Annotated in this window: 100 protein-coding genes, 1 other RNA gene, 2 pseudogenes and 6 CRISPR repeat arrays (1 of these 109 cut by a window edge); of the genes and pseudogenes, 38 read left to right on the top strand and 65 right to left on the bottom strand. The window is 43.3% G+C overall.

Features of this window, described 5'->3' with window-relative positions; translation table 11 throughout:
* Nucleotides 1-84: 84 nt before the first annotated feature.
* Nucleotides 85-1,719, top strand: a complete 1,635-nt coding sequence (locus GSF13_RS12630; protein ID WP_174170962.1) for a methyl-accepting chemotaxis protein — start codon at nt 85-87, stop codon at nt 1,717-1,719.
* Between the two features lie 305 nt (nt 1,720-2,024).
* Here the strand turns inward: GSF13_RS12630 and GSF13_RS12625 are convergent, their stop codons facing one another.
* On the bottom strand, nt 2,025-2,480 hold the full coding sequence (locus GSF13_RS12625) for an NAD(P)H-dependent oxidoreductase (RefSeq protein WP_010606483.1): 456 nt from the start codon (nt 2,478-2,480) through the stop codon (nt 2,025-2,027).
* Nucleotides 2,481-2,561: 81 nt separating this feature from the next.
* On the opposite strand from GSF13_RS12625, the gene soxR reads away from it, so the two are divergent.
* Nucleotides 2,562-3,068, top strand: a complete 507-nt coding sequence (gene soxR, locus GSF13_RS12620; RefSeq protein WP_010375466.1) for a redox-sensitive transcriptional activator SoxR — start codon at nt 2,562-2,564, stop codon at nt 3,066-3,068.
* Between the two features lie 13 nt (nt 3,069-3,081).
* Complete coding sequence (locus GSF13_RS12615) at nt 3,082-4,866, top strand: DUF885 domain-containing protein (RefSeq protein ID WP_174170963.1); 1,785 nt, start codon at nt 3,082-3,084, stop codon at nt 4,864-4,866.
* A gap of 159 nt (nt 4,867-5,025) precedes the next feature.
* Here the strand turns inward: GSF13_RS12615 and GSF13_RS12610 are convergent, their stop codons facing one another.
* From GSF13_RS12610 to GSF13_RS12585, 6 genes and pseudogenes are all read right to left on the bottom strand, one after another.
* Nucleotides 5,026-7,185, bottom strand: coding sequence for a S46 family peptidase (locus tag GSF13_RS12610; protein ID WP_211868619.1), 2,160 nt, complete (start codon nt 7,183-7,185; stop codon nt 5,026-5,028).
* Nucleotides 7,186-7,336: 151 nt separating this feature from the next.
* A complete protein-coding gene (locus GSF13_RS12605; protein WP_211868617.1) occupies nt 7,337-7,864 on the bottom strand; it encodes a DUF2931 family protein in 528 nt (175 codons plus the stop codon).
* 70 nt (nt 7,865-7,934) lie between these two features.
* On the bottom strand, nt 7,935-8,465 hold the full coding sequence (locus tag GSF13_RS12600) for a hypothetical protein (RefSeq protein ID WP_211868615.1): 531 nt from the start codon (nt 8,463-8,465) through the stop codon (nt 7,935-7,937).
* Nucleotides 8,466-8,535: 70 nt separating this feature from the next.
* Nucleotides 8,536-9,063, bottom strand: a complete 528-nt coding sequence (locus GSF13_RS12595; protein WP_211868612.1) for a hypothetical protein — start codon at nt 9,061-9,063, stop codon at nt 8,536-8,538.
* 70 nt (nt 9,064-9,133) lie between these two features.
* Nucleotides 9,134-9,660 (bottom strand): annotated as a pseudogene (locus tag GSF13_RS25000) (hypothetical protein).
* The gene (locus tag GSF13_RS12585) at nt 9,657-11,720 is read right to left on the bottom strand and encodes a DUF2235 domain-containing protein (protein ID WP_211868610.1); all 2,064 of its coding nucleotides are present in this window, start codon (nt 11,718-11,720) and stop codon (nt 9,657-9,659) included. Before GSF13_RS12585 ends, GSF13_RS25000 begins: the two are co-directional and overlap by 4 nt.
* A 246-nt stretch (nt 11,721-11,966) precedes the next feature.
* On the opposite strand from GSF13_RS12585, the gene GSF13_RS12580 reads away from it, so the two are divergent.
* The gene (locus tag GSF13_RS12580) at nt 11,967-13,562 is read left to right on the top strand and encodes an ABC-F family ATPase (RefSeq protein ID WP_010375453.1); all 1,596 of its coding nucleotides are present in this window, start codon (nt 11,967-11,969) and stop codon (nt 13,560-13,562) included.
* A 70-nt stretch (nt 13,563-13,632) separates the two neighbouring features.
* On the opposite strand, the gene GSF13_RS12575 is transcribed toward GSF13_RS12580, so the two are convergent.
* Complete coding sequence (locus GSF13_RS12575; protein ID WP_010606476.1) at nt 13,633-14,100, bottom strand: hypothetical protein; 468 nt, start codon at nt 14,098-14,100, stop codon at nt 13,633-13,635.
* 193 nt (nt 14,101-14,293) lie between these two features.
* Between GSF13_RS12575 and GSF13_RS12570 the strand changes: the two genes are divergently transcribed.
* Entirely contained in the window at nt 14,294-14,524 is a 231-nt protein-coding gene (locus tag GSF13_RS12570) for a hypothetical protein (protein WP_045965390.1), read from the top strand.
* Between the two features lie 113 nt (nt 14,525-14,637).
* Here the strand turns inward: GSF13_RS12570 and GSF13_RS12565 are convergent, their stop codons facing one another.
* Nucleotides 14,638-15,399, bottom strand: coding sequence for a peptidylprolyl isomerase (locus GSF13_RS12565; RefSeq protein WP_174170970.1), 762 nt, complete (start codon nt 15,397-15,399; stop codon nt 14,638-14,640).
* Between the two features lie 278 nt (nt 15,400-15,677).
* On the opposite strand from GSF13_RS12565, the gene GSF13_RS12560 reads away from it, so the two are divergent.
* Complete coding sequence (locus GSF13_RS12560) at nt 15,678-16,934, top strand: aromatic amino acid transport family protein (protein ID WP_010606473.1); 1,257 nt, start codon at nt 15,678-15,680, stop codon at nt 16,932-16,934.
* Nucleotides 16,935-17,140: 206 nt separating this feature from the next.
* Nucleotides 17,141-21,346 (top strand): DEAD/DEAH box helicase, encoded by a 4,206-nt coding sequence (locus GSF13_RS12555; protein WP_211868608.1) that lies wholly within the window; start codon nt 17,141-17,143, stop codon nt 21,344-21,346.
* Here the strand turns inward: GSF13_RS12555 and GSF13_RS12550 are convergent.
* Together GSF13_RS12550 and GSF13_RS12545 are read right to left on the bottom strand one after the other, a co-directional pair.
* Nucleotides 21,330-22,436, bottom strand: a complete 1,107-nt coding sequence (locus tag GSF13_RS12550; protein WP_211868606.1) for an amidohydrolase family protein — start codon at nt 22,434-22,436, stop codon at nt 21,330-21,332. The genes GSF13_RS12555 and GSF13_RS12550 overlap by 17 nt on opposite strands.
* Nucleotides 22,437-22,459: 23 nt before the next feature.
* Nucleotides 22,460-22,777: a DUF962 domain-containing protein gene (locus GSF13_RS12545; protein ID WP_010606470.1), complete on the bottom strand. Its 318-nt coding sequence runs from the start codon at nt 22,775-22,777 to the stop codon at nt 22,460-22,462.
* A 103-nt stretch (nt 22,778-22,880) separates the two neighbouring features.
* On the opposite strand from GSF13_RS12545, the gene GSF13_RS12540 reads away from it, so the two are divergent.
* The gene (locus GSF13_RS12540; RefSeq protein WP_211868604.1) at nt 22,881-23,354 is read left to right on the top strand and encodes a protease; all 474 of its coding nucleotides are present in this window, start codon (nt 22,881-22,883) and stop codon (nt 23,352-23,354) included.
* A gap of 113 nt (nt 23,355-23,467) precedes the next feature.
* Here GSF13_RS12540 and GSF13_RS12535 read toward each other — a convergent pair whose 3' ends face one another.
* Entirely contained in the window at nt 23,468-24,373 is a 906-nt protein-coding gene (locus tag GSF13_RS12535; protein ID WP_010606468.1) for an OmpA family protein, read from the bottom strand.
* A 164-nt stretch (nt 24,374-24,537) separates the two neighbouring features.
* Between GSF13_RS12535 and rnt the strand changes: the two genes are divergently transcribed.
* On the top strand, nt 24,538-25,212 hold the full coding sequence (rnt, locus tag GSF13_RS12530) for a ribonuclease T (RefSeq protein WP_174170974.1): 675 nt from the start codon (nt 24,538-24,540) through the stop codon (nt 25,210-25,212).
* Nucleotides 25,213-25,258: 46 nt separating this feature from the next.
* On the opposite strand, the gene GSF13_RS12525 is transcribed toward rnt, so the two are convergent.
* Complete coding sequence (locus GSF13_RS12525) at nt 25,259-26,911, bottom strand: FapA family protein (RefSeq protein WP_010606466.1); 1,653 nt, start codon at nt 26,909-26,911, stop codon at nt 25,259-25,261.
* 331 nt (nt 26,912-27,242) lie between these two features.
* Between GSF13_RS12525 and GSF13_RS12520 the strand changes: the two genes are divergently transcribed.
* Entirely contained in the window at nt 27,243-28,394 is a 1,152-nt protein-coding gene (locus GSF13_RS12520; RefSeq protein ID WP_211868602.1) for a DUF1887 family CARF protein, read from the top strand.
* Between the two features lie 106 nt (nt 28,395-28,500).
* Here GSF13_RS12520 and GSF13_RS12515 read toward each other — a convergent pair whose 3' ends face one another.
* The gene (locus GSF13_RS12515) at nt 28,501-30,507 is read right to left on the bottom strand and encodes a hypothetical protein (RefSeq protein WP_211868600.1); all 2,007 of its coding nucleotides are present in this window, start codon (nt 30,505-30,507) and stop codon (nt 28,501-28,503) included.
* Between the two features lie 434 nt (nt 30,508-30,941).
* On the opposite strand from GSF13_RS12515, the gene GSF13_RS12510 reads away from it, so the two are divergent.
* From GSF13_RS12510 to GSF13_RS12490, 5 genes are all read left to right on the top strand, one after another.
* Entirely contained in the window at nt 30,942-31,742 is an 801-nt protein-coding gene (locus GSF13_RS12510) for a hypothetical protein (RefSeq protein ID WP_211868597.1), read from the top strand.
* A 2-nt stretch (nt 31,743-31,744) separates the two neighbouring features.
* Nucleotides 31,745-32,860 (top strand): CRISPR-associated ring nuclease Csm6, encoded by a 1,116-nt coding sequence (gene csm6, locus GSF13_RS12505; protein ID WP_174170978.1) that lies wholly within the window; start codon nt 31,745-31,747, stop codon nt 32,858-32,860.
* Nucleotides 32,857-33,144 carry a CRISPR-associated protein Csx16 gene (gene csx16, locus GSF13_RS12500; protein ID WP_211868595.1) on the top strand — a complete coding sequence of 96 codons (288 nt, stop codon included), beginning with the start codon at nt 32,857-32,859 and terminating at the stop codon, nt 33,142-33,144. The genes csm6 and csx16 overlap by 4 nt, the downstream gene beginning before the upstream one ends.
* A complete protein-coding gene (locus GSF13_RS12495) occupies nt 33,141-34,028 on the top strand; it encodes a hypothetical protein (RefSeq protein ID WP_211868593.1) in 888 nt (295 codons plus the stop codon). The genes csx16 and GSF13_RS12495 overlap by 4 nt, the downstream gene beginning before the upstream one ends.
* A 1,572-nt stretch (nt 34,029-35,600) precedes the next feature.
* A CRISPR array of direct repeats spans nt 35,601-35,958; the repeat unit is 31 nt; unit sequence GTTACACCCCGCACACATAGGGGATTGAGAC.
* Between the two features lie 545 nt (nt 35,959-36,503).
* Nucleotides 36,504-37,090: direct repeats of the CRISPR family, unit length 35 nt; unit sequence GTTCGGAGATACCCCGTTTAACAGGGGATTAAGAC.
* Nucleotides 37,091-38,370: 1,280 nt separating this feature from the next.
* Nucleotides 38,371-38,597: direct repeats of the CRISPR family, unit length 31 nt; unit sequence GTTACACCCCGCACACATAGGGGATTGAGAC.
* A gap of 545 nt (nt 38,598-39,142) precedes the next feature.
* Nucleotides 39,143-39,791: a CRISPR direct-repeat array (repeat unit 35 nt; unit sequence GTTTGGAGATACCCCGTTTAATAGGGGATTAAGAC).
* 277 nt (nt 39,792-40,068) lie between these two features.
* Nucleotides 40,069-40,296: direct repeats of the CRISPR family, unit length 31 nt; unit sequence GTTACACCCTGCACACATAGGGGATTGAGAC.
* Between the two features lie 345 nt (nt 40,297-40,641).
* A complete protein-coding gene (locus GSF13_RS12490; RefSeq protein ID WP_211868585.1) occupies nt 40,642-41,859 on the top strand; it encodes a hypothetical protein in 1,218 nt (405 codons plus the stop codon).
* Here the strand turns inward: GSF13_RS12490 and cas6 are convergent.
* The 7 genes from cas6 to GSF13_RS12455 are packed head-to-tail and all read right to left on the bottom strand — an operon-like array spanning nt 41,856 to nt 50,602.
* Nucleotides 41,856-42,737, bottom strand: coding sequence for a CRISPR system precrRNA processing endoribonuclease RAMP protein Cas6 (cas6, locus tag GSF13_RS12485; protein WP_211868583.1), 882 nt, complete (start codon nt 42,735-42,737; stop codon nt 41,856-41,858). The two genes, GSF13_RS12490 and cas6, sit on opposite strands and share 4 nt — an antisense overlap.
* Nucleotide 42,738: 1 nt before the next feature.
* Entirely contained in the window at nt 42,739-44,883 is a 2,145-nt protein-coding gene (locus GSF13_RS12480) for a TIGR03986 family CRISPR-associated RAMP protein (RefSeq protein ID WP_174171158.1), read from the bottom strand.
* On the bottom strand, nt 44,883-45,341 hold the full coding sequence (locus tag GSF13_RS12475; protein WP_174171157.1) for a hypothetical protein: 459 nt from the start codon (nt 45,339-45,341) through the stop codon (nt 44,883-44,885). Before GSF13_RS12475 ends, GSF13_RS12480 begins: the two co-directional genes overlap by 1 nt.
* Nucleotides 45,338-46,720 carry an RAMP superfamily CRISPR-associated protein gene (locus tag GSF13_RS12470; RefSeq protein WP_174171156.1) on the bottom strand — a complete coding sequence of 461 codons (1,383 nt, stop codon included), beginning with the start codon at nt 46,718-46,720 and terminating at the stop codon, nt 45,338-45,340. The genes GSF13_RS12475 and GSF13_RS12470 overlap by 4 nt, the downstream gene beginning before the upstream one ends.
* Nucleotides 46,720-48,270, bottom strand: a complete 1,551-nt coding sequence (locus tag GSF13_RS12465; protein WP_211868581.1) for an RAMP superfamily CRISPR-associated protein — start codon at nt 48,268-48,270, stop codon at nt 46,720-46,722. Before GSF13_RS12465 ends, GSF13_RS12470 begins: the two co-directional genes overlap by 1 nt.
* Nucleotides 48,270-48,881 carry an RAMP superfamily CRISPR-associated protein gene (locus GSF13_RS12460; RefSeq protein ID WP_174171154.1) on the bottom strand — a complete coding sequence of 204 codons (612 nt, stop codon included), beginning with the start codon at nt 48,879-48,881 and terminating at the stop codon, nt 48,270-48,272. The genes GSF13_RS12465 and GSF13_RS12460 overlap by 1 nt, the downstream gene beginning before the upstream one ends.
* Nucleotides 48,878-50,602 (bottom strand): hypothetical protein, encoded by a 1,725-nt coding sequence (locus GSF13_RS12455; RefSeq protein ID WP_211868579.1) that lies wholly within the window; start codon nt 50,600-50,602, stop codon nt 48,878-48,880. The genes GSF13_RS12460 and GSF13_RS12455 overlap by 4 nt, the downstream gene beginning before the upstream one ends.
* Before the next feature lie 176 nt (nt 50,603-50,778).
* Between GSF13_RS12455 and cas1 the strand changes: the two genes are divergently transcribed.
* The 5 genes from cas1 to ssrA all read left to right on the top strand — a co-directional run bounded on the left by cas1 (nt 50,779) and on the right by ssrA (nt 57,104).
* Entirely contained in the window at nt 50,779-52,827 is a 2,049-nt protein-coding gene (cas1, locus tag GSF13_RS12450) for a CRISPR-associated endonuclease Cas1 (protein WP_211868577.1), read from the top strand.
* A complete protein-coding gene (gene cas2 / locus GSF13_RS12445; protein ID WP_174171151.1) occupies nt 52,824-53,108 on the top strand; it encodes a CRISPR-associated endonuclease Cas2 in 285 nt (94 codons plus the stop codon). Before cas1 ends, cas2 (GSF13_RS12445) begins: the two co-directional genes overlap by 4 nt.
* On the top strand, nt 53,108-53,383 hold the full coding sequence (gene cas2 / locus GSF13_RS12440; protein ID WP_211868575.1) for a CRISPR-associated endonuclease Cas2: 276 nt from the start codon (nt 53,108-53,110) through the stop codon (nt 53,381-53,383). Before cas2 (GSF13_RS12445) ends, cas2 (GSF13_RS12440) begins: the two co-directional genes overlap by 1 nt.
* Before the next feature lie 671 nt (nt 53,384-54,054).
* Nucleotides 54,055-54,920: a CRISPR direct-repeat array (repeat unit 35 nt; unit sequence GTTTGGAGATACCCCGTTTAATAGGGGATTAAGAC).
* Between the two features lie 1,181 nt (nt 54,921-56,101).
* Complete coding sequence (locus GSF13_RS12435) at nt 56,102-56,569, top strand: hypothetical protein (RefSeq protein WP_211868573.1); 468 nt, start codon at nt 56,102-56,104, stop codon at nt 56,567-56,569.
* Between the two features lie 178 nt (nt 56,570-56,747).
* Nucleotides 56,748-57,104, top strand: a transfer-messenger RNA (tmRNA) gene (gene ssrA / locus GSF13_RS12430).
* A 175-nt stretch (nt 57,105-57,279) separates the two neighbouring features.
* Here ssrA and GSF13_RS24930 read toward each other — a convergent pair.
* The 12 genes from GSF13_RS24930 to GSF13_RS12375 form a co-directional block, all read right to left on the bottom strand.
* Nucleotides 57,280-57,414 carry a hypothetical protein gene (locus GSF13_RS24930; RefSeq protein WP_274517155.1) on the bottom strand — a complete coding sequence of 45 codons (135 nt, stop codon included), beginning with the start codon at nt 57,412-57,414 and terminating at the stop codon, nt 57,280-57,282.
* A 113-nt stretch (nt 57,415-57,527) separates the two neighbouring features.
* A complete protein-coding gene (locus GSF13_RS12425) occupies nt 57,528-57,995 on the bottom strand; it encodes a hypothetical protein (protein ID WP_249122779.1) in 468 nt (155 codons plus the stop codon).
* Between the two features lie 9 nt (nt 57,996-58,004).
* Nucleotides 58,005-58,283: a hypothetical protein gene (locus GSF13_RS12420; protein ID WP_249122778.1), complete on the bottom strand. Its 279-nt coding sequence runs from the start codon at nt 58,281-58,283 to the stop codon at nt 58,005-58,007.
* A gap of 10 nt (nt 58,284-58,293) precedes the next feature.
* A complete protein-coding gene (locus GSF13_RS12415; protein WP_211868571.1) occupies nt 58,294-59,049 on the bottom strand; it encodes a hypothetical protein in 756 nt (251 codons plus the stop codon).
* Complete coding sequence (locus GSF13_RS12410) at nt 59,046-59,366, bottom strand: hypothetical protein (RefSeq protein WP_010606462.1); 321 nt, start codon at nt 59,364-59,366, stop codon at nt 59,046-59,048. Before GSF13_RS12410 ends, GSF13_RS12415 begins: the two co-directional genes overlap by 4 nt.
* Nucleotides 59,363-59,959, bottom strand: a complete 597-nt coding sequence (locus GSF13_RS12405; RefSeq protein ID WP_211868569.1) for a hypothetical protein — start codon at nt 59,957-59,959, stop codon at nt 59,363-59,365. Before GSF13_RS12405 ends, GSF13_RS12410 begins: the two co-directional genes overlap by 4 nt.
* 2 nt (nt 59,960-59,961) lie before the next feature.
* Nucleotides 59,962-60,909, bottom strand: coding sequence for a hypothetical protein (locus GSF13_RS12400; RefSeq protein ID WP_138583325.1), 948 nt, complete (start codon nt 60,907-60,909; stop codon nt 59,962-59,964).
* A complete protein-coding gene (locus GSF13_RS12395) occupies nt 60,899-61,291 on the bottom strand; it encodes a hypothetical protein (RefSeq protein WP_249122777.1) in 393 nt (130 codons plus the stop codon). Before GSF13_RS12395 ends, GSF13_RS12400 begins: the two co-directional genes overlap by 11 nt.
* Nucleotides 61,260-61,463 carry a hypothetical protein gene (locus GSF13_RS12390; protein ID WP_069019859.1) on the bottom strand — a complete coding sequence of 68 codons (204 nt, stop codon included), beginning with the start codon at nt 61,461-61,463 and terminating at the stop codon, nt 61,260-61,262. The genes GSF13_RS12395 and GSF13_RS12390 overlap by 32 nt, the downstream gene beginning before the upstream one ends.
* The gene (locus tag GSF13_RS12385; protein WP_211868567.1) at nt 61,463-61,609 is read right to left on the bottom strand and encodes a hypothetical protein; all 147 of its coding nucleotides are present in this window, start codon (nt 61,607-61,609) and stop codon (nt 61,463-61,465) included. The genes GSF13_RS12390 and GSF13_RS12385 overlap by 1 nt, the downstream gene beginning before the upstream one ends.
* Before the next feature lie 2 nt (nt 61,610-61,611).
* Nucleotides 61,612-61,917 (bottom strand): hypothetical protein, encoded by a 306-nt coding sequence (locus GSF13_RS12380; RefSeq protein ID WP_211868565.1) that lies wholly within the window; start codon nt 61,915-61,917, stop codon nt 61,612-61,614.
* The gene (locus GSF13_RS12375; RefSeq protein ID WP_211868563.1) at nt 61,917-62,759 is read right to left on the bottom strand and encodes a major capsid protein P2; all 843 of its coding nucleotides are present in this window, start codon (nt 62,757-62,759) and stop codon (nt 61,917-61,919) included. Before GSF13_RS12375 ends, GSF13_RS12380 begins: the two co-directional genes overlap by 1 nt.
* 356 nt (nt 62,760-63,115) lie before the next feature.
* Between GSF13_RS12375 and GSF13_RS12370 the strand changes: the two genes are divergently transcribed.
* A complete protein-coding gene (locus GSF13_RS12370; protein ID WP_211868562.1) occupies nt 63,116-64,078 on the top strand; it encodes a hypothetical protein in 963 nt (320 codons plus the stop codon).
* 11 nt (nt 64,079-64,089) lie between these two features.
* Here GSF13_RS12370 and GSF13_RS12365 read toward each other — a convergent pair whose 3' ends face one another.
* From GSF13_RS12365 to GSF13_RS12325, 9 genes are read right to left on the bottom strand one after another with little or no spacing between them, the layout of a single operon-like run.
* Nucleotides 64,090-64,764 carry a hypothetical protein gene (locus GSF13_RS12365; protein WP_211868560.1) on the bottom strand — a complete coding sequence of 225 codons (675 nt, stop codon included), beginning with the start codon at nt 64,762-64,764 and terminating at the stop codon, nt 64,090-64,092.
* Entirely contained in the window at nt 64,751-65,305 is a 555-nt protein-coding gene (locus GSF13_RS12360; RefSeq protein ID WP_211868557.1) for a hypothetical protein, read from the bottom strand. The genes GSF13_RS12365 and GSF13_RS12360 overlap by 14 nt, the downstream gene beginning before the upstream one ends.
* A 25-nt stretch (nt 65,306-65,330) precedes the next feature.
* Nucleotides 65,331-65,900 carry a hypothetical protein gene (locus GSF13_RS12355; RefSeq protein ID WP_211868556.1) on the bottom strand — a complete coding sequence of 190 codons (570 nt, stop codon included), beginning with the start codon at nt 65,898-65,900 and terminating at the stop codon, nt 65,331-65,333.
* Nucleotides 65,897-66,088, bottom strand: a complete 192-nt coding sequence (locus GSF13_RS12350; protein WP_010606451.1) for a hypothetical protein — start codon at nt 66,086-66,088, stop codon at nt 65,897-65,899. The genes GSF13_RS12355 and GSF13_RS12350 overlap by 4 nt, the downstream gene beginning before the upstream one ends.
* Complete coding sequence (locus tag GSF13_RS12345; RefSeq protein WP_211868554.1) at nt 66,079-68,136, bottom strand: hypothetical protein; 2,058 nt, start codon at nt 68,134-68,136, stop codon at nt 66,079-66,081. The genes GSF13_RS12350 and GSF13_RS12345 overlap by 10 nt, the downstream gene beginning before the upstream one ends.
* Nucleotides 68,133-68,372, bottom strand: a complete 240-nt coding sequence (locus tag GSF13_RS12340; RefSeq protein WP_211868552.1) for a hypothetical protein — start codon at nt 68,370-68,372, stop codon at nt 68,133-68,135. Before GSF13_RS12340 ends, GSF13_RS12345 begins: the two co-directional genes overlap by 4 nt.
* Nucleotides 68,356-68,571, bottom strand: coding sequence for a hypothetical protein (locus GSF13_RS12335; protein WP_211868550.1), 216 nt, complete (start codon nt 68,569-68,571; stop codon nt 68,356-68,358). Before GSF13_RS12335 ends, GSF13_RS12340 begins: the two co-directional genes overlap by 17 nt.
* Nucleotides 68,568-68,804: a hypothetical protein gene (locus tag GSF13_RS12330; protein WP_211868548.1), complete on the bottom strand. Its 237-nt coding sequence runs from the start codon at nt 68,802-68,804 to the stop codon at nt 68,568-68,570. The genes GSF13_RS12335 and GSF13_RS12330 overlap by 4 nt, the downstream gene beginning before the upstream one ends.
* A complete protein-coding gene (locus GSF13_RS12325) occupies nt 68,801-69,163 on the bottom strand; it encodes a helix-turn-helix domain-containing protein (RefSeq protein WP_138580527.1) in 363 nt (120 codons plus the stop codon). The genes GSF13_RS12330 and GSF13_RS12325 overlap by 4 nt, the downstream gene beginning before the upstream one ends.
* A gap of 159 nt (nt 69,164-69,322) precedes the next feature.
* On the opposite strand from GSF13_RS12325, the gene GSF13_RS12320 reads away from it, so the two are divergent.
* A complete protein-coding gene (locus GSF13_RS12320) occupies nt 69,323-69,757 on the top strand; it encodes a helix-turn-helix transcriptional regulator (RefSeq protein WP_138580526.1) in 435 nt (144 codons plus the stop codon).
* Nucleotides 69,758-69,863: 106 nt separating this feature from the next.
* On the opposite strand, the gene GSF13_RS12315 is transcribed toward GSF13_RS12320, so the two are convergent.
* The gene (locus tag GSF13_RS12315) at nt 69,864-70,145 is read right to left on the bottom strand and encodes a hypothetical protein (protein WP_138580525.1); all 282 of its coding nucleotides are present in this window, start codon (nt 70,143-70,145) and stop codon (nt 69,864-69,866) included.
* A gap of 526 nt (nt 70,146-70,671) precedes the next feature.
* On the bottom strand, nt 70,672-70,830 hold the full coding sequence (locus tag GSF13_RS12310) for a hypothetical protein (RefSeq protein WP_211868546.1): 159 nt from the start codon (nt 70,828-70,830) through the stop codon (nt 70,672-70,674).
* A 171-nt stretch (nt 70,831-71,001) separates the two neighbouring features.
* On the opposite strand from GSF13_RS12310, the gene GSF13_RS12305 reads away from it, so the two are divergent.
* Both GSF13_RS12305 and GSF13_RS12300 read left to right on the top strand, forming a co-directional pair.
* On the top strand, nt 71,002-71,232 hold the full coding sequence (locus GSF13_RS12305) for a hypothetical protein (RefSeq protein WP_167310201.1): 231 nt from the start codon (nt 71,002-71,004) through the stop codon (nt 71,230-71,232).
* On the top strand, nt 71,184-72,362 hold the full coding sequence (locus GSF13_RS12300; protein ID WP_211868544.1) for a site-specific integrase: 1,179 nt from the start codon (nt 71,184-71,186) through the stop codon (nt 72,360-72,362). The genes GSF13_RS12305 and GSF13_RS12300 overlap by 49 nt, the downstream gene beginning before the upstream one ends.
* 18 nt (nt 72,363-72,380) lie before the next feature.
* Here GSF13_RS12300 and GSF13_RS12295 read toward each other — a convergent pair whose 3' ends face one another.
* Together GSF13_RS12295 and GSF13_RS12290 are read right to left on the bottom strand one after the other, a co-directional pair.
* The gene (locus GSF13_RS12295; RefSeq protein WP_211868542.1) at nt 72,381-73,208 is read right to left on the bottom strand and encodes a hypothetical protein; all 828 of its coding nucleotides are present in this window, start codon (nt 73,206-73,208) and stop codon (nt 72,381-72,383) included.
* A gap of 132 nt (nt 73,209-73,340) precedes the next feature.
* Complete coding sequence (locus GSF13_RS12290; RefSeq protein WP_211868540.1) at nt 73,341-73,871, bottom strand: hypothetical protein; 531 nt, start codon at nt 73,869-73,871, stop codon at nt 73,341-73,343.
* A gap of 724 nt (nt 73,872-74,595) precedes the next feature.
* On the opposite strand from GSF13_RS12290, the gene GSF13_RS12285 reads away from it, so the two are divergent.
* The 3 genes and pseudogenes from GSF13_RS12285 (at nt 74,596) to GSF13_RS12275 (ending at nt 79,343) form a co-directional block, all read left to right on the top strand.
* Complete coding sequence (locus tag GSF13_RS12285; RefSeq protein ID WP_211868538.1) at nt 74,596-77,304, top strand: CHASE domain-containing protein; 2,709 nt, start codon at nt 74,596-74,598, stop codon at nt 77,302-77,304.
* Between the two features lie 221 nt (nt 77,305-77,525).
* Nucleotides 77,526-78,206: a transporter substrate-binding domain-containing protein gene (locus tag GSF13_RS12280; RefSeq protein ID WP_237116936.1), complete on the top strand. Its 681-nt coding sequence runs from the start codon at nt 77,526-77,528 to the stop codon at nt 78,204-78,206.
* 97 nt (nt 78,207-78,303) lie between these two features.
* Nucleotides 78,304-79,343, top strand: a pseudogene (locus tag GSF13_RS12275) (tetratricopeptide repeat protein).
* A 66-nt stretch (nt 79,344-79,409) separates the two neighbouring features.
* On the opposite strand, the gene grpE reads toward GSF13_RS12275, so the two are convergent.
* The gene (grpE, locus tag GSF13_RS12270) at nt 79,410-80,027 is read right to left on the bottom strand and encodes a nucleotide exchange factor GrpE (RefSeq protein ID WP_102056533.1); all 618 of its coding nucleotides are present in this window, start codon (nt 80,025-80,027) and stop codon (nt 79,410-79,412) included.
* Between the two features lie 65 nt (nt 80,028-80,092).
* A complete protein-coding gene (locus GSF13_RS12265; protein ID WP_211868536.1) occupies nt 80,093-81,028 on the bottom strand; it encodes an HrcA family transcriptional regulator in 936 nt (311 codons plus the stop codon).
* A 90-nt stretch (nt 81,029-81,118) separates the two neighbouring features.
* On the opposite strand from GSF13_RS12265, the gene nadK reads away from it, so the two are divergent.
* The 3 genes from nadK to recN all read left to right on the top strand — a co-directional run bounded on the left by nadK (nt 81,119) and on the right by recN (nt 84,419).
* Complete coding sequence (gene nadK, locus GSF13_RS12260; RefSeq protein WP_045990546.1) at nt 81,119-82,003, top strand: NAD(+) kinase; 885 nt, start codon at nt 81,119-81,121, stop codon at nt 82,001-82,003.
* Between the two features lie 62 nt (nt 82,004-82,065).
* A complete protein-coding gene (locus GSF13_RS12255) occupies nt 82,066-82,647 on the top strand; it encodes a hypothetical protein (RefSeq protein ID WP_010606436.1) in 582 nt (193 codons plus the stop codon).
* A gap of 95 nt (nt 82,648-82,742) precedes the next feature.
* A complete protein-coding gene (gene recN, locus GSF13_RS12250) occupies nt 82,743-84,419 on the top strand; it encodes a DNA repair protein RecN (protein ID WP_174168587.1) in 1,677 nt (558 codons plus the stop codon).
* A gap of 28 nt (nt 84,420-84,447) precedes the next feature.
* Here recN and GSF13_RS12245 read toward each other — a convergent pair whose 3' ends face one another.
* The 4 genes from GSF13_RS12245 to GSF13_RS12230 all read right to left on the bottom strand — a co-directional run bounded on the left by GSF13_RS12245 (nt 84,448) and on the right by GSF13_RS12230 (nt 92,075).
* The gene (locus GSF13_RS12245) at nt 84,448-84,843 is read right to left on the bottom strand and encodes a DUF1801 domain-containing protein (RefSeq protein WP_010606434.1); all 396 of its coding nucleotides are present in this window, start codon (nt 84,841-84,843) and stop codon (nt 84,448-84,450) included.
* Between the two features lie 393 nt (nt 84,844-85,236).
* A complete protein-coding gene (locus tag GSF13_RS12240; RefSeq protein ID WP_206471603.1) occupies nt 85,237-86,652 on the bottom strand; it encodes an FAD-dependent oxidoreductase in 1,416 nt (471 codons plus the stop codon).
* Nucleotides 86,653-86,661: 9 nt separating this feature from the next.
* Nucleotides 86,662-91,119, bottom strand: a complete 4,458-nt coding sequence (gene gltB / locus GSF13_RS12235; RefSeq protein WP_211868534.1) for a glutamate synthase large subunit — start codon at nt 91,117-91,119, stop codon at nt 86,662-86,664.
* A gap of 611 nt (nt 91,120-91,730) precedes the next feature.
* Nucleotides 91,731-92,075, bottom strand: a complete 345-nt coding sequence (locus GSF13_RS12230) for a Grx4 family monothiol glutaredoxin (RefSeq protein WP_010375406.1) — start codon at nt 92,073-92,075, stop codon at nt 91,731-91,733.
* A gap of 386 nt (nt 92,076-92,461) precedes the next feature.
* On the opposite strand from GSF13_RS12230, the gene GSF13_RS12225 reads away from it, so the two are divergent.
* The 4 genes from GSF13_RS12225 (at nt 92,462) to GSF13_RS12210 (ending at nt 97,984) form a co-directional block, all read left to right on the top strand.
* Complete coding sequence (locus GSF13_RS12225; RefSeq protein WP_010375405.1) at nt 92,462-93,043, top strand: Fe-Mn family superoxide dismutase; 582 nt, start codon at nt 92,462-92,464, stop codon at nt 93,041-93,043.
* Between the two features lie 185 nt (nt 93,044-93,228).
* Nucleotides 93,229-95,151, top strand: coding sequence for a PrkA family serine protein kinase (locus GSF13_RS12220; protein WP_010606431.1), 1,923 nt, complete (start codon nt 93,229-93,231; stop codon nt 95,149-95,151).
* 25 nt (nt 95,152-95,176) lie between these two features.
* Complete coding sequence (locus GSF13_RS12215; RefSeq protein ID WP_211868527.1) at nt 95,177-96,460, top strand: YeaH/YhbH family protein; 1,284 nt, start codon at nt 95,177-95,179, stop codon at nt 96,458-96,460.
* An 18-nt stretch (nt 96,461-96,478) separates the two neighbouring features.
* The gene (locus tag GSF13_RS12210) at nt 96,479-97,984 is read left to right on the top strand and encodes a SpoVR family protein (RefSeq protein WP_010606429.1); all 1,506 of its coding nucleotides are present in this window, start codon (nt 96,479-96,481) and stop codon (nt 97,982-97,984) included.
* 166 nt (nt 97,985-98,150) lie between these two features.
* Here the strand turns inward: GSF13_RS12210 and GSF13_RS12205 are convergent, their stop codons facing one another.
* On the bottom strand, nt 98,151-98,510 hold the full coding sequence (locus GSF13_RS12205; protein ID WP_211868524.1) for a DUF4870 domain-containing protein: 360 nt from the start codon (nt 98,508-98,510) through the stop codon (nt 98,151-98,153).
* A gap of 388 nt (nt 98,511-98,898) precedes the next feature.
* Here GSF13_RS12205 and GSF13_RS12200 point away from each other — a divergent pair, with 388 nt between their 5' ends.
* A complete protein-coding gene (locus tag GSF13_RS12200; protein ID WP_010606427.1) occupies nt 98,899-99,558 on the top strand; it encodes a hypothetical protein in 660 nt (219 codons plus the stop codon).
* The gene (locus GSF13_RS12195; RefSeq protein WP_174168583.1) at nt 99,540-100,025 is read left to right on the top strand and encodes a DUF2269 family protein; all 486 of its coding nucleotides are present in this window, start codon (nt 99,540-99,542) and stop codon (nt 100,023-100,025) included. The genes GSF13_RS12200 and GSF13_RS12195 overlap by 19 nt, the downstream gene beginning before the upstream one ends.
* A 148-nt stretch (nt 100,026-100,173) precedes the next feature.
* Here the strand turns inward: GSF13_RS12195 and GSF13_RS12190 are convergent, their stop codons facing one another.
* Both GSF13_RS12190 and GSF13_RS12185 read right to left on the bottom strand, forming a co-directional pair.
* Nucleotides 100,174-101,148, bottom strand: coding sequence for a diguanylate cyclase (locus GSF13_RS12190; RefSeq protein ID WP_010375394.1), 975 nt, complete (start codon nt 101,146-101,148; stop codon nt 100,174-100,176).
* 2 nt (nt 101,149-101,150) lie between these two features.
* Nucleotides 101,151-102,155 (bottom strand): response regulator, encoded by a 1,005-nt coding sequence (locus GSF13_RS12185; RefSeq protein WP_010606424.1) that lies wholly within the window; start codon nt 102,153-102,155, stop codon nt 101,151-101,153.
* Between the two features lie 201 nt (nt 102,156-102,356).
* Here GSF13_RS12185 and tpx point away from each other — a divergent pair, with 201 nt between their 5' ends.
* Nucleotides 102,357-102,938: a thiol peroxidase gene (tpx, locus tag GSF13_RS12180; RefSeq protein ID WP_010606423.1), complete on the top strand. Its 582-nt coding sequence runs from the start codon at nt 102,357-102,359 to the stop codon at nt 102,936-102,938.
* A 95-nt stretch (nt 102,939-103,033) separates the two neighbouring features.
* Here the strand turns inward: tpx and htpG are convergent, their stop codons facing one another.
* Both htpG and recR read right to left on the bottom strand, forming a co-directional pair.
* Entirely contained in the window at nt 103,034-104,947 is a 1,914-nt protein-coding gene (gene htpG, locus GSF13_RS12175; protein WP_010606422.1) for a molecular chaperone HtpG, read from the bottom strand.
* Between the two features lie 166 nt (nt 104,948-105,113).
* Nucleotides 105,114-105,713: a recombination mediator RecR gene (recR, locus tag GSF13_RS12170; RefSeq protein WP_010606421.1), complete on the bottom strand. Its 600-nt coding sequence runs from the start codon at nt 105,711-105,713 to the stop codon at nt 105,114-105,116.
* A gap of 270 nt (nt 105,714-105,983) precedes the next feature.
* Between recR and GSF13_RS12165 the strand changes: the two genes are divergently transcribed.
* Entirely contained in the window at nt 105,984-108,059 is a 2,076-nt protein-coding gene (locus GSF13_RS12165; RefSeq protein WP_206471599.1) for a M13 family metallopeptidase, read from the top strand.
* Nucleotides 108,060-108,109: 50 nt separating this feature from the next.
* Here the strand turns inward: GSF13_RS12165 and GSF13_RS12160 are convergent, their stop codons facing one another.
* The 8 genes from GSF13_RS12160 to GSF13_RS12125 form a co-directional block, all read right to left on the bottom strand.
* Nucleotides 108,110-108,685: a rhomboid family intramembrane serine protease gene (locus GSF13_RS12160; protein WP_206471598.1), complete on the bottom strand. Its 576-nt coding sequence runs from the start codon at nt 108,683-108,685 to the stop codon at nt 108,110-108,112.
* Nucleotides 108,686-108,789: 104 nt separating this feature from the next.
* Nucleotides 108,790-109,770, bottom strand: a complete 981-nt coding sequence (locus GSF13_RS12155) for a restriction endonuclease (RefSeq protein ID WP_211868522.1) — start codon at nt 109,768-109,770, stop codon at nt 108,790-108,792.
* A gap of 12 nt (nt 109,771-109,782) precedes the next feature.
* Nucleotides 109,783-110,325: a hypothetical protein gene (locus tag GSF13_RS12150; RefSeq protein ID WP_174168579.1), complete on the bottom strand. Its 543-nt coding sequence runs from the start codon at nt 110,323-110,325 to the stop codon at nt 109,783-109,785.
* A gap of 310 nt (nt 110,326-110,635) precedes the next feature.
* Nucleotides 110,636-110,962: a YbaB/EbfC family nucleoid-associated protein gene (locus GSF13_RS12145; protein WP_010368987.1), complete on the bottom strand. Its 327-nt coding sequence runs from the start codon at nt 110,960-110,962 to the stop codon at nt 110,636-110,638.
* A gap of 63 nt (nt 110,963-111,025) precedes the next feature.
* Nucleotides 111,026-113,347 carry a DNA polymerase III subunit gamma/tau gene (dnaX, locus tag GSF13_RS12140; RefSeq protein WP_206471596.1) on the bottom strand — a complete coding sequence of 774 codons (2,322 nt, stop codon included), beginning with the start codon at nt 113,345-113,347 and terminating at the stop codon, nt 111,026-111,028.
* A gap of 2 nt (nt 113,348-113,349) precedes the next feature.
* Nucleotides 113,350-113,895 (bottom strand): adenine phosphoribosyltransferase, encoded by a 546-nt coding sequence (apt, locus tag GSF13_RS12135; protein WP_010606415.1) that lies wholly within the window; start codon nt 113,893-113,895, stop codon nt 113,350-113,352.
* A gap of 594 nt (nt 113,896-114,489) precedes the next feature.
* A complete protein-coding gene (locus tag GSF13_RS12130) occupies nt 114,490-115,239 on the bottom strand; it encodes a putative DNA-binding domain-containing protein (RefSeq protein WP_211868519.1) in 750 nt (249 codons plus the stop codon).
* A 2-nt stretch (nt 115,240-115,241) separates the two neighbouring features.
* On the bottom strand, nt 115,242-115,343 hold the final stretch of the coding sequence (locus tag GSF13_RS12125; RefSeq protein ID WP_211868518.1) for a DUF692 domain-containing protein. The gene runs 735 nt beyond the window's last position; 102 of the gene's 837 nt are visible here — the last part of the coding sequence; its start codon lies off the right edge, out of view; it ends in the stop codon at nt 115,242-115,244.

Below are 115,343 nucleotides of genomic sequence, written 5' to 3'. Positions count from 1 at the left end.
TTTATTTTTGGTTCGTTCTAAGTATGATCCACGCCAACTGACATCGCTGTCATTTTAACTAATTCTTTGTTACTAGAGGAACTCATGAAGCAGCTGAATAAACTCTTAGGTTTAATGAAAGTGCCCAATAAACTCAGACTCAGTCTGCTTTTGTCTGTCGTGATCATTACCCTTGTGCAACTCTCATCAGCACTCGTTTTACGAGACAGCTTAACGCAAGAAAGACACATTAATGCAAAAAACCTAATGGAAACCACAATTGCGCAACTTAATATGGTTGCCACCGAGGCCTCGCTCACCCCACAACAAAGACAAGAAAAAATAAAAAAGCTCATTGATGCCGCACGCTATGGTGATGCAGGTTACTTCTTCTTATTTGACCTAGATGGGAATATGGTAACACACCCCATTAAGCCACTGCTCAATGGCACCTCAATGACTCACCATCATGAACGCTTTATTCGCGAAGCATTCAGCCAGTTCGTCGTCATTGCGAATCAAAATCAACAAGGCTTTGCCCAATATCAATGGCCAAAACCGGGGACAAAGGAGCTTGAGGGCAAGCTCTCTTATATTGCTAACTTAGGGCACTATAACTGGGCAATTGGAACAGGCATTTACCTTCAAGACGTTGAAGAGCAATTTTATGACCGCCTCATGTTGATGACTGCTGAAACGCTCGGCTATGCGATATTACTTATTTTTCTCTCTAGCTTGATCAGCAAAAATATTACCAAGCCACTGGATAAGCTCACCCGTACAATGGGACTTATTTCAGCGCAAAAAGACCTCACCATTGCACTGAAAAGCCACGGAAAAGACGAGCTTGCCCAAATGGCTATCGCATTTAATAAAATGAACTCGCATTTTCGTGATGTACTGCATGATATCAACGAAAGCACCCATTCTTTGGCCTCCCAAGCAGAGGAATTATCCTGTATTACCGAGCAGATCCAAGCTGGTATTGGACAACAAAACAGTGAAACAGAATCGCTGCAAAACCGCATGCAATCGCTTAATCAAGTGGCACAAGCTGTCAATAATGAGTCAAAGCGTGCGCTTGATAAAGTGACAGAGACAACCACACTGACGACCCAAGGGCTGACGCATGTAGACGAAAATGTGGCTGTCATAGCGCATGCCTCTCGTAGCGTCGACTCAGCGCAACAAGCTGTGCTCGAACTACAACGGTCATCAACCGAGATTGGTGCAGTACTTGATGTCATTAAAAAAGTGGCAGATCAAACTAACTTATTAGCATTGAATGCGGCCATCGAGGCTGCGAGAGCAGGAGAACAAGGTCGTGGTTTTGCCGTGGTGGCCGATGAGGTAAGAACACTGGCCCAGCGTACGCAACAATCTACCGATGACATTCAAGCGATCATTGATAAACTGCACAATGGCGTCGCCACAACCGTTGAAGAAATGGAGAGCTGCCGTGCAGCATCCGAACAAAGCCTCAAAGTGAGCCAAGAATGTAAGCACGCACTAGAACAAATCAACCTCTCCATCGCAACCGTGCATGATATTAACGTTAATATCGCCACTTGGAGTGAAAAGCAATCCGAAGATCTTAATGACATGACTGACAACATCAGTGGTATCGCAACAGTGGCAAACCAAACCGCCCTTGGCGCTGAACACACCAAAGCGTCGAGCCAGCAATTAAGCGAAATGTCACAACGACTCTCGCAAATGGTCAATGAATTCAAGGTGTGACCTTGCACCTATTCGCATAGGCGGAAGTGCGTACTTCCGCTGAGAAATGTTGGGTAGCAAGGGGGGGGTTAGCGCGCCAGTCACAAAGTGCTCGGCGGGTAAACCATCTCCTACCAGACTGATGTTACTTCGGAGTAGGAGCTGCTTTACGCAACGATCTTTAAAAGCCTTCACCCTCCTCTAAATAAACACCAGTCACAAACCGCCTTATACCAGACTGGATTTACTTCAGAGTAGGAGCTGCTTCACGCAGCGATCTTTAAAAGCCATCGCTACACAACCCCACCTAACAAAATCCACAGCGATTAATCAGCATAAGGGTAATGAACATGACGCTGCTCTTGTAATTTCATACCCAAATATTCAAAGGTCCCCACCAGCATCTCAGTAAATGGTGCCGGTGCTTTTTCTTGGCATGAGGTCGACAAGATAGAAAACTGCTTTTCACGTAGCGTTCTAAGCTCAGGCTTTAACGCTTCTATGTCCATAAAGTCAGTTATTCTGTCGATAAATGCCTTCATTCTTGGTGTCACTGCATACCAATAAACGGGGGAAGCAAAAATGATGTGCTCAAAACCAAGTATCCATCTAAAAAGGTTAACAAAGTCATCATCACTGTGAGAGTGTTTATAGCAATACTCACCAATTTTGTAGCGGTCTAAATAGATGAGTTCAGCTCTTTTTTCTGCTGCTAGTGCCTTTGCAGATTGGTAGGTATTTCCATTGGGGTTTGAGCTTGAGTAAATAACGACTGTTTTCATAATGTTCAATTCCAGTTGCACTAATAATAAATTGGGTGCTACCTTAAAACCTCACCTTAAGTTAAGGTAAAGTACTAATTTATGAAAACTGAAAAATTATTAAGAGACGAGCCCAACCTCAGTGTCGGTAAGGTTGCTCAAAGAGCTGACGTTGCGGTGTCTGCTCTGCATTTCTATGAGAACAAAGGGCTTATTCGTAGTTGGCGTAATAACGGTAATCAACGCCGTTACAAAAAGGATGTGTTGCGCCGTATTGCCATTATTAAAGCTGGCCAAAAGATGGGGATAACCCTAGGAGAGATAAAAGAAACCCTTGATACTCTGCCCGACTCAAGAACACCAACTAAAGCGGACTGGGCCAAACTTTCTACAGCCTGGCAAGCAAAGCTGGACGAAAAAATCGCTTACATGCAACGTTTAAGAGACTATGTCGATGGTTGCATTGGCTGTGGCTGTTTGTCGATGAAATCATGCCCTATCTACAACCCCGATGACATCGTTGCCAAAGAGGCTAACGGTGCGGTGTGGTTGGATGAGCCAGACAAAGCAAATAAAGCAAAATCTTGTTATGATAGCGAAAACCATTAAATAGGACACAATAATGAAAAAGACTGCCTTGTGCATGGCGCTAGCCATGGCAATGGGCCTGACTGGCTGCTCACTTTCTCCTTCGTCTGTCGAGACGACGCCTTCAGCTTCACAGCAAACAGTAGCAACAAATGCACAATTCGCTGACTTTTCTCAGCAATTTATCAATGACTTATGGAAACAGTACCCAGAAGCGTCGCTCTGGGCAGGCTTTGGCAAGTACGACGATATTATCACTGTACCAACCCAAGCGACTCGTGATGCAAGTGTTGCCTTCTCTCAGGCGCAACTGGCTAAGTTACAACAGTTCGACCTTGCTAACTTAAGCAATAGTCAAAAAATCGATTATCACTTGATTGAAAATCGCCTAAAACGCGATATCTGGCATATTGAAACCTTCAAAAGCTGGCAGTGGAATCCGTCAAACTACAATGTTTCTTATGGCTTTGCGACGATACTCAATAGCCGCTTTAAAACGGATGACGAAAAGCTCAAGCTCGTTTTAGCACGTCTTCAATATGTGCCAGCGTATTATGAAGCCGCGCAAAACAATATTAACAATCCAACGCTTGAATATACTCAGCTTGCGATTGCACAAAACCAAGGCGCATTTAGTGTATTAAACGATGAGTTGCTTGATAAACTCGCGACTTCATTATTAACAGCCGAGGAAAAAGCCCTATTCAAACAGCGCTTCGCTGCCGCGAAATCTGCCATCAATGGATATGTATCTTACCTTAGCAACCTTGAAATTGAGTTAAGCGAAAGCGGTAACGCGCGCTCATTTAGAATTGGTGAGAAGCTGTACGAAGAAAAATTTGCCTTTGATATTCAGTCTGGCTACACCGCCAAGCAAATGTATGAAAAGGCAATGGCCGACAAAGCCCGTGTTACTAATGAAATGGTTAAGATTGTTGATCAACTCTGGCCAACGTATTTTGCTGACAAGCCACGCCCAAAATCTGACATTGATGCGATTGCCACCCTTATCAAGCACCTTTCGGTCAAACACGTAAAGCGTGAAAACTTTGTGAGCGAAATCAAAGCGCAAATTCCAGAGCTTGAAAAGTTTGTGATGGAAAAGGATCTCATCACGCTAGACCCTGAAAAGCCGCTAGTTGTTCGCGAAACGCCTGAATATATGCGCGGCTTTGCTGGCGCTTCAATCAGTGCTCCGGGCCCATACGACAAAAAGGAGAACACCTATTATAACGTGTCTCCGCTGGACTCAATGAGCGACGAGCAAGCTGAATCGTATCTACGTGAATACAACCATTGGATCCTGCAGATCCTAAATATTCATGAAGCCGTGCCAGGCCATTACACTCAGTTGGTTTACTCTAACGAATCTCCGTCTTTGGTGAAGAGTATCTTAAGCAATGGCGCGATGATTGAAGGATGGGCAGTATACACTGAGCGCATGATGCTAGAAGAAGGCTATGGTAACTTTGAGCCTGAAATGTGGTTAATGTACTACAAGTGGAATCTACGTGTGATCTGTAACACTATCCTAGATTACGGTATCCAAGTAAAAGGAATAAGCAAAGAAGAAGGCTTAGATCTGCTGATGAATGGGGCTTTCCAAGAGCGTGCAGAAGCCGAAGGTAAATGGCGCCGTGCAACCTTGAGCCAAGTACAATTAACCAGCTATTACTCTGGTTATCGCGAAATTTACGACTTCCGTGAAACGCAAAAACAAAAGCTTGGAAAGGAATTTGACTTAAAGACATTCCACGAAGAGTTCTTAAGCTTTGGTAGTGCTCCGGTGAAGTATATCCGCCAGTTAATGGCAAAGTAACATAATAATGCCGGCCTCATGGCCGGCATTATTTTTCGAAAAATTGATATCACCCGTTAGTCGGCCTTTAGGCCGACTAACGTTTAAACCTAAAGGGTACCCTTTAAACCCAAAGACTACCCTTTAAACGTTGGGGGGATTGTCGACCTAAAGGTCGACCTACTTTACTATCTTCATTTCATCTAACAGGTTTTGTGCATTATCAACCTTGTCCATTACCCATAACATGTAACGCGAATCAACATGAATTGAGCGGTTTAGGTTTTTATCGTAATCCCAGTCACCAATAATGCTTTCATATACACCGTCAAACAGTAAACCTACTAACTCCGCTTTCCCGTTTAAGGTCGGCGAACCTGAGTTACCACCTGTGGTATCCACGTTAGAAAGGAAATTCACCGGTACGGTATTCATGCCACCTGTATATTGACCATATACTTTTTCGCGGATCAACTGCTGTTGCTTTTTCGGCGCGTTAAATGGTTCAACATCGGTATTTTTAGCCAGTAACCCTTCAAGCGAAGTAAATGGCGTTGCCACTAAGCCATCTTGCGGTGAGTAGCCACCTACCGTACCGTAAGTGACACGGAGTGTGCTGTTAGCATCTGCGTAAACTGGCTTATTTTGCGACTTGTTGTAAGCAATAATGGCTTCCATCAAAGCTGGACGTGCAGATTGCTGCTTACCAGCCAATTCTTTTTCTTCATCTTCGATTTGCTTCATCACTGCAAAAATCGCTTTTGCATATTGAATGAATGGATCAGAGCTTTGATTTAACTGCTCAAGCTCTAAATCTAACATCCAAAGACGGGCTTTTTCATCAGCAAGCTTAGAGTTAGCATACATCTCATCTAGCAGCGCTTGGTGTTTTGCTTTATTGAAGCCGCTTTCGAGTTGAAGCTGCTTATCGACTTCAGTTAAACGCGCTTCTTTTGGCAAGGCTGCATAAAGCTCCATGAAGTAAAGCATAATCGCTTTATCAACTGTTTCATCATAGCGGCGCGTCATACGCTGAAGCCCCGCTTTGATTTTTGGCATATCACGTTCTTGATAACCACTCTCACGCTCAGCATCAGGCTTTTGTTTTTCAACCGCCAAGCGATAAAGCTTACGCGCAGTAGACATCATTTGCGAACGGTGGATATAGCCAACCATCATATCACGCTCATAATGAGCTTGAGATTGAGCAACCAACTCGCTCAATTCGTTTAGCACGGCGCCATACTTTGCTTTACGGTCTGCATCGGCATTGATCCAAGTGCTAAGATCGCGCTCAAATTGCTGCTTGCGGCTATACATACTACCTTTTTTGAAGCTTTCAATCATAGAGCCAAAGTTTTTGATGTAGTTGTTGTAACCTGCAATGGTGCTTTCATAGGCGATACGAGCTTGCGACCCTTCTGGTGCATTTTCTTCAATTAGTGCCACATACTTTGAGTTATGTTTACGTACCATGGGGTAAACCGTGTTAAACACATAATCTACTTCAGAAGCAATGCGATAACGGTTGGTACGACCCGGATAACCCGTCACCATTACAAAGTCGCCCTCTTGCACGCCTTTTGCACTCACACTCAAGAATGACTCTGGGTTGTAGGGTACGTTATCTTTAGAAAACTCAGCGGGTTTACCATCTTTACCCACATATGCACGGTAAAAAGCAAAGTCGCCAGTGTGACGAGGCCACATCCAGTTATCTATATCGCCGCCATATTTGCCCACGCCCATCGCTGGCGTGTATGCCAGACGGACGTCTTTTATCTCTAGCGATTTAATGAGGTAATATTCCAATCCACCATGAAAGGTATAAACATTACAGCGATAGCTTTCATCTTGCTCACACTCGGCAACAAGCTGTTTGCGCTTACTGTCAATGGCGTCAAAACGTGCTTTACCGGTCAGTGAGTCCGTCCCAGCATTAACTTTATCCGTTACGTTCGACACTTCTTTTGTCACATAAACGCGTGAGCCCGGTGCCGCCGGCAAGTCTTCACTTGGCTGTTTTGCTAAAAAGCCATTCTCAAGAATATTGTTATCTGTTGTTGAATTGTATTGAATAGAGCCGTATGCACAGTGATGGTTTGTCACAACCAGACCTTTAGGAGAGACAAATGACGCCGTACAGCCACCTAAGCTAATCACCGCATTCATCGGGAACTCAGTGAGTTTTGAAATTGACTTAGCGTCAATCTCTAGTCCTTTAGACTTTAAAATAGATTCAAGTTCAGGTAGTTGATGTGGTTGCCACATGCCTTCATCGGCAGCAACGTACTGAGAAAAGGCCAACACCATGGCCGCGGAGATAGCTTTAACACGCATATTCCAATCCTAAATGTTATATTATTTTAATTGCGGTCAGTAATGTGACCCAAGATAGCGCCAAATAGCAATTTATTTCGGTGGAATTCGATAAACCGATGTAAACAACCATGCAGAAAGTACCAAGATAAAACGCCTAGTTTTCACTTTTTTAGCGAAACATTTCATCGGTTAATTCAAAGGGTTCCCAAGTCGCTTGTGCCGAACCAATTTCTTCTAAAATGCGTCCTTCCACGCCATCAAACGGTGCATTAGAGATCCACATTTTTACTTCACCCTTTTCACCAAACCCAAAGATAATATAGGGATCAACATCGGTTTCTGTTTCACCTGTGTAATGGGTAATGCTCGATAAATTACCCGCGATTTTGTACGCCTTGTCACGCTGTACAGTTAACGCTGCACGATAGTGTTTTCCCTGCTTGTAGTCCCACCACTGCGCTTTTACTTTATATGGGATTTCGGCTCCCCAAAACGTCCCACTTCCTACGGCATTTCCCCAACCACCGCCTACCGCACCAGCAGGGGGTGAAAACCTATCATCAAATATCAATTTCACCATCAAATCGCTTTTTTCGTACGAAGAAATACCTATATGTAATTTTTCTAGCTCGGTATGTGAAGAGCAACTGCAAAGCAGTATTACTAGCAACAAAATGATGTAGAGTTTATTTATCATCCTTTTCTCCAAGTCGAACATCCCTTGTCTTATTTGTTTTTTATCTTAACTTTGAATTGTGGGCGCTTATCTAATTAAACATCTCATCGGTTAATTCAAAGGGCTCCCAAGTCGCCTGTGCTGAACCAATTTCTTCTAAAATGCGTCCTTTAACTCCACTAGCAAACTGAGAATTAGAAATCCACATTTTTACTTCTCCCTTTTCACCAAACCCAAAGATGATATAAGGATCAACATCGGTCTCCGTTTTGCCTGTGTAATAAGTCACACTCGGTAAATTATCCGCGATTTTGTATGCCTTGTCTCGCTGTACTATAAACACAGCACGATAATGCCTGCCTTGCTTATAATCCCACCATTCTGCTTGAACTTTATGTGGGATCTCAGCTCCCCAAAACACACCTTTCTTTTGAGCGTTCCCCCAGCAACAGCCTATAGCACCAGCGGGAGGGGAAAATCTATCGTCAAATATCAGCTTTACCATCAGGTCACTTTTTTCATAAGCGGAAATGCCTATATGTAATTTTTCGAGCTCAGAATGTGAAGAGCAACTGCAAAGCAGTATTACTGCCAGTAAAGCGGTATAGAGCTTATTGAACATCCTTTTCTCCAAGTCGAACATCCCTAGTCTCATTTGTTTTTTATCTTAACTTTGGATTGTGGGCGCTTATCTAATTAAACATCTCATCGGTTAATTCAAAGGGTTCCCAAGTCGCTTGAGCCGAGCCAATTTCCTCTAAAATGCGCCCTTTAACTCCTGCAAATGCTGAATTAGAAATCCACATTTTTACCTCACCTCCTTCACCAAACCCAAAAATGATGAATGGATTCACATCATCATCAACACGTCCTGATGCAAATGTAACAGGAGTCAATTCGTCAATTATATGGTAGGCTTTCTTCCGCTGAACTTTGAATGAAGCTCTGTAAAGTTTTGCTTGCTTGTAGTCTCGCCATTCAACATCCACTTTATGTGGGATTTCAGCACCCCAAAACGATCCTTTTTTCTGAGCATTTCCCCAACAACAGCCTATAGCACCAGCGGGAGGGGAAAATCTATCGTCAAATATCAGCTTTACCATCAGGTCACTTTTTTCATAAGCGGAAATGCCTATATGTAATTTTTCGAGCTCGGAATGTGAAGAGCAACTGCAAAGCAGTATTACTGCCAGTAAAACGGTATAGAGCTTATTGAACATCCTTTTCTCCAAGTCGAACATCCCTAGTCTCATTTGTTTTTTATCTTAACTTTGGATTGTGGGCGCTTATCTAATTAAACATCTCATCGGTTAATTCAAAATGTTCCCAAGTCGCTTGTGCCGATCCGATTTCCTCTAAAATTCGTCCTTCGACGCCATCAAACGGTGCATTAGAAATCCACATTTTTACTTCACCCTTTTCACCAAAGCCGAAGATAATATAGGGCTCAACATCGGTTTCTGTTTCGCCTGTGTAATGGGTAATGCTAGGTAAATTACCCGCGATTTTGTACGCCTTGTCACGCTGTACAGTTAACGCTGCACGATAGTGTTTTCCCTGCTTATAATCCCACCACTGCGCTTTTACTTTATGTGGTATTTCGGCTCCCCAAAACGATCCATTTTTTTGCGCATTCCCCCAACAGCAACCTATTGCGCCCGCTGGGGGGAAAATCTATCGTCAAATATCAGCTTTACCATCAGGTCACTTTTTTCATAAGCGGAAATACCTATATTTAATTTTTCGAGCTCGGTATGTGAAGAGCAACTGCAAAGCAGTATTACTGCCAGTAAAATGGTATAGAGCTTATTAATCATCCTTTTCTCCAAATTGATTTATTTCCATTTTTATACGCTTTCCAAACTTGTACCTGCGGTAGCGCTTTTGCATTATTGTAAAACATTTCCCTTTGTCCATTTTCAGTGGCGTATTTTGCCTTTCTTTCAGCTCCATGAGCCATTTTATCCACAGCTCCCGTAAACCGAGAACTAATATGAATATAATGCTCGTATAACTTCTGCCAAGCTTGGCTTGCTGGCCCAGCTTTAAGAGCTTTAGGTACCAAAGTTGCGACCTCGTTGCTAAGTTCATAAGGGTAGATACTTTGAAGACGCGCCATATCTTTTAGCGGAACGCCATGTTGAATTGCCTCGTTATACATGTGGTGCAGTCCATAATGGGCAAGGGTATTATCTATTTTACGTCTCCAAACGGGCCGGTATGTGGTGTAAAAATCCTTATCTCTTCCCGAGCGACTAGCACCATATCTTAGCCTTTTAAAGCGATAGACCATATCCACGTTAATACCAGGCCACTGATATTTATGTTCAATTGCCAATTTCGCCTGTTGTACTTTTGCTTCATGCTCTGGATTTCCGGGAATGCCACGAATGCGCTTTAAAGGATACTCAATATCAAAACTGATAGGGGCATACCCGCCCCCAATATCAGAATGAACGCCTGGCAAGTGGACTTCCTTGTGATTAGCAAACAAACTGCCATCTTTATTTTTTAATGAGCTTAGTGGGAATTTATCACGCCGCTCATCCCAAGCCGTTAAGTGATATACAGCCCCAGCACTGGCTTGATTAAGATCGAGTCTAGCCGCCTTCTCTAACTCATCTCTAGCATACAGCTCACCATGATCATTATCTCCATCCCCTCCAATAGACGCGACGGTATCGAAAATACCAACAAAGCGAAATACCACCTCTTTACCAACCAATCTAATATCTTGCGCTTCTCTCATTTCATTAACCAGATTAACAAATGCCCTTGCTGCCGCTGCACCACGACTAAAACCGAAACAATCTACCAATACATTTTGACAAAGCCGTATATTGTTACCCTTAAGAAATAGACGTAACTTAGATATCGCGCTCGTTAACCTTTCATCGAAACTATAGGCTATAGCTAAATCTACGATCGAGTCTTTCTTTCCTGCCGCTGTGCCGACTCCTTCTATGTATTCTGAAAAAACAAACTTTTTTCCAGTGTCATACAACTCATGGAGCTTAGCGATATTCGTCGGCTCTTTATCATCAAATGGGTCCAAAATATCGTTGTACTTGTTGTTGCCTGTACCATCAAAGAAGATCCCGATACTCGGAGGCTCGCTAATAAAATATAGGTGTATATTACCCTCACCTGACACTCTGTGTTTAATCAGCTGCACTCCGCCCTCAGCGCCAATCTTAAGTGCTTTTACTTTTTCTATATCAAGTAGGTCTGCATATGGCACATTGTTAAAAAGCACCTGCTCCGGCACACCTAAGATTTTTGCTTTTAGGCTATAGCGACCATCTTCACTCAACTTGCCGAATATCAGAGGCGTTTGTGTTGCCCCTTCAGAGGCTCTGGATAATGTGGGAGTATTAGCACCTTGGATCACAAAACTCACCGCCAACTCCCCTTCCAGCGACACCAATATGCGCTTTTCAGCCACCTCAGGTGATTTATCGACGTTAATCGAGGCCAATACCTGTTCAACCGGTGTTAACGGGTCTAATTGGCTTGCGCCAATGGGCTGATTAGGATCAACCCCACCACTGCTTGTAAAGGCATTGTTTCTAATCTCTGCTTTGAAATAAGACTTGCGTTTAACGATGATTAGCTGCTCTCTAGAACCGGCAGCACTGCCAGACCTTACACTTTGTAAGCCCTTTTTGGTCTTTATAAAAACACGAGTAAATTCGTCACGCTTAACATGGCGCCAATTATGTCTTTGTTGCAATACTATCCAATCACTGGCATGAGGCTTTAGTTGCGTTCTAATTTCTGACGGTAAATGAGCGGTTGTGGTATGGGGTGGTAAGACTTCAAGCTCATCGATTTGTTGGTCAATCAACCAATTATGTTTTTCTTCAACTATTTTCATCCTTGTTCACCAGAGTTAGTTTTTATATCATCCTTTCGCATTAAAACAGGCTAACATTTAACCGCCCAATTGGTAAATAAAATTTAATAAAATCGTAAATAAAACGTCTTATGACGATAAGTTTTCAACGTCTAGGTCTTTGCTATATCAGCCGCAAAAGTAATGTGTGAGTTAGCCAAACTTTTTACATCATTTGTCACCCATAAATGATAGGATCGCCGCAATTGTCAGTAATGAGTCAAATTTATGCTTTCGTGTAACAACATCACTATGCAGTTTGGTGCAAAACCACTGTTTGAGAATATTTCCGTTAAGTTTGGTGACGGTAACCGCTATGGCCTAATAGGCGCTAACGGCTGCGGTAAATCCACCTTTATGAAAATCCTAAGCAAAGAGCTAGAGCCAAGTGCAGGTAACGTAAACTACGATCCAAACGAGCGCATCGCTAAGCTAAATCAGGATCAATTTGCCTACGAGCAATATACGGTTGTAGACACAGTGATCATGGGTCATAAAGAGCTGTGGGAAATCAAGCAAGAGCGCGATCGCATTTACTCATTACCTGAAATGAGCGAAGAAGACGGCATGCGTGTTGCCGACCTTGAAACGCAATTTGCTGAAATGGATGGCTATTCCGCAGAAGCAAAAGCGGGTGAATTACTCCTCGGTGTGGGTATTCCAACCGAGCAACATTATGGCTTAATGTCAGAAGTTGCTCCTGGCTGGAAACTGCGTGTACTACTTGCACAGGTATTATTTGCAGAGCCAGATATCATGCTCTTAGACGAACCAACCAACAACTTGGATATCTATACTATCAAGTGGTTGGAAGACGTATTGAATCAGCGTGATTGTACTATGATCATCATCTCGCACGACCGCCACTTCTTAAACTCAGTGTGTACACACATGGCGGATATCGACTATGGCGATCTGCGTATTTACTCAGGTAATTATGATGAATACATGTTTGCTGCGACGCAAGCTCGCGAGCGCCTGTTGTCAGACAATGCTAAGAAAAAGGCGCAAATCGCTGAGCTACAGCAGTTCGTTTCGCGCTTCTCTGCAAACGCCTCAAAAGCGAAGCAAGCGACATCTCGTGCTAAGCAAATTGACAAGATCCAACTGGAAGAAGTTAAAGCATCAAGTCGTCAAAATCCATTTATTCGCTTTGAGCAGGAAAAGCCGCTATTCCGTAACGCACTTGAGCTTATCTCGCTATCACAAGGTTATGACGACACCCTATTCTCTGACCTAAATGGCCTTGTTGAAGTCGGCGAGAAAGTTGCCATCATCGGTGAAAATGGTGCCGGTAAAACGACACTACTCAACACCTTAGCAGGCCGTAAAGCGCCGCAAGCAGGTGAGTATAAATGGTCAGAAAACGCCAATATTGGTTACTATGCGCAAGACCATGCTGACGAATTTGAAAAAGATCTGGATCTTTTCCAATGGATGGAACAGTGGCAACAGCCAGGCGATGACGAGCAAGTCGTACGCGGCTTCCTTGGCCGTATGCTGTTCTCTCAAAACGACATCAAAAAGTCAGTTAAGGTGATCTCAGGTGGTGAACAAGGCCGTATGCTATTTGGTAAAATCATGATGCATAAGCCAAATATCCTACTAATGGACGAACCAACGAACCACATGGATATGGAATCAATCGAGTCTCTCAACTTGGCACTTGAACAATACGAAGGTACGTTATTCTTCGTATCGCATGACCGCCAATTTGTCTCATCACTCGCAACGCGTATTTGGGAAATTAAAGACGGTAAGATCACCGACTTCCATGGTACGTACGACGAATACCTCGCGAAGAAAGCGGCTGAAGCCGTTTAAAGGTGACGAGGTAACAACACTCAGTTCAAGCAAAGCAGTAAGGCTTGTTTTGGAAACTAAACAAGCCTTATCATTTCTCAACATTCTGCAATAGACTTTTCAACACGCTCTCAAGATAATCTGGTTCTGGAAATAAAGACTTGGTGTACAACCAATTTCTTTTTGGACCCAATGTAAACGTGCCTGTTTTCACTTTATACCCAGGATTGACGTGATAGGCTTTCGCATCAAGAATCGCCCGAACGTCACTGATGGACAAAGTCCATTGATGACCACCTTTTCCTTCCCTCGTGTCTTCCAAATAGCATTCTAATCCTTGAGGCGTCACCTTAAGTGTAGTTTTTTGTCTTGAGGTTTTAAAAACCAGCGTCTCCGTTAATTTCTCATCCGCCGATTCATCAACTTCTGAACTCGGTTCAGGCTCATCTTCTTGTTCAGGTGGCTTTAAATAGGTTTGATAGGCTAAATAAGCGGTAATTACTGCGGTAGCCGCCGTCACTATTTGAGTTGTAGCTGAAATAAATTGTAATAAATCCATGTAACAATCCCTTATTTTCACTTTGTGAGCATAGTGATGATAATACCTATAAGCATAGACATCTGTTGTGATAACGCGAATGAATGAGGGAGTTCAAAAAGCAGAGCAGTATAAAAGAGCAAAAAATAGACAAACACACAATTTTGCTGTTAGGATTGTTCTCGCAAAAATTGGAATAATAAAAGGGTCGGCTATGGAACGTTTACAGAATATGTATTCGATAATGTTGCTGTCTAAGCTGAAAGCAAGCTTTCCAGAATCGTGCGATATCAATCACCACACTTTTTCACTCCCATACGTAGATCAACAACTACTCGAAGACGTTGTGACTACTCACCTCAATGAAGGGCTTATCCAAGTGGATGGCCGTGACCAGTATAGTTTGACGACAAAAGCGATTGCACTGTTTGGCGAAGACGAATAACTTAATAATAAAGAAATAAGCGCACCGAAGTGCGCTTCCAAGTTATTAACCTGAGATCAGGTTAACTAGGGACTGTGATGCTATCGTTAGCATCTGCAACCAAAGTAACTTGGTTACCTATGAAATCTACGTCTAAATCCGAAAATACCAGCCAGCAACATAAGGCCGGCAAACATTGAACCGCCAGATGAATCAGAGTCAGTTGAAGGCTTATCAGGCACTTGATCAATCAAGGTATTTGCTTTTGGGCTTAAGCCTTGAGCTGATTTGGGATCATCATCCAGCACAGTAATTGCGTTTATGGTTACAAAGTTAGCTGCCCCCGGCTCACTATTGCTATCTTTACACTGTTCATCAGTGAAGTTAACTAATGGCACATTACCACAACGAGGAATTTTTGCTATCGCTTCTAATATTTCCATGCCATCACCAGTCACTTGACCAAAAACTGTGAAGCCACCGTTGTCAACGTCCAAATTTTTACTGTTGTCTACCAAGTTAAAGAACCATTGGCTTGTCGCACTATCAGGTCTATTTGCTACCTTTGCCATTGCAATAGTGCCTTTTACGTTAGACCATTTAGGTTCATTTTTTACAGCATCGTAAGTAGCGATGGCATCAAGAGGCACATCTCCTTCATATTTGAAGCCACCACCTTGCACAACAAAATCTGGAATAACGCGGTGAATTACCGTATCAGAATAACGCCCGTTATCTACGTATTTCAAAAAGTTTTCCACGGTTTTAGGCGTACTTTCATCAAATAAATTGACCTGAAAGCTACCATGAGAAGTTTGAAATTCGACAATCGTTGCATTAGCAGCGAAGCTTCCCAACAAAGTTGAAGCGAGCAATAGAGAGTTTAGCTTGAACATACTTTTCCACTTGGTTATTTTAATTCTCTTTGCAAACTAGAATAAAAATTTATTTATAAGTCGGCTAGCAATTCATTGCCAGTGGTAACAATTAAGAACATTTGCAGACTTAGATTTACAATAACCGGTTAAGAACCCACCACACCTTGAGCAAGTTTTAGTCAAACAAACGTATTTCACCGCATAACTCCTCGGAGTAGACGGTTTATACATGCAACACTTCGTCATTTTTTATATGATGCGCCCGATTATAATTCTAAATCCAGGACAACAAGTATATGAGTAATTCCTCTGAAGCGATGATGGAGATGAATACCATCAGCGACGGGCGCTGGACCCAACACGACACACATTGGGTATTAAGTTTATTTGGCACTGCGGTCGGCGCAGGTATCTTATTCTTGCCAATTAACATAGGTATTGGTGGTTTTTGGCCACTCGTTATCATGACCGTGCTTGCCTTCCCTATGACCTATTTAGCACACCGAGGATTGGCCCGGTTCGTCCTTTCATCAAAGCAAAAAAATGCCGATTTTACGGATGTAGTAGAAGAGCACTTTGGCGCAGGTGCTGGCCGTTTAATTTCCTTACTTTACTTTTTCTCTATTTTTCCTATTTTGCTTATCTATGGTGTTGGCCTAACCAATACCGTCGACAGCTTTATTGTCAATCAACTTGGCTTTGAATCGCCATCTCGTATTTTACTCTCCGGTTTGCTCGTTGCCGGGATGATTGCCATTATGCTAGGCGGCGAAAAGCTGCTACTGCGTGCTTTTGCTATTTTGGTTTACCCGCTGGTTGGGGTATTACTGTTTTTGTCACTCTATTTAGTGCCTAACTGGCAAATGCCAGTGATAAGCACGCCTGACGTTGCGAGCTTAACCGAGTTGCTTTGGCTATCCGTTCCTATCGTAGTATTTTCATTTAGCCATGCAGCCGCTATATCTAGCTTTGCTAACGTGCAGCGTCGTCACTACAAAAGTGAGGCAGTTCAAAAATCAGAAGCCATTCTTCGTACGACCTCCATTATGTTGATCGTGTTTGTTTTGCTATTCGTGTTCTCCTGCGTATTCTCTCTAACACCAGAGCAAATGGAAGAAGCAAAATCGGCGAACGTCTCTGTTTTATCCTATTTAGCTAACGTTTATAACAATCCATTTATTGAAATGCTTGGCCCTCTTGTGGCATTTATCGCGATTACTTCGTCTTTCCTAGGCCACTTCCTTGGTGCACGCGAAAGCTTTAACGGCCTTGCAACCAAGCAAACGAGTATGAGCTACAAGCTTGCTGACAAGCTAGGCGTGGTATTTATGTTTGTTGCTATTTGGGTGTGCGCCGTATTAAACCCAAGTATTTTGGACATGATGGGGGCTATCTCAGGCCCGATTATTGCGATGATCTTGTTTATCATGCCAACCATTGCCGTGTTTAAAGTACCGGCACTACAAAAATACAAAAGCCACATTGGCACTTACTTTGTACTATTCGTCGGCTTGCTGGCGGTTTCTGCATTACTGTATAACATGCTAGGCTAACCAAAAGGGAGGCATCGCCTCCCTCACCTCCCTTTCTTTCTTGTTGCTTATCCTCATGGCAGTTCAGACTAAATTATGGTAGTTTTCAGTGTCTTGAATGAACCACCATAACCGAAAAATAAGCTTTGACTTTGTTTATCTTCATGGCAGTCCAACCTATATTATGGTAGTTTTCAGTGTCTTAAATTGAATACTATAACCAAACGATGAATTTTGACTTTCCACCAGCAATTAACAAAGAAATCACAGCGCTAATCAATCAAGTGCATAACCTACCTGTGCACGAGCAAACGCTGTTGAGTGTGCTGGCGGTCGTCTATAAACCAGTTTCAGCAATCAAACTCAAACGCCTAGTTCAAGCACTCGTGGCAAAAGAGATCATCCCCGAAAATGACTTTGAACAAGGTGTAAGTCATAGCCAAATTATGAAGTGGCGCTCAGACGGGTTAGTGACTTTTAACGAAGATGGAGTGCAAATAAATCTAAAACTCGCGACCAGTTTAAGCCATCGAGTCATGGCTGACGGCCAGTTTTTAGCAATCCTTAACGCTGCTGAAGAGTTTATCCCTGTACTGAATGCTTATGAATGGGAGCGCCAATTTGCCGATGAACAGCGACTCATTAGAGACTTTTTATTTATCAATCAACTACCAAAAGCCCGCAATCATTTAGAACTGGCGAAAGACCCACAGGCGGTATGTCATAAGACCAATCAAGTGCTATTACCACTGTATTTTTATCCTTTTTCAATTGAAGGATTTTCGGCGCTTGCTGATGACTTGCAATATCAAGCTTTTGCAACTTTGCTCTATACCTTACTACAAGGTGGTCACAGCATTAGCTATGCACTTGAAGTACTCACACAGGTTCAAGCCAAGACACAGAGCCCACTACTGACCTGCTTATTAGCAGAGTATCAAATCTATACCCTGCAATTGGATAAGGCTCAGGCGTTGGTAGCCAATATCCAAACCGCTTATAGTGCACAAATTATGGCAAGCATTGCTTTTTTACAACAACACGACGATATTATCGTTTGTTTTGAACAAGCACTAAAAGCCAAAGACAAAATCACCAAACGTAAAAAGCAGTACCTAGGTAGAACACTGGGTTTGTTTCATAAGTTGGCGTTATTGCAGCAAGCCAATAGCCATGATGCCGCATTATTTGACACCCTCTCTCAACAGCTTGAGTTTGAAAGCCAAGACAGCAAAGCGCCTTATAATAACTTCTTTGCCAATAACGTGCTGTTATACTGCGCAGAGAGCTTGTCGCAAAACAGTACCTACAGCAGCGCCCATTTAAATTATTCAAGTCTGAAGAAATCTCATGTTTTTGACTATTCCTTAGGTCGCTTGCTCGACTGCTTTGCACACTTCTGGTGTAATCAGAGCTTAGATGCCAAAGCGCTTGCCAGTCTCGACGACTGCATCGCAATTTTTGAGCGCCTCTCTTTACCTCTTTTTGCTGGGCTTGCAAAGCAGTTGATGCTGGCAATGCACGGTGAGCAATATCCGCTTGCGTTTAATCCCGAGCTGAATGTTAGTCATCTTGTTGCCAAAAAGACGGCGTGGGATCTGGCACTGGACAAGCTTATTGCGCTCAACCCGAATGCAAATACCAGCCAAGAAGTTGACGAACAATTTCGCCTGATTTGGCAAATTAGGCAAGGTCGCTTTGATATTGAGTTTTTAGCACGCGAGCAAAAGCGGGGTAAAACAGGCTGGGGAAAAGGTAAGCCAATTTCCTGCAAACAACTGAAACAACACCCTGAGCAATTTAGTTATATCAGCCAATCTGATAAAAAGCTGATCGACGCCATCGCACCACAGTCAGGTTATGGCTACAATGGTCGTGCGGACTACACCCTTGCTGGAATTCCAGCGTTAAAAGCCGCAGTCGGCGCCACCAACCTATACCATGAAGAAGACTTAAAACAAGCCATTACCATTGCCGAGAAATCTCCCGAGTTACACATCCGTCAACATGGCGACGATCTGCTACTCTCTATTCCTAATTTACCCAGCTATTTTGGTCAACCGCAAACCTACTCATTTACTCAGCAAGCTGAGCATCACTACGAGTTTATTGTGTTTAACCAGTCACATATACAGGTCGCTGAGATTATTGGCGAGTCTGGATTAACCGTGCCTACCAGTGCAAAACAAAAGGTGCTATCGAGTATTAAAGCCATCGCACCTTATCTTAATGTACAGTCTGATTTAGCTGATATAGATACTGGGCTGGACAGTATCGAGGCGCAATCGGCGCTTGTTATTAACATTCAACCTTATCATCAAGGCCTCGATTTTCACTGCGTGGTCATGCCCTTTGGCGAAAAAGGGCCGATTTTTCATCCCGGGCACGGTATTGCCACTGTCAGCGCCGAAATTGATGGTAAGCGCTTATCCACCACCCGAAACTTGTTACTTGAGCAGCAAAGATTGGATGAGTTAGATACGCACTGTCCGCTATTTTTGGAGATGACGGATAATCGCTTAAGTTTAGCCGAAATGGATGAAGCGCTAGAGGTGCTACAAGAACTTGAGCTGGTGATTAATCAAGAGCCTTGCCCTATGGCACTCAAGCTCAGATGGCCTAAAGGCAAAAAGGTTAAGCTCAGTAGCAAGCTCGAAAGCCAACATTTGCAACTTGCCATGAGCAAGAAAAATGAATGGTTCGACATGACCGGCGAGCTAAAAGTAAGTAATGACCAAGTTATCGAACTTAAACAGCTTCTAAAAATGGTTGCCACCAGCAATGGCCGCTTTATTGCGCTGGATGGTGAGCAAGTACTCGCGCTTTCAAGTGACTTAAAAGCGCAACTTGACCAGCTCAATAACGCGACCGAGGGCGGAAAGTTTCACCCGTTAGCCGCGCCTTTAATTGCTGAAGCCACCACAGGAATGCGGATGAAAACCTTGCCGGCTTGGGAAGAGCAAAACGAAAAAATGCAGCAAGCCGTTGCATTAACTCCAACGCTTCCTTCAACATTACAAGCTGAGCTGCGCGACTACCAGCAGGCGGGCTTTGACTGGGCAATGCGACTTGCCCATTGGGGTGCAGGTGCGTGCCTTGCCGATGATATGGGATTGGGTAAAACCATCCAAGCGCTGGCGATGATATTGGCCCGTGCCAATGTCGGCCCGACGCTTGTCATCGCGCCAACATCGGTCTGCTTCAACTGGCAACAGGAAATCCAAAAGTTCGCACCAACCCTGTCGGTGAAACTCTTTTCTGACTATCCACATTCTGATGCTAGAGCCGAGATGCTGAGCAACTTGCAACCACTGGATTGTGTGATATTAAGTTATGGTCTACTACAGCGCGAAGTTGATATCTTAAAACCTATCGCTTTTGAAACTATTGTCGCCGATGAAGCCCAAGCGCTAAAAAATCCTTTAGCAAAACGTACTCAAGCCGCCTGCGCGCTCAAAGGCAAGTTTAAGCTGATCACCACTGGGACCCCAATAGAAAATAACCTCACAGAGCTTTGGTCACTCTTTCGTTTTGTAAACCCAGGGTTGCTCGGTAACCTCAAACGCTTTAGCGAAAAGTTTTCCGCTCCCATTGAAAACGCCAATGAAGATAAGCTCGCAGCACACCGCGCCCGTAAAGGCCTCAAACACCTGATCCAGCCTTTTATTCTGCGCCGTATGAAGCATCAGGTATTAACTGAATTGCCACCACGCACTGAGATCAATGTACCAATTCAATTGAGCCAAGAAGAACAAACCTTTTACGAAGCGCTACGCCAAAATGCCATTGACGAAATTTCACAGTCAACACAGCAAGACAGTGCCAACGAACAGCGCTTTAAAATGCTGGCAGCGCTAACCCGCTTGCGCCAAGCCTGTTGTCATCCAAAACTGTTAATGGCAGAAAGTCAGATAACCAGCTCGAAATTAGCGGCATTGGATGAGCTTCTGACCGAGCTGCAAGAGAACAATCACAAGGCACTTATATTCAGTCAGTTTGTAGGCCATTTGCAACTTATCAAAGCTCGTTTGGAAAAACGCGGGATCCGGTTTCAATATTTAGATGGCAGCACCCCAAGCAAAGCACGTCAGCAGGCCGTGAATGCCTTTCAAAAAGGTGAAGGCGAGGTATTTTTAATAAGCCTCAAAGCCGGAGGCTCTGGTTTGAACCTTACCGCTGCAGATTATGTTATTCACATGGATCCTTGGTGGAATCCTGCGGTTGAAGAGCAAGCGTCAGACCGCGCACATAGAATGGGACAAACACGCCCCGTTACTATTTATCGCTTAATTGCCAAAGGCACGATTGAAGAACAAATTGTCGAGCTCCATCACCATAAAAAAGACCTCGCGGATCAATTGCTCGCGAATACCGATAAAGTGATGAAGCTAGACGTAAACGATGTGCTATCCATGCTCAAGGAGACGCTGTAATACAAATCTCTGGCGCGCGATAAGGTAAATCTAACAGCGAAAAATAGTTTTGACCTAAGGCGATCCGGCGAAAAGCATTGTCGTCAAGAGAGGCAAGAATTCGGCTATTGATATCAACTTCCTCTAAATAATCGAAAAAGCGTTTATTTTTACTGGCGACGAAATCACTGCCCGGCAAGAAGCGCTCGGCATGGGCATTAATAAATTCAACATACTGCCCCTGAATTTTCGGGTCGCTAAAATAATAGTCGTACAAAATTCGCCATGACAGATCGGCCTTTAGGTTTTTATATTGGGAGAATAACCGCTCCATGGTGTTTATGTGTAGCTCCGGATCAATTTGGCTTAGCTCTTTTGATACTCCCATGTGCATCCAAATAATATCGTTTTCTGGGTAGCGCTTTAGCACTTCCTCAAGCAAAGGTAAGTATTTAAGTGGCGTGTTGTTATCGCCTAAGTCAGCGTGCAGAGCAAGCGGAATACGCTTTTCTTTTAGCACAGCCATAAATGGCTGCCACTTGGCGATAGTCTCTTTTTCTACCGCTTGATGCCCATTACCAAAATGCGCCGCTTTGACTAAATTCACTTCTCCCATCCAACGAAATAAGTCACCAAACTCGTCTTCAAGTAGTGCCATTTTTGGCAAAATAGTCTCTGGTTTGTGTAAGTCAGCAAAGGTCATAGACAAGGTAATATGCACGTTATCTGCGCCATATTTAAGATAATTGCTCGCATTTTTAAAGTCATTTTGAATGCTGGGTGAAATCAACTGGCTGTAGCACCCACGCTCACCAAAGCAATCAGGCTTTCGCTCGTAGGTTTGACCAATGCCATAAACGTTGATAAACACCACTCCCGCACGCTCTGCCCAAGTAACGAGCTTATCAAATGGGACCGCATCTCCCCGAAATGGCTGAAAATGGTGATGAGAATCAACGGCAAAATAACTAGATTGCGCCTTGCGGTCGTAGCACTGAGTTTTATCTACACTAAAAGTCGCTAACGTGCGTGTGCCAGTGGCTGACACACTTTGGCAACCAGCCAGTAAAACGGCACAGCTCATAGCAATAACACTTTGTTTTACATTCATTTTTATTATCTACTGAGTCTCCTTTACCAAGGTACTTTACCACGGATAATGTCCTTGTACATGACCCAGTCACCCATCAAGCTATACAGTGGATATTGAAATGTCGCAGGCTTATTTTTTTCAAAAAAGAAATGCCCCACCCAAGCAAAACCATAACCCGCGATTGGCAACAACCATAGTAAAGACCAATGTGCAAAAACCAGCGCAAAGAGCAAAATCAAAAGCACTAAGGTTGAGCCGATAAAATGCAAGCGACGGCAGGTTTTGTTTTTGTGCTCAGCGAGGTAATAAGGGTAAAACGATGCAAAAGAATTGAACTCTTTGTTATTATTTTTAGTCATGAGAGTATGCGATTCGTTATTCGACTGTAATACTCAGCATAGTGCAAAGTATTTACGTTGAAAATAAAAAAGGAATGAGCGTGGCAACAGGCTCAAAAACAGTATGTTGAAACCCCTAATGATGATCACCGCTGCTATGCTGCTCCAAGCTTGCAACGACACCGCCCCAACTACAAAATCAGAGGCAACGATGAATGCACAGAGTAACATTCAATGCAGTGTGAGTAAGGGTTCCGACTCAGGTATGACCTACCCCATCAATTTCACTTTTACCAACGCAGGCCATAATGATGAAAAGTTTCTAATTTGGCATACCCCTTTTGAAGGCTGGTGGAGCCAATTTTTAGAGGTAACACAAAATGGTAAGTCGCTTAATTATCAAGGACCCATGGCGAAACGACTCGCGCCCTCAGCTAATGAGTTTATGACCCTAAATGCCGGGCAAAGTAAAAGCGTAGAATTAGATTTAGCACTGGCTTATGAGATAAACACTGCACAGCCCATTACCATCACCTATCACAATCAGCTCAGTCATACCAATGCATTAAAAGCGTCATGTAGTAGGGTATTAGAATAAAACCGATATCAGCACCGAGTCTCGGCTCGTAGGTCGGCTTGTAGGTCGGCTTTTAAGCCGACAACTTAACCCAACAAACGACAACCCAACATCCCACAACTAAAACCCCAACATCAAGGTCTTGAAATTTGGATCACGACTCGACGGTTTTTACCACGACCAATGGCGTTGTCGTTGGTATCAATATGGCGCTTTTCGCCAAAGCCGTCAGTCATAATCTTATTCTCTTCAACCCCTAGGCTCGCCATATATGATTTAATCGCCTCGGCACGTTTCTTTGACAATCTCAGGTTGGTATCACGGCCACCGTAACTATCGCTATAGGCCGAAATATAAATTTGCTCAATTTTCGAGTCATTTTTAAGATATTCGCCGATCATATCCAAGCGTTTGCGTGACGACTTTGTCAGTTCGCTGGAATTTTTCTTGTAATTCATCACCGTAAAAGCGATGTCTTCAAAGCTGTATGGCAACAAGTTATCGCGACATTGTAAGAACGCCCAATATGCCTGTTTAAAGTTCACTGACGACAAAGAAACTGAGATTTTATCTACGTCGTTGTGCCAATCTTTATAATAAAAAGTGGGAAAGTAGCCCTTTTCAAGCTCAGTCAGCAACTGCCACGCGACGTCATTTTCAAGTTCACCGTCAAATTTTTTCAGTAATTTCATTTGCCCGATGCTTCTTGCCGGTTTGCCGGCTCGCCAAAGCGGTGGCACCGATTCAAGTCCTGCAAAATCGTAACTTTCAGGACGTACCATCATATCAAGGTTAAAGGTTAAGTCTTTATTTTTACTGGCATTACTTGAAAATATAGCTTCACCGTAATACGGAACTTCATGATTAAGCGCACAACTCAAGCGATTGTTTTGGTCAACATTCCAATGTGATGAATCAGCTTCGGCAGCGTATTGCCGCATTGCAGCCTCGCTATTAAAGGTAATGGCGCATAACGATATACCAACCCAACCTACTGATTTATATAACTTGATCACCCCACACCTCACAACATCAACCATTAATCTACATGCGCTCAACACGCCAAAAACTAGAGCTTATCTCTACCAATTCGCGCTATTTAGAGTTAAGCAATAAATGTACCATACTAAGCGCTCTCAAGCTGCTCGCTTCTTGTCGAGGTATCAGTATAATAGGCCGCTAAATTTCACAAACCAAGAAGATTATGTCTGATACCGAGCAAACGCTATTTTCAAAACGCTTTCGCGGCTTCTTTCCTGTAGTTATCGACGTGGAAACCGCTGGCTTTAATAAAGATACTGACGCCCTACTAGAAATTGCCGTCAGTATGTTAAAAATGGACGATGACGGGGTATTAAGCTTAGATCAGACAGTACACTTTCATGTTGTGCCTTTTGAAGGCGCAAATATTGAGCAAGCTGCGATTGACTTTAATGGCATTGATCCATTTTCACCACTTAGAGGCGCAGTTGCAGAAGATGAAGTGCTGAAAGAAATTTGCAAAGCCGTACGTAAAGCCCAAAAAGCCGCGGGCTGTCAGCGCTCCGTTGTCGTTGCCCATAATGCCGCTTTTGATCACGGCTTTTTAAATGCAGCGATTGAGCGTAACAAGATAAAGCGTACGCCTTTTCACCCATTTGTCAGCTTTGACACCACTTCACTTGCCGGGCTTGCTCTAGGGCAAACGGTGCTTGCAAAGGCATGTCGTGCAGCAGGTATCGAGTTCGATAACAGTCAAGCACACAGCGCACTTTACGACACAGAGCGCACCGCAGAGCTCTTTTGCTACATAGTCAACAAGTGGCAAGCATTAGGTGGCTGGCCATTACCAGAGCCTGAAGCCGAGTCAGAACCTGAGTCAACAACCGACACCGAATAATAAAAATGCCAGCAAATCCAGCTGGCATTTTTATAAGTGCTCGTTTTTAAGCTATTTCTGCGGTTTTGGCAGTCGTAAACTGCTGCATGATCTTACCTTCATGCAATTTAACGAAATTAGGCGGGTAAATTCGTGAAAACAGTTTCGTGTCTTTCGCTATTTTCACTTCAGTTCCGGGGTGCATCAGCTCATTAACAGTGACTCGACTCAAGCGTGCTAATCGATGTATTTTTTGCTGTATTAAACCGATGTTACGCTGATTGCGGCCGTAGTGTTTGTTGATTTGCATTTCGCTGTGCTGCAGCTTGGCAAGATATGCATCTCGTTTTTGCGATTGCGGCGACGCCTGTGCTTTATTCATGGCTTGTTTAATATCGATGACTTTGGACGCCAGCACCTTTTCCAGCTCCACTAATTCGCGGTGCTTATCGTGCAAACTATCCCAATCTTGGGCTAATGAAATACGCGTTCTTGTGCCTGATGGTGCTCCAAGTTCACCCGTTTCAATACGCATGGCATCCAATACATTTCCGCCAATCAGCTTGCCTCTGGGGGTTTCACCTTTACCGATTTTGATTAAACGCTTGGAAGCCAAGTCACAATGCAAGGCTTGACGTTCAATGAGAATATCTTGTTCGCTTTCAATTCGGCAGTACTGCGCATAGCCTAACGAAACACTGCGCTTTGCTTTAATCGAGCACGAAAAAGGTTCACCTTCGGTGCGCTTACGGCCAATGGTGCCAAGCATTATCGTGACCGCGCTACCACTTTCAAGAATGGCCGATTCCACAAAGCCAATAACAGTAATATCGCCCGAAGCCTTAACACGCATTCCATCTTTAATATCACCGCTCACAATCACGCTGCCATCAAATTCAACATGCCCAGTCGTCACATCAATGTTTTCATAGCACAGCACATCGTCAACACGCATGCCACGAGGAACGGCTACAGGCACACCTTTTGAATCGGCAATAAGCAGGTTCTTATCGTTGGGATCGAGCTTGGTGCCTTCTGACACCTCAAGTGGCGCGTCTTTGCCTGGTTTAGGGTCAATCACGTCACCAAACACGGTATAGCCCGGCTCGCCTTCAGTTGGCGGGACTTTTTTCATTAATGGGCTGCCCGGCTTTACGGTGATGATAGCACCTAAGTTGCGCATATCGACTTTACCGCCGCTCGATTCTTGCGGGCTGAGCACTCTGTCCTGCGCTGTCATACACAGGCGCACAAACCGTGCGTCATTGCCATCTTTGGCTCGTTGACCATGCGCAACAATACCATTGTAAGTGTGTCCAGGAGGGAGTTCTAACTGCTGACCGAGAAGATTATCGAGGGCTTTGCCACTGACACCTTTTTTAATACCCGCTTGCTTTAATGCTTGTTTGGCTTTGTTCATACAAACCAACTTACCGCCTCGGGCTGTGGTTACTCTCGCTTCAGCAAGCATGTTGCCTTCTTCAATACGCACAGAAATAGACGCATCGATAGCGCGAGCCACAATCAGCGAGTCCTGCTCGGGCGTCTCACTAGCAGCGAATAATTGACCTATATTGGCATGAATGATTTCAAAATCCGCATATGGCGACTCCTCAATCATCTCTATCAATTGAGACGAGCTCGCCGGAAATCCGGATTCCACTGGATGAGAGAGCAAGTAGACATAGCCCTCATCCTCATCAAAACGAAATAATGACATTCATCAACCCTGAAAAGTATGCATGATCTTATTGTTATGTTGTTATTTTTAATGCAGCGAACTCATTTGAGCATAACTTCGCCAAATTGTTAAGCTTAACATTGCCTGAACTGCTACAAATTATAAATGAATGTAAATCATTCCGTGCATTAAAAGTACAACTTATTATTTTCCTTAGATTTATCGACTTTACAGTGCAGAACTTTAGACAAACTTTGGGATTTCACGCCAAATGGCGGCAAACTCATAACTAAGTATTACTCTGTTTTACACTTGCCGTTTTATAGGGTAATTTCATCTTTCATGAAGGACATAACTTTTACGGACAGTCATGACAACGCACGTACACCTTAGTTTTATCGACACTAACTTTATTAACACGCTTACGCCTGTACTCGACCACAATATCGACTCAGATGAAATACTCTATTTAATAGAATCTCAACAACAACAAAATCTTGAAGATATAAAAAGAGTGCTAGGGCCAAGAGGGGTGAAAGTACATCATGCCTTTATTCCTACCAGCCGAGATAGTGACACCTTAATCGACAGCTTCCACCAGCTCATTGATACCCTAATTAGCGAACAACCAGATACTCAATTTGTGTTTAATGCCAGTTGCGGCGACCGCCAACACTTACTTGCGATGTATGAGGTGATCCGCGCCTATCCAATAGAATGTTTTATCATTGAACCCGAACGCGACGAACTTCACTGGCTTGTACCAACAGAGCGAGTCAACACCATCCTTGCCGATAAATTAAAGATACGCGATTTTTTTAACCTCATCGACGGCGATATCACCGAAATTGCAAATGAGGGGATCGTTGATATTCGCTATCGCCAGCTCGGCGCCAAATGGGCAACCAGTCAAACAGATTTTAGCCATGCTCTAGCCCAGCTCAACTACCTCGCTGCCAGCAGCGAAGATAATGCACTTATCAGTGAGCCTTTGAGTCGCAGCCAAATGAATAGCCCAAGTTTGCAAACACTCATTGACGATTTAGAAGATGCTAACGTCGCCACAAGGCAAGACGACAAATTAAAGTTTGCTAATGAAGGCGCTCGTTTTTTTGCCAACGGTGGCTGGCTAGAAGAATATGTTTACGCCACCCTCCTCAGCCTAAAAAAAGAACTCACGATTTTACAAGATGTCGCCCAAGGCGTTGCGATTAAACGTCGCGTGGGGCAAGGCTATGTCAATAACGAGCTAGACATTGTGGCGCTCGCCAACAATAAGCTTCACCTCATTGAATGCAAAACCAAAAAGTTTAGTAAAGGGGAAGGCAACCAAGTGATATACAAACTTGATTCCCTCAGCGAGCTATTTGGCGGCGTACAAGCAAGAGGCCTACTGGTGAGCTATCAAGGCATTAGAACTTCGGAAAGACTGCGCGCCAAAGCACTAGAAATTGGCCTGATCTGCGAAGACGACCTTGGCCAACTTAAAGATAGACTACGCAACTGGTTGCGCGGAGCGTAAACACAAAAGGCAACATATCCAGCGTTTGTTGGCGCTGCGTTTATCACCCCTACAAACACACAAAAGCGGTGGCGAGTGCGCCGCTTTTGTGTGGTACAAACCGCAACTACTCGCCGTGCACTAAATAGACTTGTTGTTGCTCACGGGTACGCTCATAATTAATGTAAATCCCTGCGCCCGAGTCAAGCAGCAATGGCCCTACTCCTTGTGCGCTTTCTTCTAACATGGATTTATATTCACTTTGCGGTGCAATAAAATTGAGATGCGCACCCAATCCAACACTTAGTTTTAATAGCCAATTCCCTGCGTTATCAAGCTGTACATGTGCATCATCGTTTAAGTTGTAAAACCCAACTTTTTCCTGCCAATACCACGTATTTGAGTCGGGATAGTATTGTCCAACAATGGAAGTGGTATCATAACCTTCAGTGGCAACCGCTAATACGCCAGCAGGGTTGTAGTCAAGGCTCAAGTAATTGGCTTGACGATAGGTATAGTTACCAAACTGCGGCTCAAGTAAAAATGGTGCCTGCCAGGTGTCGCTGTTTTTGTCATAAAAGCGGCATAACGTTCTCTCGTTATAATCAAAACACCAGGTTTGATTTCCCTTGTTGTCTTTCGCTGTGGCTCTGAGCGTCATGTTTTTCATCGGATAGTCGCCTTGCACAACTACTTTGGCACCTGCTTCCGAGAGCGCATACCAATCAAGATCTTCACTCTGGTCATTTGGCAAGCCAATAATTATATGACCTTCAGCTTCCATGCGATTGATATACTCATAAAACTGCCCTTCATTTAAGCCGGTGTTAGCAACAAGCGACTCTTCAACAATGCGCATAAGTACGTAACCACCAATATAAATACCATTACCATCACTATCGTGAGCAACATGCACTAACGCCCAAGGTGATTCAAGCCAAGGTTGTATCACCTCAATAGACTGAATGATCCCTTCGACCCCTTTATAATTGAGCGCTTGATCAAACTGATATTGCTTTTCAATATGTTGATAATTAGGTGCCTCACCATCAAGCTCAATGGTTTTTACATGGGTTTTTACGGTCACTATCCCACCAGCTCGGTTTGACTCACTTCGGTGTACCCGCAAACGTTCACCTAACTGTGTACTCTCTTTAAACTGGTTAAGATGCTCAGTTAAGGCATCACTTTTTACCAACGCATTTTCGCCAAGCGCTGGGTCAAAAGTGTAGGCCAATGGCGCTTCCGTGACTGCTGCACTGGCTAATATAACAAAGGTGTCTTTGCTGTCGTTTTTCCATACGTATGTTGGCCTATTGCCATCCACCGGTTTTGGTAGCTCGCCCCAATGGCTTAGCTTATCTGCGGCAATATCGCCAGGATTGGTCGGTGCGATTTGCCATTGTTCGTTTTGATATACCACTTCAAGAGCATTCCAATCGAGCGGGTTTTGTGCGTCTTTCCATGCCTTAATAAGCGCAGCCACTTGCTTGGCGGCGAGTGGTTTTTCAGTCGCTGCAAGGTCGCTAAAATACACCTTTTGAAATGCCGTTGAGATAGCCATTAGCGCCTCGTCTGACTGAGCGATATAATCTTTAGCGATATCTAATTGGCTCAACCCAATATCACTCGCCGCAGCCGCGACGGCATCAGCCAACTCCCCACCGCTCTTAAGCTTATCTGCAACATAATGAGACAAGGGCGAAATCACACTGGCCAGTGGCGGCGCGATAAGTTGCTGAGCAGATTGAACCGCAGGCTGACCATCAGCCCGCTTAGTGACCCCCGGTACAAAGTTAGCGACGAGCAGATAGTTTTGTTCGTCGTCTATATCTTTAACATCTAGCGTGACTTTACCGTTTTCTGCCGTTAAACCACTCGGCTCATCAGCCTGCATCGCTAAGTCGCCATTTACATCCATAAATACGCGTACACTTTGGTAACCAGGTACTGTCACGGTGTGACTGTCTAGTGCCGTGGGTGTATCTGTGTTATCTCCGTTATTGCTGTTGTCACCATTGCTACTGTCACCGTTATTTACCGGTGTTGTAGAACTTGAACCGCCACCGCATGCATTCAGTGCGGTAGTGATAGCCAAAACTAAAGTCAATTTACTAAAAGAAGTCTTTAACATGCTAAATCCTTTATATTCACCTGTTGATAAATTTAAACTTTTCAATCACGTCACATTCGCTATAAAGTAATACCAAATGTAACGCCAAGAGAAAGACCGCATTAATTTGCTGGGCGACATGGGCGCAACTGGTAAAACGCGACACCTTAATCTCTCAATACCAATTTCCTTAATTAAGTGGTCTACTTTGAGGCGAGAAAATCTTGTCGATAACCAGGCAAAAATTTTGCTATTTAGTTACTCTAAATAAGAAATTTTTAACGCCGTTAGCGTCAGATTTACTCCTTCAAATTGAGCAAGTATTAAGGCCAATTGGTATCACACAGCATAAAAGATGAAAATGCAGAGAGGGATTTCACAAACTTGTGAAACCTAATTTCAGCACAAAATGGAGTTAACTAACTTAGTCAAACTGAGTAGCAGGAGGCGATATAATGAAACAAACAAGTTATGTAATCTTGGCGCTAGTAGCGCTAATAAACGGCTGTGAAAGCACCAGTTACCCATACCAAAAAAGCAAAGCGTATCGGCCAAACCAAGTTGACTTAGCAAGAGTATGCAGTGCTCAAATCGCGCCTTGCCACCAAGTCTTTTTAAGTCATTGGGATGCATTAAAACGTGCGCTGTTTCCACGTAAATCTTGGTTTGTGGATAACAAATCGCACCAGCCTAGTAATTATGTTACCCAAGCTGCACTCACGTATTGGGGCAGTTTACAGCAAGTAGAAAAGCAAGATTGCCCAGCCAACTACAACACCTGCCCAACCTACAAGCTGAGCGACCTCCAAAGCCCTGTTGCCTATCATCAATATCGTCATGGCCTGCTTAGTCAATTTGGCATACCAGAAAAGCACCGCGACTTTTCTTATACGACTAAAAACGTGCAACATATTACCTTTACCAATCAAGGGCACTGCCCCAACTCTCCGCTTGGTACAGCGCAAAGCGTGTGTGCTTACTTAAATGCGCCCAGCATGGCAGAGCAAACAGGAATCATTAATAACCACAAACCCAACCCCTACAATAACGACCAAAAACTCAGCGGCAGCTACGCATTATTTGAAATACATATCACTAACAATGAATTAAAACAGCAAGGCGTGTTCAACCACAGCATCGTGCTTCACATCGCCGTGCCCGGTGATAAAAATACGTGGCAACAGCAAAGCTGGGCACAAATACAAGATGCTCTAAAACGTGCCGTTGTGGTGTTTGAACAAACAGAGGAAGAATAGCAATGAAACACACACTGCTTGCCGTTACAGGCATGTCACCTCAGGTGATCACTGAATCCATTTATGCCTTTTACAAAAAAGGACAACCCATAGACGAAGTCAAAGTCATCACCACAACAAGAGGCAAAAAAGAAATTTGGCTTAACCTGATGCTCGGCCAAGACGGGCAACCACCGATGCTACAGCAGCTCATCAATGACTATAATTTGCCCTCAATTACCTTTACCCAAGACAATATTTTTGTGATTGAAGATAACCAAGGAAATCAGCTAGAAGACGCAAGAACCGAGCTTGAACATCAGGCCTTAGCCGACTTTATTACTCAAAAGGTTCAACAAGAAACCGAAAAGCCAGAGCAAACCGTGCATGCCTCTATTGCTGGCGGTAGAAAAACCATGACCTTTTTATTGGGATACGCCATGAGTTTATATGGCCGACATCAAGATACTTTAAGCCATGTATTAGTAGACGAACCATTTGAAAGTAGCGAGTTTTATTACCCAACCCCCTACTCAAAAGCGATCCACACCCGACTTGGTCGCACCGAAGACGCTAAAGATGCCAACGTTAGCTTAGCGCTTATCCCATTTGTTAGATTACGTCAAGAGTTGCCAGAGAGTCTGCTCAGCGGCCAAGCAAGCTACACGCAAGCCGTAGAGATTTTAAATTTGGCCCATGAGAAATATACATTGGTTATTGATGTTTTTAACAGGCAACTACAAATTGAAAACCACATAGTAGAACTTCCTCCTTCTGTATTAACTTTTTACTGGTGGTTTTTAACCATGCAAGAACAACAAGGTGGAAGTGTTGTTTCCCCAAAACAAAGAAGTAAAGAGTATGGTGACTCTTTTGCCGAGCTAAACAGTATTATCAAAGACGAATTTAGTATGGATGACTTAAAAGCGTCAGCATTTAAAAAAGACAGTTTAGGGCAAGGAATGTCGAGCGCCTTTTTTACAGAGAAAGTCTCACTACTAAACAAAGCCATAGCAAAGCAGCTAGGGCAATCTTTTCTACACCAGTTAGGCATTAATAAAGTCAACTACAACAGAAGAGATAGCTTGTACTACAAAGTCGCACTACCACTTGAACGAATAGAGGTGATCTCATCATGAATTATTTTATCAGCCGCCATAGTGGTGCAATTCAATGGGCTAAGCAACATCTTCACATAGACCGTTTTATCACCCATTTAAATATTAACGAGATCCAAGCGGGAGATGAAGTATATGGCACCCTGCCCGTTAACCTAGCGGCGCAGTGCTGCAAAAAAGGAGCACTTTATTTTCATTTAAACCTAACTCTACCAGAAGAGCTCAGAGGCAAAGAATTAACGCACACGCAAATGGAAACACTCGATGCAAATGTAACCCAGTATGATATTAAGGAAATGCCATGATCCGTAATAGACTCAAGTTTTTCCAACAAAAGATCTCAAGCAAAAACGCGGGGGTCTTTTTGTCTGGTACCTTATCCCTTGTCAGCCTAGCCTGGATTGGCGATCAGAGCTTTTTTTATTTTTACAACAAAGAGCAGTTTATTCTCTCTGCGCTGGTTTATGCCATTGTCGCTTTTTTTGCATTTAGTACCTTAACCGCGTTTTTAGCCTTTGATTATATCCGCGTGCGTGACTTGTCTAGCACCAATGACCTACACAAAGCAGAGATCCTAATTATGGCAGTGTCGCCCATCTCGTTTGGCTATCAAATACGTGAGCATGGCGGTGTGTTTACGTTATACCAAAGGCAAGTTGATGAGCAGCAACAAGTACATTGGATTGAAAAAGCCCAATTTAGTGGCACATTGCAAAAAGATATTACCATGCTCGATAATTATCGCCTGAACTGGCAACAAACCCTGCGCGCACTCAAAGCAAATATAGGTGGATTACAGCAAGCCGTGCTCGTTCCAAGTGAGCAACTAAGAGAGCACATGTATGACGAGGTGAAGCAAATTCATATTTATCAACGCTGGCTCGCCCAATACGGACAAGATCCTCATGCCCCCGAAAACAATTTTATTGTTACCATCCATAAAGAAGCCGTTAACAAAGACAATATGCGCCAATACTATGATGCCTTTGACTATGAGATTGATCTAGCGCGATTGCAGTGCCATGACGAAAAGAAAATTCGGGTGGATGTAACCGGTGGTCAAGTTACCGCCAGCATTGGTGGTAGCCTTGCGACCCTACACAACAATTGCGCTATGCAGTACATAAACAATGACAAGGTCGTAAACAACTACAGTGCAGGTATCAAGCAAGTGCAAGCCAATCCATAACCACCTACCTTAGCATCACGCTCAACACATTCCGGCGCAAGCCGGAACCCCTAAAAAAATAGCTAATCTCACTACACAAGCTACCAATCAATCGCTACACTTTGCCAAGCTAATAACGGCGCAAGTACTTAACTAGCACGTGCGTTTTAGTTAGGATAGTAGTTGGCCGCTAACCCGAGCCTACTGACATAACAATAAGCATTGAAATTTCATAAAGTTAGCACGATTGTATACAAGTCTCTATTTTATACTGTGCACAAGTATTTAGTTGGTCTATAAGCATACACAATGCGCTATATTTGAGTTATTAAAAACCAATCAACAGAACCAAAGAGAATAAAAGATTTACACGCTTTTTACCTTCTAATGCACTACACTTGCTGTTATCCACAAAATTCGACCACATAAAACTTGCTCACGTTATAAGCTGTGGACTGTAATCAATTTTGCTCTTTAAAAACATCACATTATCACTGTACCCATGACGTAATATGACAAACTCATCGGAACAGACAAAAACGCTAAAAGCCACTCTCTCTGAAGCCATTGAACTTTATCGGTTTTATGCAATAGCCCGTAAGCTAAGTCGCACAAATGTCAGTAGCTATTGACTATTTTAATAACTCTGGTAAAACTATATGTTATCCACCGCTGCAGGCCGCGCCACACAAGGCGTCAACACTGCAAGGGTTTGGAGACCCCCCATTTAATAGGGGATTAAGACCTTCTAGATCTACTATTTCTACTATTTTTGAGAGTTTGGAGACCCCCCGTTTAATAGGGGATTAAGACGAATGGACTTAGAACTGCTTTTCGTATAACGTGACCGGTTTGGAGATACCCCGTTTAATAGGGGATTAAGACGCGACTTGCTCAAGCTGCATTTCTGTTGAGCTAAGTTTGGAGATACCCCATTTAACAGGGGATTAAGACTAAATATCGCTGGCGACAAGCTTTTGCTGCTTGGTTTGGAGATACCCCGTTTAATAGGTTGAAACCCGTCTCGAGACAAGCGAGTGCTCGCAGCTTGGCTAGGGTTGAAACTGAGGCCTTGGACGGCCGAAGCGGTTAGCGCTTCATGGACGAATCAATGTGCACGGCCTAAAACTGGAAAGCTTTATAGTTTATACCGCGATTTAAAACTGAGCCGTAGTACATCCCTGTAGCTGGTTCCATCAGGCATCGCCCTCACCTCCTCAAAACAAGCAAGTTAAAAGAGTCGCGACGTAAAGTCATAGCAACACCAGCCCCGTAGCAGCGGGTTTATCCCGCGATAGGTACTGTAAAACCAATTAAAGATATCTAATCTAAAAGATTCGCGACGTAAAGTCGCTGCTACGAGTTATGCCCCCTCCCCCTCAAAAATGCGTGTATGATCCAGCCTTTGATCTTATTATCGCTAGCCTTAGGTTCTCACCAAAATCCCACACAGCTAGCGGCAAGTTAACTTGATGAATACTTTGTAGTTTACAAAATGACCCGTGGCACAAGATCAAAAATAGCAGTACAATGACCATATCTAGCGGAAAACCGCTGATTCGCTCTTTAAAAATAGTCGCTTTGGCGCTGGCAGTTACACCCCGCACACATAGGGGATTGAGACCATCGAAATCTTGATAGTACCCAGATGCGTTTAACGTTACACCCCGCACACATAGGGGATTGAGACAGGAAAGGGTTTTAAGCATCGATGGCATTGCCTAGTTACACCCCGCACACATAGGGGATTGAGACCAATCAACACCTGGTAAATACTGCTTGGTTGCTTGTTACACCCCGCACACATAGGGGATTGAGACAGGCGTTAAATCTGTGATAGCGTTAAGCGTTGGTGTTACACCCCGCACACATAGGGGATTGAGACCCACCCAATTGTGTCAGCTTTACTTATTGCAAAATGTTACACCCCGCACACATAGAGGATTGATACAGTGGCGACAGCTTCGAACTATTGAGTAACCCGAACCTACTGACATAACAATAAGCATTGAAATTTCATAAAGTTAGCAAGATTGTATACAAGTCCCTATTTTACACTGTGCACAAGTATTTAGTTGGCCTATAAGCATACACAACGAGCTATATTTGAGTTATTAAAGACCAGTCAACATAACCAAAAAGAATAAAAGGTTTACACGCTTTTTACCTTCTAATGCACTACACTTGCGGTTATCCACAAAATTCGACCACATAAAACTTGCTCACGTTATAAGCTGTGGACTGTAATCGACTTTGCTCTTTAAAAACATCATGTTACCTCTGTACCCATGACGTAATATGACAAACTCATCGGAACAGACAAAAACACTAAAAACCGTAAGTTCTGAAGTTATTGAACTTTATCGGTTTTATTCAATAGCCCGTAAGCTAAATCGCACAAATGTCAGTAGCTATTGACTATTTTAATAACTCTGGTAAAACTATGCGTTATCCACCGCTGCAGGCCACGCCACACAAGGCGTCAACACTGCAAGGGTTCGGAGATACCCCGTTTAACAGGGGATTAAGACTTAAGTGATATTAAAACTTACCTTGATTATAGGCGTTCGGAGATACCCCGTTTAACAGGGGATTAAGACTTCGCGATTTCAAAATAATCACCCACAACTTGAGTTCGGAGATACCCCGTTTAACAGGGGATTAAGACCCAAAGGAGAACGTGTTATTGTCGTGATTGTAAAGTTCGGAGATACCCCGTTTAACAGGGAATTAAGACTCATCTTGGATTTTCTTATGAATGCCAGCTAGGTGTTCGGAGATACCCCGTTTAACAGGGGATTAAGACAAATTGATGCCGGGCGGTGGCTAAGCTCGTTGTGGGTTCGGAGATACCCCGTTTAACAGGGGATTAAGACAGTGTAGCCATCCTCAATTTCAAGCAGGTGTTCGTTTGGAGATACCCCGTTTAACAAGGGATTAAGACGAGTAAAAAGCTCCACAGCGCTTTAAGTTGATCAGTTTGGAGATACCCCGTTTAATAGGGGATTAAGACGCATTATTAATTGAACATTGTCCATTACTGTAAATGTTTGGAGATACCCCGTTTAATAGGTTGAAACCCGTCTCGAGACAAGCGAGTGCTCGCAGCTTGGCTAGGGTTGAAACTGAGGCCTTGGACGGCCGAAGCGGTTATCGCTTCATGGATGAATCAATGTGCACGGCCTAGAACTGGAAAGCTTTATAGCTAGATACCCCGTTTAATAGGTTGAAACCCGTCTCGAGACAAGCGAGTGCTCGCAGCTTGGCTAGGGTTGAAACTGAGGCCTTGGATGGCCGAAGCGGTTATCGCTTCATGGATGAATCAATGTGCACGGCCTAGAACTGGAAAGCTTTTTATCTAGATACCCCGTTTAATAGGTTGAAACCCGTCTCGAGACAAGCGAGTGCTCGCAGCTTGGCTAGGGTTGAAACTGAGGCCTTGGACGGCAGAAGCGGTTAGCGCTTCATGGACGAATCAATGTGCACGGCTTAAAACTGGAAGGCAGTAACCCATGCCTCGACTTTGAAGCGTTTAAAAACTCAGTGGAAATACCTCCCTGTAGTTTGGTTCCATCAGGCATCCATGCCTTCACCTCCTCAAGCTGCGAAACTGCGTTTCGGTCTTTCGTCGTCCATCTCGAGACAAGCGAGTTAAGAGATTCGCGACGTAAAGTCGTTGCTACGACTTGGACGGCCGAAGCGGTTAGCACTTCATAGACGAATCAATGTGCACGGCCTAAAACTGGAAAGCAGTAACCCATGCCTCGACTTTGAAGCGTTTAAAAACTCAGTGGCAATACATCCCTGTAGCTTGGTTCCATCAGGCATCCATGCCTTCACCTCCTCAAGCTGCGAAACTGCGTTTCGGTCTTTCGTCGTCCATCTTGAGACAAGCGAGTTAAGAGATTCGCGACGTAAAGTCGCTGCTACGACTTGGACGGCCGAAGCGGTTATCGCTTCATGGATGAATCAATGTGCACGGCCTAGAACTGGAAAGCTTTATAGTTTATACAGCGATTTAAAGCTGAGCCGTAATACATCCCTGTAGCTGGCTCCATCAGGCATCCATGCCTTCACCTCCTCAAAACAAGCGAGTTAAAAGAGTCGCGACGTAAAGTCGCTGCTACGAATTATGCACCCTCCCCCCTCAACAATGCGTGTATGATCCAGCCTTTGATCTTACTTTATCGCTAGCCTTAGGCTCTCATCAAAACCCCACGCTGCTAGCGACAAGTTAACTTGATGAATACCTTGTAGTTTACAAAATGACCCGTGGCACAAGATCAAAAATAGCAGTACAATGACCATATCTGGCGGAAAATCGCTGAATTGCTCTTTAAAAATAGTCGCTTTGACGCTGGCCGTTACACCCTGCACACATAGGGGATTGAGACGATGGTATATCTGGGATCTGCAATTGAGTATTTGGTTACACCCCGCACACATAGGGGATTGAGACGTGTTGTCATTAATTCTTTGTATGGCTGGCTCTAGTTACACCCCGCACACATAGGGGATTGAGACATCTTGGGTGCTCCTGAGGAGTATTGCAGGTTTAAGTTACACCCCGCACACATAGGGGATTGATACAGTGGCTACAGCTTCGAACTATTGAGTAACCCAAACCTACTGACATAACAATAAGCATTGAAATTTCATAAAGTTAGCAAGATTGTATACAAGTCTCTATTTTATACTGTGCACAAGTATTTAGTTGGTCTATAAGCATACACAATGCGCTATATTTGAGTTATTAAAAACGAATCAACATAACCAAAAAGAATAAAAGGTTTACACGCTTTTCACCTTCTAATGCACTACACTTGCTGTTATCCACAAAATGCGATCACATAAAACTTGCTCACGTTATAAGCTGTGGACTGTAATCGATTTTGCTCTTTAAAAACATCACATTATCACTGTACCCATGACGTAATATGACAAACTCATCGGAACAGACAAAAACGCTAAAAACCGCAAGTTCTGAAGTTATTGAACTTTATCGGTTTTATGCAATAGCCCGTAAGCTAAATCGCACATATGTCAGTAGCTATTGACTATTTTAATAACTCTGGTAAAACTATGTGTTATCCACCGCTGCAGGCCACGCCACACAAGGCGTCAACACTGCAAGGGTTTGGAGATACCCCGTTTAATAGGGGATTAAGACCTACAGTTACTGTTGAGTGGTCACCAATGGTAAGTTTGGAGATACCCCGTTTAATAGGGGATTAAGACACCTTCTTTTTAGACGGCTTTGGTTCGTAGTCAGTTTGGAGATACCCCGTTTAATAGGGGATTAAGACCAAAGTTCTCCTTTAGAAGACCATTTAGATGAGTTTGGAGATACCCCGTTTAATAGGGGATTAAGACCTTAGCCGCGCTAACTAAGGCTTGACTATTGCTGTTTGGAGATACCCCGTTTAATAGGGGATTAAGACACATTGATCCTGCCATAAATATGACATATACATCCCGTTTGGAGATACCCCGTTTAATAGGGGATTAAGACAATACTCAACGGTTACAATAAACACAGAGGCCAGTTTGGAGATACCCCGTTTAATAGGGGATTAAGACATTTTAGAACCCTAGTTTGAACTGGATATAGGTGTTTGGAGATACCCCGTTTAATAGGGGATTAAGACGCCAGCTTAACTGCCTCGTAGTCATAATGGCTTTGTTTGGAGATACCCCGTTTAATAGGGGATCAAGACGTCAGGCATTACAGTAACCCTCTCAGCATATAGTTTGGAGACACCCCGTTTAATAGGTTGAAACCCGTATTGAGACAAGCGAGTTAAAAGATTCGCGACGTAAAGTCGCTGCTACGAGTTATGCCCCTCCCCCTCAACAATGCGTGTATGATCCAGCCTTTGATCTTATTATCGCTAGCCTTAGGTTCTCATCAAAACCCCACGCTGCTAGCGATAAGTTAACTTGATGAATACCTTGTAGTTTACAAAATGACCCGTGGCACAAGATCAAAAATAGCAGTACAATGACCATATCTAGCGGAAAATCGCTGAATTGCTCTTTAAAAATAGTCGCTTTGACGCTGGCCGTTACACCCTGCACACATAGGGGATTGAGACTGAAATGAGCTTTAAAGAGTATGAAGATCACATGTTACACCCTGCACACATAGGGGATTGAGACCGCCAATTAGCCGTTCGATGTCTTTAGGCGCTGACGTTACACCCTGCACACATAGGGGATTGAGACCATGCAGTCTTAACTACATTGGCTAGGGATGACGTTACACCCCGCACACATAGGGGATTGAGACTTGCGGCCTTTCAGCCAGTCGTGCATAAGCACGCCGTTTGGAGATACCCCGTTTAATAGGTTGAAACCCGTCTTGAGACAAGCGGGTTACGAGAGTCGCGACGTAAAGTCGCTGCTACGACTTGGACGCCCGAAGCGGTTAGCGCCTCATGGATCAATCAATGTGCACGACCTAGAACTGGAAGGCCACTTTAAGATATCTAATTTAAAAGAGTCGCGACCTAAAGTCGCTGCTACGAGTTGTATGCCCTGCCCTCCAACTTTCCCGAGTGGCTTTATTATTTCGTTGCCCTAAGCAGCTAAACTTATTAGTATTTAATAAAAATATAAAGTCTAGGAAGAAAAAATGAGCATCAAATGGATTTACGCGCTGCCAGTATTTATTGCTATTTTAGGCGGTAGCATCTCTGAAATTGGATTAAGATTATCAACTAACTTTGTCCCTGCAGCATTCTCAGTACCGTTAGCCATAATCGCGTTACTATTTCTATTTTTTTATCAATTACTACAAAAGCAAAAAGAACTTGCTCCTAGCAAAACTCAAAGCAGTTACATTATGGATGCAATGTTAGCCACCATTATATTATTTTTGTTTTCTGCAATGTGTGCATTATCTGCAAGCTTTGTAACCAAGCTGCTACTCGATTTAAAATGGGCAGTTCATGTCACCTGTGCACTGAGTCTAACGTTAATTGTAGTTACCTTTATCGCTAGTCGTAAAAAAGGCTATGGGGTTTATAAGTGTGCAGCATTGCTATTTAGCGTTATTGCAATTTGTGCATTTGCTATTGTAAATACCTATGTTGAGCTAAGCTTGCTTTTTCATAAAGTCTGGCTAGTTGTTGCACTATTAACGCTCACATTTCTATTAGCTGTTCTTTTTATAGAAATGAGTAAAAACCTTCCCATCACACACGACAGAGCAAAAGAGTTCAACTCTGTTCAGCATTTAATCATTCCATTGTCTGACGCAAGAGACTATAAAAAACATTTTTTAGATAACGAAAAAAGAGAAAAACTGCTATCTAAAGATAAGCTAAACGAAGTGGTTGACGACCTTGACAGCTGTAATTGGGCAATGCCACTTTCAAGTATCAGCTATCACCTCGACACGCTTAAATCTGTTACTTTTTTCGTTTCAAAAGTAGAAGGTAATAAGAGTAAAGGCTCAATAGATACTGTAGATATCCTACTGAACTGGTTACTAGATTGGACAGAGCGTTGTAACAAAAAGGTGACATTTGAAGTGATGGGTGGAAGCAAGTTTAGTGATGAATACACCAAGCAGTTCCCTTATAAGCCCAAACTAGGCTTAGACTTTTCATCTTTGTCTGAAATAAAACAAGCTATTGAAGACCATGTTTCAGAGCTTGACAAAAAAAGTTACTATCGAACCGGCGATGCGGTCTGCATCGATGTTACTGGTGGAACAAAAGCAACAACATTGGCCGCTGCTCTTGCTACCGTCAACAAACCCCTCTTCGCCTGTTATGTAAATACTAACAAAAAAGATGAAGTATTTGGTTACGATCTTGCGATATACCAACCAGCTAAACTCACCTAGCCGATAAGCTCGTAGTGACCTAGACCAAAAGTGGTTTTGCCGCCAATGCTAAGTACTTGGCCGATTTGTAGCCAAGGCTTGGCTGGGGCAATATCGCCGTAAAAGCTGATCAATCCTTTTAATCCACCGAATGGCTGTTTGGTACGCTGTTTAAGAGAAAAGCGCTGCCAGTTTTCAAAGTAGCAATGATGCTCCAATTGGTATTCACCTAGTCGAGGTTGAGACATGTGGATTTCTTTTAGGAGCGCTGGGTCGTCAGCCAACCAAAACTTGGTGAGTTGCGTGAGCCGTCTACAAGTTTGGCGATTTAGCTCATACAGATCGGGTAAAAAACTCGCCGAGATATTTCCCTTATACTTTAATCGTAACGGGCTTTTTAAATGCAACGCAAGTTCACATGGAGCATCCGTTACCTCTGGGCTTATCCAGTCTCGTAACATGGATGTCACTACCCCAGGTAAAATACCATTCGGTAGCACGCTCGCGACCGAAAGCAGCTTAACAGGGCTGCGCCCTTGTGTTGTATATTCCCCAACTCCGAGCCGAGCGCCTTCATTAAGTGCGTCAATTACTCGCTGCGCCAAGTGCACAGCTTCAGCAAACAACACCAAATCAAAGCTCAGCAATTCTCCTTTTTGCCATTGCTGTTTATGCTCATCCGTCAGTTTGATTGCATAAGGCTTGGGTTGACCTACATCGTGTTCTGCACACAAGATATAAAACAGTTTTTCATCATGCTGTTTTATCGCCTGTCCAAACCAACCATGAAACATCGACCCCTTAAAATCAGGCAACGTCGTTTGCGCTTGAAGCTGTAAAGTAAACCTAAGCCGCAGCACGGGAAAGTGCTGGGCTAAGGTGAAGATAGAGTGGCTCATACTAAATTAAACCTTTAACACTGTTAATTAAGCGTTTTCTATCCTTTATTCTCTTCTTGCCTACATTTTGAAAATCAACAATCTCATCATCAATCAACTCAATAAGCGCAAGTAAAGCTTCTCGAGAAATTTGCTTGTCTAGCGCCTTGTCACACAAAACGACTACTTCTTTATGTAAGTTTTTTCGTGCTTGTACCTCTGTGCGCTCAAATAGTAACTTAAGCTCTACAATTTCTCTTACGTCATCTGGCATTGCATCTAACTTAGCTTGCTCTTGTTGCGCTTGCACCGCTTCTTCATGGGCTTCAATTTCTGAATAATGCATCTTAAACCAAGGAGTACTTTTAACTTCATCGGTTATTAACTGTGCTAGTCGCCCTTTAGCAAAACTTGGCGATGTTGTCGCCTTAACTTCTTCAGGTTCTTTTCGCTCAAGTGCCTGCCCTGCAACTTCTACTTTAGGCATAGCAAGTTTGTCATTTTGTATCTTAGTGTAATCACCAGAATCGAAGTCGATGTAATTATTGTTGGTACTTTCATGTGTTGCTGGATCTGCAAGTGCGATAAGGTGAGTTAATTGGGGGCTATCACTCCACGAACTGTTATCGCTGGGGTAAGCACGCTCCATCAGCTGCATATAGCGAGCTATGAACTCTGTTGCCGTGCAGGCTTTACCATTACAGTTCAGTTCAGTCACCTTAATTCCGCAAGCTCCAGCACCTAAACTTTTTCCATGACCTATTTGGTGCAAACATTGTGGATTTTCTCCATAGGTTAATGCCCACAATAAAGCACCCAGTTCTTCCGGCTTCAAGTTGTGAAATATCACCCGACCATAGAACTGTGCTTCTGATGGTAATAGCTCAACATCACTCACAACACTGTTATTCTCGTGCCTTTGATGATTATAGTTGCTTTCAAATTTGGTTAAAGATTTATATCTTTTCCAACCCGATAGCTCAGCATTGTTGCTGTTGTAATCAACATAATGATCTTTAGTAGGCTGTTCTAGATAAGTCGCCAAAAAGCTCGGTTTAGGCGACCCCAAAATAACTTTTTTAAAAGGTGCATCGTATTTATTTTGGCAGACTGCGTCTGTAAAACTCACCCGGCTTTTTAGACTCAGCCCACCCTCTCTGAGCGTTCCAAAAATACATTCCGCCATATCAAAAATTAGGGCTTTACTTGCATCTTTCTGTTTACGACCCACTAGCTCTGAAAAACTGTGCTTGTACATCATCCTCGGCAGTTTTGCCAGCCCCAGTGTTTTTATATTCTTGGTATTTTTATCTATCAAAACAAAGACCGGTAGCCCCTTTTCAGGGTGAGGGTTCATTTTCAAAAACTGCACCTGCGCTTCATTATGGCTATTCAAACAGTCTTGAACTAGGGCGTCTAAACCTGAGCCTGATGCGACCTCTTTTGATTTACCATAAAAGCAATAGCTAAATTCATAATACTCTGCCTTACCTTTGCTTTCATCGACAACTCTATTGTTGCAAAATACGATGTTTCCCTTAGTCCCTCCTTGGCCAACATGTTTAATTTTTTCAGTGCCGTCCTGCCCACGTTTTAGTGTCTTCGTGTCAAACTCAATCTCCGTGGTAATTGGGAGCACTTGGTATTTTTCAACCGCTGACATTTCATTTCGAATGTTTACCTGACATTGAGACTTGAGATCTGTGTGCTTCACTTTGGCAAACTTGCATAGACTCAACTTCCAAGTTGATGACTTGTCGCAATATTTAACCCAGCCAGCCTCTACTCTCGCTTCTTTAGAAACATATTTTAAATATTCACTACCAGAAGATACTGTGCGATAGGAAAGACGCTGATCATCTATTGACGTAAATTTACCAAAACTTGATATTTCTAGGACGTTTCTGATCGTACCTTTTAATGATGTACTAGGAATGATAAATTTCCCACATGGTGTTTTCTGCCAGACTACCTTTGTTGGTTGGTTTTCTTGCTTCTTATGCTCACTACCAACACACATTGGCGTTTTGTTGGTTAACGTATATTCAATACTGCCGCTCAGGCCATCTTGAAAAGGAACATCGTGACTGACTAAGTGCGCCCACTCAGGCATATAAACCCATTTTGATAATGGTACAAAATGGTATGGTGCATGTACTTGGCTCATTAGTCTTCCTCCTTGCTAAAACCAATAAATTGCTGCACAACTGGCTGCCAGCGTTCATCAATGAGTTGATACCAAATGAAGTAAGTGGCAGGCCCATATCGAGTAATCAAAGTTTGTTTTTTGTACACTTGATGTTGCGTTTTTTCGTCCACGACTTCCATACAAACAAATTGGTACTGGTTTTCACCTAACAGTTTCACTTTGATTGTTTTTGTCCCGTTCGACCACTCACCTTCTATGAGATCGTTGCGACTTGTCAGCGCTGTATCTTTAATAATTTCATCGCGATACATCGCCCACCCAAACGTCGCATCCATTGAGTTAACAGTCTCAATTACGGCATCGACACTTTTTGTACTGTATTCATGTTGTAATTTAGCTGCAGTAAGTGTTGGTAGCGGCTGCTTAATTGTTGTTTGGGCATTTTCTTTCAGCTTGTTATAGGTATCAATACTCATTGGATTGCCTCCGAACTTAAATGGGCTAACGCTCCTTTGCCGATTGGATCAGTTGGTTTGATAAGACTCGTTCCACGCCCTGCGCCAGCCCCAAGCGGCAATAGGCCATTCGTCAAGTCGTCCATTGTCGCCTCTAGTGCTTGTACCAGATTTTGGTCAATCGGTTCACCAGGTAATAACCAAATACGCACACTAATTGCTGGCTCGTAAAGTAGTTCTTCACTGTATAACGCTCCCCTGCGCACGCCGCCTGTAAAACGGTCAATACTGTTGTGATAGCGCACAGTCACCTGCTCCGGCTTATACACTATTGGGCTGTCTTCGATCATCAACCGGCCAGCTTTCGACGCCTGATGATCATCATCAATTTTGCCGAACAATTCCGCTAATGCGTCTGGCCTTGTTTCCCATTCTTGGTTCGTTTTATCCGCGAGTGTTTCGGCAAAGCGCTCTGTAATACGGTTGTAATGAAATGCACTACGATGTGCCAAAATACCTTTTATAGCGCTGCCACAAAGCACAGGCTTTGGATCTTGCCAGCTTGGTATGCCATCTTGCCAACTTACGCTGGGTTCACTGTAGCTGATCATGTCTGCATCGAGACCATTTGTGTTTAACAGCTGCGTACCGCGGCCAAAGCGCCAATATCCATCAACCTTCAGTTGTAACTCGATTAATGGGCTTTCTTGTTGGCTCAGTGTATGACTGGTCGGTAGTGGGTTTGCAAAAAACTCACTAATTTTATCCGCAGGGTGGGTTTCGGTTAGGTCACTAAGATCAATATGTGCTTCTTGCACACCTATCACTTTGATTTGACCAAGCCCATTGCGTGTATCAGCCCCAAGCGCAAATAAGCGGCTATGCCACAGAGATAAAAGCCGTTGCCACTCATCTGTATCTAGCTGTTCACTCTCAAAGCTAATATCCACACAAAAACGGATCCCTTTTGGTAGCAAAATTTGGTCAAACTTTGCTTTGTCTGCCGCAACCCCTCTATCATTTATAGCCACTCGTTCACGATGATGTGGGCGCGCTTGAGAAAGCCGACTAAGTAGTGCGTCATTCTCTATTTTTGATGGCAAAACCAATCCCTTTACCGGCTTGCCTTCGCTGTCGACTAACACACCGTTAGAGATTTTCAGCAATGACCGTTGCAGTGTTGAGCCAAACCACTTTTCAGTGTCTATTTTTTGTTGTGTTGGATTGGGCTTACTTGCTTGATTTAACCACACTCCTGCAATACTGGTACCTGGAATGTATGGAAGGCCATTAGCATCACGGGCTAACTGAGAGTCAAAGCCAACCTCTCGCAAACCAGAATTAATTGCCATCGGGGTTTGTGTTTCTATCACGATGCGAGCTAATTTTAACACTGTCATTAGTTGCCTCCTTGCGGTTGGGTACTGAGATAAGCTTTAAAGCTTTTTAAGCCGTTGTAGGTTGATGGGTCATACCGACAAAGCTGCTCTAAGAATAGTCTCATTACTGCCGTTGACTCGTTAGTTAACGCTGCATCCATAGCGGCTGCAAAGTTGGTATAGCCGGTCTGGCCTTGCCACTCTATCCCCCAACCAAATTCGTCGTTTTTGGCCTTACAAATACAGTGTTCACCTTTAAATGCCAGCGCGTTCCAATTCTCAACATCAGCTTTTACCAGCTCGTATATTCTGCTCCATTGGTTTGATGAAGGGCCAGCTTGCAGATGTTTACCTATGTTATTAAAGCCTCGGGCACTATCGTAGGCCTTTTCAACTTTTCTTAGTAGCTTAAGAGCGTCCTGTTTTGCACTCGTCTTTGATTGCTCAGCAGCTTGATGCTCATTTATCCACGCAAGTAATGTGGACTCTCCCTCACCGCAGTCCGCTGCTAACTTTTGCGGCTCAACATCTAGCGGGGAATATAATTGACTTGGAGTAAGCTGCTCCGCATCATACCAACTGGGGTTGACCATCACCCAGCCTTGTCCAAATTGCTTATTAATCCCAATTCCATCAGCAGCAATTTTATTCAGTATTGTTTGGCTTAGAGTTTGGCCATTTAAATCAAACACCAACACACTTCCTTTGCTGATCACTTGTGTTTGACTGTCGAAGCTTTGGCGCTTTTGGTTAAATCTCGCGATAGTATGGCTACGAATATAGCTTTGGTCTTTATTAAGCGTTACCTCGTCTAGTTCTGAGTCTATCATTTTGCCGCTCGGTGATAGGCTACTATTCCCAAACTCGTCTAAAAACTCGCAGTCTGCGGCACACCAAAGTACCAGCTGCGACTGCAGCGATTGTGGTGGTTTGGTTTTCCCAGTAATAGGTGTAACAGCCACCCGACCAAACTCGGTGTTTTTGGCACGGCCGATCCGAGTTACTTGGCGCAGTGCATTCTCAATGAGCGACTTGTATGATTCGGGCGCTTCAATCCATCCAACAAATGTTTGCGCTTGCTCAATATAGCTATAGCTATATAACTGGCCCTGCTCAACAATACCGAGCTTATTGTTAATCGCCGTTTTTGTCACTTGACCCATTTTTACTTGCGCTTCTACCCCCTTACTGGTGATAAAACCGCCGCGTAATTGCTTATATTGAGTTTCACCGCGATCATAAAACACACTCGGTACATTGATGGTTTGCTCATTTAGCTTTGCATTTTCAAATGCCAGTTTGCCTTTTTCAATATGCCATGATGCTGGAATCGGTAATGCGACTTCTCGCCCAACTAACGGGTAACAAGGACCAAATTGTACTGTGCCAGTGTGAAATATATTCCAACTTTTACTTTGGTCTTCTGCAAGCTCTGGGTATAACTTCGCGGCTAACGCCCCTAAAATGGCACTGCCAGGAATAAAATCACAGGTATTGTGGTTATTCGTTGTTGCGTTAGATTGGCTAATGATCACAGGATCTTGAGTTGTAATTTGATAATATAACCGCATTATGCCACCTCCTCTGTGGATGTTACGTTGATATTAACCTCTCCATAACCTCGCTGTCGCTTGGCACCGAGCGAAAAAATAAGCCGACTTACCCTATCAAGTGCTTGTGTCACGTTATCCCCAAACAGGGTAAGCACTTGTTGGTAATTGGGGTGACTGGTATTTAAACTCACACACGCATTTAGCTGCATTGGAACGGCAACTTCAACAGCCCTAAAGCTTCCCTCTTCCGCAACCCCCTTATCACCAATTTTCGTTGATTGGATCACCCTAAATAGTGACTTTTTAGCGCTTTTTCCTGACTCACTCGTAAAGTAATTTGTCTCGGCTGGAGACAGTGTCGCACTGCTAAATTGTATTACGCCTTGTTGCTGGATACCTGCTGTTCCTTCGGATCCAAACAACAAGTCTAATAATTTGCTAGCAAACCAATCTGCAGCTACGGCTTTTTCAAAACCGTCTCTGTATAGGCCTTTTAGGCTTTTACCTGGTACGTAAGGTAAACCCGCAGCATTTTTTAGTACTAACGCGTCGGCATAACTGCCACCTTCTTCACCACTGCCGATATGCCAATAGCTTTGAATGTCCAATGTTATAATGAATTGACTCATTGTGCCTCCACTGCATCAACAGGTTTAAAATAAAAACGTTCGAGTACCATTAAATCACTGAGTGGTGAAAACCATTCACCATCTTGCTGCCAATACCACGTCGTGTCGTTTTGAGATTTACTGAGTTGATTAAAAGCATCCTCAAGCTCCGACTTTTTGCCCTTCGCCAACGTTAGCGCTCGTGCATATATGCGCGTTGCCTCGGCCATATCTCCCAAAGATAAATGGGTTAATAGTTGCCGCCATTTACTCATTGTCATCGGTGTTGACGGCTGTGTGCACACATCAAACAAATGATATAAATCCGCTAGGCATGGATAGTGCGAATGAGGCTCAACTAAATATGCCGGCAATGCGGTGGTTAGCTTCTCTAACTCTTCAAGAGTAACCGTCACATTTTGTTTTATGACCTGTTCAACATGCTGAGTCGCAGTATTAGATAAACGTAAAAATGACAACGCAGCAGGGCCAACATTATTATCAATTTGCTTAGTTAGCCGTTTCGCTTTCTCGCACAGCCCTTCAACCAAATGGTGACTGTTTGTAAATGGGTGACCTGCTTTTTGAAATAACACCCCACCGCTGGCAGACAGATAATCTTTAATATCTTTTGTTACTTCAGCATCGCCGTACTGTTTGATGACTTTTACAGTACTTGCTAACGCCTCTTTTGAAGTTTGCTTAAAAACCTCACAGAATTTTTCACTCCAAGGGAGTGCCAAATCGGCTCGGATCAACAAAGTAACATCATCGCCACCTAACACCAGCGGGCGCATAGCAAGCCTGTTATTCGTCTGCCCATAGTCCACTACAAGTTGAGTTGCAGCCTGAGCCGCTTTTTGCGTTGCAGCCGCAAGCCCCTCTGAAAAAGTTCGATAAGCATTGGCGTACACCGATTCATCAGCGTCTTTCAATGCTTTGTTAAGCTTGCGTAAAATAATACCTAGCCCGTTACCGTCAATATGCACCAGTGCGATGTCTTTTCGCTCATCGTTTTGTTTGCCACTGTGTGCATTTTGTTCGGTACTAAAGTCAAAATCATTTTCGAGGTCTATTGGGTAGGTATATTTCTGTTCATTTGGCGAGTACTTACCTTGTAAAGCACCTTGGTGCTTTAAGTTCATTAACTCATAAGCTTGACGATGCAAGTCAGTGTCAAGATCGAGCCGTTCAAACTCTACCTCTTCTTTTGGTGCAAAGCGGGCAAGTTTGCTTGTTGGTACTTGAGCGTTACCTGTACGCTGGCTTACCTCTGCAATCGCAGGAGCAAGCGGTAAGTTTACCTTCGCTTGATTGCGATCAGCGGCTAACCGCTGCTGCCCCAACTTAATGGCATTTTGCAGCGCTTTAGACGGTTCATTCGTTTCTTTGTCAGGGCCATCTTCCCCATATACCAATGCATCACAAAATTCTAAACCAGGGAAAAGCTGCAGTACGGTTAACGTCCAAATATTTCGCAATGCCTGCAGCGGTGCTTTGTCATTACTGTACGCAAAAAATGCGGCACCCTTACAACGTAAGAACTTTATCTCCCCTCGCGCTTCTTTATCAGCTAAGTTATGGGAATAACCCAACTGCTCAAGCACTTCAGTTAATACACTGTTGTTATCATCAACCAACACATCTAAACGTTCACTGGCTGCAATCACGTCCTTGAGCTTACCTGTTTTAAACAAGTAGCTTTGGATAGATTTTGCCTCAAAGAGATAGCAATAAGTCATAGACTCCTTCCTATATTATTAATAATTAAACCAAACATACTGCGTTACATGTAGTTATAATAAACACCAAAAAGTATAAAAAATAAACCCACCATGAATAAACATCACAAGTTTGTGAAAAAATTACCACTTAAAAACTAGCTTAAGGTAATTGAGCAAGCCATAAGGAGTGCTTTATGAACCTCGCCTCGCTACTCACCTATAAACATTTTTATCATGCATATTTAAAAGTTAGTGAAAACAACGGTGCACCGGGTATTGATGGGATCAGTGTTCAAACGTTTGCTAAAAATGTAAAAGCCAAACTGCAAAAATTGATTTGGGAGATACAACAAGGCAGCTATCGGTGTCAGCCTTGCAAAGTGGTAGAGATCCCAAAAAATAAAGGAAGCTTTAGAAGGTTGGCCATTCCAACGGTGCGTGATCGCATTGTACAAACAGTGTTAAGCCAAGCCTTGACGCCATTTTTTGAGCCGCACTTTGAACGTTGCAGCTATGGTTATCGTCCGGAGCGTAGCTATCTGCAAGCCGTTGCGCAGGTCGAGAAGTATCGGGATGCCGGTTATACCTGCGTGCTAGATGCCGATATTAAAGGGTATTTTGATCATATTCCGCAGCCCTTTTTACTCCGTGAATTACGCCACTATATTGAATGCAATGCGCTTATCGCTTTAATTGAAAACTCTTTGATACAAATGCAGCAACATCAAAAGCAGTGTGTGTATGGCGCAGCGATGGGCCTTGGCGTTCCTCAAGGTTCGCCGCTCTCCCCGGTTCTTGCAAATATGTATTTAGACAGCCTAGATGAAGCGCTGCTAGAAGCCGAATTTAAGGTCGTGCGTTTTGCAGACGACTTTATAGTACTAACCCAAACTGCCAATGAAGTTGCGCATGCTTGGTCGCTCACCCAACAACACCTTGAAGAATTAGCGCTAAATTTTAATTTAGAAAAAACCAGAATTACAGACTTTGACTCCGGGTTTGTATTTTTAGGCCATTACTTTATTGGGGGCTTAACCCAAGTACTGAAAAGTGGCACTGGTCAACCCATATTGAGCCAATGGCAGTGGGACGCACCAAGCTCCCCCACTCAACAGTCACCAAGTGCAGTAGAGTTTGAAGAACCTGAAAATCACGACTCGCAAAGCGAGCTACAAAAAGCAATTTTAGATTGCCAGCCTGAAGCCGCACAAACTGAGTTAGCATCACAACACATGAGCTTGAGCAATCATTGCCAGATCCTTTATGTTGCAAAGCAAGGGGCGGTCATCCACAAGGTAGCTGGTAAGTTTGAAATAAAACACAGTGGTGAACGTATTGATAGTCTGCCTATTAACCACGTTGATGCTATCATGACTTTTGGTGCAATTCATACGACCCGAGCTGTTAATATTCATTGCATTAGTCAACATGTGCCACTATTGATGATGTCACAAAGCGGCCATTTTATTGGTGTAATTGGAGCTTATCCTGCAATAGAGCACAGCATCATCTCAGCTCAGTTTAACGCACAGTCCTCCTCACTCAACTATGCTAAAACATTGGTCACCGCAAAAGTACATAACCTTATTCATATCATCAGGCGCAAACTCAGACTCCGCAACCCTTACCAGCAATGCACGTTAACCAAAGTACTCAGGCAGTTAATTCAACAAACTAAGCATATTTCCCACTGCACGCACTTGCAGTCGCTACTTGGTATTGAAGGGCAATGTGCCAAAGTACATTTTTTATTGCTAAAAAGCTTGTTGCCCACGCAATTTGCTTTTAACAGCCGAAACCGCAGGCCTCCAAAAGATCCGTTCAATGCTCTGCTCTCATTAGGCTATAGCATTATTTTTAATCAAGTACTTGCGTTTTGCCAAGCACGTAAACTACACATTCAGCTCGGGCATCTCCACCAAAACCGGCAAACTCCAGCGTTAGCACTTGATATGATGGAACCATTTCGCTTTATTGCCGACCTTGTCGCAACAAATTTATTAATGAGCAGAGCTTTATGCATAGACGACTTCGAAATAAGAAACAAAGCCTGCTTAATTGGCGCTAAAGCAAAAAACCTGTTTATACACAGTATAGAAAAACAAATGCAAACCGAGTTTGAGTACCCCGCTCTTGGTGTAACCACCGACTTACGCCGATGTATGGACTTACAGTTAACCCAATATAAGCAAAGTTTGCTTGACGCCAATACGCCATTTTTACCCTTTAGGTTAAAACAATGAAGCATCATTATATAGTCTGCTACGACATCGCTAATAATAAACGTCGCTATCAAGTAGATAAAGTGCTAGCGCAATACGGCTGCCGCATTCAACTTAGTGTGTACGATATTGTACTCAACCAGTGGCAACTTGCTAACTTAAGAGCACAGATCAAACAACATATTGCTCAAGACGAAGACCGAGTGCATTACTACCCACTATGTTGCTGGTGTCGTAAAAATACGCGCCGTCTAGGTTCGGCCTTTTTAGACGATAGTAATAACTTTACCTGCGTATGCTAATGAATTATTTAGTATGTTTTGACATTAGTGACGACAAAGCTAGGCGACGACTCGTGAATCGCTTAGGGGAATACGGCGAACGCGTACAATACAGCGTGTTTGAAGTACAGCTTAAGCCCACACAACTCAAAGCGCTAACTGATTTCACCAATACTGTGCTGGAAACCACAGACAAAGTATTGTTTATTCCCTTATGCGGCAAAGATCTAGGCGGTAGGCAGTGCGATGGTCTAGGCACGATTTACTACGCCACCAGCTATTACTTTTGCCAATAATACGAATGGCAATTCCATCAAAGTGAAAACGTTAGTTAAATACCGCTACATAATTCCCAATCAACCGCTACAATAACTGAATATTTTTATTACAGTAATCCCATACCACTAAGTGAAAAAACTGGTGTCAAAAACCTTGCTTGCTGCGCATGATGGAATCACTTACTGACATAAAAATAAGCATTGAAACTTCATAAAGTTAGCAAGATTGTATACAAGTTCCTATTTTATACTGTGCACAAGTATTTAGTTAGTCTAAAAGCATACACAATGAGCTATATTTGAGTTATTAAAAACCAATCAACATAACCAAAAAGAATAAAAGGTTTACACACTTTTTACCTTCTAATGCACTACACTTGCGGTTATCCACAAAATTCGACCACATAAAACTTGCTCACTTTATAAGCTGTGGACTGTAATCGACTTTGCTCTTTAAAAACATCATGTTATCACTGTACCCATGACGTAATATGACAAACTCATCGGAACAGACAAAAACGCTAAAAACCGCACGTTCTGAAGCCATTGAACTTTATCGGTTTTATGCAATAGCCCGTAAGCTAAATCGCACATATGTCAGTAGCTATTGACTATTTTAATAACTCTGGTAAAACTATGTGTTATCCACCGCTGCAGGCCGCGCCACACAAAGCGTCGACACTGTAAGGGTTTGGAGATACCCCGTTTAATAGGGGATTAAGACCGGTGTATTTTACTACACCTGGCGCCATTTCATTGTTTGGAGATACCCCGTTTAATAGGGGATTAAGACATATCCCAGATTTTGACTTGTCTCCCCTGTTGTGTTTGGAGATACCCCGTTTAATAGGGGATTAAGACTCTCACATAGTGAGAGCCCCTTCTCTAGTATTGCGTTTGGAGATACCCCGTTTAATAGGGGATTAAGACCTAGTTTCACCAGCGCCAACCACATTTAACTGTGTTTGGAGATACCCCGTTTAATAGGGGATTAAGACCTATTGTTAGAGATCACGTTAATACCGCCATTAGGTTTGGAGATACCCCGTTTAATAGGGGATTAAGACAACCGGCATTGACTTGCTCCCAAGAGCTAGCAGGTTTGGAGATACCCCGTTTAATAGGGGATTAAGACATTGTAGGCTCCATGGAGGAACCATTCAGGGAATGGTTTGGAGATACCCCGTTTAATAGGGGATTAAGACCGTATGAGGAGAATGCCCATACGGGTCATTCTCCGTTTGGAGATACCCCGTTTAATAGGGGATTAAGACCTCTTCTAGACGTTTTTTTCTTGCTATGGCAGCTGCCAGTTTGGAGATACCCCGTTTAATAGGGGATTAAGACTGTTAGAGGTGTTAGCTTGTCTACCAACTCTTGACGTTTGGAGATACCCCGTTTAATAGGGGATTAAGACCGGCAGTAGTTGCGGCTTTTTTTAGCTCACCACGTTTGGAGATACCCCGTTTAATAGGGGATTAAGACGTAGTACGTCGCACAGTTGTTCCATAAGAGGTGCGGTTTGGAGATACCCCGTTTAATAGGTTGAAACCCGTCTTGAGACAAGCGAGTGCTCGCAGCTTGGCTAGGGTTGAAACTGAGGCCTTGGACGGCCGAAGCGGTTAGCGCTTCATGGACGGATCAATGTGCACGGCCTAAAATTGGAAAGCCACTTTAAGATAACTGATTTAATAGATTCGCGACATAAAGTCGCTGCTACGAGTTGGACGGCCGAAGCGCTTAGCGCTTCATGGGCGGATCAATGTGTACGGCCTAAAACTGTAAAACCAATTAAAGATATCTAATCTAAGAGATTCGCGACGTAAAGTCACAGCTACGCCAGCCCCGTAGCAGCGGGTTTATCCCGCGATAGGAACTGTAAAACCAATTAAAGATATCTAATCTAAAAGATTCGCGACGTAAAGTCGCTGCTACGAGTTATACGCCCTTCCCCCAACAATGCGCTGATGCCATAGCTTTTGATCTGTACATTATCGCTAGCCTTAGGCTCTCATCAAAATCCCTCATAGCTAGCGGCAAGTTAACTTTATGAATACCTTATAGTTTATTTAACAACCAGTAGCACAAGATCAAAAATAGCAGTACAATGACCATATCTAGCGGAAAACCGCTGATTCGCTCTTTAAAAATAGTCGCTTTGGCGCTGGCTGTTACACCCCGCACACATAGGGGATTGAGACTATTGACGTTAAATATACCTTTACCTGACTCGCTGTTACACCCCGCACACATAGGGGATTGAGACCTATCCGTTTTTTCTCACGGATAGATTGGTTTTTTTGTTTGGAGATACCCTGTCTAATAGGTTGAAACCCGTCTCGAGACAAAATAGATTCGCGACATAAAGTCGCTGCTACGAGTTGGACGGCCGAAGCGCTTAGCGCTTCATGGGCGGATCAATGTGTACGGCCTAAAACTGTAAAACCAATTAAAGATATCTAATCTAAGAGATTTGCGACGTAAAGTCACAGCTACGCCAACCTCGTAGCAGCGGGTTTATCCCGCGATAGGAACTGTAAAGCCAATTAAAGATATCTAACCTAAAAGATTCGCGACGTAAAGTCGCTGCTACGGGCTATATGCCCAACTGCTCCCTCTACGTACATAGATTTAAACCCATAATATTAAACCAAACCAATATCCTAGGTTTGTTGAGCCACTTTTGGGCATAAACCTTGCTGAAGTTGTTATACATATTTCAGAAGGATTTGCTAAATGAAAGTTCAACACCAAGCAATGCTATATAATCAGGCTCAGGTGCGACGCGCGCAATCAATCGAAAATGAAGCGAAGGGAAGCGTTTTGCCAGCGTCAGAGGCAACAGATAGCCATACCAAAGAAGCGCAATTCGACTTTACCCACATCACCAAAACAGAGCTTTCTCAAGCATCCAAAGCGCTGTATGACGAAGGAATATTGGATTTAGGGCAGCATGCTTCGCTTTCTTTACATTATTTTGCTGTTGAGCAAGGTCTAAGTCAGAGGAGTGGACTCCCCTCTCCTGCCGACATTTCACAAGCCGAGAATGAAAAAATCGACGTTATCGCCATACAAAAAGCCAGCTTAAGAGAGGCCCGCCGGAGTGGCCGTTCAGAAACAGAAATTCAATTTTCTGAAAAGCTGCTCAATACTTTAGAGAACTATCAATATGGTGGCAAAGGACGATTCTTTGCAAGTGCTTAGTCGCATATATTCAACACTTACGGTCTTGTTCAACAATCGGTGAGTAATTAATCAAACACGCCTCTGCTTCGTTAAATCATCAGCAAATGGCATGATAAGCCATTGTAATGACATTAATCCTATGTATAATGCGAGACATAGTTAGATGTATAGACACTAACAGTACTGAATTTATTCAGGGGCTGATTAGGATTCGACGGGATTCAAGAAGCCTAAGGTGCATGTCGAGGTGCGGCTGGCCTCGTAAAAAAGCCGTATTTAAAGTAATCGCAAACGACGATAACTACGCTCTAGCGGCATAATAGCCCGCTAGCACTCCTCCATGATATTCTTGTGGATCTGGTTCTGGAGTGTCACCCTACACAAGATCGCTACGGAAACCCTGGCCGGGGTTGAAGGGCTAAAACTAAGCGGCCTCGCCTTTACTTATCGTGTTCGTCCGAGATTTAAAGGTTAACCAAAAGACGATACTAAACATGTAGGACCGAAGGTCGACGCTTTCCGGACGGGGGTTCAAATCCCCCCAGCTCCACCAAATAGCGACACTGAAACCCCATCAAAGCACTGTTTTTGATGGGGTTTTTGTTTATTTATGGTTTGGGAATTGGTTCAATATGGGGTAGATCTGGGCGTGGAATGTCCCCAGTGTGCCCCCGAGAATAATGCACAAAAAAAGCCGCATATAGCGGCTTCCAATCAAGTATTTCAGTTTAGAAGAACAGTGGTAACACTGCTTTCAGCACTGCGGCAATCTCTGGGTTAGTTACTGCCAGAGCACCACCCACTGCACTAACAATAGCTGTGCACGTTTTCGATGTTGCAGCTTTTTTCACTTTCTCTGTCATGACATTTCCTTATTAATTGTCGTCTAAAATTCCCTTTGTGCGTTTCTTTATCTGATAGACAACAAACGCGCCAAGTACCGCGCCCGTGATTGTTGTGATTAACCATTTACCATTCATGCCAATACAATCCCTTGTTTTGCCTGTTCAATGGTAAACGCGCCTTTTGCACCTTCCATGTTGGCCATGTGTAACATGAGTTCTGCATAGCGCTCGAGTGGTACGGTATCGCTCCAGAAATTCGTGATTGTTGGTTGTAAGTCCATCTTCTCACGAATGTAGTTGATATAACCCTCAGTGTGGTTTTCGTTATCTGGCGCCCATCTGCTGACAATGCCCTCAATGGTGTCTAAACCGTGGTGGTTTCGGTATGTCATTAGCGTGCGATATGCAGCCCGAAAGCCGTACTCAGGAGAGGTGAATTTCACAAACCCACCGCTATGCCCTGCTTTCCCCTCCCAATCCGTGCCATTTTCACGGATATTGAGCGGGTTATTGTTCCGAACGTTTAAGTTTGGTCGTTCCATTAAGAATATCCCTATTGCTACTACTGCAAATCCTATTGCGATTAGATGCTTAGGCATGGTCTATGCCTAAGCGGGTTTTGGGTAACGCTGTTTGATTTCGGCAACCTTGTCACGCCATGCCTGTTCCGCTTCTGGCGTTTGGTCATATTGCCATGCTAAAAATAGCGCATCCGCTTCGGCTCTATAGGCTTGTTGACGTTGCTGTAACACGGTGTTTAATTCATGCTTTGCCATTGCACCTTTAATAAGTGCCGTTGCATCGTCAGTCGAATAACCTTTTGCCTTAAGGGCATCCAGACAGTTTTCATCTAGCGCAACATCGCCATTATTTGTATTTATAAACATTTAATTTTCCTTACTTGGCAATACGCGGATAGTTAATTACTTTGTCCACTGCAAATTTTGAGTTACCGCCAAATTCAATTATGCTCTGAGCAGTATCTCCAGCTCGATAGGCGTGATTAACAAACCGAACAAATAGACATTTATAACCATGCAAATTCGCAATATTGATAGCTGGGATTTTCAGCGTCCTAGCGTTAACATCCCATGCACCAAAAACAGTACCCGAATCAAAAATGCTATTTATTTGGGCTGAACTGGCATCTCTATTCGCAATAACAAACTGAATACGAGAAACTGATTGGTCTAACTCAAAATCTGGATAACCTGGAGGTCTCGCACTACACATAGCGGCGTGTACGACTGTTCTACCACCAACATGGTCATAGCAAAAAGGTTTTAAACCTGAGAACGGAACCCTAACCCACTCGCTGCGAGTGTCATCATTTGGATCAGGTTTAATATTCAAAGACTCTTTTGAGTGTATTGCTCTATCATAGTAATGAATATTCATAACGGTATGCCCCGCCAAATCATCTAATACCGCATCCAATGCCGCACGTCGACTGGCAACAGCTGTATCATGCTGCTGCATCTGCGCATTGTGTGCTTGTGCAAATTCCGCCTGTTTTGCATCATTCTCGCTCTTGAACTCAACTTGTTGCGCTTGGTGTTCGTGCGCCATGCGCGAGATTGCGCCGCCGCGAATGTCGTCTAGTAATTGATTGCCGGTGCTGACTAAATCAGCCATGTTTTGCAAATCACTCATACATCATCCTTAATTTGTTCGTTAATCTGTTCTAGTCGAACGGTTGAGAGTTCGACTAGTGTTTCCGTTGCTGCATTCAGATCAGCGCCTAGTGTTAGGTTTTGTGCTGCGTTTTGGCTCACAATATTGGTCAGTACATTGTTATCACGCCACGTTTGCAGCTCGCGGGTGAGCAGTCCAGTTACCGCCGTTGCAAGTGCCGTTTGCGAGTTGGCAATACCGTGCATGAGTGTCACCGCATCAGTTTGCGCGGGGTCAATTTGCATGAGTATTTGTGCCAGCACATCGGTATTCATTGGCTCAACTAAGTAGCTCATTGCAACACCTCAACTATGCTAAGTTTTGCCTGACTATCACCTGTGTTATAGGCGTAAATCTCAGCACCATTAGTAAGTGCAAGTGTGCCGCCTTTAACAACTGGCAAGCCGTTGGTTGCCCCGCAATCACTACCGCCAACACGAACGGTTTCATTGTGTACGCTGATATTTTTGATTATCAGCTCATGGCGTAACTCATTGTCTACCACTAACCGCTTGCGGCTATGGGGTTCAATAATGATGTCATCCAATGAATTAAACCGAGTGGCCGACACATTAACCGCACGCACGTTTAATGTGTCCAGTACTCGGGCAATGGTCAGTGCATTCGTGATTTTGACGTTGTTAGACGCCGTTGAAGTGATCCGAAGATTTGCCACTTCATATTCTATGTGCAGCAACTCATCACTTTCATTGATGAACGTGACCGTGGAAATGTCTTCTAAATCATATTGACGACCAACCGCGCCCACTACGTCCGTAAATGCATTACACTCAATTGCAAAGGTGTCGGACGCATTGATAATGGATAACCAACGCGCCGCGGTGCTTACCGAACGAGCCGAGTTAGCTGCTATGGTTATTTTTGCCATCGTTACTTCTTCCCTGCTATCAGTGCCACTGCAACAACGGCAACCGTTAAGCCCAGCGCGACTGAGATATACTTAATCATGCTGCTAGCCGATTGCGCGACTAAATCCTGCCCCTGCAACGATGTGCTTTTTGCAAGCGCAGCCACTCTATCCAGAGCCAACGAGTTTGCTTTCACATTCTCGTTTTGTGACTTGGTGAGGAACTCAGTCACGCTTGATTGCGTCCCCGTTAAGTGCTCAATATTGGACTGATGCACCGCCGTTAAATCACCCGACATTGCCGCTACCAACTCTTGATTGGCTGTTATCACATCGCTAGATAGCTCACTCACTGTCGCAAGACCATTGTTATAGCCTTGAGATAGTGTGTCTGCTAAATCAGCACTTAGATCGGTCACTGCGCCAATGCTTTGGCCTGTCACTTGTGCTAAATGCTCAATGCTGAGTTCGGTTGTGCCGCTCAGCGCTTTGCTGTACACATCGGCTAGGTCTGCGTTTAGTCCTGCCATTTGCTGAATAGCAATGTCTGCGGTATCAAACGCCCTATCAATCGCGCCACCATCTAGAATATTGACAACGCCACTATTACCCGCAAATTCACCGTTATTGTGAACAGAGTTATCAGTGTTGAATGAGTCGCTATATTCCTGTGATTGGTCGTATTCGTTGGTGACTGAGTTATCAATATCTTGCTGAATTTCATTTGTGACTGAATTGTCAGTGTTAAATGAATCGCTCCAGCGCTGCTCGACTGAATTATCTATGTCTTGACGCACTGAGTTATCAATATCAAAGTCATTGCGAACTGAGTTGTCTATGTCGTAGTCATTACGTATGTCCGTACGACTTGCATCAACATTGCTCGCCCCTGCAAACTGACCATCGTTGACGACACTGGTAGAGGTTTGATTGGTTGAAGTGCTTTGACTGCTTTTGGATTTACCGCCCATTTAACACCAACCTATAAACGTATTCGTCATGAAAAATCCCTCTTCGTTTTTCAACCAGCTGTGCTGGTAAATTGGCAAATCCGTGCCGAATGTATTCAGGGTTACGTGTATGCCACCGTATTGAGCTGCATTGCATCTCTTGCGCATAGCGAATAAGCGATGGTACTGCATCTAAAAGGTTGCGCCCCGCGACCGCGACTATCACCAACTCTTGCGCTTCCTTGCGCGTCACCACGTACAATTGCCCTATTTGGTGAAGTTGTGATATTCCTTGTCGTATCTCGCGTTTAATTGTCCCTATCGCATTAAAAAGCGCGGGGCGCAGAACACGTAAAACCGAATCAGTTAGCTCAACGCTTTGCACGGCCAAATACCAGTACAAGCGCCACACCAACGGCCGCAAAAATTGCCCACTGTGGGATGCCTTTGTTGTAAGTCATGCCACCAAATCGGGTGTGATTGTTATAAACAGTGTCACCGTTCCCCGACTTAGCATGACCACCATTAATCGGCATTTGCCCCGTATTGGTAAAGTTTTGTGGCAGGGGAAGCATTAGCCTTGCCCCCATAACAAAAACGCACCATAGGCTAGCCCTGCAACGGTGGCGATTTTAACCACGGAGAGCATCAAACTGCCCATTGAGCTACCCACGATTAAACCACCAATCCCTGTTACAAGCGGCCAAACAAATACAGGCATAACTATTTCCTTAGTAGTAAGACCAATATAATTGCCGCACCAATACCACCAAAAATCATGGTGTTTTGGCTAAACGGCATTTGTACGCTTGGTTGCGCGACCACAGTCGAACCATCCTTATTTCGACCTTTGACTGGCTCAGCTCGCTTCAACACCTCAGGGTCTTTCGCGGCTTCTTGCTCGTATGCTGTGCGACCAATCCCAAGTAACTCGTCAATTTTGCCTAGGTGTGGATCAACATACTCGTTATACCAGCCTGATACGCTTTCAAGTCCGTCTGATAAGAACTCAGGCAAAAAGTTAGACATTACGCCCCCTTAGGAGCGGGGAACGGCTTCACTTGGTCAAAACCTTGAACATAGGTTTTAATCGCGCCGTTGCTGTCCACTTCAAATTCAAAGTTAAGGCCGAGTGTTGGTATTGCATTGGCTGAGCCAAAGCCCAATAGGGTGAAATCCAACAGCAAGTAACCCGCTTGAGGCTTCACGCCTTTGTAGCGCTGCAATTGATAGTCGATGTCTTCACGGGTTAGCGTTTCAACTGTTCGGCCACCGCGCTTAATACGGACTTTGGTGATTTTGACTTCTGACTCATCAAACACCATTTTTTGCACCCAACGATTAGGACCCGTGTTTGGCATTGTCCAAGAGTGCTCACCCGCAGCTGCAGCATGTTGCGTTAATTCGTATCGTGTTGGTTTAAAGATACGGCCTAGCTGGTTAGTGTCCGTCACAAACGCCTTACCCATAATCACGGGTGACGTTGGGTCACTAGCACCTTTAGTGCCGACTTCAATTTTTAGGGTGACGTCATCCGTTAGCAACGTAACCAACTCAGTCATAAAGATACCGCCATGTGTACGGTACTCGTGTTGGCTAAAGTCCAATACAAAACGTCCTGTTTGTTTGAACTTTTCATACATAGTGTCTAGCAAATCCAACATTTTGTTAGTCACTTGCACGATAGGCGTACCGCCAATATCCAGCGTGATTTTTTTAATGGTCTCAACGTGCTTTAGGTTGGTTTCCAACTCAATCGAATGATAGGTTAAACCCGCCTGAAGCTTGATTGTCCACTCTTCACTGTAGTTGCTGCCCGTTGGCGATGGCAACTGCAATACCGACGGTCTAAAATGCTTAATTACACTCATGATGAATTACCCAATTACGTCTTCGACTGCATCAACGTTGTTTGATGCCCATACCACTGCCGCCGCGATAACCGCCGCAATACCAGCAGTAATCAAATGTCCTTTCATCGCTTTATTCATTTGGTTCATGTCCCTTTGGTTGTTGCTTTCCTGATAGAAGTTTTACAAGTACAAACGCCACAACCGCAGAGCCCGTACTTACTGCTAGATATATTTGATTCATGGTTAAGTGTTCTCTCGTTGTGGTGAATGTGCTTTTTAACGTAGAGAAGTGTTTCGGTTAGCGTCAATGGGGTGTTGGCAGGGGTAACCTATTAGGTTAAATTAACAGAAATTTACATTTACAAAGGAATCAAATGTCTGCTTTTGATACACAAGGGTTCGTGGATTCGCTCAAAGAGCGAATATCAAATCCATTTCTTTTTACCTTTTCTTGGTTGTTCGTTGTTTGGAACTGGAAGGCATTCGGTTGGTTTATGTTTGAACCGCTTAAATTCAGTTTAAAACTAGAGCGATTTCAATACACAGGCATTGAGCTTTATTTTTGGTGGCCTCTATTCATGACATTTCTCGTCGTTATTTTTGGACACTCACTTAATAACTTTGCGGAAATATGTAAGCGTTCATGGGATTATTTATACGCTTCACTTCTCAAAAAGCTAGGTTGGAAAGAGTATGTGGATAAAATAGAACATGACCAACTGCAGGATGAAACGCAGAAGCTAAAAGAGAGAAACAGAGAACTAATACATCAATTACAAAACTCAGATAATGAAAAGAGAGACTATTTAGAACAAATTTCCGCTCTGAATAAGTCTCAAGGTTCATCCGAAACAGAATTAGAACACCTAAAACAAGAGAAGCTGAAGTTAGTTACAGAGCTAACCAACTTAAGGGCGTCAGTAGAAAAATCCACCAATCAAACTGAGCTTCGTTTCGAGAATGAAGTAAAGCGTAATGAGACTGTGCATCTAGGCCATTTATGTTATAACAATGAGTACTACGCAGAAGAGTCTGTAATAACTGTTAGTAAAAACAAAATCCATGAATTTTTGTTAGAACTGAAGACGTCAGCAGGTCTCGGACCCCGTCAATTTATAAGTATCTCAATGTACAGGGAATTTGACACAACTTTAACGCGCCCGATAGTTAACTTCATTTATACACAGGATAAGCTTAACATTTTCAATCAATTAGAGTTTTCTATACCAGTCGAAATGAGTAAGTATCAATTAGTGATCGAGTTTTTTGAACCATCAGCGATATCTGGTGATGATATTCCAATTGAGAATAAGCTCTTTTACATAGCAACAGAATAGAATAAGCCGCTCTAAGCGGCTTTTTTTCTGAAACTCAACTTCCCTTTTTTATAGTTCCCTCGACCAGGAGACTTAAAGTAATATTCCAGCGGGATAAGTGAATCAATATCACTCAGCGGCACGCCTGTCTCTTTAGCCATTCGGTTTGCGTCTGCGTCAGACTCTTGATAACCAACCCATTTGAACTGTGACTGTGAGAGCGTTGTTTTACTCATTTCAACCACTCGTTGCCCTACGGAATGGATCACAAAACCAAACTTACGCCCTACGCTTAACAGCCAACCATATGCGCCAACTTCTTTGCCCACAGACTCCGTGACTTGTGGAACTTCCTCACAGACTACGTGCAAACGCTTTTTATGCTTACCGTTACCAAAGCCTTTTACTATTTCGCAAAATTTTAAAAAGTTCTTGCGGGACTCTGGCACTGTAAGTGCAACCTTAAATCCTTGATTTGTTTTCCTGCCAGCGAGCAAGGCATTGAAGAACTTAGAAAAGGAACGATAGCGCCTAACTTTACGTCCTTTAAACTCGTCGTAATCTTCATGAGGATCCCAAAATACAATCTGGTCTGTCGCCTTTGTGGTATGCAACATTTTAACGGCACTGGTTTTGCCAGAACCAGTACCGCCCACGTACAAACAATTTTCAGCATTTAGCGTATTATTCGCATTAATTGGCTGCATGTGCTGCTTCCTCCGCAGGTTCAGCCTCCGCATTCGCTTGAGCATCGGCCATTTTTAGCGCTTTAATTTGTTTAGTGGCATTAAAAGAGAATGAGCCAAAGAACATGGCGGCCATGATCTCATCTTTGTAGCTACCAAACATATCCAATGCCGCTGGCGCATACTTCTGAATAATTGGTTTTAGCCGCTTGGCACCTTGTTTTTTCTTACCGTCTGCAATGCTAAAGCGCTCATGCCCATGGTCTTGAAGTAACGACTCAAGCATATCCATTGCATCGGCGGCCGTGGCTTCTGCTCCTTCATCACTGATCACTGCATCTTTTACTTGTGTGAGCGCGGCTTGTTGCATTTCTTCAGGCATTGCACCAATGGCGGACATTGGATCAAAGTCGAGTTCCTGCTCTGCATCAAACTCTTTTAATTCAGCGGCCATTGCAGCCGCAGAATACTCGTTAATCTGCTCTGTTTGGATTGGCTCGTTTTGCTCTAGTACCGCATCGTTGTTGGTTTCTGTCGATTCTGTATTGATTACTTCAGTCATGGTCTGTCCTTTAAAAAAATATTAGTTATCTTGCAAGTGCGAGTAAGCAACCCACAACACCGCCACCTATCGCGCTTAACACGAGTTTTAGGGGTTTAATTGGGTCGTTAGCTGCTTTTTGAGGTGTGTTATTTATTGGTTGTGGTTTAGGTTCAGGCGCTAATTGCTCAACAACCTCGGCAACCACGTTTGATGGGGTTGTTGTCGGTTGTTCGGTTACAGCTACCAGTTCAGTCACTTCATCCAGCTTTTCAACCAGTTGGTTTTGGTCTAATACCGCATCACTATTGGTTTCTGGCTCAATCTCAGTCACGGTATTTTCGATTAATTTAACCGACACAGGCTCACCCTCTGCGGCCAACAATGCTTCAATGTTTGGCTGCATGTTTGCACGGATTTTTGCTTGATACTCATCCCCGCTACTCTGATCACATTTGCATTTATCACAAATTAAATAACGCAAATGCGCCTTTTTAGTGCCTTGAGGTTGGTGAACGGTTGCAATCTCCCCGCAGTGATGACGGAACACGCCTAAGACTGGGTTTTTGCTGGTTCTAAGCGGCACAGTGCCGCCGTTTAGTGGTACGGTCTTCATGATTTTAATTCCTCTACTTGTTTTTCAAGCTGGGCAACTTTGTCAATCAAACCGCCTATTACGCCAAACGATAAATTAACCGCCTTGTCGGCCAGCTGTACCTTTTCTTTCATATCCCAAGCGCCGAGTGAATCGGCCTTTTTCTTGAGCTGAACGCATTGTTTAAAGTTATCTAAAATCAGGTCCATATATCCCCCGTTACTAAAGAATGGGCATCAACATCGCTTTCATGCGGGCTGATACGTTCAAATCTGCTATAAAAACTCATCACTGAATCAATCGACTCATCAATCACTTGCTGCGTCTTGATGAGCATCTTTGTCACCGCGTTTTCTTCTTTGCGCTGCTGCTTGATATGTTCCTGATCACAATCAACGCTAAATATGGTTTGTAGCCGCCAGCCACGAACGCCAATCGCGTTATCCATAAATCGCTTAAACTCTCGGGCATTGGCAAACTTGGCAACACCACCACGGGCAAAGTTGCCATTTAGCTCTTTGCCCATAGACTCAACTCTGTTGCTAATTGCCTCTATCTTGGCGGTAAGGCGCTCAATTAAACGCTCACGCTTGGTGGTAGTTTCTTGGTGCTTAATCCGCTCACGAAAAGCGATGGTTTCTTTTAACTCGTTTTGTACTTTGCGTTTACGCTTCCGCTTTGCCTCAAGGTATTGCAAATACTCTTGTATCAACGTGTACATGTGCTGGCTTTCATGAGTGGCGCAGTTCTCCCATGCTTCGGCTCGGGCATACTTTGAAATATTGTAGCGATTGCCTCTAATCTCCCCCTGATCACCTTTGCTATCTGAGGACATATAGCCCAACGCTTTCAGCAAATAAGAGCTGGCCGCAGCAGGACTTTTAATGCGTTCAATATGCACCATGCCCTTACCCCAAAGGCGTTCCACACGTTCCGCCCACTCTCTAAAATGGTGGTGCGGCACATTCCAGCGCATAAGCATGTGTGCGTGATAGTTTTGATACCCGATAGACTGAACTTCGACTAATTCGCCATTTTCACCGAACGGGTAAAGGCGCGATTCATGGATTTTCCGTGGCGCTTCGGCAACCCACATATAATCGAACACGGGCTTTTTCTTTGGATCTTGCTCGCATTCAATCTTGCAGATTTCCATTTTTTTATTCGTAATTGCGCGTGCTTCGCACTGTTCAATGCATTCAACAATGCCCCACGGATAAAGACGCTCGTTATTGTGGAATACGTCTGTTTTCACAAACTCTTTAAATAGGCCTCGGGTGGACATCCAACCCCGTTTGTGCATTTTTCCCATCGAATCTAAGAATGGGCTCAGTTGCTCACCAATCGTGGCAAAGTCAAACTTCACATAAGTGAAGCGGCCATCAGCAATGATTTCGTCATTCTCTGCACATTCAAATTCTAGTTTTTCACCGTTCGCGTTATACCAGGGGGAAATCACATCACCCTCTTTCCCGCCACGGTCTTTTTTATAGTGCTTTTCATCGAGTTTTTTACGGGCTGCCTCATCAAGCGTCACGGTTAAAAATGCGCTATATCCACCTTTTACGGCTTGCATGTACAAACCACTATCAATAATTTTTCCTCGCGCTCGGCTGGTAAGGGATCGCGTAATCCGCTCACCTGTGTTTGCGTCAGGAGCGTCACTGGTTGAGGTCATTTGAGTGCAAACAATGCGAAAATCATCACTCCAGTTTCTAGACTGGAAGTGAGCGCGGTTATTTTGGTAATGCGGCTTTACGATTTTTGGCTTGGCATTCGACTTGGTGTTTGGCTCGCGTTCAATCCTGCCAAGTACGGGCGATTCAAAATGACCGGCATCAACGAATGACTCATAAATCGGACGAACTTCACCGGTATCAAAATCTAAACACTCACCATCGCGGATCCCTAAGTATTCTGCGCGTTTTTCTTTGCTCAGAGTACGCATGACACCGCTTCGTAACGAGTCTAGCTTGAGCTGCTTCTGGCGCTCTTTGATTTGCTTTTGAGTGGCAACTTCATGCGGTTTTGGCCGTGTCTGACTTTTGCAGCTTATGACAAGCCTAGCTTTTTCAATCCCCTGCGGGGCTTGCGCTTCGCGATTAGATCGAGCAAATGATTCAACGTACTCCTGCCACGTTATCGAGTTTTCGATATCCGTTTCAGAGACGTCTGGAATTGAATCACGAAAAAAAGCGCCTTGCTGGGCGCTTTGGATTGCTTCATGGAGAATAGAATCTGTTACTTGGTTTTTCATTGTTGGTCGTCTGACGATACGCCTATTTCTTCATTGTTTTTCTTAGGCTCAAGCTCTGACTCAATAATTAGCCTCAACTTCTTGGCAATGCCTTTTAGGTGCTTTCTGTCATTCTCATTTAGATAGGACATAGGTAAGCTGTATTCAATTGCCTTTAATGCTTGCTGTTTTTCTAATGTTGAAAACGGACAGCTATTTTTTCCCGCTGAACGTGAAGTTCTATTTGGTGGACACATAATCAATTTCCTCTACATAACAGGTGTTAACTGATGCGGCTAACCAAATACCATCTGTGCGGCCGCTGGCGGCGCGCGCTTCTTCGTGTTGTTGGGTAACAATTTCAGCAAAGGCAAAGTCTGCCTCGTTTGGTTGGCTGCGGTTGTTTGAAAACGCATTGAGCTGCGCGGTATCGTTCACAAATTCGGTGCGAGTCATATACAACCCTTTTTTGCGAGAATTCGAGCATACGCCAAACCTTGTAACGGGCTATTGCCGTGAATACGCGGAATGTTTACTTCTTGCTTTGGCTGCACTTTCGGCATTGGGTTTGGAAAACGGCTTTTTGCTTCGTTGAAGATTTCACGAATTTTTCTAGCCTGACGCTGCCAGTGTTCGGGGTTTTCGTTTGGGTCAATTAGCTGATCCACTTCGACAATGTACTGGCTCATAGCTGCCCGCCCTCAAGTGCAATCTCATTTGCAACAGCCGTTAAAAAGTTCACTTTCTCATCATGACTCGCGTTTATGCAGACAGATAAAATCGGCTTTCCAACTCTGCGCCCTTTTAGCGGTGACAGAGCAAAAGACCCATCTCTGTCGTTGAAGATTTGATACTGTTCCTTTAACGCCTCAGCAGAAACTTCGCCGCCTGTGAATTGGGATATTTTATTGGAAATATCATCTGGGACTCTCCTATATCCATATATATAGGCGGTTACAGCAGCCTCAGACTTACCGAGAAAAGCTATCAACTCTTGCTTCTTTGCTCTTGAATCGCTCTGCTCTTTTATCCAGTCAATAAGTTTCACAATCCCTCCTGTAATTTTACCTGTAAGCAAACTCAAGAATGAATGTAATATATTAGAGATATATTAGCAATACGTTTTTTTTGATCAGATATGGGATTTGATTGGAAACCAATTGAACTGTAATATCTTTTTATAAATTACATTCTCGGTAAGTTTTTGATGGAAGCACCAAACTGGTTAAGTAAAGTTAAATACCTGATGAAAGAACAAGGTATAAAGCAAAAAGACTTAATGGGTATATTTGGCGTTAAGACTCAAGGAGGCGTTAGCCATTACTTCAGTGGGAGAAAGGTAGCATCTGACGCTCAACTTGAATCTTTAGCAAAGCTATTCGGCGTAGACGTTTCACTGTTAATTAGTGAACCAGTTAGTGACAACAAGCATAGCATAGATGCACAAGCCCTCACCGAAGCATTCAAAACACTCGCAAGGCTTGATGACCTGAGTGATGAAGAGATAGTTTCTTTTTTTAGAGTTTACGAGAAAATGGGTGAAAACAGAATTGCAGAAGCTTACGACGTGATATCTGCCCTAAACAGACAACGGAAAGAAGAGTTAGAAAACAAACTATTCAAACTAAAAAAGGCTCAATAATGAGCCTTTTTATTTGTACTACTTTGGATCAAATGGGCTTGTCCCAATTGGCAGTCTGATAGGATTGCCGCCAGAAACTTTCATTAGTTCTTCTATGTTCAACAGCTTAACCATTTTTACTTCCTTTCGTTTTCTCAATTTGAGCAAGAACTTCGTCTCTCTTTTTTAGCATTATTATTTGAGCGGCCAAACTACCAGAACTCACGGCCTCTGCGTTCAACCCTATAGCTCTGCCCTTTACATAAGTATCCAAGCAGACAACATTTGAATATTCAATGCTCTTACAAGAAGCCCTGAATAAAAGCCCTGCAGCAACAAGCTCTTTGAATATCAAATAACTTGAAGCCAGCGCAACTACAAACAAAACTAAATTAGTAACGAAATCCATTTATAACACCGTCTATACGCTTTCTTTCAACAAATTTTGCTTTTGCATCGTGCGGATAATACACGCAACAGCAATAAAAACAAACATAATGTTAACACTAACAACAACAAACGTATACAAGTGTGACAAGTAGTTTGTTTCAAGGAACAGTTTCTCAGCCAAGCGCATCAAATGCATAACAGCTTGAACTGCATATAGGCATATAGCTGCCATGGCTATCCTTGTAAGCTTCAATTTAAACTTGTCATGCAAATTTCTAGTCATATGCATTGATAAAATGTAAATCGAAACGAATGAGAAATGCCATATTGCTTTTGAGACTCCTCCCCTGTACTCCGTTGCAATGGTATACAAATAAGGAGTCAACACATTCATGAGCAAAGAGAAGACTACTAAACAACTTAAGCTAACACTGTAGCTATCGAGCCTTCTAAAAGCGCACAGATAAACCAGCCATAATACAACATAAGCGAGTACAACATGCTCGCCTATAGATATTAACAACTGTTCAAACGGACTATACAAATTAATCCCCTTTAATTGAGTCACCTGAATTGCGCACAGCAATATAGGACTTAGCTTTAGGCTTTTCATCCACCGGATCTAGTCCACTTCCACCAGTTCCACCAACTACTTTCAGCAATTCAGCCTTTGTTAAATTCTGTATTTTTTTACAACTTTGCATAGCTATATCTCCTCATAGCATGAATCTAATTTATAAGAAAAATTAGAAACAATCAAAATAATATTACAAAAAACTTGACCATGCTTGATATAATTACATAATATTTTACAAGCTGAATGATCGTACTGTAATCATATCAGAGACTAACAATGTTAAATAGTGAGAACAGATATGTTAAATCAAATGGGTTGTATCGGTTCATGGATACCGCAGGAAATGTACTTAAGGTTATACGGAGAGGAGAAAGGCACATTAGACGAACGGATCAGGCGTAAACACTGGATAAAGGGAACACACTATAACGTTCCGCGTGGTTCAAAAGGTCGTTGGATTAACATTGAAGAGGTAAACAAGTGGGCAGCGGGACAAACAAGCGCGTCGGCGTATTTACACGCCAACTAAAGTCAGGTGAATGCCTGTATATAACGTTCTTTTATCAGGACGAACGCTGCCGAGAAGCTTTACCAGGATTAAATCCTGAATTAAAAGGTGATTGGGATTTTGCCTTTGGGCTTAAAAAGGAAATTGAGCGCATGATCACGCTTGGGAAGTTTAATTATGGTGATTACTTCCCAAACTCACCCAAGGCCAAAAAGTTTGCAGCAAAGTCCACGGCCACGGTTTTAGATTACCTCAACGACTACGTTAAATATGGTAGAAAGCGCGGTTTAAGCGTTTCTACCATTGAGGGCTATGAAAAGGCGATTAGAGCATTATCGCCTTTACATCATATCAAAGCCGCCAACCTCACCCCTGCCAATGTTAAGCAACTGGTAAAAGACTCGACCGTCTCGTTAAAAACCATGCGTAACCGTTTAAGCGTATTAAATTCAGCAATGAATGAAGCCGTAGTTGACGGTGTATTACCGCTAAACCCATGCACCTCAGTAAAGCCACATCAGTATATGGATAAAGTCGAAAAGGTGTCTACTCGCGGCCAGCATGAAGACGTAGACCCATTTAAGCCAAAAGAGATTGAAGCAATTTTAAATGCTTGCAGAAACCAGCCTGAACGCCATTTACTCACTGTACTGTTTTACACGGGTATCAGACCGTCAGAGGCAGCAGCACTGCAATGGATTGATGTTGACTTGATCAACGAAGAAATCAAAGTGTGTGAAGCTGTGATTTGGGACTCCACCAATAAAAAGGCCATTACCAAAGGCACTAAGACATCATCAGGTAATCGCGTTATTGAACTGCCCCCTTTGGCGCTTGAAGCTCTCAAGTCACAAAAAGAAGTTACAGGACACGGCAAGTATGTGTTTATTGAACCACGCAGCAAAAAACAGTTAACCGGTGCAGCACAACTGCGCAAAAATATTTGGATCCCCGTACTTAAGAAAAGCGGCGTTCGTTACCGCCACCCTTACCAAGCAAGACACACTTTCGCCACCATGCTCATTAGTAAAGGGCGCAACTTATGGTGGGTTGCTGACCAAATGGGACACGATGGACCCGAAATGCTCTTTAGACATTATGGTAATTACATTAAAGAGCATGATTTGAAACTGACACGAAAAAGCCGCTGATTAGCGGCTTTACAACACTCAACTGGTAGAACTATAGTCCCATGCGTTCTTGAAAAGACCAGAATCGTCCATAAGTTGCCTAAGAAGTTTAACTTGATTACCGCGCAAGTTTTCGATGTAGACAGAACTATCTGATACTTGAATTTCAATTTCAGGGTAAAAATGGAGAACTTTTCTCGTAAAGTTCGAAAACTTATCATCAAACTCTACGACTTCTTTTTTTGGAATGAACAATCCCGTCATACTATACTTGATATCTCTAAGGCGAGATTTATCGGTACTTATGGAGTTATTTGCCTGAAGTAATGACTCAAATCGTTCTAACCTTTCCAAAATGTAAGATTGAAAATCTTCTTGTGGGTGGGTCTCTTTCATTACTTGACTCTTTGCTGCCCTATACACTGGGTTATCAGGTTCATTGTCTTCCAACGCCTCACAAATCATTTTTTCCAATATCGGAGTTAATCTATGTACTCCAGCCATATCATTGTGGTAGAAAATTGTTCTCTCATCTGAAATATCAAACGGTAAATTAGTTCCATCTTGAGCAAGTGAAATAACAGGCTTTCTGACTGAGTGCCTCACGGCCAGTTCATACATTACATTGGGATTTAACGTCGTTAGATTCGCAATAACCAAGTCGTCTTCTAAAACATGTTCTAACACTTGTCCAGTAATTGAACCTGTAGTTTCAATCCTATGCGCAACGTATACTTCTAGCTCAAGCTTTTCACAGACAGGCTTGATAACAGAGTCAATTAAACCATCAGCTGATCTCCTAACTTCCGTTCCTTCAGCACCGATGGGAGTAACTATAAAACACTTTTTTTTCTTTTTGACTGCCATAAGCTTAACTTCTCTAGTGTCCTGATATTTTAAACGATTTAAATTTGTAACTATAATTGGCTTATATAATGAGATATAAACCTTTTATCTTTGAGTGAATAGTAAAAGCCACTAAACAGCGGCTTTATAACTTTAGACATAAGCCATCCCAAACCTACTCGCGACTATACCCTGACCAGACTTTATTACTAGTGTTTCTAAGTTGTTTGTACTAATGAATTTATCCATGAAAAGCGCAACGATTAACGCAATGAATACCGCGAAGATAACTAAGCTTGATGAGATAGGTGATCGTTTAAAGTAGAGATGAAAGCAAGATAACATCACTTGATTAAACTCTGACTTTTGAGCTTCTGACATTTTTTCTAGACTACTTTTGAATCGGTTAGTTGTTAGCGTTTCAACTTCATCTTGTGTACTAGGATTGAGAAGGCCTTTCAATGCAGCCATAAAAATCCGTGAAAATACAAACGGCATATCTGTTAAATCAAACGCGACAAAAACAAACTGCTTAGCCCTTTTGGGTGCACCCTCCGAGCCTAAATAGTTATCAACTTTGGTCGCAAGCTTTTCTCTTTTAGAAAGTGCATACCAAGTTGTCGCTATATGCCATAGTGTACATATCGCTACTAATATTGTGATGGTTTTCAAATCAATTATCATTTACTGTGTCCTTACGTTGTGAAACTCGTACAGCCCTTGTTGCTATGGCTTGCATCCTATACTTGTGATCCATTATATGCTTTTTTTCTTGAATTATCAGCGCGTGCCTCCTGTTTAGATAGGCTAAAAAATACTTTGCAAAAAAAACAAGACAGCCAATTAAAAAAGAAAAGCTAAACTCCTTTGGTAATTCACTTAAGAATTGGATAAATTTGGTCACCGTAACGACATCCTTGCTTTAAAAACAGCCTCGAAATCTATACGGCCTCACGATTGTTTTCAACCTGAAATTGTATTTTTTTGCCCCCAAATGAACGCAGAATGTAAAAACCCCTTTAATTACATGTAATTAAACCTGATTTTGGTTTACTTTCAAATCCCCCCAGCTCCACCAAATTTTAGCGTTTTAAAACAGCCAGTTAGAGCAATATGCTTTAACTGGCTTTTTTGTTTTCAGGGCAAACATCCACATTTCATCCTAAAAAAATGTCCACATCGTGACCACATTTATATAAAGCCCAAAATCCGCATATTTATTTTAGCTTTTATGGTCACATGGCTTATCCGATTTCAATCTACAATTTATCCAAATAACAATTCAAAATATGTCTTTATTGAGCCAATTTAGGCATAAATTCGGGATTGTCACTTCACCGTAATCACTATCAATTCTATGCTATCTGGACTAACATATTGATTAGATTTAAAGCGTAAGGAATATAGCGTGTCGTTAGCGAATGCTCACACAGTTCGCCAGAGCCGATTTTTGCCACTTGTTGCTGCACTACTCGTGTTAGTTGGCAGTATGCTTTATGGGCTGGTGTTATATGAGCAAGAAAAGGAGCATCATGCTGAAAAGGTAGCGGCGGCACTTGCCTCACGGCTTGACCATGTGACTGAGGGTGTAAACGAGCGCGTTACGCTGTATTGGTACGGTATTTTAGGGCTTCGCACTGCAATTTATGCGAATCAACAACACAGCTTTGACTACCAGGCGATGCAGCGTTATATCAGGTCGTTTGACTTCCAAGCGGAATATTCTGGGGCTCGTGGCGTGGGGATCATCAAATATGTCCCCGTTGATAGCGTAAGCAGCTTTGTGCAACAAGCACAAGCTGAGCGTACAGACAGAACATTCTCCATCAAAACGCTAAACCCACATAGCACCAGCAAATTTGTTATCCAGTACATTGAACCCGAAGTAAACAACGATAAAGCCGTCGGCTTGGATATAGGTTCCGAAGCTAGTCGTAGAACAGCAGCAATAGAAGCTGCAACTGCCAATGAGCCGAGGCTTACCGCCCCAATTACCTTAGTGCAAGCCGACAATAAAATTAAATACGGCTTTTTGATACTCGCGCCAATTTATACCTCTATTGGTATGGCAACAAATGAAGAAAATCGGTTAGCCAACTTAGTTGGTTGGACTTATTCCCCGTTACTTATCGATGAGATCCTGTCGACTTTGTTGTCTTTTCGACAAGATGTTTCAATTCAAATTTCCGATGTAACCAATAACGATGAAAACACACCATTTTATCAGGTGCTAAAAGAAGATATTAACGAGTTGGATAACTCAGTGGCTAAACAGGTCAACTTGTTTGGTCGTACTTGGGAAGTAAAAATTTGGCCAACTCCGCAATTTATCCGTTCACTCAATCTCGTCTCTCCTAATACCATTTTGCAAGTTGCGCTGCTGGTGTCTGCGCTATTGGCAATCATCACTTATATTCTGCTTTTAAGCTTTACGCGTCAGCGCTTAGCAGAAAAGGAAAAGCTAGCAGCCGAAGAAGAAAAAGCACAGTCCCTTGCTAAACTGAACTCTTCATTAGAACAGGAAGTAAAAGCACGAACTAAAGAAATCGTAAAATACAGCCAACTTCACACCAGCATTGTTGAAGGTTCGGGTTATGCCATTGTTGCCACCGATCCTGACGGTATCATTACCCAGTTTAACCCTGCAGCTGAGCGTTTATTAGGGTACAAAAAAGATGAACTCATTGGTAAATCATCCCCTGCCATTTTCCATCTTGAGGAAGAGGTCATAGCAAGAGCAAAAGCGTTAACGGAAGAGCTTGGCAGAGTCATTGAACCTGGATTTGAAGTGTTTGTCGCCAAAGCCAAACAAGGTGTGGTAGATACTAGTCGATGGACTTACGTTACTAAGCAAAATCAACACGTTCAAATTAAGTTAAATGTAACAACCTTGACCGACGAACACGGCAATATTGATGGGTTTTTGGGCATCGCATTAGATCTCACTGAGCAGCTCAAACATGAGCGAGAACTCTCGCACGCCAAAGAAGCAGCTGAGCAAGCAGCCAAAGCCAAAGCCGTCTTTTTGGCGAATATGAGTCATGAAATACGAACCCCCATGAATGGCTTATACGGCACATTACAACTATTAAAGTCGGAACCACTTAACAGCACCGCTACCAACCTACTTGAGAAGGCGACTTACTCGGTTAAGGCACTTAATACTATCATCAACGATATTTTGGATTTCTCTAAAATTGAAGCCGGTAGAATTGAGCTTGAAGAACGACCATTTAATATTGAGGTGTTGGTTGAACACCTACGCTCAGATTTCTTAGTGTTGGCAAAAAACAAGGGATTAAAACTTAAGATCTACGTTGAACTTGAGCATAAGTTTTGGCTTGGAGACGAAGTCAGAGTCAGGCAAGTGTTGCTTAACCTCTTGTCAAACTCCATTAAGTTTACTGAAACTGGTAGTATTATTACCCATATAAAACCACTTCAAAATGATTCAGGTATGCTTATCACCGTTGCCGACACCGGCATAGGAATGACAGAAGCCACAATCAAAAAACTCTTTTCACGATTTGAGCAGGCGGATAAGTCCACCACCAGAAAATTTGGTGGTACGGGGCTCGGCCTTTCTATCACCCGCTCCCTAATCGACCTGATGGGCGGCACGATAAAAGTAGAAAGTACTGTCGGAGAAGGCAGTCAATTTAGCATCGAGTTGCCCTTGCAAAAGGCTAAGTGTACATCAGAGCAACCAAAAGGCGATCCGCTAACAGCAGCAGACTTGAGCGGTACGTCCATATTGCTGGCTGAGGATAATCCAGTAAACCAGCTGGTAGTGCGTTCTATGATTAGTAAAGCCAATGGTGATATTACGATTGCGAATAATGGTAAAGAGTCCATTGAACAATTCGAGCTAAACAAACCCGACTTAATACTTATGGATATTCAAATGCCTGAAATGGATGGCGTTGAAGCCTGCAAGCGTCTCAAAAGAAAGGATCCCAATATTCCAATAATCGCATTGACTGCAAATGCCTTTGCGGAAGACAAAGCCTTGTATGAGCGCGTCGGATTTGATGGTTATGTTGCCAAACCCATAGAGCAGCTTGAGCTTATCAATACCATAGCGACCGTACTCGCACAGAGCCGCAATGTACAATAATAAATTAAGAAGCAAAAAACACTTTGCGGATACATTAAACATTCTTAATCGTTTAACAAAACACGTGTACCAGTCTTCCTTTGCTGATAAAATAAGCATGCTTTATAAAACGCTCAGAGATTTACGCCATGAAATGTTCTATATCACTTTTACTTAGTTTACTTATCACATTTTGGGCATTTGAAACTTTAGCGAAATGTAGCAAAACTTTGCGCATAGGAATGAACGAAACACTGTGGCCTCCTTATATTTCCCGTAAAGAAGGTAATGTCTCTGGTTTAGAGATTAATGCGCTAAACACCTTGTTTAACGACTCATCTTATTGCTTGGAATATGTCTTTTATCCCACTTCAGCGAGAATGCTAGCAGAGTTAAAGGTAGGTAAGGTAGATGTACTAATGGCTGCGACCAAAACGGCATCTAGAGCTAAGTTTGCTTACTTCACTACACCTTACCGCCAAGAAGTCATGGCATTATTCCAACATAAAGAAAAACCAAAAATTGGCGGCGAAGTCGAGTCGTTGATCCTTGCAGGAAACACATTTGCTCTGAATGCCGGCAGCTACTATGGAATTGCCTTTGAAAAACTGATCCAAGACTTTTATAACGATCAGCTGGTACACCTGCCCAATGCCGCTCGCCGCTTTAAAATGTTGGGTAAACAGCGAGTTGATTATGTTGTTGAAGATAAGCTCGCGGGCGAGCACTTTATTCAAGCCAAAGAGTATACCGATGTTATCTATTCTGGTATCGAGGCGAATAGAACTCCGGTTAGCTATATGCTTAGCAAAGTCAGTTTAACCACTGTAGACCTTGAAAATATTAATCGGCTAATTGAATTGCACCAGAGTGAACTCAACAATTTGTTTTCTTTTCATCACGTTTCCGATCCCCATTTATAATTGAAGAGGTAACCTCTACATTGTTGCTTATCTTTGTATAATGCTGTTTGTCGTAATTGATTTGGAACTATTTGTTACTGCCGACTACAGTTAATAGATGCGCAAAAATGTGGTTGGGATTTGCTTGGTTCGGTTTTTACTCTTTGTAACTTGTACATTTTATTTTTGCCAACATGCGTTGGCGAAAGACTTCTCATATTTTGAAAGTAAGCTAGACGAGGCCAGCGACTATTTAACGGTTAACCCTGCACAATCCTTGATTATTCTCGACAGTTTAGAGCAACTGCAAGATGTACCTGTACCGTTATTTATTCAGTGGCATTTGCTGAGCGCTCGTGCATCTGTACCAACAAACAAAGTTGATAGGCTCTATACCTCAATAAACGCGACCTTTCTGTATCCAGATGACATGTTTTTTAAAGCCAACCTCCCTACCATTTTGAGTGCGCTAGGGATTTGGTTACGCCGACAAGAATACCTTGATGATGCTGATACTAGTCTTAAGTGTGCCTACAAATATGCAGAAAATGACCGCCAACGACTTACGCTGACTAACAGTATGGCGCTAGTTGCCCGCAACCAAGATGACTACCAAAAAGCGAGAACATTGTATGCCAAAGCACGCAAATTAGCTGAGGAGTTAAAGCAAACCCCGGTACTTGCGATGATCGAAAGCAATTTGGGTAGCCTCGCACTTGATCAAGGTCGAGTATTTGAAGCCGAGCAGTATTTTCGCCATGCTCTGTTGGGCTATCAAGCCGTTGATAAACGCTCGGGTCAAATCTCAGCGGGGATTAACTTGATGTTTGTCTTTCTTATTCAAAAACAAATCGTGAACTACGAACGTTTACAAGGGCCCACGTCTACCCTAACCACAGCCTTTCCAAACGAATCAAAACAAGCTTGGCTACAATGGCTTGAGGCGCGCTATAAACAACTCGAGGGGAGATGCCCAACCAAAGCACTAAGCAAGCGTTACAACTGGCATATACCCAGTTAGAAAGCGATAAAGTAAAGCTACTAGTACATAGATATTTAGCAAAAGAGTTAGGCGTCGAAGTAACGGCTCCCCTCCCCATCACAGCCAAGTCTTTTTCAAGCCCTTGGTTTGATAGAGTGAAGCTGTGTAGCTGGTAAGCGAATACATTCGTTCCTAAACGCAAAAAAGCCGCTCAATAAGCGGCTTTTTCAAATTGAATTTGCTTATTCAGCAGCCTTAGAGACCATCACCATCGCAGGGCGCAATAGACGACCGTTTAAGGTATACCCTTTTTGCATCACAGCAAGCACAGTATTTGGTGATACATCATTGCTCGGCTGAATTGACATTGCTTGGTGTAGCTCTGGGTTAAATGCTTCACCCTGCGGGTTTACCGCTTCAACACCAAATTTAGCAAGGGCATCAGCAAATGTCTTGATAGTCATATCAATACCTTCAAGCACTGGCTTTAACGTTTCGTTTTCTTTGTCAGAAAACTCAATCGCACGCTCTAGGTTATCGATTACAGGTAGTAATTCGTTTGAGAACTTTTCTAGCGCAAATTTATGTGCTTTTTCAACATCCTGCGCTGCACGGCGACGAACATTTTCAAGCTCAGCAGCGGCGCGAACAACGCTATCTTTTTGTGAGTCGATAGTTTGCTTAGCGGTTTCAAGCTCAGCATACAGACCAGCGATTTCTTCTTCTGGGCTCAACTCACCCGCATTTTCTGCCTGCTCTTCCTGAGTTTGTTGTTCTGCTTGTGCTTCTACAACTTCCGCTTCCGCTTGTGTTTGTTCTTGTTCAAGCTCTTGCTCTGGGGCTTTTGTCTGCTCAGACATGTGGTGATTCTCCGATTCTTTACAACTGCGGTAATTATGGGGATTGAAATGAGAGTTTCAACCCTTTATTGCGGCAATTTTTTGAATTCCGACAAGATAGCTTCGATCTTTGAATCCGCAGGGCAAATGACGCAAAAGCGACTTTGATATTCTCCTTTGGAGAAATACGGCACACTAAGCACCACTACGCGATGTAAACCGAGCATGCTTAGCTCTTCGCCAAGTAACACGGATACACCGTCTTTAAACGCCAAGCGGTCTTCAACTTGGTCTAAAAATCCGACGCCAAGATTAATCTCTCTATCCAACTCTAGGCGGTTATATAAGTAGCGCTCGCCCACAACAATCGCATTATCTGAGCCTAATTGCTGACTTAACTGCTTAGTCCACTGGGCCAAAATATGATGACAACTCGGCGGTGCGCAGTGTGCCATGGCGCGCATTCGGTGCAACCCTTCAACTAAAGTTTGTTGACTGAATACAGTATTCATCCAAGCCGCGAACTGGTAACGCAACGCGTCGGAGTCATCAACGGGTTTATCTATACAAATATTGTGTGATTGCCCCGCTCTGTCTAACAGCAGGACCAGCCAATTTTTACGATCAAAATCGAGCACTTCAACACGGAACATTTGTTTGCTGCTAACTTGTGGTAATCCCACGCAGCAACAGACCTGGAAGTTTTGGCTCAATAAGTGGGCAAAAGAGACTATTGCGGATTGATCTGGTTGCCAATGAACGGCAACATCAGCCAGAGGAAAAAACTCCTGTAGCCAGAATTTTACACCTTGATCGGTGGGCACGCGGCCAGCTGACGTGTGCGGCGAATACAATAAGCCTTGATTTTCAAGTCTTGCCATTGCATTGCGTACGGTTGCAGAACAAATAGCAAGGCCGTCCTGCTTTGCTATTTTGCTGGATGCAACAGGCTGCCCTTCACCATTACAATAATGGCGCATGACCGCACACAGAATTTGTTCATCTCTGGGATTTAGTTTCATAATTATTTTAATATGGGTGTCAATTGCCAGTTTCAAGCACTACGCTTTTAATATAATCTTGCAACAAAGATACCAAGGACAAATGACTGAATGACGACCACGTTTAACACCATCGGCTTAATTGGCAAACCCAACCACGAAGGCGCGGGGACGACCTTACAACGACTCTACACATTTTTGCAAGCATTAGGATATGAAGTACTCGTAGAAGATCGCGTTGCGGAGCAAATAAAGTCGTTAGACGAAGACGCTGTTGTCGAGTTAGTTGAACTAGGTAAACGCTGCGATCTTGCTATTGTTGTTGGTGGTGACGGTAACATGCTTGGTGCGGCAAGAGTACTGGCTCGTTTTGATGTCGCCGTGATTGGGGTTAACCGCGGTAACTTAGGCTTTTTGACAGACTTGAACCCCGAAGGCTTTGAAGCGCAGCTAGAAGCGGTGTTAAGCGGCCAATTTATTGAAGAATCGAGATTTCTGTTAGAGGTGGCAGTATATCGACATCACCAACTTAAAAGCGCAAATTTAGCAATGAACGAAGCCGTATTACACGCTGATAAGGTTGCTCATATGATTGAATTTGAGGCTTTTATCAACGACGACTTTGTATTTTCCCAGCGCTCAGACGGTTTAATTGTCTCGACACCGACGGGGTCAACCGCTTACTCGCTTTCAGGTGGCGGGCCTATTTTAACCCCAGAACTCGACGCTATTTCTTTGGTGCCTATGTTTCCGCATACCTTATCCAGCCGGCCTTTAGTGGTGGATGCAGAAAAAGAAGTCAAACTTAAGTTAAGTCTAGAAAACACCGATAGCTTACAAGTAAGTTGTGACAGCCATGTTGTACTGGCTGTGCTACCTGGCGACGAAGTTATCATCAAAAAAGCGGAGAAAAGATTAAGATTGATCCACCCTAAATGCTACTCCTACTACAATGTTCTTAGACAGAAATTAAATTGGGGCAGTAGGCTTTACTAAGCACGCAAAGTTACGCAAAATAACCTTGGTTAATTTTTCTAATTTAGGTAAATAACAATAAAATGGCTTACGTTGTATTTTTCACATTGGCGCTGCTTATCACTATACTTTCAGTGTATTTAGTGATTGAAAATAATAGAAGAAAAGCCCGTGAAGCGGAAAAAAAAGCCTTTAACGATCGTTTAAAAGTGATTAGTAGCAACTTTAAACTTAAAGTTGCTGAATTCGTCGAAGCGAAGATTTTAAGGCCAAAATACGCACCGCAGATCAATGCAATTGTTGGCAACTTTTTTGTCGTTCAAGCCCACTCGGAAGAAAACTTAGCGCAACTGGAAAAAGTGTCTGAGTTATTTATCTATTCAGTGACAAACGAGCTTAACAAGTGTCGCTCAAATGGCAATATGGATTTGCTTGCTGAGCAATTACAATATTTTGTTGCCGAATTACCCACGGCAGGCATTGCCTATAATCGCGATTTCTATCGCGAGATGCTCCCGGCCCTCATTGCTCGCATTCAAACACCTGAAACACCAGCACAACAGCAAGATGAAGATGTATTAGACTCACCAGAACTAACTAGCTCAGAGCCATCCAACCAACAAAAGCAAGCAGCAGCGTTAGTAAAAGAGCATGCCGTCGGTTAATCTTGCTATTATTTTTAGCAGAATTTTTTAATTTGAGTTGCTAAACAACAAAATACTGTATAAATTAACAGTAATTCTCTGTTAGGGTGTACAGTATGCTTTTAGCTTTAAATATTCAAAATTTTGCTATTGTTAGTGCGCTAAATACTGACTGGCATTGTGGCATGACCGCAATTACAGGTGAAACAGGCGCAGGTAAGTCCATTGCAATTGATGCGCTTTCTTTATGTCTCGGTGAGCGCGCTGATCCTTCTGCTATTCGTCCAGGTACCGACAAAGCGGATATCTCTGCTCAGTTTGATGTTTCAAATCTCCCAGCTGCCAAACGCTTTCTAACGGAGCATATGCTAGATAACGAAGAGAATGAATGTATTCTTCGTCGTGTTATTAGTAAAAGTGGGCGTAGTAAAAGCTACATCAATGGCTCCCCTGTTACTGCTGGCCAGCAAAAAGAGTTAGGCCAACATCTTATTGCAATCCATGGACAACACGCCCATCAGCTACTGCTAAAGCCAGAATATCAACTGCACTTGCTAGATGCCTATGCTAACCACACGACTTTGTTACAAGCAGTTAAGGGGCAATATAATCACTACCATAAACTGCAAAAAGAATATGCCGAACTACAAAAGTCACAGCAGGCACAAGCCGCAAAAAAACAACTTCTTGAGTACCAAGTAGCGGAGCTTGACGAGTTTGCCCTACAAGAAGGCGAATATGAAGATATTGAGACCGAACATTCACGCCTAAGCCATAGCCAAACCATTTTAGAACAATGCCACCGTGAGCTCTCTCGCCTTTATGAAAATGACGAGCAGACTGTGCTATCGCAGCTACAACAAAGTGCACAAGTGTTCTCTGAACTCACCAGTTTTGACAAAACCCTTGAGAATATTGCGCAAGTGCTTGAAGAGGCAGCAGTACAAGTGGAAGAAGCCAGTAGAGAGATCCGCAGTTATTCCGATTCTGTCGAACAAGATCCGATGCGACTACAAGAGCTAGAAGATAGACTCTCTCAAGCTCTAGATTTAGCTAGAAAGCATCAAGTTCAGCCAGAATTGCTATATCAGCACCATCAAGCACTACAACACGAGCTTGAGTCTATTAGCTCTGATTCTGCACGACTGGATGCATTAGAGGAGGAAATTGCTGAAGCCATCAACGCTTATAACCAAGCTGCACAAGGATTAAGTCAAAGCCGCCAGCAAGCCAGTGCATCTCTTAACGAACGTATTTCTGCAAGTATGAAAGAGCTTGCGATGGGTGATGGTCAATTTGAGATCCAGTTAACGCCTAATCTTGGCGCTAAACCGAGCCCTCTTGGATATGACCACATTGAATTTTACGTCTCTACTAACCCAGGCCAACCTTTACAGCCTATGGGCAAAGTTGCCTCGGGTGGTGAACTATCTCGGATAAGCTTAGCCATTCAAGTGATTATCGCAACACGCGTTACGACACCCACTTTGATTTTCGATGAAGTTGATGTAGGGATATCAGGTCCAACGGCTGCAACCGTAGGTAAATTGCTACGTCAGCTTGGCCAGTCCACGCAAGTTATTTGTGTTACCCATTTACCGCAAGTGGCATGCAGTGGTCACAACCAGTTCTTTGTCGCAAAACGGGTAGAACATGGCGAAACCTTTACCAAAATGACCCCAATGGCAGAAAGCCAACGCATTGATGAAATAGCAAGGTTAATTGGTGGAGATAAAATAAGTGACACGACAAGAGCGAGTGCAAAAGAATTATTACAAGTACAAAGTGCTTAGCCGTTATCAGGCTGATTGCTCCTGTTGATTAACGCGCAGCGTTATACCGAATTGCTGCGCGGATCAATGTACAGAAATGGGCTTCATTGATGGTGTCCTGCTGTTTTATATCAATCGCCCGTCGAGTGTTACCTGCAAACCCTGTATTGAATAACTGGTGCTCATCTTCAAACTTTGCACCGTATGCAAAGGTAAGTTTGACCTTATCTTTGTATACTTCGCCCGTGCAGATCATGCCAGCTTTTGACCAGACAGGCACTCCTGTTGGGTTGCTTGGCTTACGCCACTTGATATCTTCTTCTACCTCTTTATCAACACTTAGGATCAGACTTCTGACCTGCTGCAATACCACTGCACGCCAATCGCTTAAGCTCGCTATCTTTGCAGTGACCGCATCAGCGCCTGAGTTTATTGTTTCATTCATGATCTTTCCTTAATACTATTGATAAATATATGTTGAGTAAAATTAAGTTAGTGGCTAACAAGGGCCTGTTGACCTTTGCTGTTTGATTTTTGTTCTTCTGAGTGCGTTTTGGTCGCGACGCTCAACTTGCCGCCTAGTAATCTAGGTAAAAGTTGAGCAACAATGAACAAAGCACACTCAGGTGAACCCAAAGGGCAGCGCTTGATTAGCATTTCTACTGTGTTATCGCCTGACTCACATAGAACAACTATGCTACGCAGACTCTGCCTTGTATAAACACCAATCAAACTGCTGCAAAAACAAACTTAAAAGATAAACAGTCCCTACGCAAAATTCAAATAAAAAAACCCCAGCTACAACGAATGTAGTTGGGGTTTGTGAACGACAAAAGCGTTAAACTTCTAAATAATCCAAAATGCCTTCAGCAGCGTTGCGGCCTTCAAAAATCGCCGTTACCACTAAATCAGAACCTCGTACCGCGTCGCCACCGGCAAAGATCTTAGGATTACTTGTTTGATGTGTAAATGCGCCTTTTTCTGGTGCAACAATACCGCCCCAGTGATTTATTGCGACATCGTATTGTGCTAACCAATCAAGGTTGTGAGGCTTAAAACCAAATGCCATGATCACCGCGTCGGCTTCTAGTGTATGCTCAGAGCCTTCCACGGTTTCAGCACTACGGCGACCATTTTTGTCAGGTTCACCTAATTGTGTTTTCACCATTTTAACGCCCGTGACTTTGCCTGAGCTGTCAATTTCAATACCAACCGGCTGTAAATTGAATCTAAATTCAACCCCTTCTTCTTTGGCATTTTTAACTTCTCGAACTGAGCCTGGCATGTTTTCTTCATCACGACGATAAGCACAGATCACGGATTGCGCATTTTGTCTGACTGACGTTCTAACACAGTCCATCGCTGTGTCACCACCACCTAATACCACCACGCGCTTACCAGCCATGTTCACATAGTTATGCTGACTTTCGTCATAGCCCATAACTCGGTTGGTGTTACCAATCAAAAATGGTAGCGCATCATAAACACCATCGGCATCTTCATTTGCAAGATTACCTTTCATGCTTTGGTACGTCCCCACACCTAAGAATACCGCGTCGTATTGCGACAATAACTCGTCCATTGAGACATCACGACCAACCTCGGTATTGAGTTTAAACTCAACGCCCATTTCGGTGAAAATCTCGCGACGGTTTTCCATTACCGATTTTTCTAATTTGAATGACGGGATCCCAAAGGTCAGCAAGCCACCAATCTCTGGGTTACGATCATACACCACAGGGCGCACGCCGTTTCGCACTAGAATATCTGCACAGCCAAGCCCTGCCGGACCCGCGCCTATGATTGCGACTTTCTTATCAGTCCAAGTAACGTAAGAAAGATCAGGCTTCCAGCCCTGTGCAAACGCCGTATCAGTAATATATTTTTCAATATTTCCTATAGTCACTGCACCAAACTCTTCGTTCAGCGTACACGACCCCTCACAAAGCCTATCTTGCGGACATACTCGACCACACACTTCAGGCAAACTATTGGTACGGTGAGATAGCTCCGCTGCCTCAATGATTCTGCCGGTACGAATAAGTTTGAGCCATTGCGGAATATAGTTGTGAACTGGACACTTCCATTCACAATACGGATTACCACAATCTAAACAACGATCGGATTGCGAATGAACTTGCTGCTCAGAAAATGGCTCATAAATTTCAACAAAAGATTGCTTACGCGTAGAAATAGGCTTTTTGCGCGGATCTACACGTTGTACATCGATAAATTGGTAAACGTTCTCGCTCATTGCTCTCTCCTACTGCGCCTGAATTCTTAGCTCAGCGCTACTACGCGCTCGGTGGCCAAGTAAACTGTTTAAATCGCTCGACTTTGGCTTTACCAATGTAAACATTGGCAAATACAACTCAAAGTTAGCTAAGATCTGCTCAGCTCGGGTTGAGCTCGTTAAATCTAAATGCTCTGCAATTAAACCGCGTAGATGTTCTTGGTGCGATGCCAGCGCTTTGAGGTCTACCAGCTCGACCAACTCAGGGTTGATCCGCTTATCAAAATCACTTTCTTCATCAAGTACATAGGCAAAACCGCCGGTCATGCCTGCGCCAAAGTTAACGCCAACTTGACCAAGCACACACACCACGCCTCCCGTCATGTATTCGCAGCCATTATCACCAAGCCCTTCAACAACCGCTTGTACACCCGAGTTACGCACAGCAAAGCGCTCGCCTGCTCGGCCTGCAGCAAACAACTTGCCGCCGGTCGCGCCATATAAACAGGTGTTACCGATGATAGCCGCCTGATGAGAGGCAAAGCTTGAGCCAACAGGAGGACGCACGACTAGCTTTCCACCAGCCATCCCTTTACCAACATAATCGTTAGCATCACCGACTAATGTCATTTCAAGGCCACCCGCATTCCACACCCCAAACGATTGCCCTGCTGTACCATGTAACTCAAGTGCGATTGGATCTGCTGCCATACCTTGGTTACCATGCTTGCTCGCGATATAACCAGACAGCATTGCACCGATAGAGCGATCCGTATTGGATATACGACTCACCAACGAGATACCTGTCATTTCATCGATTGCCGTCTTCGCTTTCGCTAGTAAGCTTTCGTTCAACGCACCACTGTAATGTGATGGATTAGTATGGGTGCAATACAGCGCTTCATTTGACGGATTGTTCGGCTTCGCTAGAAGCGGACTTAAGTCGAGCTTTTTCTGCTTCGCAGTATTACCTTCAATGGCTTCAAGTAAATCCGTTCTACCAATCAAATCGGTGAGTTTTGTGACTCCCAAAGCGGCCATCAGTTCACGAGCCTCTTGCGCAATAAACTTAAAGTAGTTCATCGCCATTTCTGGCAATCCGTGATAATGCTTTTGACGCAACGTATCATCTTGCGTAGCAACACCGGTTGCACAGTTATTAAGGTGACAGATCCGCAGGTATTTACAGCCAAGCGCAACCATAGGGCCGGTACCAAAACCAAAGCTCTCAGCACCCAAAATTGCTGCTTTAATAATATCTAATCCGGTCTTTAAGCCGCCATCTGTTTGCAACCTAATGCGGTGGCGTAGACCATTTTCAACCAACGCCTGTTGTGTTTCAGCAAGGCCGAGCTCCCACGGGCTACCTGCATACTTTACCGATGTCAGCGGACTCGCCCCAGTACCACCATCATAACCGGCAATGGTAATGAGATCGGCATACGCTTTAGCAACACCAGTCGCAATCGTGCCGACACCGGGTTCTGAAACCAGTTTGACCGAGATCATCGCTTCAGGATTGACCTGTTTGAGGTCAAAAATAAGCTGAGCTAAGTCTTCGATCGAATAAATATCGTGATGCGGCGGCGGCGAAATCAAAGTAACACCAGGAACCGAATAGCGTAGCTTCGCGATATAAGGGGTGACTTTTTCACCTGGAAGCTGACCACCCTCGCCCGGCTTTGCCCCTTGCGCAACTTTGATTTGAATAACGTCAGCTGAACGCAAATAATGTGGTGTCACACCGAATCGGCCAGAAGCAACCTGCTTAATACGCGAATTCTTTTCTGTACCAAAACGTAGCTTATCCTCACCACCCTCACCAGAGTTAGAGCAACCGCCGAGGCGATTCATCGCAATTGCTAACGCCTCGTGTGCCTCTGGTGATAATGCACCAATACTCATCGCAGCTGAGTCAAAACGTTTGTAGAGCTCAGTAGCAGGCTCAACGTCATTGATGTCGATTGCTTGTTGCGCCGTATTAAGCTTAAGCATATCTCGCAGATTTGTAATTGGGCGGTTATTTACCAGCTCCGCGTATTTAACGTAGTCTTGATAGTTACCCGAACGAACAGCGGTCTGCAAAGTTTGCACGACATCTGGGTTATACGCATGGTATTCACCACCATGCACATACTTTAATAATCCACCGTGTGATAGTAGTTTACGCTTGCTAAATGCCAATTTATTGAGTTGTTGTTGCTCCAAGGCAAAATCGTCAAAACACGCACCTTTAATACGGTTTGCAACGCCTTTGAAGCACAATTCAACCACCTCATCGGATAAACCGACGGCTTCAAACAACATCGAACAACGATAGGAAGCAATGGTGCTGATCCCCATCTTCGACATGATTTTGTATAAACCTTTGTTAATCGCGCCGCGATAAGACAAAGTCACCTCGCGGTAAGACTTTTTAATGATCTTCTTATCACACATTGCAACAAGGGTTTCGTAGGCTAGATAAGGATAAATCGCTGTTGCGCCAAAACCTAACAAAACAGCAAACTGGTGCGGATCTCTTACGCTACCTGTTTCAACCAAAATATTGGTGTCGCAACGCTGGTTGCCATCCACTAGTCGTCTTTGTACTGCCCCCACGGCCATCGCCGCTGGGATAACTTGTTTACTTGCAGCGATTTCTCGGTCACTGAGCACTAACATCACGCACCCAGAACCTGCTTTTGCAACGGCTTCATCACAAATGCGCTTGATTGCATCTTGCAATGACTCTTCAATCTCGTAAATCAATGAAATTTTACACGCACAGTAATGGTCATCATCGGCGGCTAATAGCTGCTGCATGTCAGAATAAGTCAATACTGGCGAGGCAAATTGCAAACGTTTAGCGTGACCTGTGGTTTCGTTGAAAACGTTTTGCTCACGACCAATACAAGTCGCCAGTGACATTACATGATTTTCCCGTAATGGATCGATTGGCGGGTTCGTGACCTGAGCAAACTTCTGGCGGAAGTAGTCAAATATCGAACGGTGTCCTTCAGATAGCACTGCAAATGGCGTATCGTCACCCATTGAGCCGGTTGCTTCTTGGCCGTTTTCGCCCATTACGCGGATCACTTGGTCGAGCTCTTCATTGGTATAACCAAACTGCTTCTGATAGGTCAGCAAAGTTTCGTCGTCAAGATCGCGCTTGCCAGCTGCTTTCTCATCTAGCGCTTCAAATGGCGTTAAACGCTTAACATTTTGCTCAAGCCAAGTTTTGTACGGGTGTCTGGATTTCAGGTCTTGATCGATTTCATCGGACTGCCAAATCTTGCCATGTAAGGTATCAACCACCAGTAATTCACCTGGACCCACGCGACCTTTTTCTATAACTTCATCTGGCGCGTAATCCCAAATGCCCACTTCCGAGGCAAGCGTAATAAAGCCGTCTTGCGTGATCACATAGCGGGCAGGACGAAGACCGTTACGGTCCAAATTACAGGCAGCAAAGCGTCCATCAGACATCACGATGCCAGCTGGGCCATCCCACGGCTCCATATGCATGGAGTTAAAGTCATAGAATGCGCGTAAGTCTTCATCCATGGCACGATTTTTCTGCCATGCAGGTGGCACTAACATACGCATAGCGCGGAATAAGTCCATGCCACCAGCTAAAAATAGCTCTAGCATGTTATCTAAACTAGACGAGTCAGAACCCGTTTCATTGACAAACGGTGCCGCATTTTGTAAGTCTGGTAATAACGGCGACGCGAACTTGTAAGCACGCGCTCTCGCCCACTGACGGTTACCTTCAATAGTATTGATTTCACCATTGTGAGCTAAATAGCGGAACGGTTGCGCCAACGGCCATCGAGGCTGTGTATTGGTTGAAAAGCGCTGATGGAATACACAAATCGCACTGGTCATCCGCATATCAGCAAGATCAGTATAAAAATTCGGTAGATCCGCAGGCATCATTAAGCCTTTATAGATAGTCACCAAACCGGACAAACTACAAATATAAAACTGCTCATCTTGCTCTAAACGCTTTTCGATGCGTCGTCTTGCAATATAAAGACGACGCTCTAAATCTTTAGGACGCCACCCTTCAGGCGCACCGACAAAAACCTGTTTAAACTGCGGTAATTGTGCTTTAGCAATAGGACCCAACATAGATGGATCGGTGGGTACTTCACGCCAACCTATGAGCGTCAGTGTTTCTTTTTCTAATTCTTCACTGATCACTTTCTCAGCCGCAGCTGCAAGCTCATGATCCTGATTTAAAAATAGCATACCTACCGCATAGTTTTTGCCCACATGCCAATCATTTTCAGCTGCGACGGCGCGAAAAAAACTATCCGGTTTTTGTAATAACAGTCCGCAGCCATCGCCGGTTTTGCCATCTGCAGAAATACCACCTCGGTGCTGCATGCGGTCCAAACCTGTGATTGCTGTACGGATCAGTTTGTGACTCGGCTGACCGCTTACATGCGCAATCAAGCCAAATCCACAGTTATCTTTTTCTAATTTTGAGTCGTATAACATAGACTCCTCCCCTTGCTACAACGGCCAGCCCATGACGGTACGACGAAATGCTGGCAGATATTCAAAATTAGCCTTGATTGAAAGTAGAGTCAACACAAATATGAATACATATTCATAAACTTGAATATTTCTCATTGGTAAGACAAGTTAGCCAAAACCGTAATAAATTTGCCACTTTGAAAATAGTGAATATAAATTTGTAAAATGACACCGGTATCACACCAATAAAAATGCAACAAAACACAATCAGGAATAAACGTTTACGTAAACGTAAACTCTGATAAAAATGAATAATTATTCACTTTTCAGTTTTGTAAAACTCAATATCGGAGCGCGTTCGATTACACTGTTTATATAGGTATGCAAAACAGAGCGCGTTTTTAGCTTGACGCTAACGTCAACTTAAGTTGATAAAAATAAGCGAGTAGCTCTGAGTTAGATAAGCGCGGATAGCGTTAATGAAAGTGTAGATATCTTAAATTCAATGAACTGCCGGTTTTCAACCAAACAGCAGACAAAAAGACTTGCTAAGAAAAGTAGGTAGGAAGATATTAGAAGATTTTTAGAAAATAAAGCATGGCAGAGTATCTACTCTGCCATTAGCGGTTAGCTTATTCCGCTGCTGCTTCGTCTTTCTTATATTTAGCTGCTGTTTCAGCAATAAGAGGTTGAAGCTCACCCTTTTGGAACATCTCAATGATGATGTCACAACCACCGATTAACTCACCTTCTACCCAAAGCTGAGGGAAAGTTGGCCAGTTCGCATAATGCGGTAGTTCAGCACGAATGTCTGGATTTAATAAAATGTCAACATAAGCAAACTGCTCACCACACGCCATCAAAGCCTGAGATGCCTGCGAAGAGAAACCACAGTTAGGGAGTTTTGGCGACCCTTTCATATATAGAATAATTGGATTTTCTTCGATCTGCTGTTTAATCTTGTCAATAGTTTCCATTAGTTACCTCAAAATGACGTTTCATCCAATGCTTATCAATATTTAGTTTAGCATCGGCGTTTTAGCTTGCTACTCACCTTAACAACACCTGTTGCATTCATAATGCCAAACTTTAAGCAGCGATAGAACCTTAGCTGCCATGGCTAAAATAAGCATAACCGCCTGTCACGATGTTCTACGCTTTGACTTCTATTCGGCATATGTTCACAAAGAATGTGTATTATAAGTCATTAAGTCACTGGCACGCATTGCTGTTTGCCAAAACTTGAGTAAAATAGTCAGGAATTATAGTATCACTATATAGGCCAATGGTATAGAAAAGTGGGCTGATGTTAGCTACCTTTCGTATGCGTTATTGGCAAATCAACCAAAAAATGGAGATTAATATGGCATTTGAACTACCGTCACTACCTTATGCACTAAATGCTCTTGAGCCGCACGTTTCTCAAGAGACGCTAGAATTCCACCACGGTAAGCACCACAACACATACGTTGTAAAGCTTAACGGTCTTATCGAAGGTACTGACTTTGAAGGTAAATCACTAGAAGAGATCGTATGTAGCTCTGAAGGTGGTGTTTTCAACAATGCTGCTCAAATCTGGAACCACACTTTCTACTGGCACAGCCTTGCGCCAAATGCAGGTGGCGAACCAACAGGTAAAGTTGCTGAACTAATTAATGCAAAATGGGGCTCATTCGCAGCATTCCAAGAAGCTTTCAACGACAAAGCAGTTAACAACTTTGGTTCAAGCTGGACTTGGTTAGTACAACTAGCTGACGGTTCTCTAGATATCGTTAACACTTCAAATGCAGCAACGCCGCTGACTGAAGAAGGTGTTACACCTATCATCACAGTTGACCTGTGGGAACACGCTTACTACATCGATTACCGTAATGTTCGTCCTGATTACCTTAAAGGTTTCTGGGCACTTGTTAACTGGGATTTCGCAAACAGCAACCTAGCTTAACATCAACTATCAGTATTGATGCAACAATGGGGCGCAACAGCGCCCTTTTTTATGTCTGTAACTCAACATTAATACATAAAAAATCTAGTTTTTTTTGGGTATTCTTCATATCGCGACTAAGCTTTAAGTAACCTTTCCAAATCTGTGATCCGCAAACCACACCAAGTAGCTTATTGGAGGTCGTTATGACAATATTTGAACATTATCAGGCCAGATATGAAGCCGCGCAAGAAGAAGAGTACACCATCGCGGAATTTCTTGAAATTTGTAAAAATGACAAATCAGCCTATGCCAGCGCACCTGAGCGACTTCTGATGGCAATAGGCGAACCAGAAATGATCGATACGTCGAAAGATGCCAGACTTAGCAGGCTGTTTTCGAATAGAGTAATAGCTCGATACCCTGCCTTCAATGAGTTTTACGGTATGGAGGATGCCATCGAACAAATCGTATCGTATCTCAAACATGCCGCACAGGGGCTTGAAGAGTGCAAACAAGTACTCTATTTACTCGGCCCGGTAGGTGGTGGTAAATCGTCTATCGCAGAAAAGCTCAAGTATTTGATGCAAAAGGTGCCGGTTTATTCTTTAAAAGGCTCACCCGTTAATGACCACCCGCTTTGCTTGTTTAGCCCACAAGAAGATGCTGACCTACTTGAAAAAGAGTACGGCATTCCTGGGCGCTATATTAAAACGATAATGTCTCCATGGGCGACCAAACGCTTACATGAGTACAATGGAGATATTACCCAATTTAAGGTCGTAAAACGTTACCCTTCCATTCTTGATCAAATTGCTATCGCGAAAACAGAGCCTGGGGATGAGAACAACCAAGATATCTCAGCACTGGTGGGCAAAGTAGATATCCGTAAACTGGAGCATTTCGCTCAAAATGACCCCGATGCCTATGCGTATTCTGGAGCGCTATGCCTTGCGAACCAAGGTTTGATGGAATTTGTCGAGATGTTTAAAGCACCCATTAAGGTGCTACACCCGCTACTAACTGCAACCCAAGAAGGCAACTACAATGGTACGGAGGGTATTTCCGCCCTACCATTTAGCGGCCTAATACTTGCTCACTCTAACGAATCTGAATGGCAAACCTTTAAGAACAATAAAAACAACGAGGCATTTTTAGACCGTGTTTACATCGTTAAAGTGCCTTATTGTTTACGCGTGTCTGAAGAGGTCAAAATTTACGAGAAGCTTATTGAAAATAGTGAGCTCAGGGAAGCCCCCTGTGCGCCTGGCACTTTAGAAACTTTAGCGAAGTTTTCAGCACTGTCTCGGATTAAAGAGCCAGAGAACTCCAGTATCTATTCAAAAATGCGGGTGTACGATGGTGAAAGCTTAAAAGACACAGATCCAAAAGCTAAGTCCTATCAAGAATACAGAGACTACGCTGGTGTGGACGAAGGCATGAGCGGCCTCTCAACTCGCTTTGCCTTTAAGATCCTCTCTCGTGTGTTTAACTTTGACCATAGTGAAGTCGCAGCAAACCCAGTTCATTTATTTTATGTACTTGAGCAACAAATTGAGCGCGAACAATTTAACGCAGAAGTACAAGAGCGCTACCTAAGCCACCTTAAAGGGTATCTAATTCCGCAATATGTCGAATTTATTGGTAAAGAGCTACAAACAGCTTACCTTGAGTCGTACTCTGAGTACGGCCAAAACATTTTTGACCGCTATGTTACCTATGCAGATTTTTGGATCCAAGATCAAGAATATCGTGACCCAGATACTGGCCAACTGTTTGATAGAGCCGCACTTAACGGCGAGCTGGAAAAGATTGAAAAGCCAGCCGGTATTTCCAATCCAAAAGATTTCCGTAACGAGATAGTCAACTTTGTTTTAAGAGCAAGAGCCCATCACAATGGTGACAATCCAGTATGGACCAGCTATGAAAAACTAAGAACGGTTATCGAGAAGAAAATGTTCTCTAATACCGAAGACTTACTCCCTGTAATTTCATTTAATGCAAAAACCTCTGCCGAAGATCAGAAGAAGCACGAGGACTTTGTCAATCGTATGGTTGATAAAGGCTATACCCAAAAACAAGTTCGCCTACTTTCGGAATGGTATTTAAGAGTTAGAAAGTCACAGTAACTTGTTAGTATGAAGAGGGTGTTATATGGCGCATTTTATTGACCGCCGTCTTAACGGCAAAAATAAGAGCACTCTGAACCGCCAACGTTTTATCCGCCGCTACAAGAAGCAGATAAAGAAAGCGGTTTCAGAGGCCATCAACAAACGTAGTGTGACTGATATCTCCAGTGGCGAAAGCATTTCTATCCCACAACGAGATATCAGCGAGCCCACTTTCCATCAGGGTAAAGGGGGAGACAGAGAGCTCATTCACCCAGGTAACGATCAATTTTCAACGGGCGATCGGATCCAGCGCCCTCCTTCAGGGCAAGGTGGTGGGTCAGGTGATGGCGAGGCAAGTAACCAAGGTGAAGGACAAGACGACTTTGTATTTTCTATTTCAAAAGACGAATACTTAGACCTATTGTTTGAAGACTTGGAGTTACCCAACTTACAACAAAGCCAGTTAGATAAATTAATGCAATTGAAAACGCATCGAGCTGGCTTTTGTAATGATGGTATGCCTAGTAACCTAGATATTGTACGTAGTTTAAAAGGCTCAATGGCACGCCGCATTGCGATGACCTCGAGTAAACGCCGAGAGTTAAGGGAGTTGGAGGAAGAACTGGCGAGTATGCTTGCTGAATCGGTTCCTCCTCAACAAAAAATCAATGATATAGAACTGCGGATCCAAGTGCTAAAAGAGCAAATAGCCGCGGTGCCTTTCATCGACAATTACGACCTACGCTTTCGTAATTACGAAAGGCGTCCGCACCCCACCAGCAAAGCGGTCATGTTTTGCTTGATGGATGTGTCTGGCTCAATGGATCAAGCCACCAAAGACATGGCAAAACGTTTTTATATTTTGCTCTATCAGTTCTTAACCCGCACTTATAAAGATATTGAGGTAGTCTATATCCGCCACCATACCCAAGCAAAAGAAGTAGACGAGCAAGAGTTTTTCTACTCGCAAGAGACAGGTGGCACAATTGTCTCTAGTGCACTGAAATTAATGGATGAAATCATTCAAGAGCGTTATGCCCAAGGCGATTGGAATATTTACGCAGCACAAGCCTCTGACGGTGATAACTGGGCAGATGATTCTCCACAATGCACCCAAATACTCTCTAACAAACTACTTAAAATTGTCCGCTACTATGCGTATATAGAGATAACGACCCGTGCACACCAAAGTCTGTGGCGGGAGTATCAAGGAGTAGCCAACTCATTTGACAACTTTGCTATGCAGCACATTCGAGGTGTAGAAGATATTTACCCTATCTTTAGAGAATTGTTCAAGAAGAACAAAAATAAGCAAAGTGCGGCATAATTTTTGGAGGGTTGCGCGATGACATATCAGCCAATTGACGATGGTCCAGATTGGACCTTTGATTTACTTGATACTTATCATCAGGAAATTGCTCGTGTAGCCGAGCATTACAGACTTGATACTTACCCAAATCAAATTGAGGTGATCACAGCTGAGCAGATGATGGATGCCTACTCAAGTGTGGGCATGCCAATTGGTTATGCACATTGGTCGTACGGTAAAAAATTTATCCAGACTGAGCAAACCTACAAACGAGGTCAAATGGGTCTTGCCTACGAGATTGTGATTAACTCTAATCCTTGTATTGCGTACTTAATGGAAGAAAATACCATGCCTATGCAGGCACTGGTGATGGCGCATGCGTGCTATGGTCATAATTCTTTCTTCAAGGGTAACTATCTATTTAAAACCTGGACGGACGCATCATCCATCATTGATTACTTGGTATTCGCTAAAAATTATGTCGCCAAGTGTGAAGAAAAGTACGGTATTGATGAGGTAGAAAACCTGATTGACTCTTGTCATGCATTAATGAATTACGGTGTTGATCGGTATAAAAGGCCGCAACGGATCTCTATGTTTGAAGAGCAAAAACGGCAAAAAGAACGGGAAGATTATTTGCAGTCCCAAGTTAATGAATTATGGCGAACCATTCCTAAAGGTGAAGATGAAGAAACAGACAACCGTGCCCGTTTCCCATCAGAACCCCAGGAAAATATACTGTATTTCATCGAGAAAAATGCCCCATTGTTGGAGTCTTGGCAACGCGAGATTATTCGTATTGTGCGTAAAGTATCACAGTACTTCTACCCGCAAAGACAAACTCAAGTCATGAATGAAGGCTGGGCTACATTTTGGCATTACACTATTTTGAACCATTTATATGACGAGGGAAAACTAAGTGATTCCTTTATGTTGGAGTTTTTGCAAAGCCATACCAATGTTGTGTATCAACCGCCATACAATAGTAAATTTTATTCTGGGATAAACCCCTATGCGCTCGGCTTTAATATGATGGTCGATATTCGCCGCATATGCGAAAACCCGACGGAAGAAGACAAACAGTGGTTCCCGGAATTTGCGGGGAGCAACTGGCTAGATACACTGCATTTTGCGATGCAAAATTTTAAAGACGAGAGCTTTATCAGCCAATTTTTATCTCCAAAGCTCATGCGCGACTTTAAGCTTTTTACTATTGTCGATAAACAAAAATCTCCGCATTTGGAAGTTGGCCCTATTCACGACGAAATGGGTTATCAACAACTTCGCAGTGCCCTTTCAGCGCAGTACAACCTCAGTAACCATGAGCCTAATATTCAAGTTTATGACGTCGATGTACGGGGAGATCGCTCACTTACGCTAAGGTATGTACCGCAAGGCGGGATCCCACTTGCCGCTTCAAAGCAAGAAGTGATAAAGCACCTCTATCGCTTATGGGGATTTAAAGTGAAACTTGAACAAGTAGATGAAAATGGCAATATCGAGCAGATAGCTCAATGCCCTGAAGAGGAAAGTGAATCGTAACTCTGTTAGTTTGACTTAGGAGACGGCAAACAGGTTGTATTTGCCGTGACTCCTTTCTAATGCTTAGACACTTTAGCTTCAACTACTCTACAGTGAGGTGTGTTATTAAATTCTAGACAGCACGTAAACACTTCCAACTGCAGAGCTTCGCTATTCAAAGTGCCGGTTACTTAAAAAAATTGAAGCTAAGTGGATAAATCCATACTTCCCCATTATTGGCTTTCATCGCGGCAATGATGGCAAATATAATATTAAGAATAGCTAACACAACGAACCCTAAAATACCAACCGCGACAAAAACTAAAATACCGCAAATTATGGAATAGATGATTAAGCTAATTAACCAATTAATAGTGGCTTTTCCGTGTTGGTCGATTGTTTCGCTTTTATCCTTATTGGTTGCCCACATAACCACCGGTAATACAAGCCCTAGTCCCGGAGCAACAAAGCTCGCCAGTTGGCTCAAATGTAATAACATACAGTATGTATTTAGCGGCATCCCCCAGTATTCATTATTATCGTTCATTTTTCATTCCCTTTTATTGTTGTAAGTGATTACGCATTTCAAGCAAGTGTTTCATATTGACTGAAGTCTATGGAATTCTTCCTAATGAGTTAAAATCATTTAAGGAACTACTATTCACCTGCCTCATCTTAAAATAAATGGCTAAAGACCTCTAATTGAGAACTCAACTCCCCACTCCTCCATTAAAGCTAGATAAGCCATGATTTACAAGTCTTTTGATATCAAGAGCATGAGCGTAGACCTAACAACTCTGGTTAACCGCTATAGTTTAAAGACAAGGTTTATTCAATTTTCACCAAGTAAATAGTGTCTACTCAGACTAAGGCTTTACCAATTTTGGGTATAGATTTAAGATGAACCAAAGGACTCTAATCCAGACATAAAACCAATGGATCAATACAAAACCAAATTTGTTGTTGTTTATCTAATTGCTGCAATAATTACTGCGGCATGCCTATTAATGAATGGACCGATGCGTCCTGGCTTGCCTCTTGATAACACGGTAATAATGCGTATGGAGTTTATTGCCGAAAACTTAGTATTGTGGCAGTGGTCTTGGATAGCTTGGATGTTCTCTGCACTAGGTCTTTTAGTATTTAGTGTTATTTTAGCAGGTGAGCTCAAAGCAGACTTTAGAAAGCATGTTGGCCTGCTATTAGTCGCCTTGGGTGTGGCCCCAGATCTAATTGCTGAAGTAATTTATGCCTTTGTTTTACCAAAAGTAGTTCATTTAGCCATGGGAGAATCTGTATTTTTACTGTTTGAGCATATTGCAACCCATCTAACCGGTTACTTAGGTAATGGCCTTTATAATTTAGGAGGGCTTACGTTAACCTGTCTAGCCATTAAGCAAGGTATATTTAAAACATGGGTATCAGTGTGGGGGATCACCGCTTGGATTTTAGGTTTATTGCTGTCTGTATCTATCGCTGCTGGTCAACTTAAAGCTGCTGAGATATTTACTGCATCAAGCATGACTCTTAGTACACTTTGGATGATTATCTTTGCACATCAAGTTTTGAGGCCTAGATGGAATACGCAATCTTAAAATTAGTGCACATAGGTGCCTTGATTTTTTGGCTCGGCCCAGCTCTTGGTGCTTGGCTTGTATTAAAAGCAATAGAAAATGAAAATATAGGACCGGTGACCGCGAAGGTGGATCATGTGTTCTTTCTCATGGTCACACTGGAACATGTAGCATTTATTGTCCTCTTATTAACAGGCTTTTCTATGGCTTTTTTAGCTGGATGGTTTACATCTCCATGGCTCCAGCAAAAGCTACTTGTGGTCGGTCTCGTGATTATCCCGTTAGAGATTGTGGATATTTTCTTGGGAAATTGGTTAGCAGCAAAGGCATCTAAAAGAGTCCACTTGGGCATTGCAAGCGCTCAGCAACGGCGTTGGTTAGCGCTCTACCACGGCCCTTTTACTAAACTTGCACTCTTAACCATACCGGTTTCAGTCGTTATCGTGATGTATTTAGCGGTGAGTAAGATGCCACTTTTATCACTTTAATTCGCGGAATAACCGAACGATACTGTTGATTTGTCTAACAGACCGCTGTTCATTCCACACCGATACTAAAAAGTTAGTGGGGTAAGAATTATAAAGTGGCAATATGAATAGAACCGCATCGCGCTAAAGTCACCATATAAAGATAAATTTACTCGCTGGCCATGTCTTCAGAGTATACAGTTACCCGATTTCTTCCGCCCTCTTTAGAAACATACAAAGCGCTGTCCGCGGCTTCAATCCATTGTTCATGTTTTTCAAAAGACTCTTCGTACACGGCAACACCAAGGCTAACCGTAATCTTTATTTGTTGTTCATCGTAGTAAATAGATGAGTTTTCTATTAACGAGCGCAGTCTTTCGGCGAAAGTGATTGCACCCTTTACGTCTGTGTCGAGCAAAGTCACTGCAAACTCTTCACCGCCGTAGCGGCCTGCAGTGTCCGTTTCGCGTAGTGTTTTGCGTAGTAAGTCAGAGATATGACGGATTGCCTCATCTCCACCACTGTGACCGTATTCGTCATTGATACGCTTAAAGTGGTCAATATCAAACATAAGCAATGCACTTTGGCCTTGATTACGTTTCAAGCGTTTAAACTCTTGCTTTAGGCTTTCTTCCCAAAAGCCGCGATTATGCAACTGCGTTAAACTGTCTGTTCGGCTAATTTTTTCTAATTGTTTATTCAACGACTCAAGCTCTAACTTGTTGATTGCTTCGTCGGTTACATCGTATATGATCACACAAATATGCCCTACATCCCCCGTCACTGTGGTCAATGGGATGAAAGTTGCATTCTGATACATATAATCCGCTTTGCCTGTGATAGGTCGATAATTTTTGAATCGGAAAATATACGGCTGCTGCTCCCAAATGGTAAACGACCGATTTTTTAGCACGAATACAGGCTCAGCTTTTGATCTAAACCATTGCTCATCAATACTTGGGAACAAATCAAAAATGTCTTTATCTTTAACCGCACTCGGTAACAAACCAGAATGATTTTCCATAAAACCATTCCATATACATACCTTGTAGTCGCGATCGAGTACCACCAAGCCAACATCTACGGTGTTAAACATATCCATTAACCAATGGATTTCATTCATATCAAAATCGGCTGCAGGCATAGTTAATCATCCAATAAATAGGCTACTTTGTATTTTAATGTTTTAAGCGAGTCTTCTGTGAATAGCAGCATAAGGTCACAGTTAATGTTGTGATGCTCGATGCCATAGCTAATCTCTATAGCGAGCGTTCTTTGCCATCTCGCTTTGTTGGCTTTCACAAGCTCAGCAACATCACAATGTTGGCCAAGCACCACGGGGTGGCCTTGACTGAAAGACATATCGAGCTGCTTAGATAGTCCCGTTAAAATTGCGCCAATCAAGATATTGCTAATATCCATTAAAAGCTCAAGCTCAACTTTGGTATTAAGATCGCCATGATAATTCATCAAGGACGCGATCTCTTTGAAACTAGAGTCATTGAGCAGTAGCAATGCTTCTCCGGAAACACCGCCGCCAATAAAGCCTTGGCAAACGCCCGACGTAGTTGCGCTCGCATCAATCGCTTGCAGTGCCATATGCAGCTCGTTGACTTCGAGTACATTAACGTTTGGAATAGGTAATTCGACGAATACGTTTAGCAATCGCGCCAACAAATCACCCGCCTGCCCCATAGCGACGTTGGTAAGCTCTTGATAGATATCACGGATCTCAGGGTCTAGCTGCTCACCAAGTTTATGAACCAAGCTTTCTCTGATTGCTTTGTCTTTTATTCCATGATGCTCAATAATTTCAGCAAGTTTAGCTGCATCGCAGGGCTTACGGATAAAATCAATAGCGCCAAGTTCTATCACTCGTTGGTGCGCATTAGGTTGAATGTCGCCAGAAACAACGACAGTAAGCACGGATAAATCTTGCTCGGTAATGGCCTGTAGCACTTCATAGCCATCCATCTGCGGCATATTTAGATCAAGGAATAGAATCTCTGGAGAAAGTGCTTTTATTTGTTTAATACAGTCGAGTCCATTCTCTGCAAATTCTACTTTAATATCCCAGTCGTCTGGCAATGAACGCGCCAGCTGCCGACGGGCAAGTTTTGAATCGTCACAAATTAGGACTAGTGTTGACATACAAGCTCTCTTTCTGTTTCCCATGCGTATCGGCACGATGTCGGGAAGTTTTAGTTATAATTATGAGATTAAAGCTTAAAATTGCGACATATGTTAATAAAACGACGCCATCTTGACAATCTAAATGTCACTTAAGCTTGGTTAGTTACTGTCAGTATAATACACTCAAATCAATTAAGTTAACTTCAAAAGGAATACTTTATGCTGAAAGCGTTAGTTTTAGCGAGTGGTCTGTTTAGTGCGATATCATTGGCTTATGATTTACCTGAAAACTCGGTAGATATGGGCAAGGTAAAAGCGCAAGGTAAAGCGGTGGTATTGCTTGGTAATGGTGTAAAGCAAGGTCAGGCTGCACCGGATTTTAAGGTTGCCGATGCTGACTTCAGCCCTGTTACCCTGAAAGACTTTGAAAGTCGTGCAATTTTAATTAGTGTTGTTCCAAGCCTAGATACTGGCACTTGCAGCCTACAAACTAAACATTTCAATGAAAAAGTAGCAAGCCAATTTCCTGATGTTGCCATGTTGACGATTAGTGCTGACTTGCCGTTTGCGCAAAAGCGCTTTTGCAAAGCAGAAAATATCGACAAGGTTAAAACATTATCAGACGCCGTATGGCATTCTTTTGGTGAAAATTATGGCTTGTTGATTAAAGATATGGGCCTGCTCAGTCGTGCAATTTTTGTGCTAGACAAGGAACACAAGGTTGTTTACAAGCAGCTGGTAGAAAATTTAGCAAAAGAGCCAAACTACGAAGAAGTCGTTGGCGCACTGAAGAGTCTATAGCCTCACTATATACTCTCATCAATAAATACAACAAAGCCGGTCACTTAACAACGACCGGCTTTTTCAATTCGTTATACCAATTTACTTCATTAATTTTACTTTTGTAGATCTAGCATTAGCTTATTAAGACGGCTTACAAAACCCGCTGGATCTTTCAGGCTACCACGCTCTGCAAGCATTGCTTGGTCTAGTAGTACTTCTGCCCATTGTCCAAACTTATCTTCGTCTTGTTCGTTATTCAAGTGCTTAACCAATTGGTGCTCAGGGTTAAGTTCAAATACCGGCTTAGACTCAGGCACGGCTTGACCCACCTGCTCCATTAGCTTTTGCATCTGAGAGCTCATGTCGTGATCGTCTGCAACCACACACGCAGGAGAATCTGTTAAGCGGTGCGTAAAGCGTACTTCTTTCACTTTATCGCCAAGTGCTGTTTTCACGCGCTCAACTAGGCCTTCAACTTCTTTCTCACTTTCTTCGTGTGCTTTTTTCGTCTCTTCGTCATCCATATCACCTAAGTCAAGATCACCACGCGTGATTGACTGAAGTGGCTTCTCGTTGAATTCAGTGAGGTGGCTCATCATCCACTCGTCAACACGATCCGACAACAGTAAAACTTCAATGCCTTTCTTACGGAAGATTTCAAGATGCGGTGAACTCTTTGCTGCTTCAAAGCTATCAGCCACAACATAGTAAATCTTATCTTGGCCTTCTTTCATACGCTCAATGTACTGCTCAAGAGAAACATTTTGCGTTTTCTCGTCAGTATGTGTAGAGCTAAAGCGCAATAGTTTTGCAATAGCATCTTTGTTTGCGAAATCTTCAGCAGGACCTTCTTTGATCACATTACCAAATTCATTCCAGAATGCTTGGTAATCTTCTGGTTTGTTTTTGCCCATACGCTCAAGCATTTTAAGTACACGAGATGTACAGCCTTTACGAATAGCTTGAGTGATCTTGTTGTCTTGTAGGATCTCACGAGATACGTTAAGCGGTAAATCGTTAGAATCTAGTAAGCCTTTAACAAAGCGCAGGTAGCTTGGCATAAACTGCTCGGCATCATCCATGATGAACACGCGTTGTACATAAAGCTTAAGGCCAGCTTGACGCTCACGATTGTATAAATCGAAAGGTGCCTTTTTAGGGATATAAAGTAGGCTGGTGTATTCAGTTTTACCTTCTACTTTATTGTGTGCCCAAGTGAGTGGCTCTTCCCAATCATGACCAACATGCTTGTAGAACTCTTTATATTCTTCTTCGCTGATCTCTGATTTATCACGAGTCCAAAGTGCTGTGGCTTTGTTGATCGCTTCCCACTCGCCAGGTTGCGCTTCAATTTTCTCGCCATCTGGGCCTTCAGATTCAGGAACTGGGTCTTTATAAAGTTCAACAGGAATTGAAATGTGATCTGAGTATTTAGTCACAATACCGCGAAGGCGATAAGTTTCAAGGAACTCACTCTCTTCTTCACGAAGATGTAGTGTGATCTCTGTACCACGCTCTGCTTTTTCGATTTCAGCAATCGTGAAGTCGCCTTCACCTTGCGATTCCCATTCAACCGCCTCTGACTCACCCGCTTTACGCGTACGAACCGTTACTTTATCAGCAACAATGAATGCAGAATAGAAACCAACACCGAACTGACCAATCAGCTGTGAATCTTTTGCTTGGTCGCCAGTTAGGTTTTTAAAGAAATCAGCTGTACCAGATTTTGCGATGGTACCTAATGAGCTGATCACTTCGTCACGCGTCATACCAATACCATTGTCAGAAATGGTAATGGTTTTTGCATCTTTGTTTACGCTTAAGCGAACACGTAGCTCCGCGTCACCTTCGTAAAGGTCACCATTTTGCAAAGCTAAATAACGTAGTTTGTCAGCCGCGTCTGAAGCGTTAGATACTAATTCGCGTAAAAAGATCTCTTTGTTTGAGTACAAAGAGTGGATCATTAGGTTTAATAATTGTTTGACTTCTGTTTGAAAGCCTAATGTTTCTTTTTGAGCTGCGGACATTGTTCTCTCCAATATAAGCAATTAATGCAGTGTTCTTTATCAATATGCTAGGTATATGGGGGAGGAGAAAAAACTTTCAAGAGACTGAACAAAATTTTTAACAAATCGCCCTATTTTTTAGATTCAATTGCTCCAAAAACAGGGCTTTTAGCAAGAAGCGTTAAGATTAGAGCTTCTTACGCCCGCTAAACGCATGCATTAACGTCATACCGTCTACCAGGTCAAGCTCACCGCCGACAGGCATACCATGGGCAATACGTGACGCTTCAACCTGATACTTATGACATAACTCAGAAATATAATGTGCCGTTGCCTCGCCTTCCACCGTTGGGTTTGTCGCTAAGATAACTTCATTAATATTGCCAGCACTTAGCTTACGCTCAAGAACATCAAGGCCGATTTCATTAGGGCCAATTCCATCCAGAGGCGATAAATGCCCCATCAGCACAAAATACAAGCCATTAAATTGGCCCGTTTGCTCTATCGCCAATACGTCCGTTGGTGATTCAACCACACAAAGCAGCCCTGTGTCTTGGCGCTTGATACTTTGGCAAATATCACACACCTCAACCTCACTAAATGTTCGGCAGCTTGAGCAATGACCGATGGCTTGCATCGCATGAGTAAGGCTTTGCCCCAGTTGGCTGCCGCCCTCTCTGTCTCGCTCTAATAAATGAAAGGCAATACGTTGCGCAGACTTAGGCCCAATGCCAGGTAAACAACGCAGCGCTTCAATAAGCGCCGTTAAACTTGGTGATAATTGCATAAATTCGTTTCTTGTGGCCCATGCAGTGCAAACGCACCGATAACAATGCCGAAATGATAAGGGATATTTCTATTGATTTAAAGCTTGAAGCAATTTCAATTCCCTTCACGCATTGTGAAGTTTAAAAACGCATTTACCATGAATTTTTCAACAATTCGACTCAAATGCTTGCAGCAAACAGGTATTCGCTCGACAATGGTTCCATTCCCGATAGTAAATACAATAGGACGACTGTCGGGCTCACTTCTCGAACTAGATAGAGACTACATAATGAAAAAAACGATAATAGCAAGTGCACTTGCAGCCGTTATGCTGACGGCTTGCTCTGAGCCACAAGTCACAACAAGTGAAACCCAAAAAACAGAAAACGCAGCGGTAGCCACTGGTAAGGCCGAACTTGGCAACTTTGGTGTTGACCTCAGTGCACGCGATGAAAGTGTAAAACCAGGCGATGATTTCTTTATGTACGCCAGCGGCACTTGGTACAAAAACTACGAAATGCCAGCAGACAAAACGCGTTTTGGTGCATTCTCTGCACTTGCTGAACGCAGTGAAGAGCAAGTAAAAACCATTATCGAAGAGATTGCTAACGGTAAAAACCTAAACGCCGAAGAGCAGCTAATTGCCGATTTTTACAATGCTTATATGGATGTTGAAACCCTAAATAAGCTTGGTATTAAACCTATTCAGCCACTACTTGCTGACATTGACGCCATTAACAACACTGACGGTCTAACCAAAGCATTCGGGCAATCTTGGTTAACTGGCGTAAATGCGCCGCTCGGCGGCGGTATGTGGTTTAACCGTCTAGACCCAAATAAATATGAGATGTCGATGGGTGCTGGCGGACTTGGACTACCAGATCGCTCTTACTATTTAGAAGAGGCTGAGCGTTTTGTTAAAACTCGAGAAGCATACGTTACGCATATTGCAGATATGCTTAAATTTGCGGGTAAAGACAAGCCGACTGAGCGCGCAGAGGCCATTCTTGCACTTGAAACTAAAATTGCTGAGGGACACTGGCCACGTGAAAAACGCAGAAATCGCGACCTGACATTAAATCAAGTCAAACGTGACGAACTAGCAACACAGTACCCAGGCTTTAATTGGGATTTATATTTTGCTGAAACAGGCTACAAAGTGCCTCAGCTAAATATGTCTCAGCCAGAGCCGATTAAAGCAATGATTGCGCTTATCAACTCTGAAGACTTGGCCGTTTGGAAAGACTACTTAACTTATCACGCAATTAGCGGCAATGCGTCGCTGCTGTCTGAAGATATCTTCAATACTAACTTTGAATTTTATGGCAAACATTTAAGTGGTCAACAAGAACCACGTGCTCGTTGGAAACGCGCAATAAGCGAAATGTCTGGCACTACGTCGCTTGGCTTTGCAATTGGTAAAGTTTACGTTGCCCGTTACTTCCCAGAGTCTTCTAAAAAACAAATGTCAGAATTGGTTGAAAACCTACGCACCGCGCTTGGTGAAAGGATTGAAAGCTTAGACTGGATGGGGGAAGAAACAAAAGTAAATGCTCAAGCAAAACTTGCCGCATTTACGCCTAAGATTGGCTACCCTGATAAATGGCAATCATTTGATGGGTTAACCTTAACCCGCGATAACTTAATGACGAATGTGAAAAACCTACGTGAGTTTTTCCGCAATGACAGTATCGCCAAAGAGCTTGAAAAAACCGATCGTAACCGCTGGGGTATGACACCGCAACGCGTAAACGCCTACTACAACAGCTCGTTTAATGAAATCGTTTTCCCTGCGGCAATTTTACAACCGCCATTCTTCGACCCAAATGCAGATCCTGCAGTAAACTACGGCGGTATTGGCGCGGTGATAGGCCACGAAATGGGCCACGGCTTTGACGACCAAGGCTCAAAATCCGATGCCAATGGTATTCAGCGTAACTGGTGGACCGATGCCGACCGCGCTGCTTTCGAAGAAAAAGCAGACAAGCTCGCGGCACAATACAACAAATATGAGCCTATTGAAGGTAACTTCGTAAACGGTCGCAACAGCCTTGGCGAAAACATCGGTGACGTGGGCGGCCTTGCGATGGCTTATCATGCATATAAACTGAGCCTAAACGGCAAAGAAGCACCTGTGATTGATGGCTTGACTGGCGACCAACGTTTCTTCCTTGCTTGGGCACAAGTGTGGAAAGAAAAGCGTACTGAGCAAAGCATGCTAAACCAGCTACGCGCAGGTACGCACGCACCGGGTCAATTTAGAGCCCTTGCGCCTCGCAACCATGATGCATGGTATAAAGCGTTTGACGTTAAACCGGGCGACAAACTGTACCTAGCACCTGAAGAACGCGTGCGTATTTGGTAATAACTTAAATCCCAAAGCATAACCTGCCGTCACTGGTAGGTTATGCTGCTTTAACGCCGAGCAATACGCTTTTGCTTGGTTAAGTATGCCCCGCCTAATCCGCTTAAAAACCCAAAAATATGACTTGAACTACTCGTCTGTGCAGAAAAATCAAATAACGTCGCTAAAAAACTAATGTTGGCATAGTAAGTCAATACCAGCAGAGCAATAAAACTAACAATACCAAGCACATCTCGATTGAATAGCGCAGCACCCAGCAGTAAGCCAAAGTAACCCATTACAATGCCTGATGCACCAATGTGATTAGCGTGCCCAGCAAACAGCCACACCAACAGCCCTGTAGCAACCACAATAAAAAGTGTTGCTCGCTTAAACCTTGGTAATCTCGCTGCCAAATAGCCACTAATACTTAAGCCGAGCAAATTACTCAGCAAATGTCCCCAGCTACCATGCACAAAAGGCGCGGTTAACACACCACTCAAATGATGAACATTATGCGGTACAATCCCAAAACGATAGGCGGGTAAGCCAAAAATACCACCCAACACCTGTACGAGGCACATCACCACCATCGCGTACAAAACCAGCTTAAAATTGGGCGGAAAAACTAGTGCACGTTTACTCATCTTATTGTCCACATCCCCTCTAATGGCACACCGCTGATAAGGTGGCTAAATTTTATTAACCTGTTAAAGCCAAGGGCATGTCACAACATCTTGGCTAAGGTCGATTAGAGTAACTTAGGAAGTACAGATAACCCTAGTTTTTCTTTAGTTGAAACAGACAACTTATCAACTTGAGAGATTATTTTGGCGGCTAATGCTTCTCCTTCCATAACACTTACCCCATGTTCACTTGCATATTCTTTAACTTCATCTGAAACAATACCAGTGGTAATCAACCATAAACTAACATTCGGTGTTTCTTTTTCAAATTCAATTAACTGATCAACTCCCCAATTACTAGTTGTACCTGAATGATGCTTACACTGAACATACACGATATTTGTCCCAGAAAAGTCATCACTTTTTTCCGCCCTAATATCAATATCAGAAAGATCATTTGTCTGACTTTTTGACATAATATGCGTTCGATAACCTTCAATTTCTAAGAGTTCAGCAATTAACTTTTCTAAACCATACCCACCACTTTCTAGTCTAGATTGCCCTGTTATCAATCTATCTAGCAAACTACGTTCAATATGTTTTAATTCAATTTCTACTCGAGTCTGAAATTCTGAGTCAAATTTTATCTCTAGGTTTTGCTGTAGTTTTTCAATATAGCCGGTAATTTCTTCTTTAAATTCATTAAGGTTGGCAATCGACATCCTTATCTTTAATCTGCTTTGTAAGCCCTCGGTTAATTGATACCTTGGGATCTTAACCAAATTACCATTAGACTTTTTAAAAAAATTGACCGCGACTCTATTAGCTCCATTCCAAGGTGTTTCAGCGAATGATTTTTCACCAACTGCAACCCCTATTAACACAGCCCTATTTATCGGAACTACTACGATATCGCCTGCTGAAATTTCAAAAAATCGTTTGATTTGATTTCTTTGTCTGCCGACATCGATTCCCCTCTCTTTAATAAACTCATCAATTTCAAAAAAAGAATTAAATTTACTCAAATTAATTTCACGCCAACCATAACCAACTAAAGCCTGCTCGGCTAAGTACTCTGGGCCTCTAACTAATATTATGTTTTTCATTTTGTTCGTCCTTTACAGGTTAAGCCAATGCCAAAACGCTTCGGGCATTTCTTGCTCTACCATTTCCATAGCTTTGATATCGACAGTACTGTTACAACCCATCAGAGGTACTTCAATTTCTCTTGATTGCTCAGCCCAGCTAACTTCAAAGTAACGAACATTTTCATCATCATGGCATATCTTAGTTACTCTACCGAAACCGTATAGCTTCATGGTTTTACCAAATTGTTCACGCTTTTTAAGGACAAGAAGGTCACCTGCACACACTTCATACCATCGATTTATCTGAACTTCACTCTCTAGATAGTCAAAACGACAAATCCCATTTTCTTTCCAAAAAATATCTAATCTATTTGAAAAATCAGCTTCGGGACAAAAGCCCATAAATAAAATTGATGTATCTGCAGGCTTACTATATGGGATCGCATCAAGTATTAACTTTGCGTCTTTATCTCCTTTGTTGAAAATGCGTAGCGCATTTTCTTGTAAAACAGCCATTTGAGCTCGCGTTAAACTGCCACTTTTTAACTGGTCAAGTTGATTTTGATACTTCATAAATCCATCTCCACATTTAGAGTAGTTCAATACAGATAGACTTAAGTTAGAACATTTCCACACAAAATAAAAGCTTTATTATTCAATAATATAAAGATAATTTTCAATGTAAAAATGCCTAAATCCCGTGCTATAGAATCGGTTTAAATCCATTTAGAACCCTCTTTTTTCAAAAAAAGTAGATTACGATGATAATTTTAAGGGATCAGATAAAGTAACAGCCCTCACCGAATCCGTGGTATCTATTAGGTATCCCTAAATTTCAGACAAAAAAATAGCGCCTTTAGGCGCTATTTTTATAGGATTCTTATTAAAACGGCATTTTGAAGCCTGGAGGCATTTGCATGCCGCCAGTGACTTCTGACATACGCTTTTGCGTTTCTTCACCTACACGTCGCACTGCGTCGTTTACCGCAGCGGCTAGTAGGTCTTCGATCATGTCTTTGTCGTCTTCCATTAGGCTTTCATCGATTTCTACGCGACGTACGTTGTGGCTACCAAGCATAGTTACTTTAACTAAACCTGCGCCTGCTTCACCTGTTACTTCTAGGCTCTTGATCTCTTCTTGGGCTTTTTCCATGCGCTCTTGCATTTGCTGCGCCTGCTTCATGATGTTGCCCATTCCGCCTTTAAACATATTCTGCTCTCTTATACTTCAATTTGGTTTACTGTGATAAAAGATAAGGGCTAACGCCCTTAATTACAATGCCTGAACGCTATTTTCGTCAAGCATTGCGTCAAATTCTTGGACAAACGCGCTGACGAGAGGATCGTCACGCATCGCCGCTTTAGCTTGGACAAGCCTATGTTCATCTAACTGTTGCTGTACCAAAAACGGCGTGTTATTTACCGTGTCGATATAGTTAATCTCAAGCGCGATTGGCTGCTCAAGTAATGCGCTTAGGCTTTCAGTTAGTTTCTCTCTCAGCACTGCTGAATCCAAGTGCTGTTGACTCGCATCTACTTGCAATTGTACCTGCGCGCCTTGCTGCGTTATCACACTGTGTAATGCATACTGGCGAATTCGGCCACCTAATTGCATCTTTTCAATCATGTTTGCCCAATCGTCGCTCTGGTGAGCAAACTTAATGCCACTGATTGGACTAACAAAGTTTTCCGGTGCGGGGATCTCCACTTGAATACTTTGCTCGTTATCATCTTGTTTTACCGGTGATAACTGCTCTAGCAATTCTGGCGCTAAATTTTCCGTAATAGGTTTGTGGCGCTCTTGAAACGCTTCTTTCTTTTGCTTTTTTGGTGCCAAGCGAGGTGCTGCCGGCTGTGCGCGTTGCGGCTCAGGCTGATACTCAGGTGTGGTTACCGTCGTGGCTGGCGCTTGCTCTATTGGCGCACTAGGCGCCTCAGACTTTTTTACCTCACCATTGGCTCCCACCAATCGACCCGCCCCAGAGATATTACGATTTTTTAAAATTCGTGCTATTGCTGACTGGGCTTGGTTTTGCTGCTCAGTAACACTGGCCGTAGCAACAGGTTCTGAAGCGCTTTGGTTTTGCACCTCAGGTTGAGACCAATCCTCTTGATTTTGCGATGCCATTTGCGCGTATGCAGCATCATCGACTGGCGCACTTTCATGATGATGTGCAGGAACTTGTTCTTGGAACCCCTGCTCTACCGCCTCTGACATGATGCTGTCGTATTGGTTGGCCATCTCCGCCTCAGATGGCACAGAGGCGACTGGTGCTTGGCTTTGCACAGCTGGCGTTGGCGACACCGGCTCATAATGTGTTGCTTGTTGCACGGCTGGTGTCGTTGCTTCTGGTGCATATGTAGGTGTTGCTGTCGGCTGCACCTGAGGTGATGCCGCTACCGTTGCATTATCTTCCGTTGGCTTTTCTAACAGCGCTCGTAAATCCCCTACTTTGCTTTGCTTTTCAGAAGTCTCTTGGCTCACAGGAGCGCTAGGCACTAGACTATGACTTTCTTTTTCGAACGCCATTAAGCGCAGCATGACCATCTCAAACCCAAGTTTAGGCTCGGGTGCCCACTTTAGGTCTTTTTTGCCATTTAACAGCAGTTGATACAACAACTGACCCTGTTGCGGTGCTAATTGCTCGGCAAATAGCTTAATGTCGTTGTTATCAAAATTTGATAACCGCGCAGCACTAGGCACAAGTTGAGTGAGCTGAATAACATGCAATAACGCAATTAAATCGTCCAGCACACTGACAAAATTACCGTTTTGTAGTGCTATTTTTTCAATCGCATTGAGTAAGGCATCACCGTCGTGACATAAAATTGCAGACAGCAAAATGACCGCATGAGCACTATCCATCAGTCCCAGCATAGATTGCACTGCAGGCACCGTTAAATTGCCATTTGTTTGTGCAATAGCCTGATCGGTCAAACTTAGAGCGTCACGCATACTGCCATCAGCGGCTTTAGCTAACGTTTGTAGCGCTACCGGATCAAAGGCAACTTGCTCTAGCGGCAGAATTTTTTCTAGCTGTTCAACTATTTGCCCTTGTGTCATTGCGTTCAGGTTGAACTGTAAACAGCGAGACAGAATAGTCACAGGCAACTTCTGTGGATCGGTTGTGGCGAGCAAAAATTTTACGTGCTCTGGCGGCTCTTCTAAGGTTTTAAGGAGCGCATTAAAACTGTGCTTCGACAGCATATGCACTTCATCGATGAGATAAACCTTGTAGCGACCACGGGTTGGTGCATATTGTACGTTGTCTAAGATTTCTCGCGTGTCTTCAACTTTTGTGCGAGAAGCCGCATCAATTTCGATTAAATCGATAAACTTACCAGTTTCAATCTCAGTACAGGCACTACACTGACCACAAGGCGTTGAAGTAACGCCTTGTTCGCAGTTAAGGCTTTTGGCAAAGATCCTAGCAATGGTTGTTTTGCCCACACCACGTGTTCCGGTGAATAAATAGGCATGGTGTAAACGCTTTTCATTGAGTGCGTTAACCAGAGCTTGTTTAACATGCTCTTGCCCCATTAATTCATGGAAGTTTTGCGGACGCCATTTTCGCGCCAGAACCTGATAGCTCATGCTTATTCGCCTTCGAACTCTACAAGTGAAAGGATTTTGATCCCAAGATCGTTGATTTTCTTTTCACCACCAAGCTCAGGCAATGAAATAACAAACGCAGCATCAGTGGCTTCACCGCCTAAGCGCTTAACCAGTTTTGCTGTTGCTTCAATAGTACCACCTGTTGCAAGTAAATCATCAACAAGTAGCACTTTATCACCTGTTTCAATTGCATCTGAGTGTAATTCAAGCGTATCTTCACCATATTCAAGCTGGTAAGACTGGCTGATCACCTCACGCGGTAATTTACCCGGCTTTCTTACTGGAATAAAAGGAATACCTAACTCATACGCCAATGGTGCACCGAAGATAAAACCACGCGATTCAGTACCGATGATTTTAGTGAAGCCGCCATCTTTATAAGCCGCAACGAATGCATCAATTGTTGCCTTAAACGCAGCTGGATTTGCTAGAAGTGAAGTCACGTCACGGAACATGATCCCTGGTTTTGGGTAATTAGGAACCGTCGCGATACTATTTTTGATCAATGACATATTCTCTGTCGTCATAATTGCTTTGCTTTAAGTTTATTACAAAAGAGTGAGATTATAACAATTTTCTATCCGGTTGAAACCGACTGAGTGACTTTGTGTGTCAGGATGGGGGAAAAGCGACCAATTTAGTGAGTATTTTATACCAATTAGCTTAATTAAGTGATCTATTTTGAGGCGAGAAAATCTTGTCGATAACAAGGCGAAAGTTTTGCGATTTAGTTGTTCTAAATGAGAAATTTTTAACGCAGTTAGCGTCAGATTTGCTCCTTCAAATTGAGCAAGTATTAAGACTAATTGGTATATACCTGTATAGAATCGAAAAAGGCTGCGAAAAGCAGCCTCTAGGTAAATACGTTCAGCTTGCCTTATGCAAGCGCTGTTGCCCAGCCTAGAATCGCGTTTAAACAACCAATTCCAGCGAATACAGCAACAAATGCAAGGAAATACTTTGCATTGAACGGATCTTTAAAGTCACCTTTAGACATAGATACTACCTTTAATTTTACAACTCGCGCCAACTGCATAGCAGCAGAAAGCATTGACTAGCGCCCTAGTCCGAGTTTAAGCACGACAAAAACAGGCCGTATAATAGTCGATGTTGCCAATAGCTTAAAGGTTTTTTGTTTTGATAATGCCAAGATCCGCGAATTCAGCTAGTGTATGCCGTGCCCCTTGCTGCAGCTGTTCAACGGTAAACTGAGGCACTTGCTGCGCTATAACATCCACAATGTCAGTGAGTTGCATACCATCATTGGCTTCAATCACCGACAACATTAAGGCCGTCATCGGATTTAGTGCGACAAACTGAACTTCGTCCTCTTCGTCTCTATACAATGCAAAGCTAAACGTTTGCCCTGCTGTTTTAGTTGGCCTAAAGGTTTCACTGATCTGATGAACCGGATATTGATAATGTGCAACTCTGGCTGTACTTGCCAAGCTAATTTCAACATCTGCAAGCGCTTGTACCTTAATCGAAAGCTCATGCTCTGCTTCAACGGTCGTTGCTACATCTAGCTCTAGCCATTCATAGTGAGCAAGCTCTAACAAGAACTCAGGATCAGCTTCAGAGGGCTCGTATTCTGTTTGTAAAAACTGCAAGAACTCTTTGCTAATCTCTAAAAAGTATGGCGAATGACAATCGTGCTTAACAAAAAATAGCCTAATTAACGTCAACCAATCTTTATTGGTATACAAGCTTTTAAGTACAGGAAACGCACTGCTCACGAAGCCTTCAACATTATTAAAAAACAGCTCTTGATAGATTTTTAAGCGCCGAGCTTCTATGCCGTCAGGCGCGGGTTGGTTGTCTGGATCTCTAATATGCGCCATAAACTGCCGCTGAGTTTCTACAAAAGACATAACTATACCTGCTCCAAGCGCTTGGCGTATTTGGCCTGTATTGCAGAAATTTGCCCCGCTTCTGCCAGTAATTCTGCCATAGGAGGAATATTAAAATCTCGCTC

Origin of the sequence: Pseudoalteromonas sp. M8, assembly GCF_018141365.1 — a bacterium.
Lineage (GTDB): Bacteria > Pseudomonadota > Gammaproteobacteria > Enterobacterales > Alteromonadaceae > Pseudoalteromonas.
The sequence above is the reverse complement of the archived record's forward strand: the minus strand, read 5'-3'. Positions and strand labels throughout refer to the sequence as shown.

Bases quoted from the DNA above. Each gene is read 5' to 3' on its own strand.
- GSF13_RS12550 (WP_211868606.1), bottom strand. From the start codon at position 22,436: ATGAATGTAAAACAAAGTGTTATTGCTATGAGCTGTGCCGTTTTACTG.
- GSF13_RS12210 (WP_010606429.1), top strand. From the start codon at position 96,479: ATGACATATCAGCCAATTGACGATGGTCCAGATTGGACCTTTGATTTA.
- recR (WP_010606421.1), bottom strand. From the start codon at position 105,713: ATGCAATTATCACCAAGTTTAACGGCGCTTATTGAAGCGCTGCGTTGT.
- GSF13_RS12545 (WP_010606470.1), bottom strand. From the start codon at position 22,777: ATGACTAAAAATAATAACAAAGAGTTCAATTCTTTTGCATCGTTTTAC.
- GSF13_RS12320 (WP_138580526.1), top strand. From the start codon at position 69,323: ATGGAAGCACCAAACTGGTTAAGTAAAGTTAAATACCTGATGAAAGAA.
- cas2 (WP_174171151.1), top strand. From the start codon at position 52,824: ATGAAGCATCATTATATAGTCTGCTACGACATCGCTAATAATAAACGT.
- GSF13_RS12195 (WP_174168583.1), top strand. From the start codon at position 99,540: ATGGAATACGCAATCTTAAAATTAGTGCACATAGGTGCCTTGATTTTT.
- GSF13_RS12295 (WP_211868542.1), bottom strand. From the start codon at position 73,208: ATGGCAGTCAAAAAGAAAAAAAAGTGTTTTATAGTTACTCCCATCGGT.
- GSF13_RS12310 (WP_211868546.1), bottom strand. From the start codon at position 70,830: ATGCAAAGTTGTAAAAAAATACAGAATTTAACAAAGGCTGAATTGCTG.
- cas6 (WP_211868583.1), bottom strand. From the start codon at position 42,737: ATGAGCCACTCTATCTTCACCTTAGCCCAGCACTTTCCCGTGCTGCGG.
- nadK (WP_045990546.1), top strand. From the start codon at position 81,119: ATGACGACCACGTTTAACACCATCGGCTTAATTGGCAAACCCAACCAC.
- GSF13_RS12190 (WP_010375394.1), bottom strand. From the start codon at position 101,148: ATGCCTGCAGCCGATTTTGATATGAATGAAATCCATTGGTTAATGGAT.
- GSF13_RS12425 (WP_249122779.1), bottom strand. From the start codon at position 57,995: ATGCCTAAGCATCTAATCGCAATAGGATTTGCAGTAGTAGCAATAGGG.
- GSF13_RS12330 (WP_211868548.1), bottom strand. From the start codon at position 68,804: ATGAGCCAGTACATTGTCGAAGTGGATCAGCTAATTGACCCAAACGAA.
- GSF13_RS12305 (WP_167310201.1), top strand. From the start codon at position 71,002: ATGTTAAATCAAATGGGTTGTATCGGTTCATGGATACCGCAGGAAATG.
- GSF13_RS12355 (WP_211868556.1), bottom strand. From the start codon at position 65,900: ATGAAGACCGTACCACTAAACGGCGGCACTGTGCCGCTTAGAACCAGC.
- GSF13_RS12470 (WP_174171156.1), bottom strand. From the start codon at position 46,720: ATGACAGTGTTAAAATTAGCTCGCATCGTGATAGAAACACAAACCCCG.
- GSF13_RS12280 (WP_237116936.1), top strand. From the start codon at position 77,526: ATGAACGAAACACTGTGGCCTCCTTATATTTCCCGTAAAGAAGGTAAT.
- htpG (WP_010606422.1), bottom strand. From the start codon at position 104,947: ATGTCCGCAGCTCAAAAAGAAACATTAGGCTTTCAAACAGAAGTCAAA.
- GSF13_RS12380 (WP_211868565.1), bottom strand. From the start codon at position 61,917: ATGTCTAACTTTTTGCCTGAGTTCTTATCAGACGGACTTGAAAGCGTA.
- GSF13_RS12350 (WP_010606451.1), bottom strand. From the start codon at position 66,088: ATGGACCTGATTTTAGATAACTTTAAACAATGCGTTCAGCTCAAGAAA.
- dnaX (WP_206471596.1), bottom strand. From the start codon at position 113,347: ATGAGCTATCAGGTTCTGGCGCGAAAATGGCGTCCGCAAAACTTCCAT.
- GSF13_RS12335 (WP_211868550.1), bottom strand. From the start codon at position 68,571: ATGACTCGCACCGAATTTGTGAACGATACCGCGCAGCTCAATGCGTTT.
- GSF13_RS12595 (WP_211868612.1), bottom strand. From the start codon at position 9,063: ATGTTCAATAAGCTCTATACCGTTTTACTGGCAGTAATACTGCTTTGC.
- GSF13_RS12185 (WP_010606424.1), bottom strand. From the start codon at position 102,155: ATGTCAACACTAGTCCTAATTTGTGACGATTCAAAACTTGCCCGTCGG.
- GSF13_RS12240 (WP_206471603.1), bottom strand. From the start codon at position 86,652: ATGAGCGAGAACGTTTACCAATTTATCGATGTACAACGTGTAGATCCG.
- GSF13_RS12575 (WP_010606476.1), bottom strand. From the start codon at position 14,100: ATGGATTTATTACAATTTATTTCAGCTACAACTCAAATAGTGACGGCG.
- recN (WP_174168587.1), top strand. From the start codon at position 82,743: ATGCTTTTAGCTTTAAATATTCAAAATTTTGCTATTGTTAGTGCGCTA.
- GSF13_RS12540 (WP_211868604.1), top strand. From the start codon at position 22,881: ATGTTGAAACCCCTAATGATGATCACCGCTGCTATGCTGCTCCAAGCT.
- GSF13_RS12340 (WP_211868552.1), bottom strand. From the start codon at position 68,372: ATGTGTCCACCAAATAGAACTTCACGTTCAGCGGGAAAAAATAGCTGT.
- GSF13_RS12610 (WP_211868619.1), bottom strand. From the start codon at position 7,185: ATGCGTGTTAAAGCTATCTCCGCGGCCATGGTGTTGGCCTTTTCTCAG.
- GSF13_RS12220 (WP_010606431.1), top strand. From the start codon at position 93,229: ATGACAATATTTGAACATTATCAGGCCAGATATGAAGCCGCGCAAGAA.
- GSF13_RS12615 (WP_174170963.1), top strand. From the start codon at position 3,082: ATGAAAAAGACTGCCTTGTGCATGGCGCTAGCCATGGCAATGGGCCTG.
- GSF13_RS12555 (WP_211868608.1), top strand. From the start codon at position 17,141: ATGAATTTTGACTTTCCACCAGCAATTAACAAAGAAATCACAGCGCTA.
- GSF13_RS12480 (WP_174171158.1), bottom strand. From the start codon at position 44,883: ATGAGCCAAGTACATGCACCATACCATTTTGTACCATTATCAAAATGG.
- GSF13_RS12345 (WP_211868554.1), bottom strand. From the start codon at position 68,136: ATGAAAAACCAAGTAACAGATTCTATTCTCCATGAAGCAATCCAAAGC.
- grpE (WP_102056533.1), bottom strand. From the start codon at position 80,027: ATGTCTGAGCAGACAAAAGCCCCAGAGCAAGAGCTTGAACAAGAACAA.
- GSF13_RS12580 (WP_010375453.1), top strand. From the start codon at position 11,967: ATGCTTTCGTGTAACAACATCACTATGCAGTTTGGTGCAAAACCACTG.
- GSF13_RS12585 (WP_211868610.1), bottom strand. From the start codon at position 11,720: ATGAAAATAGTTGAAGAAAAACATAATTGGTTGATTGACCAACAAATC.
- GSF13_RS12490 (WP_211868585.1), top strand. From the start codon at position 40,642: ATGAGCATCAAATGGATTTACGCGCTGCCAGTATTTATTGCTATTTTA.
- GSF13_RS12415 (WP_211868571.1), bottom strand. From the start codon at position 59,049: ATGAGTGATTTGCAAAACATGGCTGATTTAGTCAGCACCGGCAATCAA.
- GSF13_RS12510 (WP_211868597.1), top strand. From the start codon at position 30,942: ATGAAACAAACAAGTTATGTAATCTTGGCGCTAGTAGCGCTAATAAAC.
- cas2 (WP_211868575.1), top strand. From the start codon at position 53,108: ATGAATTATTTAGTATGTTTTGACATTAGTGACGACAAAGCTAGGCGA.
- GSF13_RS12405 (WP_211868569.1), bottom strand. From the start codon at position 59,959: ATGGCAAAAATAACCATAGCAGCTAACTCGGCTCGTTCGGTAAGCACC.
- GSF13_RS12435 (WP_211868573.1), top strand. From the start codon at position 56,102: ATGAAAGTTCAACACCAAGCAATGCTATATAATCAGGCTCAGGTGCGA.
- GSF13_RS12460 (WP_174171154.1), bottom strand. From the start codon at position 48,881: ATGAGTCAATTCATTATAACATTGGACATTCAAAGCTATTGGCATATC.
- tpx (WP_010606423.1), top strand. From the start codon at position 102,357: ATGCTGAAAGCGTTAGTTTTAGCGAGTGGTCTGTTTAGTGCGATATCA.
- GSF13_RS12535 (WP_010606468.1), bottom strand. From the start codon at position 24,373: ATGGTTGATGTTGTGAGGTGTGGGGTGATCAAGTTATATAAATCAGTA.
- apt (WP_010606415.1), bottom strand. From the start codon at position 113,895: ATGACGACAGAGAATATGTCATTGATCAAAAATAGTATCGCGACGGTT.
- GSF13_RS12225 (WP_010375405.1), top strand. From the start codon at position 92,462: ATGGCATTTGAACTACCGTCACTACCTTATGCACTAAATGCTCTTGAG.
- GSF13_RS12165 (WP_206471599.1), top strand. From the start codon at position 105,984: ATGAAAAAAACGATAATAGCAAGTGCACTTGCAGCCGTTATGCTGACG.
- GSF13_RS12155 (WP_211868522.1), bottom strand. From the start codon at position 109,770: ATGAAAAACATAATATTAGTTAGAGGCCCAGAGTACTTAGCCGAGCAG.
- cas1 (WP_211868577.1), top strand. From the start codon at position 50,779: ATGAACCTCGCCTCGCTACTCACCTATAAACATTTTTATCATGCATAT.
- GSF13_RS12315 (WP_138580525.1), bottom strand. From the start codon at position 70,145: ATGGATTTCGTTACTAATTTAGTTTTGTTTGTAGTTGCGCTGGCTTCA.
- GSF13_RS12570 (WP_045965390.1), top strand. From the start codon at position 14,294: ATGGAACGTTTACAGAATATGTATTCGATAATGTTGCTGTCTAAGCTG.
- GSF13_RS12370 (WP_211868562.1), top strand. From the start codon at position 63,116: ATGTCTGCTTTTGATACACAAGGGTTCGTGGATTCGCTCAAAGAGCGA.
- GSF13_RS12520 (WP_211868602.1), top strand. From the start codon at position 27,243: ATGACAACGCACGTACACCTTAGTTTTATCGACACTAACTTTATTAAC.
- rnt (WP_174170974.1), top strand. From the start codon at position 24,538: ATGTCTGATACCGAGCAAACGCTATTTTCAAAACGCTTTCGCGGCTTC.
- GSF13_RS12515 (WP_211868600.1), bottom strand. From the start codon at position 30,507: ATGTTAAAGACTTCTTTTAGTAAATTGACTTTAGTTTTGGCTATCACT.
- GSF13_RS12245 (WP_010606434.1), bottom strand. From the start codon at position 84,843: ATGAATGAAACAATAAACTCAGGCGCTGATGCGGTCACTGCAAAGATA.
- GSF13_RS12565 (WP_174170970.1), bottom strand. From the start codon at position 15,399: ATGTTCAAGCTAAACTCTCTATTGCTCGCTTCAACTTTGTTGGGAAGC.
- GSF13_RS12145 (WP_010368987.1), bottom strand. From the start codon at position 110,962: ATGTTTAAAGGCGGAATGGGCAACATCATGAAGCAGGCGCAGCAAATG.
- soxR (WP_010375466.1), top strand. From the start codon at position 2,562: ATGAAAACTGAAAAATTATTAAGAGACGAGCCCAACCTCAGTGTCGGT.
- GSF13_RS12215 (WP_211868527.1), top strand. From the start codon at position 95,177: ATGGCGCATTTTATTGACCGCCGTCTTAACGGCAAAAATAAGAGCACT.
- GSF13_RS24930 (WP_274517155.1), bottom strand. From the start codon at position 57,414: ATGACAGAGAAAGTGAAAAAAGCTGCAACATCGAAAACGTGCACAGCT.
- GSF13_RS12385 (WP_211868567.1), bottom strand. From the start codon at position 61,609: ATGCCTGTATTTGTTTGGCCGCTTGTAACAGGGATTGGTGGTTTAATC.
- GSF13_RS12160 (WP_206471598.1), bottom strand. From the start codon at position 108,685: ATGAGTAAACGTGCACTAGTTTTTCCGCCCAATTTTAAGCTGGTTTTG.
- GSF13_RS12420 (WP_249122778.1), bottom strand. From the start codon at position 58,283: ATGTTTATAAATACAAATAATGGCGATGTTGCGCTAGATGAAAACTGT.
- GSF13_RS12365 (WP_211868560.1), bottom strand. From the start codon at position 64,764: ATGCAGCCAATTAATGCGAATAATACGCTAAATGCTGAAAATTGTTTG.
- GSF13_RS12410 (WP_010606462.1), bottom strand. From the start codon at position 59,366: ATGAGCTACTTAGTTGAGCCAATGAATACCGATGTGCTGGCACAAATA.
- GSF13_RS12605 (WP_211868617.1), bottom strand. From the start codon at position 7,864: ATGATAAATAAACTCTACATCATTTTGTTGCTAGTAATACTGCTTTGC.
- GSF13_RS12465 (WP_211868581.1), bottom strand. From the start codon at position 48,270: ATGCGGTTATATTATCAAATTACAACTCAAGATCCTGTGATCATTAGC.
- GSF13_RS12255 (WP_010606436.1), top strand. From the start codon at position 82,066: ATGGCTTACGTTGTATTTTTCACATTGGCGCTGCTTATCACTATACTT.
- GSF13_RS12130 (WP_211868519.1), bottom strand. From the start codon at position 115,239: ATGTCTTTTGTAGAAACTCAGCGGCAGTTTATGGCGCATATTAGAGAT.
- GSF13_RS12150 (WP_174168579.1), bottom strand. From the start codon at position 110,325: ATGAAGTATCAAAATCAACTTGACCAGTTAAAAAGTGGCAGTTTAACG.
- GSF13_RS12455 (WP_211868579.1), bottom strand. From the start codon at position 50,602: ATGACTTATTGCTATCTCTTTGAGGCAAAATCTATCCAAAGCTACTTG.
- GSF13_RS12230 (WP_010375406.1), bottom strand. From the start codon at position 92,075: ATGGAAACTATTGACAAGATTAAACAGCAGATCGAAGAAAATCCAATT.
- GSF13_RS12560 (WP_010606473.1), top strand. From the start codon at position 15,678: ATGAGTAATTCCTCTGAAGCGATGATGGAGATGAATACCATCAGCGAC.
- GSF13_RS12495 (WP_211868593.1), top strand. From the start codon at position 33,141: ATGATCCGTAATAGACTCAAGTTTTTCCAACAAAAGATCTCAAGCAAA.
- GSF13_RS12600 (WP_211868615.1), bottom strand. From the start codon at position 8,465: ATGTTCAATAAGCTCTATACCGCTTTACTGGCAGTAATACTGCTTTGC.
- GSF13_RS12375 (WP_211868563.1), bottom strand. From the start codon at position 62,759: ATGAGTGTAATTAAGCATTTTAGACCGTCGGTATTGCAGTTGCCATCG.
- GSF13_RS12625 (WP_010606483.1), bottom strand. From the start codon at position 2,480: ATGAAAACAGTCGTTATTTACTCAAGCTCAAACCCCAATGGAAATACC.
- csm6 (WP_174170978.1), top strand. From the start codon at position 31,745: ATGAAACACACACTGCTTGCCGTTACAGGCATGTCACCTCAGGTGATC.
- GSF13_RS12525 (WP_010606466.1), bottom strand. From the start codon at position 26,911: ATGTCATTATTTCGTTTTGATGAGGATGAGGGCTATGTCTACTTGCTC.
- GSF13_RS12265 (WP_211868536.1), bottom strand. From the start codon at position 81,028: ATGAAACTAAATCCCAGAGATGAACAAATTCTGTGTGCGGTCATGCGC.
- GSF13_RS12200 (WP_010606427.1), top strand. From the start codon at position 98,899: ATGGATCAATACAAAACCAAATTTGTTGTTGTTTATCTAATTGCTGCA.
- GSF13_RS12290 (WP_211868540.1), bottom strand. From the start codon at position 73,871: ATGATAATTGATTTGAAAACCATCACAATATTAGTAGCGATATGTACA.
- csx16 (WP_211868595.1), top strand. From the start codon at position 32,857: ATGAATTATTTTATCAGCCGCCATAGTGGTGCAATTCAATGGGCTAAG.
- GSF13_RS12205 (WP_211868524.1), bottom strand. From the start codon at position 98,510: ATGAACGATAATAATGAATACTGGGGGATGCCGCTAAATACATACTGT.
- GSF13_RS12630 (WP_174170962.1), top strand. From the start codon at position 85: ATGAAGCAGCTGAATAAACTCTTAGGTTTAATGAAAGTGCCCAATAAA.
- GSF13_RS12390 (WP_069019859.1), bottom strand. From the start codon at position 61,463: ATGCTTCCCCTGCCACAAAACTTTACCAATACGGGGCAAATGCCGATT.
- GSF13_RS12400 (WP_138583325.1), bottom strand. From the start codon at position 60,909: ATGGGCGGTAAATCCAAAAGCAGTCAAAGCACTTCAACCAATCAAACC.
- gltB (WP_211868534.1), bottom strand. From the start codon at position 91,119: ATGTTATACGACTCAAAATTAGAAAAAGATAACTGTGGATTTGGCTTG.
- GSF13_RS12475 (WP_174171157.1), bottom strand. From the start codon at position 45,341: ATGAGTATTGATACCTATAACAAGCTGAAAGAAAATGCCCAAACAACA.
- GSF13_RS12360 (WP_211868557.1), bottom strand. From the start codon at position 65,305: ATGACTGAAGTAATCAATACAGAATCGACAGAAACCAACAACGATGCG.